This window comes from Nocardioides sp. SYSU D00038 (assembly GCF_016924665.1).
Taxonomy (GTDB): Bacteria; Actinomycetota; Actinomycetes; order Propionibacteriales; family Nocardioidaceae; genus Nocardioides.
In genome coordinates, this window is sequence record NZ_JAFFJT010000016.1 from 340,117 (window position 1) to 431,648 (window position 91,532).

Below are 91,532 nucleotides of genomic sequence, written 5' to 3' on the forward strand. Positions count from 1 at the left end.
TGACCGACAAGGAAGCGGCTGGGTTCGACAAGGCGATCGCGACGTACGTCGACAACGCCACCAAGATCGGCGGTCGGCGGAAGAGCTCGGCGACCGGTTCGAAGAGCGACTACGACGCGAAGGATGTGCGCGCCTGGGCGAAGAGCCAGGGCATCCAGGTGCCGGAGCGTGGTCGGATCCCGGGTGATGTTGTGGAGAAGTACAAGGCTGCGAGCTGATCCGACTCAACTGAGAACCGCCGACGACCACGGATCGTCGGCGGTTTCTCGCGTCTACCTGTCTTAGGAGATTCGTGTGCGCGCTTCGACCTGCCGAGTTCAGTTGCGGGCTCGTATCCTCGGCGGTCTCCCTGCTCCCTTCGCACCGTTCTCCCGCGCGACGGTCGTGGGTGCATGCCCGTTCAGTTGAGGAGCCTCCACGTTCGGAGACGGCGACCCCCGCGGCTCCGTCGTGCCTGTACTTTGCGGTTACCAGAGGATCGTCTTGATGAGGGACTTCGACGCAGGTAATCGCGGCGTCCGGTGCACCGACAGGTACGAGCCCTTGCACGCGCCTAAGATCACGTCGCGTTGGCTCATCCGTACGAATTACTATCGTTGGTGCGACCGGTTGTGAAACGTGGGTGAATCCGTCACCCTTCATGGAGTCCACGACTAGGAGACGTATGCACCTGCCGACCAACTGGATGAGGAAGCTTGGGCGGACGGGACTTCCGGTCTCGGCTGTCACTGTCGGGGGAGGGCCACTCGGCAGCATGCCGTACTTGTTCGGTGGTGAGGAAGTCTCTGAGCAGCGTGGCATCGACGTAGCCTCGGCGGTCATGGCGAGTCCGATCCTCGTCCTAGATACCGCGAATGGCTACTCGGGCGGGAACAGTGAGAATCGGATCGGCGAAGCGATCAGACGCATGGGTGGTCTGCCGGGCGAGCATTGGATCTCGACCAAAGTTAGCGCCGAGAACGGCGACTACTCAGGCGCCCGGGTCGAAAGATCCGTGGAAGAAAGCCTGGACCGACTCGGACTCGACAAGCTTCCCCTCATTTTCCTCCACGATCCCGAGTTCTCGCTCGATCAGGACCTGGAGGGACCCGGTGGCGCGATCGAAACGCTGTTGACCCTGCGGGATTCTGGCGTGGTCGAGCACCTCGGTGTCGCAGGAGGAAACCCGCTTGCTATGCGACATTTCCTCGAGATCGGAGTCTTTGAGGTCCTTCTGACTCACAACCGATGGACGCTCGTAGATCGCAGTGCCGACGATCTGATCTCCTACGCAGACATGCGCGGGATCGGCGTGATGAATGCTGCCTACCTAGGAGGGGGATTCCTAACTAGTCCGCAGCGCTCAACGAACTACGGGTACTCGCCCGCGAATCAAGAAGTACTGAGAGCGGGCAAGGCGCTAGATCAGCTCTGCAGTCGCTGGGGAACGGACCTGGCGACCGCCGCCTTACAGTTCTCCATGCGGGATCCCCGCATTCACACATCGGTCGTGGGCATCAGCCGTCCTGAGCGGGTGCGCAATCTTCTCGACGCGGTGGGAGTCGATCTTCCACGGGACTTCTGGTCGGAAGTTGAGGATCTCCTGCCACCCCCCGAATACTGGCTCGATCCTCCTCGTCCTCACGATGAGTGAACCCTAGGTAGCGGATCACGTCTCCGGCCACGTCAGCACGTCGGCTGTCGAGCGAGTCCGCCCGAGGGGCATCCGGCGGAACGCGGCTGAGCCTGGGAGCCACCGACGGAATCGTCGCAGGGCGGCCCCGAGCGGACACGAACCTAATCAGCTCCGTAGACGTGAGGCCGCCGCAAGTCGTCCGGAATCTCTTGACAGTACGACATCGCCCTGCCTAGATTTCGATAGTCGGCGACAGGGATTTGTGACACAAAGGCGGCAACGAGTTGCTCCATCGTCAGGATGTCGTATTCGCCAAGTCTTCAATCCATTCTGACGGGTTGGACGAGTATGTCGAACAGCACTCGTCCCCGAGCAGCGAGCTGACTCGGTGGATCCGAGAGGAAACTGCCACTCGTTGTCCCGCGTGGGCAGATATCGGAAGTAGTAAGTCGCAGGGCGGCTTTCTCGCGATGCTCGTGAGCCTCCAACGACCGGCGTCAATCCTTGAGATCGGAACGTTCGCCGGCCACGGCGCCGTCTCGATGGCGGAAAGGCTCCCTCAGGGGGGACGTCTAGTAACCGTGGATAACTCAGCTGCGGACCCCGTCGCCCTAGACATCGCCCAACGCGCCTTCGCGCACTCGACAGTTGCGGGCCGAATCTCCCTTGAAATCGCGGACGCAGGTGAGTATCTGAAGTCGACGACCGAGTCCTATGACCTGATCTTCGTCGATGCCGATAAGCCAAACTACCTGAACTATCTGGACGTAATTTGCGATCGGCAGCTAATGAAGCCTAGCGGGGTCATGATCTTCGACAACACGCTGTGGGGCGGCCGAGTCCTGGAACCAGATCTCCCGGAGTCAGAGGACTTTGAATCTGAACCTGACCCCGAGGCATGGGTCCGTCTCATGCAAGACGACTGGGCAAGACATGTCCGAGCCTTCAACAATGAGGTGCTAACTCGACCCGGGTTTGAGGTTGTGCTCGCACCGATTGCAGATGGTATGACATTGATCCGCGTTCAACGCGACTAGCAGCGCGCGCCGCATGCTCGTCAACTGAGCGCGGATTACCGACCACCGAGGAAACAATGCCGTCGCACTTCGATCACGATATCCTGGTGGCGCTACGCCAATGTGTCGGCGATGTTGAACTTGTGTCGCTTCAAGACGTCTCCCCCGGTCTGAGCGGGTCGCAAGTCCTCAAGGCCACTTGCAAGGACCGATCGGGCCAGGCCGGTGCTTGGTATCTGAAGGGCGCCAGCACCTCGTCGTACTCCCCTCTGGGTCTCGACAACGAGTTGAACTCGGCTCGCGAGCGCGCGGTGTATCGGACGCCATACGCCCGACAGATCCCAGGCATCGAGATTCCTGCGGCACAGGTGACTGACGACAATCGATGGATATGTATGGAGGACAGGTCTGAATCTATCGGGCAGCCTTATGATCCACGGCTCGCTGGGGCCGTGATGGATCGACTAGCAGGATTAGCCGAGTTCTCATCGAAGCTGCCACGTGGATGGCAAAACAGATTCCCGTTCGTACGATGCGGCTGGATGACTTATGCAGGGTTCATCGACGAAGCATTAGACAACCTGACGCAAGTCGAGAGGGCTGAGCTACCTTTCGCCGGCGCCCAATTGTCGCATTTTGACATAGGAACTTTGAGGCGTCTCCTACTTGAAGCGCAAGATATATCGAGCCTCGCTGAAGACCTTCCAACGACAATTCTTCATGGCGACCTCAATCCGTCGAACTGCGGAATATCTCCCGTTGGAAATCTAGTCCTAATTGACTTTGAGCAAGTAGGGATCGGACCGATCGGGAGTGACGCAGCCACCTTTACCATGTTGTACAAGCGATTCGGAGGGACGGGGACGTGGACGACTGAGGACGCCATTCATCACTATCGCCGGGCGCTGGTCCAGCGGGGGGTTGAAGTCGAGCTGACCCAGATCTACTTGGCTTTCGCCATCTGGCAGTGCACTTGGGGGCTCCATCTCCGACTGGGGCCGGGCATGTCGTTCCTGCTCCGCGAGTCTGATAGCGCGAACTTGGTCCAAGCCCATGACGTCTTCGACGGCCTTCGAGCGGCCGTCGCGTTCAGTGAGCGGATCTTCGCATGACAACCGTCCTTGCCTTTCCGTGGCCCGCAGGCGCCGGGCACGTCGGACGATGTATAGCCTTGGCTCGAGTGATGCGGGAGATGGGAGCTGACGTCGTGTTTGCTCGTGACGTAATCTCCGCCGCTAGCCGCGAGAAGTTTCGGACGCTGACTTTGCCAGCATCGTGGGACATACATTCCCCCCCGCCCCATGAAGGTTTCCTTTTTTCAAGCGGCATTGGTGAGGTGTTCTTTCAAAGCGGCTTGATAAGTGCTCCACGGGTGCGGGAATTGGTTGACACCTACCGAGACGCGATACGAGCGACATCTCCTACCCTGGTCATATCCCACATGGACCCGTGTGCTGTGAGCGCCGCTCGCATGGAGAACGTTCCGGTCCTTCAAGTGGCCGATGCAGACTTCTTCCGATCAAACGAGGTTCAATGGGATGACAACTTGCGTGCTCGTGAGTTATCAGATGTTGTCAAGGCCGCGTTTAAGAATGCGACTGGGTTCAGTTGCGAGTTCGTAAGTGATCTGCTAGTCGGTGACATAAACTGGATAGCAAGTATTCCTGAAGTTGAATTGGTCGATCCCAACTATGGCCCGCCTCCAAACTTGTCCTACGTGGGTCCACTAATTTGGGATCCCGAGCCAGACTGGCGAGTCGATCTGTCTGCCCTAGCAGGAAGACCTCGGATTTACGCATCTGTTGGTCGCGGCGATCTTACACGGGGCGACTTCTCGGACGAGGCTCTTCTTTGTGGCGAGGATGCAGTTGCCCTACGGAGCCGAGGCATCGGCGAGTCCCGACGTTCTCTCAAGACGCCGCGTGTTCACGCCGTCGGTCTAGGCGGACTTACTCGTGCTCTCGAATGGGCCGACGTCAGTGTGAGTCATGGCGGCCACTCGTCCATCATTGCCTCGCTGCGCGTCGGCGTTCCGGTCGTGGTAGTGCCGTCCATGTCTGAGAACCAACACAACGGTCTCGACATGGTTGAACGAAACGGGCTCGGCGTCTGCGCTGTTCGAGCGGTCTCATGCGGCGATTCATGGGTCTGGATGCATGGCTCTGATGAGGTCGCGCCAGCAGAATTCGACCAGGCTATTCGCGATGCTCTTTCTACAGTCGTCGCGGACGATGCGATTCGGATCAGAGTTCGGTGCGTCGCGGAGAAATTGAAGGCTGCGGAGCGCCGTCTGCCTCAGCTGGTTTCTGAGTTGGTGAAACTATGACGACCTCAATCGGCTTCTTCCCCTGGAGCCACGGAGTGGGCTTCGGCTACATCGGCAGGCACCTTGAGATCGCCGGTCGACTCCGTGACCAGGGTTACGAGTGTTGGTTCGCCTGCGACTCGCGAGAGCGAATTGTCGAGCGCTGTGGGTTCCGGGTCGTTAGCGGGTCCGGGCAGCACGGGGTGGCCGTTCCCGACATGGGGAGGCGTCAAGGGGACTACGTGTCGATCGCCAACCTGGACGTGTGCTTTGCCATCGCCGGGTACGCCAGGGCCGCGAGAGTCTGCGAAGACACAGCGCATGATTTCCGGATGATGCAAGAACTCAGGCCGGCGGCTGTCTTCGTAGACATGCAGCCGACGGCTGTTCTGGCGGCGCGGGCGCTTGGGCTCCCAGTCATATCCACGGGCGATTCCGACTTCTTCCGAGAGACCCAGAACAGTTGGATGCCGTGGATCCCAGAAGGCGAAGTGCGAAACCCGTACCCGTCTTGCTTACCGGCGTTTGGCGAGGCATACCGTCAGTACTCGCTTCGCCCACCTCGAACGATCAGCGAGACGCTCCGCGGAGACGTAACACTGATCGCGTCAGCCGCCGAACTTGAACGCTCCCAACCTCCCCTTCCCTCGTGGGAGGCGATCAAGTACATGGGCCTGGTTGCGTGGGAGCCCCCGTGGTCGACGGCTACGGAAGAGCTAGCTGAATGGAACGCCCCTGCGGGCAAGCGGGTGTTCATAACCTTGGGCCATGGCGGCAAGAACACGGAGGGTCAACTTCAGTCAGTCATCGACGGAAGCCTCGACGCGGGCGCGCATGTCTTTCTATCCACAGGCTTCCGAGGTGAAACTGGGTCCCAGAACAGCGATCGCCTTCGTGTCGGTGAGTTCGTTGGTATCAGGGCAGGAACGGACTGGGCCGACCTCGTGATTGCCCATGGCGGGTATAGCACCGTCCTGAACTGCTTGCGGTCAGGGAAGGCTTCGATCCATCTGCCCTTCATGTCAGAACAGGAAGCGAACGCGCGCATCTTCGTCGAGGACAACGGAGCGGGTTTGCTCGCGCGTCGAACGAGTTTGGACTCTACGACGAGGCATTTCGTCCAATCCGATCTCTTCCCAGAGCTCCCAGTCGAGGACGAGGACCCAAGAGTTCGATGGGCAGCAGGTGTCGATCACGCACTCTCGCTGAAGAGTTTGCAACTGAGTGCGCGGCGTCTTGCGGGCTATCTGCAAGCGGCGGAGTGCGACTTTACTTTCGAAGCTCAGATCGAGGAGGCAGTGGCACGAAATGACCGAGGATGACGTTCTGGAGGGGATCACTAGGCTGATCCGTCGCGTGAGTGGGGGTCGCATACGGGAGGACGATCCGATCGAGCGCACTTGGACAATTGAGCAGGATCCAGTCGGGCTTGACTCCCTTGACTTCGTTGAGCTTATCGTAAGCATCGAAGAGGAATACCAAGTGATAGCGGCTGATCACGATCTCGGTGCGATTGTGACGGTCGGCGACCTCGAAGATGCGGTACGCAGATGGATTGGGTAGGCGATTCTAGGGTCTCGATTGTCCTTACAACGATAAACCTCCCAATCGTTGTCCGGGATCATCTCGAACGGTTGGGAACTTGGCGGGATACCGTTCACTTCGTGATCGTCGGTGACCTAAAGACGCCAGCGGAAGCCCGAAAATTCTTGAGCGCATTGGACTGGATGCATCATAGCTACCAGTACCTGGATCCGGACGACCAGATCCGTTGGCTTGAGTCCTTTCCAGAGTTGGATAAGATCCTCCAGTGGAATTCGATTCAGCGACGCAACCTCGGGTATCTCGTTGCCCTTGAGGCCGGAGCAAGGTCCATCGTCACGATCGATGACGACAATTTCCCGCTCGCCGATGATTTCGTTTCTGAACACGTCGAGGGTCTCGGCGATTGGGTGGAGGGGACTGTCGCCGAATCCGAGCTGGGATGGATCAACGTATGTGAGGCACTCGTTTTTGACGGCGGCTTTACGCCGTATCATCGGGGGTTTCCCGTCGTCGCGAGATTCCAGCAGGCCAACATATCGCTGTCGAAGCGACAGATAAGGCCGGTCGTTAACGCGGGGCTATGGCTGGGTGAGCCTGACGTCGATGCGGCGACCCGCGTGACTGCACCCGCCAGTGCGGTCGCCAGTGCGTCGGACTGGCCAAGCCGTTTCGCTTTAGCTCCAGGTACGTGGTCGCCCTTCAACTCTCAAAACACCGCATTCTCATCGTCAATCCTGGTGACCATGTATCTGGTCGTCATGAGGCGGAAGTATCGAGGGCAGTCCGTGGATCGGTATGACGACATCTGGGCCAGCTACTTCGCGCGACTCATCATCGACTCGATGGGGGACGCCGTTCAATACGGTACGCCGCTAGTCCGACAAGTTCGGAACGAACACAATCATGCGGTCGACCTCATAGGCGAGGCGCCCGGCATGCTGTTGACCGACGGATTAGTCGAGGCACTCCGGAGTTTCGTGATCCGAGAGTCAACCTATGATGCCGGCTACCGGAGTCTAAGTGACCAGCTGCGTACACACTATTCTCGCGATGGGATCGATGAAGACGAACGAATCTTCTGGAATGACATAGCGCATGAAATGATCGTGTGGGCTGATGTCGTCAGTTCAGTAGGGGGAGTACGGTGAAAGCTCGTTTTGCTGGGCGAGTTGCATTGGTTACGGGGGCCTCCTCCGGTATTGGACTGGCTACGGCGCGGCAGTTGGCGCGTGAAGGGGCGAAAGTTGTCAATTTGGATGTGAGGCCGCCTGCGGAGGAAGAGCGCGATGCAGAAATACTCACGGTCCTTGGAGATGTTAGAGAGCATACAGACTGCCAGAGGGCGGTCGCTGTCGCCGTTGCAGAGGGCGGAAGGCTCGATCTTCTGTTTTGCAACGCTGGCGTGTTTGAAGGCGGGACGGTAGAGAGCCAAACGCTTGAGGCCTGGGATCAGCAGGTTGATGTAATGCTCAAGGGTACCTTTCTCAGCTGTAAGGCGGCGGTTCCGGCTCTCCGAGCGTCGGGTGGCGGCTCGATCGTGCTCAGTGGTTCTAACTGCTCACACATCGGATGCTCAGGGAGATTCGCCTATACGGCAGTTAAAGCGGCGATGCCCGTGTTGGCGAAACAGTTGTCGAATGACTACTACCACAGTGCGGGAATCCGAGCGAACTGCGTTTCTCCGGGTTACGTCGAGACCGAGATGACCACAGAGATCTGGCGCAATCAGAGTGGCAGCGGGGCGGACGAGCTGCCGCCTGAGAACGTTGTTTCAAGGTGGCAGAGGGCTGAGTCAATAGCCAGTGTGGTTACATTTCTAATGTCCGACGAAGCCGCTGATGTCACAGGGGTTACCGTACCCGTCTCGCGGACGGCTCTTCTGCGTGTGGCCGGGATGCGGCTCGGCGGATGAGCGCTGTGAGCTGGCAGATCGTGCCGCGCGCCTATGGCTTCGGCCGAGCCGATGATGGGGTTCCGACATCCCTGAAGGCTGGGCCACTCCTTGCGGCAGGGGCAGGCTACGAAAGCGTTTCCTTCGACGCGGCCTTCCTGCCGCACGCTGAGAGCGCCGGCCCATGGCTTGCATGGCTTGACGCGCTTGGCATCCGAATCGACAGTGTGTTTCTTGAGTTCACGGGAGAAGACCTAGACGAGGCTGCACGTGTGCTGGCTGGGGCCACGGCGACAGTCCGAGCGAGCGGGGATAGCGCGCGTGTGACGGTTGCGGTCACAGATCGCCGGTCCGGGCGGGTGGGCTGTGACGCCGATATCGAAACGACAGTGCGATGCGTCGAACACCTCAGAGGCGAAGCATCCCTGCACGATCTGGCGATCGATTGGCACCCTCATGCTGTTGCTCTCGAGCGCCCTGATCTGGAGGAACTGGTTGGAAGACTGGGGGACGTGGGGGCCGGCGTATGCCTCGACCTTGGCTGGTTGGCCAGAGCCCGAGTGGCCGAAACCGATCTGCCGGGGATCCTATGGTCGTCGGCAGGGAGCATTCAGTTCCGCGATGTGCAGGCTGATGGCGCATGGGCCGAGGACTTCTCCGATCGAGATGCTCTAGGTGCGCGGGTGATCGAGCTCATAGAGGGCGCCCAAGCGACTGCGTATTGCGTGGAACTCTTTCGAGACAAGGCGACCGTCGTGACGTCCACGTTGCCGGAGCAAGCTGAGGTGTCCTTGAAGACTGCCCAGAGGATCGTGACGGCGGATGCGCATCGACCCTGACTTCATTGTAGTAGGCGCAGGGACTTCTGGAGCAGTCGTTGCGACCGAGCTCGCGGATCGCGGCGCGAGAGTGTTGCTTGTGGAGCGCGGTGGTGCCTCGCCTCGTTTTAGGGCCGCAGGCGCACGAATGAGTGGGATTCGCACTGAGGCGACCAATACAGGCGTCAAACTCCTCTCGGGTGTCGGGGTCGGTGGAACCTCTGAGCTACACGGCGGGATCGCGCTGCGGGGGTTCGCGGAGGACTACGCGCGCTGGGAGCACCGAGCCGAAAGCCACGAGTGGGGGACGGAGCGCTGCCTCGCGGACTTGGACGACTACCTCGTGCGGCGTGAGCTAGTCCGCGAGTTCCGTGATGCTTCAGACTTCGGGGCCTTCGGTCAAGGGTTCATCGAGGCGGGAATCAGTTCCGGCTATCCCGCGGTCGAACGAGGGTTTGACAGTCTGCACACGCTGGGCGTTGGGGTGATGCCTGTTCTTCAAACCACAGGGGGGCGACATGCGTCGGTTGCAAGTACGCTGCGTGCGGCGCTCACGTCGACCTCGGCCCTCGAAACCTGGGACCATACGGAAGCCACTCGAGTTGTTATCCGGAACGGGACCGCGCTAGGGGTGGAGCTGAGTGGTCCGAGGGGCACGACGTATGTCAGAGGAGGGGCGGTCGTTCTATGCGCTGGTTCTCCAGGCAGCGCCCGGCTGCTCCGCCGAAGTCTGCCTGAGGCGCAAGCGGCAAATCTCGGAAGGAGAGCTGGTGTCATCCGCAATCACTATTCACGCTGGAAGGTGATTGATGGTCTCGAGGAATCAGTGATGCCACCAACGAATCTATTCGGCCTCGCCGCTGCGACTTACGAAGACGGACTGCACCTGCGCGTGGAAGCTTTTGCGATGGCCGTGCGAGACCGACCGGCATTGGTTCTGAGCGCCACCTCGTACACGTCCAATAGCGAGATCGAGCTGGGCGAGGACACAGATCCGCCGATCCTCAGAATGCGTGACAGCCAAGCGCTACAGCGTGCGATGGAAATCGCCGATGGCCTTCTGGGGGAGACATCCCTAGAATCTCTCTTGGGCTCGGGTCACCGAGGGCGCCCCTGGCTTAAGCGGGTCCGGAGCGCCCATCACCTTCATGGCGGAGCTCCGATGGGTAGTGACCCAGAAGGCGCGACGGTAGATGCCGACCTCCGAGTGATCGGCACAGATAGATTGTGGGTGGCAGACCTGTCGACTGTTCCAACGCTCTTCACCAATAACACACACCTCCTGGCGCTGGTTATCGGCTACAAGGCCGGTAAGGCCTTGGTGACGGAGAAGGCATAGCAGTGGAGTTTCTCGGAGATTTCCAACCGCAGATCACCGTCGACATCCTCGATGAGCAGGTTCAGCGCCTGAGTGACCAGCTTGACGGACGCGATGGCGTCGCAGTCACCGTGAAGTCGGATCGGTACGACCTCTTAGCTGTGACGCTCCTGGCTGCTCGGCGAGCACGCCGACCGGTCCTTGTGATGGATAGCGCCGCAAGGGCACCTGAGGTCTCAGCTCTCATGGAGCGCGTGGGAAGCGATTGCCTGATCGAACCAGCTGACAGCAGCCGTCACTGGAGCTTGAACCTCCGACGTGCCCAGTCGAGGGTTCTGGACGGGCTTTCGGATCACGTTCTGTTGGCGAGTTCGGGCACCACGGGAGTGCCGAAGCTCGTGATCAGGAGGGCCGCGAGTTTGGACGAAGAGGTCCTGTCAACCCATAGAGCGTTGGGGATCGATCGGTCTGCCAACTTCACGCTTGTCGTCGCTGTCTCGCCTTCGTATGCCTTCGGCTTTGTCCAAGGACTGTGGGCGGTCATGGAGGCTGGAGGGCGTTGCTACCAATTGAGAACTCACACCGCGAGTGCGCTCGAACGCGCGCTCTCCGCCGTCAGTTCCACGCTGCTCTTGGCACCGCCGGGTCTGATCGGTGTCTGGTCACGGCGCGAGCCAAGGACGACCTGTCACGCGGGCGTCGCGCTGACGGGGGGCACGCCGCTCGCCGAGTCGGTACGGCTCGATTTTCAGACGAGATGGCGCACACCGGTGCGTGAGCTGTATGGAAGCACCGAGGCCGGCGTCGTGGCAATGACCGATAGCGAAGGTCGGATGAAGCTGCTGCCTGAAGTCGATTCTCGGGTCGACGATAAGAACGAGCTGTCCGTTAGGTCGCCATTCTCGGGGACGCTCTTGAATGACGACCGCGCAGCACGCGAGTGGGTCGCCCTCGGTGATCGCGTGCAGGTGTCGCCCGGCGGCTATCTTAGCCTTGGAGGTCGGGTCGACTCGGGGATTGACCTCAACGGGCGGCTCGTGGATCCGCATGAGATCGAACTCGCGACCCTCACAATATCCGGCGTAGTCGAGGCAAAGATTGTAGAACTCGTTCGGGCCAGCAAGAAGCAACTCGTCCTGTTCTACGCGGGCAGTCTGTCGAAACAGGTCGTAATTCAGGAACTGTCGAGCATCGTTTCACCCCACAAGGTTCCGGCGAGAGCTGTCCATCTTCCGGAGCTTCCAAAGACGGTCCGCGGCAAAATCGACGTCGATCGCCTCCGCCTCGAATTCGGCATCGAGGACGCGTCAGTGGCGTCGCTGTAGCACATCCCACCCTGGCCGCGTCCATCAGCGCCAGAGAACAGAGGCGATCAGTTGCGAATTGAGCTCCCAACTAGAGTCCCGCCCAGTCTCTACGGGATCCAGTGGTATGCCAACGTACTAGCCATCGTGGAGACCGACCCGCGCAGCGAACCGTGGTTGCTCAGCAACTACATCCAGCTGCGCTACGACATCGCACCGCGAGCGCGCGTTCCAATGGCCTTCTATGTGCACGACTACACAGCGTCTCCGTGGTTAGACACCCTTCGTCTGACTCAGGATTGGCTCGGCCTATCTGGCCAGGGGTTTGTGGACTTCGCTCGAGATCAGGTTGCGCGGAACTACTACCTGCATCTATCACTAGATGAGTACTTCATACCGAACCGTCCATTCTCGCAAACACGTCACTATACGCACGATGTACTGATATGCGGATTTGACGACAGCGATCGAACATTCAAGCTGATTGGCTACGACGCCGACCGGCGGTACTCACGCACCGAAGCCCCATATGACAGCGTGGCCGACGCGTGGGAATCCCATATCGGAATGGACAACGACAATCCGGACGTGATCCTGCATCGGCTAAAGAGCGATGCGAGTTACCCCCTGGATCTGAATTTGATTGAACGTACGATCGAAGAGTATGCGACCGGCCAAGATACATCCGTCCACTTCGCGGCGGAGGAACCTCCGCGGCGTTTAGTTTATGGAATTGACACGTACGACCGAATCATTGACAATCTGTTGCAAGCCCGGGAAGGTGAGCGCCCCATTGACCCCCGAAGCCTCCACGTCCTATGGGAGCATAAGCGGCTAATGGTGCGACGAGTGGCGGCGACGGTATCGGGATCGGACGGTGACAGCGTCTTGGACATAGCCGTCGGGCTGGAGGCCGCAACCCGGGCATGCCGTAGTGGTCTGGTGATGGCGTTCTTGCTCAAGCGAGTGACGAGCCTCGACCGGATCATGGATGAGTTGTCGGAGTTGAAGAAGTTGGACACGCAGTTCGTCGCGCATTATCTGGGAGTACTCAGGTCGTCAGGGCCGTGCACCAGTTGAAGGAGCGAGGCGCTCAGGCGAATGGTTTCACCCGGCCCTCGCCTCGCTTAGGCTGTCGTTGCGGTAGGCGACGGAGCTCCGTCGCGAGACGACTCTTGAGAGGGGTGTCCACCCTTGCGCGGTCTGCCGGAACTGGACGTTGATCCCTTCGACGCAGCCACGTCGACCGATCCGGGTGAGATGTACGATCGACTCCTCGCTGACCCGGTCTGTTGGCTTTCGCGTTACGGAGTGGTCGGCATCTCGTCCTATGACCTCGCCAAGGAGGTTCTCTCCAATCCTCTGGCTTTCCGCTCGTCGAACGGCGTGGGGCTTTCGAACATTGACGACGTGCGGAGATGGCGGCAGCCGAGCCTACTAATCGAGTCAGACCCTCCCGATCACCGCCGGGCCCGGGCGGTCGTGAACCGGGTGCTGTCTCGCGATCGAGTGAGCCGATTGAAGACTGCGATCGAGAGCCGAGCCGCCTCCGCCATTGACGTTATGCGGAGTCACGAGTCTATCGAAGCGATGGACACCGTTATCTTTCCCTTCGTTGCCGAGAACCTGCGCTCATCGCTGGGCCTCCGGCATCTGGAGATGCACGACCTGAAGACGTGGGGGAGGCTCGTCTTCGATGGATTCGGGCCGGCGGAGACAGCTAAAGGGTTGCCCGTCAGGCAGATGGACGCGGTCCGGGACTCCGTGGCGAAAGCCACGGATCCAGGCAACTTGCTCGCGGACGGTCTTGCTATGCAGATTTTCGAAGCCGGATCGGAAGTCGGATATAGCACGGTCGAAAGCGGGCTACTCGTTCGCGCATTCGTGTCAGGGGGGTACTTGACTGTCGCCGCCGCCATCGGGAGCGCGATACAGGGCCTCGCGGGTGACGGTCGTCAGCTCGACGAACTGCGGCGGCGGCCGGAGCTCGCGTTGGCAGCGCTCGATGAGGCCATCCGAGTCGAAACCCCGATACGCGTGTTCTTCCGGACGACAGCGGGAGGTCAGATCCTTGGCGGTCGCGCCATTCCAAGCGGAACCAAGGTGGCCGTCTTTTTAGGCGCGGCAAACCGCGACCCGCTACGTTGGGACCGACCGGCTACGTTCGATATTGCCCGCCGCTATCGCCGGAGCTTGAGCTTCGGTCACGGTGTACACGGGTGCGTTGGCCAATACTTCGCTAGGCTCCAAGGACTGACCTTGATTGGTGCGCTTGCCCGCGCACAAGTGTCGTGGTCTCCTTCAGGTAGACCAACATACCTGCGCAACAATTCCCTCCGTTGTCTAGAAAGGCTACCGCTGAGCATCTCCGTTGCACAGAGGTCCGGACACTAGGATGCCGGTGGAATCGAGCGGAATTACGGCTGACCGACTCTGTCGGGAATTTGATGTGCCGGTGAGGGGGTCTGGCGTTGGCGAAGGATTGCGCTTTCTCCTTAATCGCTCCTACCGTCGCGTTACGGCGGTCACTGATCTCAACTTCAGCATTTCGCGCGGCGAGGTGGTTGGGCTAATCGGGCCTAATGGCGCGGGCAAGACAACGACGATGAAGCTGTTGACCGGAGTACTTTCGCCCAGCGCGGGGTATGTGACCGTTGACGGCTACACACCTTCTAGGAGAGAACCCAATCACCTGAAGAACATAGCCTTTATACGCGGCGGGCAGCCCCTTGGATCACCGCCAGAGCTGACCGTCCTGGACGTCCTTCACTATAATCGAATTCTCTACGGTGTCGCCAGAAGCGACTTTGACCGAGCTTATGACCAACTGGATTCCTGGCTCGGCTTGCGGCGAATCGCGGACCGGCAGGTCCGAGCCCTAAGCCTCGGCGAACGCATGCGAGCGGGGCTCGCGACCCAACTTGTGTACTCGCCGAAGTACCTATTCTTGGACGAACCGACGACTGGACTCGATCTTGTGGTCGCCGCTTCATTCCGCGAGCACATGCGCCGGTACGTCCAGGAGCATGATGCGACTGTCATTCTGACTAGTCACCACATGGCAGATGTTCAACAGCTGTGTTCTCGCGTGCTGGTCATCGATGACGGCGAGCTGAGGTATGACGGCGCACTTTCAGGACTCAACCAGCTGAGATCTGCCGTGAAGGTGATCAGGGCGGAGCTGTCGGAGCCTCTCACCGGTCGTGCGCTTGGACTGCGTTCCTTCTGGGTCGAGCAATCCGTGGCCCGGATGCTTGTGGAACCAACTGACATTCCGCGGGTTACAGATCTGCTCCTCGACTATGGCGCAACGGACGTTTCGATCGAGGATCCACCTCTGGAGATCGTCCTAGCTGACCTTTTTCGAAAGTCCGAACCATGATCCGACGCACTGCTGCCGTGATCGTCGCCCGGTTTCGTCGCCGGTACTACGAGTGGAGCGATAGCAGATGGTTCCTCGGTAGCCTCGTTGCCAATGAGACGGTTCTCCCATTGCTCGGATTCTTTGTCTGGCAATCTCTGCGCCCAAGTGAGGGCGACGTGGACTTGTACTTCTACTTCCTTATCTGGACGTCGATTGCAACAGCTAGCTACGAGCACCATTCAGTTTCAAATCGTATCTATGACGGTAGCCTCGCTCAGGACTTGCTAGTTCCTGGCTATCCACCGACATTATACTTTGCCGACAACCTCGCGCTCCGCGGCTGGTTGCTGGCGTTGAGCGCACCCTTCCTAATTCCACTCGGAATTCTGATTGGCGGCTTTACCTTCAAACAGCTCATTCTCTTCTTGCCGGCGGTGACGTTCGCTGCGGTGATTCGATTCTTGCTTGGCTGGTGTGTTGCTCTGCTCGCATTCTGGACGGGCCGAGCGGCTTCGATAGCCGGGCTTGTGAATGCACTCAACTTCACATTGGGTGGCGTCGCGCTCCCGCTGATGTTTGTTGAGAGCCCTTGGAGTGACGTTTTGGTAGCGTTGCCCTTCTACTGCTCTCTAGGCCTGCCGGCCTCGATTGCGGACGGGTCTGGGTCACTTGCTCAAGGCCTTCAGTTTCAATTGTTATGGACCATTGCGCTGGGGGCGGCAGCATTTCTCTTGTGGAAGATCGGCGTCCGTCGATTCGACGCCGTAGGTGGGTAAGTGAAACTGTTCTCTCTCGGCCATCTGGTCGCATACTCGATCCGGCTCTCATGCGTTCGGGCGATCTCCTATCGGCGAGACCTCATTGCAGACCTCGCGCTTAGTTTGATCGGTCCTGCATCGGCATTGGTCGGCCTGATCATGATCTTCAGCCAGACGGACCAGTTGGGGGGCTGGTCCTTCGGTGAGGCCCTCGTCCTGTTAGGGATGTTTCATGTGCTCGGAGGCTTCAAAGCCGCCTTGCTCGATCCGTGGCTCGGCTGGTTTCCGGTAATTGCAGTCCGCGATGGCGCTTTGGACGTCTTTCTCCTTCGGCCAGGGTCCCCGCCCGTGTTGGGTATGCTTGCTTTGATTAGGTGTGCGGTCCTCGTTCAATCGGCTTTTGGCGCGGTGACAGCGACTGTGGGACTTACGGCAGCAGGGGAGCGGGTCTCGGCCTCGAGCGCGGTTCTTTGCGCCGTGGCCCTAGTCGTGGGCTGTTTCGTGATGTTCTTTTTCGCAAAGGGTCTAGCGGCATTGTCACTGTTCGCGGCCAGCCTGCAACTCGATGTCTTTTTCGGGAGCGTCTGGCAGTTCGGCAGGTACCCCGTGACCGTCTACTCCGATCCGGTTCGCGTTGTTCTCACGGTGGTTCTGCCCGTTGGGGCGCTGTCTGTGTTGCCAGCTGAGTTCCTGTTGGGCCAGTTTCGGTACGATCATTTCGGCATCTCCGTCACAGTGGCGACAGTTGTGATGCTTGTGTCGTGGTCGTTGTGGCGCTCAGGGATCAGGCGCTATTCCGGTGTGGCGGCCTAGGAGCCTGTGCGGAAGTGCGGGTGGTTTGCTTGGTGTGATTCGGCGCCCGTCCAGTCTCCCAGGGCTCGGCCCAGTCGGTGTTCCTGCGGCTATTCACGACATCTGTGTTGTATGTCTTGTCTCGTCGGCCCTTCCGACGGTCTTCGTTCACGATATCTGTCGGGCTAGTTGGTCGTAGACCCAGCGGTACGTTCGCTCGATCCCTTCGGCCAGCGGAGTTGTGGGACACCAGTTGTACCGCTCCATCACTAGGGAGTCGTCGCTGCTTCGCCCCCGGACGCCTTGCGGAGCACCCGGTATGTAGTCGCGTCTTAGCTTGACACCGGCGATACCTTCGACGAGGTCAACTAGTTCGTTTATGGAAATGAGTTCGTCCGTCCCGATATTGACTGGCTCTGGGCTGTTACTCGCCGTGACGAGAAGCGTTCCTTCGATGCAGTCCGAGATACAGGTGAAGGTGCGAGTTTGGGATCCGTCCCCCCAGATCTCGATCCGGTCCTGGCCGCTGATCTTGGCTTGGGCGACCTTTCGGCAAATTGCAGCCGGAGCTTTCTCACGTCCCCCGCGTCAGGTTCCGTGCTCGCCGTACACGTTGTGGTAGCGCGCCACTCTAGTTGCGAGGCCGTAATCTTCGTTGAAGTGACGGCACATTCGCTCGGCGAATAGCTTCTCCCAGCCGTACCCGTCCTCAGGGTCAGCCGGATATGCATCGACCTCACGTAGGGGCGTGACCTCGGAGTCGTTTTGCAGACGCGCTGGATAGACGCACGCGGACGACGCGTAAAAGTATCGCTCGACCGATGCTTCGTATGCCGCTTTCAGGACATGCGTGCTGCTGAGGACGCTCAGCATGCAAGCGGCTTTGTTGGCTTCGATGAAGCCCATTCCGCCCATGTCGGCTGCGAGATTGTAGACCTCTCTTGTATCGCAAACCGCGGCGCGCGCGCCTTCGAGTAGGGAGACGTCGACCTGTTTGTTGTCTGCGCCCTGGTGGAACTGGAACCAGTCGTTCGGTGGCTTGATATCCACTGCGCGAACGGTCCGCCCGGTTGCAAGAAGTGCGCCGACCAGGTGCCCGCCAATGAATCCTCCGGCGCCAGTCACCAGTGCATCCATATAGACGCCTCCAGGCTGCAAGTCAAGCGGACTAAGATTTTGGGTCGATGCGCCTGCCGGGCACGGATGGCCGTAAGAGGCGCCTGTGCGTGAATCGCCGGACAGGACCAGCGTGACATTTGAGGTTCATCCGGAGCAAGATGTGGTTGGGTGATGGAGCTACTTTACCCCCGTTTTTCGACGACGCGTTGCTGCCATCTGTCCTGGTAGCCGCTGGGCCTGTTGAGGGACCCGGGCACTGCAGATACGCAAACTTCGAGCCGGGCTCCACGATGACCTTGACCATGCTCGGCCCGTGGAACGCAGATCGCGACCTCGCGAACACTGCAATTCGAACTGTTCGCGCTGACGGCACTGCTGACAGTCGGTCGCACCACTACTTCTGGCGGTGAGCAAAAGGAGAGCTGTCGGCACATACGAGTCTCCTCAGCGGGACGGACCAAACGGTGGTACGGAAACCGTCCACGACACTTTCGAGGTTGGACCGAGGTAGGGGGCCGTGCCCCGGCACCACTGCTTGACGCCACGAGTGGAGAAGAGCCTAGAACTGGTCGAATCCGTTACCGGGACGCTAAGATCGTACGAAGGCCGGACAGGACAAGTTCCCGAGCGACTCCGGTCTCGATCGGATTCCGTCCACAGGCTCTCGGCTCGGTCCGCACCGCGGCCCTTCAAGATGCGCTGTCTTCAGCCTTGCCGCTCATCACGATGGCGTTGTAGATGAACTGCCATCGCTCCGCCGTGCGGGGTGCCTCTCCGCGGAACTTGATGCCGGCGAGCATCTCTACGTCGACCTCAGGCAATTCTGCGTTCTCAGCGAACACGCGTAGCGACTCGGGAATCGCTGGTCTGGCGGTCGGATCCGCTTGCACTGATCGACCTAGGACATCACCAAGTGTCACGCCGAGGGCCAGGGCGAGTTTGTGGAGGATGGCGGCGCCGGGGCGCGATCCGGTGCCGTTTTCGACGGTTGATAGGTAAGACTTGCTGACCCCCGCTCGGTCGGCGAGTTCGCTGAGCGACAGACTCTTTTCTTTGCGCATACTGCGGATGCGTGTACCGATGGCGCGAGGGTCGTCGGTGGCGTCCATCGAGTGGTGGACCGCGCTCATAGCCTGACGCTCCGAGCTGTGGGCGCCTTGATGCCCAGCACTAGTACACGCATGACGGTGTCACCTTCATCGTTGTTGTATGGATATGGCCGAGCGGACACGAGGAACTTGCCAGGGAGCCGCAGCGACCGCATGTCAGCGAGCTCGTCAACATACTCACCTTCCGAAGCGCGGAAGATGGGGTGGTCTCTCGGGATGGACTTGTTGGGTGGGATGAAGACGTCAAGCGCGCTGGAGCATGCGGCGCTCTTGACCCGGAGCGCGGGTGCCGCGTTCTGTCGGCTGGTCGCGAACTCCAGCCGGACGAAGAAGGCCGGCTGGGGGGTGAGCCGGACGGCTCGACGCGCCGTGGCCTCAAGGCTGGCGCCGTAGTCGGACTTCACCTGCTCGATGGTGTCCCAGCCATAGGGGTGCGAGGCGAACGTCGGACCGACAAAGCGACGGGGCAGCAGTAGCTCGCTTGCGCCAACATCGGCGAGCCATTCGATGTTCAGCGTTCCGTCTCGTCGTGGGGTTGCCCGGAGTGGGGTGCAGCGGAAGTTCTGCTTCATCATGAAGCCGGGGAGCAGCGTGTGGCAGATCTCGTGGCCGATCGTGAAACTCTGACGCTCGGGACTGTCCATGGCACAGAGTTCGATCCGAAGGCGGCCACCTTCGTTGATCAAGCACCCGGAGTGGGAGCTCACGGTTTCTCGAACGTCGTCGATCGACTGCAGGCTTGCAAGCAGCCGTAGGTCCACCGGCGGCTCGACCTCGCCGAGGATGCTCAACTGCTCAGCCAGATCCTCGATGAGGACGTCCGGAGCCGCGCCCGGTCGCAGGCGCATCGCCTTCTCGAGCTCCGACTGTCCCGTAAGAGTCGCCATCCTCATAAACGATAGACCGTTCGCATTGACGAAGCGTGCAGTCGTATGGCACGGTCGTGTCGTGGGTCCGGAGTTGCGAACACCGGATCCGCGATAACGAACGCAATCTGCTAGAGATGGGATCGACGATGACTGAGAATGGTACTCCTGAGGGAGCGGCTCCGTCGCTCCCCGCAGCTGCTCACGGCGCGACCCCGACTCGGGGCATCGGCAACGTGCCCCGCTCGACGACGGAGACCGGCAAGTTCGGACGTTTGTTCCGCGGTCTGCCACCGCTCATGCTCGATGAGACGCAGATCCAGAACGTCGTCAACCAGATGGTCGACGCCGGCGAGCAGTCATCTGGAGGCGGCTGGAGCGGCACCCCGACGGCGTCGGACTCGAATCTGGCCGCGGGCTGGACCTACTTCGCGCAGTTCGTCGACCATGACATCACGTTCGACCCGACCTCGATGCTCGACCAGGCGAACGACCCGGACGCCCTCGAGAACTTCCGCACTCCACGATTCGACCTCGACTCCGTCTACGGCTTGGGGCCCTCGGCCAATCCGTGGCTGTACGACCGCAATGACCCCGACAAGCTGCTCCTGGGCGTGAACTCTGCCGAGTTCCTGCAGCGGGACCTGAACCGCAACCACCAGGGTCGAGCGCTCATCGGTGACCCGCGCAACGACGTCCACGTGATCATCGCTCAGCTGCACCTGGCCTTCGTGGAGTTCCACAACCACGTCGTCGACCGAGTGCGGGCCGACCCCTCACTCGTCACCGGCGTGCCGGCGACGCCGGTCGGCGGCTGGGGCGGTGGTGCACCGGTCAGCGGGCAGCCGACCTTCGGACAGATCGTCACCTTGGTCCGCTGGCACTACCAGTGGCTCGTCCTGACCGGCTTCCTGCCGGCGATCGCCGGGCCGGACACGGTCGGCGAGGTGCTCAAGCGGGACAAGAAGGGCGGGTTGGATGCGGTTCTCAAGTTCTACAACGTCCGGCGCAACCCGTGGATGCCGGTCGAGTTCTCGGCTGCGGCTTACCGCTTCGGGCACAGCCTCGTCCGAGACGCCTACCTGCTGAACGGCACCCTGCCGCCCCTCCCGGTCTTCTCGCCGGCCGGTGACGCTGACCCGCTCGCGGACCTGCGCGGGTTCCGTCGGCTGCCGGCCGGCTGGGAGATCGAGTGGCATCGGTTCTTCGACGGGCTCCCGAACTCCGGCACGGAGACCCAGCGTGCACGGCTGTTCGACACCCGGATCGCGGCGCCGTTGCACTCCCTGCCAGCGTCCATCGATCAGATGCAGCGCTCGCTCGCCCTACTCAACATCAAGCGGGGCGTCGCAGTCGAGCTCCCCAGCGGTGAGGACTTCGCCACGGCCGTTGCCGGCAAGCTCGGCCTCGACCCGGCAAGCGTCGCTGTCAGCAGTGGCCTGTCCCACGGGACGCCGCTCTGGTTCTGGTTCCTCAAGGAGGCCGAGATCCAGCGCGGAGGCCAGACGCTTGGCCCGGTCGGTGGTCGCGTCGTGGCGGAGGTCCTGGTGGGCCTCGCCGAGAACGACCCGTCGTCGTTCCTCAAGGCGCAGCCCGACTGGCGTCCGACACTTGGCGCTCAGGCCGGCGAGTTCACCATCGCCGACCTGCTGACGATTGCCGGCGTGGCGTTGTAGGGGACGAGGTGGTTCGCCAAACTCTTGGGGGTTCCGCGAACCACCTCGTCGTTTGCCGTGACAACCGGAGCGGAGTGAGGAATGCAGAGCTCGACGCGTTCGACCACTGGTCGGCCCAACCGCAGACCCTCCGCGTCGGTCTTGGCAATTAGTCTCCGTCGGCGTGAGCATCGTTGACCTGGCGCCATTGGCTGCCCCCGCGATCGGAGCCCTGTTGGCCTACTGGCTTGGGCGCGGTTCCACAGTTCGCCGCTCGCGCACAATCGCCCTTGAGGACCTGGAGATTTACGACAGAGCCCTGGCGATGCTAGGCCCTGAGAGTCCAGTCGTCGATCAAATGCGCGAGCATGCTCGAGGAAGTGTCCTGCAATATTCGAGCCGCCGAGCCGCCGCAGAACGCCGATCGGCGCGCCGGGTCGCGCGGAGTTCGATCGTCGTCGTTGCCATCCTCGGTGGATGGGCCGCGCTTGCCATTGACACGGACAATCTCTGGGCCTTCTTCGTGTTGGGACTGGTCGCGGGAGCGGTCGGCGTTGGCCTTGAGACGATGCTGGAGCGGGTGCAGATCAGGCTGGAAGTCAGAAGAAGCTTGGAGCGAAGACGGCGCTGAACTGCTACGGTCCCGGTGAGGCGATTCTCTCTGGGAAGGATGTCCTTCGGGCCCGGCCGGCTGGCACGATAAACGCGTGTCTCTTAGGTCCGTTCGCCCGCGTGGCACCTTCCATGCGCGCCGCACGAGGGACGGTCAGGCGCTGGACCGTGACGGCGAGGTCTTCGTCCTCCTCAACGAGCTATGTAACCGGGACGGGACCCGATCAGTGGAGATCATGTTCGAGGACGGCGTCTGGCTGCTTGCGGATCCGGCTGACCTTGACCTGCTCGACGCCGGGTGAGGGCTCGGAGCCACATCGGCCGATATTGGGTTGTCGACGTGTCGTACGGCGCGTCGGACACCTGATCGAGCGCGTGTGTCCGTAGTCTGGGCACGAACTTCTTCCCTGTCGGAAGCCTCTGGCAGACTCTGACCGTTCGAACAAGTGTTCGACTCGAAAAGGAGCCTACCGTGACCAAGCTGACCTGCGTCGAGATCTGTGCTGGCGCCGGCGGGCAGTCAGTTGGTCTAGAAACGGCAGGCTTCGATCACACCGCCGCAGTCGAGATCGACGCCGATGCGTGCGCCACCCTTCGACTCAACCGCCCGAAGTGGAACGTGATCGAGAAGGACGTCAAGAACTTCGACATCGCCCCGTACGCCCAGGGTCTCGATCTTCTAGCGGGAGGCGTGCCCTGCCCGCCGTTCTCCATTGCGGGCAAGCAGCTTGGGGCGGATGACGAACGGGATCTCTTCCCGGAGGCGATGCGCCTGGTGCGCGAGGGCGAGCCGAAGGCAGTCATGCTCGAGAACGTCCGAGGTCTGGCAAGTTCTCGCTTCGACAACTACCGAGAGTCGATCCTCGACGAACTTCGCGACATGGGCTATGAGCCCCACTGGCAACTCTTTCATTCAAGTGAGTTCGGTGTCCCGCAGCTTCGCCCCCGCTTCATTCTGGTCGCACTCCAGGCGGACATCGCGAAGCACTTCTCGTGGCCGACCGCCGTGAAGTCACCGATGACGGTTGGGGAGGCGCTGCACGACCTGATGGCGGCGGATGGTTGGCCGGGTGCCGAAGAGTGGGCGACCAAGCGAGCGATCGGGATCGGGCCCACGATCGTTGGCGGATCCCGGAAGCACGGCGGTCCTGACCTAGGGCCAACGCGTGCCCGCGCGGCGTGGGCGGCGCTGGGCGTCGATGGCCGTGGAATTGCAGACTCGCCTCCCACCGCAGATGACCCGGTCGACCACGTGCCGCGGCTCACGCGGGAGATGGCGGCCCGCATCCAAGGCTTCGACCCCGACTGGAAGTTCTACGGCAAGAAGACCGCCGCATATCGGCAGATCGGGAACGCGTTCCCGCCGCCCGTTGCTGCAGCGATCGGTGGCAGTATCGCCAGCGCGATCCGTGCGGCAAGCAAGGCGTCCAAGAACGCCTCGAAGTTGCGTGCTGTCGCAAGCTAACTGATCCAGGCGCCACAGCAGCTCAGGTCAGGTGTCAGACCCGTCCACGGCCGGGCGTCTTCGTGCCGCACGTCGGCGATCTGCCTCCGCCTTGATTGCAGCGTGAATGTTCGTCGGCCACGGCGCGTCCTTGGCGAATCGGTAGTAGGCCCAGGTCCTCGCCCCTTCAGTCTTTCGGTTCCGATGCTGGTAGTCCCAGCCTAGGAACCGAAGATCACGCAGGCGCCGATTCCAGTCGTCCTGGTACTCCTTCGCGCAAGCAACCGCCTCAAGGAGATCGGCACGTACCCACTCGGGGGACATGATCTTCAAGAACTCGCCAAGCCGCACTCGTGGGTCATCCTGATTGACAGCAAGCGCGATCTTGTCGGCGATGTGGTCCCAGCGTTGGAAGTACTGCTGACGGCCGATCGCGCAGTCCTCACACAGTGGTTCGAGATTCTCCCGGGTTGGCTCGCCGCCCCAATTCAAGGGAATGCGCTGCGCCGGTCGAAGTCGGACACCGTGGGGGATTGGCTGGTCCCCACACTGGGCACATCGCTGCGGCGCCAGGACCTCGGCCCGCAGTCGCAGGTCGATTGGCTGGAAGACCGCGCCTTGCTCTATGTCCAACCACCCGGACAGGCGGTAGCGAGCGGGTTCGTCATCCGTTTCCAGCACGGCAAAGTGGGCGCGCAGCGGAGTTAGAGCGCGATCAAGGTCCTCGGCGTCCTCGCCGCCAACGCTCTGGAGGAAGTAGCCGATCTCTGCAGCGGTGGGTGGGTTCTGCTGGCGTCGAAACAGCAGCCCGTAGAGGGCGATCGAGCGTCCGCCGCTGAGTAACCCGGGCAGGGTTTCGCTATCAGGCTCCGGGAGTGGTCGATCGTCCACCATGGCTGGAACGTAGCCGGCGGTGTCCTCAAGCAGGTGTCACGACGCTAGTTCGTAGTTGCCGGGAGTTTAGGGGCAGGTTCCGTGATGGCCTCACCTGCTCGAGCCGCTCGCCAGAGGCGACCGTCTAGCTCGACGGTCATGGTGTCGCTCGGGCCGGCAGGCACGACCTGAAAGCTCACGATCTCGCCGTCACGCGGAACTGGCTGACCGAGTTGACGAGCCACCGCCCTGTGGACTTCGTAGTCACCGCCGGGAATCAAATAGCCCTCAGGCCGAAGTGTGGTCCTGGCACCGCCGTTGTCCCGTATGCGTGCCATGTAGTCGTCCTGCTGGGCAACCGTCGCCACAGTGTTGCGACCGATGATGCGACCGGTCACCAGGCGGCAGAGCTCCCTGATCCGAGCAGCTCCAGATCGGGAAGCAAAGATGCGGTCGATCGTGGCGGTGTCGAGCGACAGCAGGATGTTCGGCGGCAGCTGTGCATCCCGAAAGAGCCATTGAATCTGAGATGTCCCGCGCGGGTTGAGCTGGGTCTTCTTGTCGCGGTTTCCCTTCTCACGGCGGTTCTCGTCGCTCGCTCGCACGATGCCCAGACTCCAGATGCCCCGATGGTCGTTGGACGTGGCGACTAGGAGCAGGTGCCCGAAGCATTCTGGCGGGAGCATCCACTGGTTCATGTTCTGCGAGTACTTGCAGTCGATGTCGTGTCCGAGGACTCGGTAGTCCAGGGGGCTGTCGTCGTCCGGGACATCGTCAATCACATCGTTGAAGGCTCGGCGGAGGATGATCTCGAACATGCTGCCGTAGTGGGTCTTCTCGGTCTTCATGAGCTGATCCCAGCGATAACGTCCGGTGTGCTGCCCGTCGTAGAGCAGGTCGAAGGTCTCGCGGAACACGTCAGCCATGCGCTCGCCTGTAGGGTCCGCGCGGAGGAAGGCGTTCGCGATCTCGTCGCGCGCCGGATCAAGATCGAGCCCAGCGTTGCTGATGCCTGGGAGCTGTTCGTCAGTCACAGGCTGAAGATAAGTGGCTGCGGCAGCCTTGCGGGGGATGTCAGGGTTTGGCTCGCGCCACGGCCGCCATGATGGTGGCCGCTACGTCGTCAGGGTTCTCGTGTTCCCAGAAGCGGAGGACCTGCCAGCCGGCTGCGGTCAGCCGCTCGGTGGTGTCAGCGTCCCGCATTCGGTTTCGGCTGATCTTGTCAGGCCAATACTCGACGTTGTGCTGCCACTCGCGACGTCCATGCTCTGGGCAGCCGTGCCAAAAGCAGCCATCAATGAACACGACGATCTTCTTCTTCGCGAAGGTGATGTCTGCTCTGCGCCGCAACGTTGCAAGCGGCTGTGTCGCAACTCGATAGCGAAGTCCGGCAGCGTGAAGGCGCCTGCGGACCGCCAGCTCGGGGGCGGTATCGCGAGAACGATTGGCTTGCATGTTGCGACGTCGACCCGGGGACGACGCCCACGAAGCAGAGATCGCCACGGAAACCAGTTTACGGGCTGGCCGTAGAGTCATCGCCCGGGGTCGGTGCCTAAGTGAGCGTCGTCAGACGCCATCTGACTCTCCGGATTCCTAGTCAATCGACTCTGTTGGACCTACCCAGGGTGCGAGCCCTGACGAGCGAACCCGATGTCGTTCAGCTCAGAGATCTGCCTTCGCCGTCGCCCGGTTGTTGTTGATGGCTGGATACAGGAGATTCTCGGCCCAGGCGGCGGCGGCAGTCTCCGACGCGTGCCCGCCGACGAGCACGCCTGTTAGGTCCAAGATGCGCCGCCGGTCCACGACGACGGCGTTATGGATCGAGGGCTCCTTGTACCAAGAACCGTCATGTCGCCGAAAGTCGAACGGGATAAAGCACATGTTGGTGTGGTCACTTAGCTGGCTCATGATGCCGCGCCAAGCGTCAGGACTCGACGTGTGCTGCTTGCCGACCCACTCCGCAGTGGCCGCGCATTGACCGAAGACGATGAGCCGTCCGTTTAGCGCGTCGCCCATCGGCGTCCAAGCGATCAGGTCCAGCCCGTTGTCCCCTGTGTCGTTCGTGGCGAAGTGCTTGTCGCTGAAGCGCTTCTCTTCGCCTAGGTCGGTGACGAGCAACTCAAGCTTCTTCGTGAGTAACCCCTTGTACCTGGGGTTCGGGATGTACGAGTTCTTGCCGAAGAGGTGCACTTCGGCCCGCTTGGGCATGATCTCTCGAAGGGCCGCCAAGCACACTCCTTCGAACTCCGCTGGAAGCCGTGCGGCCGCCTTCGCGTCTACGACGTAGCGCAAGCACGAAGAGAACAACAGGAACAGGTAGAAGCTGCGTGGGCTGGTCTCGTCGAGCAGGACCAACTGCCCGTCCTCATCAATCCTGAACGGGTAGGCGTCCGAGAATGACTGTTGCCGTGCCTGCAGATATTGAAAGACCTCGGCCACTCTCGCCCGCTGAGCGTCAGTCAGTTCCGCTTCGTCAGCGCCGTCGACCTTCTCGCTGTCGTCGTCTGGCTCCTCGGCGTCGTCGACTGACTCGCTTTCTCGCACGTCGTTACGCCGCTTGATCACGTCGGCGAGATCACCCTCAGTTAGAGTGCCGCTTGCAGCCGTCAGGCATTGAAGTTCTGCCCAATCGGCCCATCGGTGAATCTGCCACGATCCAGGCAGACGTTGAAGACCGCCAAGCACCGTTAGCCGACCTCTTCCTCACGCGCTTGCAGAGCGGTCCGCAAGTCGCGTACTCCTACCAGGAGTTCGTTCACGCTCGACGTCGCCAGCGCGGTTACTTCGTCGAGGTCGTCAACGTAGTTGCGGGCCAGTGAGACGTTTTCTGACGCTGAGCCAATTGCCGCCAGCAGGCTATCGGTGGCAGCGCCGCTCAACTTCGCGGCGAGCGCGAGCGAGCTGCCGTCCTTCAGTGCGGCCAGCGATCGCTCGTGCGAGACAACGTCAGCCAAGACGCGGATGTTTCGAGACTCACCGACGATGGTCTTCTTCGTCGTCTGGTTGCGCTCAAAGACCCACTTGGTGAGCCACTTCAAGGCGTCGTCATCGATGCCTTGCAGGTCCCTGCTCTGCGCGCTAGCGATGCCCAGGAACCGGATGATCTTCTCGTAGGCGAGAACCGAGGAGATGAGCGAGAACTCAAGGGTGGATTCGGTCAGACCGACGATCTTGTAGAACTTCTCCGCCTCGATCTTCTCGTAGATCGCCAGGGCAGTGAGCAGCCGACCGACGTAGTCGCTACGACTCCCAATCGTTCGTGAGATCTGCTGGTACCGCTCGGTTGGCGAGCCAGCCACCTCCTGATACCGCTCCTTCAGGTACCTGGCCTTCGCAAGGGGATCCCACTCCTTGATTCCAGTGACGTGCCGATATCCGAGGTGTTCAAGGATGTCGCTGCGAGCCGGGAACTGAAGGCACGGAAGCGTCTCCGGTGGGGTGGCGAGGGAAGCCACGGTCTTCACCGAATCCTTGCGGGTCGTCGCGGCACCAGGGTCGCGTAGTAGAAGCGTTGCTGCGAGTCGCCTGTTCCCCTCTACAACAACCCAGTGCTCTGCCTCTGTCGGATGCGGACTCACTAGAAGCGGCTCTCCGGGGAAGAATCCTTGTGCCGCGATCGACCGCATGAGGTCGAGGAGGTTGGCATCCTGAAGCATGAACTTCAGAACATCGGCAGTGACGTTCCCGTCGACGGACTTCGGGAATCGTGGGTTGTTTGGGTCAAAGTGCAGACTCGCAACCGGGACGTCCTCGAACGTAGGCAAGGGTACCTCTCTCAGCTCGGGAGGATCGTAGCGTCGCACATCCAAGCAGCCTGGCTTGCGCTTTGGTGTCGAAGCTTTCTTGGGTCTTGGGGGCTTCTTCATGCCTCAGGGGCCGGGTCGAACTCCGCGACCATGTAACCCGCTCCATTGAGGGCCGCGTCAAGGAACGATGAGCAGTTCATCAGTGCCTGGTGGAATGCTGCCGCGTCGATCCCCCTGAAATTGGGCAACGTCTGCCTACCGTTCCGTTGCACCGCGTATCGGAAGTGTTGGCCGTCGGGGTCGAATCCTGCGAGTTGACTCAAGACGCGTCCGACGTTTCTGCGGTCGACGTCGTCGTCCTCGGGGAATACCTGCGCGAGCTTCGGGCCGACCGCGTTCCAGAGCCTTGTCAGCGAGTGGTCGTACTCCGACGTGTCCGACATTGGCAGCCCCAGGAGCCGCTCCAGGTCTGGCAACAACACCTTTAACTGGAGTTCCAAGTGGTGGCGCCAAAGGCTCGCAAACGGGTACAAGAGGCGTTCCTCCGGTCGGCCGCCCTTGATCAACTGCTCGCCGAGGATCTGCGCGGCGGCACGGAAGCCTTCGATGCGGGCGTACTCACTTGCGAAGCGCGTCTGGATGGGGGCGACAAGGCCTTGAGAGCCGCGAGGTGGAACGAGAGAGTCGGTGTTGGTCGGCCACGACATCTCCAGTTCGGTGAAGTCCTCGAAGCCGTCCGGCCTGTCGCGCTGCATGCGCTCAGGGTAGGCGCCGTTCAAGTGCCGGGCACCCAGGTTACGTCCCGGCGCCAGGCGCCGCATCCCTCGAGATCGGCCGCGTGACTCTAAGGGCGCGAACGGGACGAGTGTGTCTGTTCCTGGAGAGAGCCCCGGGGACGGACACAGCCCGCAAGAGAGCATTCGGGTCGAAGCGGACGGCCCGCACGGAGGTGGACACGAAACGCGCAGGCCAAGGCGTAGATTCGCCCTCGACCAGCTCTGCGGCCTCCAGCTGGAGGAGGGCGACCTGGCCGCGGCCGCCCGCACGACCGCGGAGCGACTGACCCTGCTCGAGGACGTGCCTCTCGGTCCGCCGTCGGCCATGGACCACCTGGACGCGCGACTGATGTCGGCGTTCGTGAACCTGGCCGCCGGGCGGTTCGCCGAGGCGCGTGCCCACGCCGACGCGATGGCAGCGATGCCGTCTCTGCGGGAGGAGCCGCACGTCGCCCTGGGTCGGCGCATCGAGGTCGACGCGGTGGCGGGACGGCACGACGACGTGGTGGCGTTGGCACCGACCTTCCGGGAGGGCTGGCACCGGGCCGGGCGGCCCCAGGTGAACAACCTCGCCGTCGTCGCGGCGGCGGTCGCCATGGTCCACGGGCTGGCCGGCCGCTCGGAGGACAGGGCGGAGTGGATCGACGTCGCGACCGGCCTGCTGCGCGACCCGCACGACCTGGGCAGGTCGGCGGTGGTCTGGTCGGCCACCTTCGACGCCACCGTGGCCCTGCACGAGGGCGACCCCGTCCGGGCCCTGGCCCTGTTGACTAGCAACCCGGACGACCTGGCCGACGGCATCTCGTGGTACGGCCGCCTGTGGCTGCCCTGGTACGCCGCCGCCTGGGCCGAGGCCTCCGTCCTGGTGCGGTCGCCCGACGCCGAGGAGCGGCTGGGCCTGGCCCGGCGGCTCACCCGGGGCAACGACGTCGCGGGGCTCCTGGTCGAGCGCGCGAGCGTTCTGTGGGGAGACACCGCGGAGGACCTCGCAGGGATGGCCGATCGGTTCGCCGGGCTCGGCGCCGTCTACCAGGCCGGGCGCACCCGGACCCTCGCCGCCGGCCGCGGAGCGCCCGAGACGACAGAACCGCCAGACCCGCCAGAGCCGCCGGTCGGTCTGGGCGTGCTGTCGCACCGGGAGCTCGAGGTGCTGCGGCTGGTCGCCGCCGGCCACACCAACGCGCAGATCGGCGCCGAGCTCTTCATCAGCCGCAAGACGGCCGAGCACCACGTCTCGAGCATCCTGACCAAGCTGGGAGCGACCAACCGCGCCGAGGCGGCTGCGCTCGCGATCCGACACGGTCTCGGTACCGCGTGACCGAGAGGTCGACCGACCTGGGGACATGGGGCAGACGCCCTAGGGGAGGAGCCTCCGAAGTAGGGGCATTCCTCCGATGCCGGCCCGGCTTGCCCGCAGCACGCTGGAGGTCGTCGTCGCAGGCACCCGGCCTGCCGGCAGCGGTGCCGAGGAGGGCCCCATGCCACGTGTGCTCATCGAGCGGAACATCCCCGGCGCCAGCCGGCTCACCCCCGTCGAGCTGTCCGAGTTCGCCACGGCGGTCGACGCCGTGGCCGCCCGACTGGGCGCGCCGTACACCTGGGTCGCCAGCTTCGTGGCGGGCGACAAGATCTACTGCCTGCACGAGGTCGAGGACCTTCGCGACGCCCTGGAGCACTCCCGCCGCGCCGGGCTGCCCGCCGACCTGGTCACCGAGGTCGCCGCCGAGCTCGGGCCGCAGCGCGGTGGCGGCGAGGACGGAAGGAACCCGTCCTGATGGTTCCCGCGCCTCGCTTCGCGATCCTCGGCCCGTTCCAGGTCCGTGACCCCGACGGCCGCCCGGTGACCCTGACCGGCCGGCGGCCCCGTCAGCTGCTCGCCGTCCTCCTGCTCCACCCCAACGTGCCGCTGGGCACGAGCCGGCTCGTCGACACCATCTGGGGCGAGACCGCGGGAGCTGGCGCGGGCACCACGCTCCGCAGCCACGTGGGCGCGGTGCGCCGGGTGCTGGGCGCGGCCGGCTTCGCCGACGCCCTGCAGACCGTGCCCGGTGGGTACGTTCTCGAGCTCGCACCGGGCGACCTCGACACGGAGGTGTTCGAGCGCCTGGTCCGTCGCGGTCAGGACGCTCTCGCCTCGGGCAGCCCGCAGCGGGCCGCGGAGCTGCTGGGCGCCGCGCTCGCACTGTGGCGGGGCGAACCGCTCGAGGAGCTGGGGTCGCGCGGCTCCGCCGGGTCCACGGTCGCCCGCCTGACGGAGCTGCGCCTGGTGGCCGAGGAGACGGCGGTCGACGCCGCGCTCGCGCTGGGTCGCCACCACGAGGTGGTGGGCCGGCTCCACCAGCTGGTGACCGAGCACCCGTTCCGCGAGCGCCTCTGCGCCCAGCTCATGGTGGCGCTCTACCGCAGCGCCCGCCAGGTGGATGCGTTGACGGTCTACGTCGAGCTGCGGCGACGTCTCGACGAGGAGCTGGGGCTCGAGCCGAGCCCGCCGCTGCGTGACCTGCAGCAGGCGATCCTGCGCCAGGCGCCGGCGCTTCTCCCGCCGGTGGCCGCCACGACCACCGACCCCAGGCTGGTGCTGGTCGGCTGACGCCGCCCCGGCCCGCAACTACCGCGAGTGCGCCCGCCGCCGGGCCGGGTTTGGCACACTGCTCCGGTGACCGTGCGGGGACTCATGGCGAGGCTGGGCCCCGCGTTGCTGGCGGGGGTGCTTCTCGCCGGCTGCTCCGGTGGGATGCCGGCACCCCGCGACCTCTCCGTCGAGGTGCAGTCGTCGCGTGACCCGGCGTACGACGGTGAGCGGGCGCCGGCGTCGGCGGTGCTGTCGCTGGTGCCGGAGGAGGCGGTGGCGCTGACGGTCACCGACTTCGACGAGGTGAAGGCCGACCTGGGGCTGGCGGGGATCGGCACGGCCGACCCGGCCGAGGAGCGGGCGACGTTCTGGCAGCGGGCCGAGGCGGAGACCTCGATGCTCAACGGCGGGCTGCTGCGCAACGCCGAGGAGCGGCTGACCCAGGAGTTCAGCTTCTCCCAGCTCGACGTCACCTGGGAGGCGCACTGGTACGACCAGACCGGCGCCGAGCTCGGCTGGGCCCTGGAGATCGGGCCGAAGGTGCCGATGCTGTTCGTGCAGAACGCCGTCAAGGCGGGCGTCGGTCCGCTGCGCGGGGCGACCGTGGTGCCGGAGGACCAGCTCGTGGTCTCCGGCGACGTCGCCCAGGGCCAAGGCAGCTGGGCCGAGATCCCGGGGATCGACGACCTGGTCGGGCCGGCCGACACCGCGACGTACGTCGAGCGCGCCTGCCTCACCTCCCGAGTCGAGGGCGAGCTCGAGCCGCTGGAGATGTGGTCGGTCGGGTTCGAGAGCGGGCTGGCGACGGCCCGGCTGGGGCCGGCGCGGCGCGACCTGTTCGAGCGGATGCGGCTAGGGGAGCAGGCCCGCAGCTTCCGCAAGGGCTTCGAGGGCGGCGTGGCCGACCCGCGCACCGGCCGGATCGGCTACCGGATGGTCGACCCCGCGCGGGCGGCCGAGCTGGCACTGCGGCAGAAGCTGCCGTTCGCCGCCTGCGAGTAGAGGTCGCTTCTCGGCTCACCGGGTCTCGAGACAGGACTTCGTCCTTCCTCGACCAACGGCTCAGCGGAGCCGATCGAGTTCCGAGGCGTCGTGGGCGCAGAACACCGTGACCTCGTCGGCGTGGGCGGCGTGCAGCTCGCGCAGCCGCTCCTGGTTGGCGTGCCGGGCCCGGCGGTCCATCTGCACCAGCGACTGGAACGCCCGCAGCCCCGACGGGCAGGTGCGGGGGGTCTCCTTCTCGCCGGCGTGGAAGTAGGAGTCACCGGCGTGGAGCAGCCAGCCGCCCTCGGGACGGCGTACGGCGACCCCGCAGTGCCCGCGCGTGTGGCCGATGAGCGGCACCAGCACGACGTCGTCGCCGAGCACCGTGACGGAGTCGAACCCGAACCAGCCGTCGCCGGCCTCGTCGTGCCGCTCCCAGGTGGCGTCCTGCCACTGCGCGCGCACGTAGCGCTGGCTCTCGCGGCGCAGCGGCTTGCTCGCGGCGTCGAGCTCGGCGCCGAAGACGTGCACCCGGGCGCGGGGGAAGTCGCCGATCCCGCCGGCGTGGTCGAGGTCGAGGTGGGTGACCACGATGTCGGTGACGTCGTCGACCGAGTGCCCGAGCGCCTCGACCTGGGCCGCCGCGGCCTGCTCCGGCGCGAGGTCGGGCCGCATCATCGCGACGAACGGCGGCCCGAGCCGGCCCTTCGGGTCCGCGCGGTCGGCGCGGCCCAGGCCGGTGTCGACGAGCAGCAGCCCGTCGGGGCGCTCGACGAGAAGGCAGTGCGCGACGAGCCGCTCCGGCGCGAGCCGGCCGCCGAGGGAGCCGCGCGGGTGGAAGGTGCCCGCGTCGAGGTGGTGGATGGTCACGGGCGACAGCGTAGGACCGGCCGCGTCCGGGGGCACCACAACTTTGCGGGCGCGGGCCGCGTCGAACGGGCATGAAGCGCACCCTCTCGGTCCTGGTCGCGGTGGCGACCGTCCTCCTCGCCAGCCCGGCGGCACACGCCGGCGACGATCCGCTCCCCGGCCAGCGACTGGCCCCCCGGCAGTGGCCGGCGGTGCCGGGCAACCCGGACTCGCTCACCTACCGGGTGGGCGCCCCGGTCGGCTGGCGGTTCTCGCAGCTGCCCGACGGCGGCGCGGCGTTCGAGGAGGGGAGGTGGCGGCTGCTGGTGCAGGGCCAGTGGCACGAGCGCAGTGCGCGCACGCAGGCGGCGCTCAAGGCCGACCACCTCGCCGACTCGGGCAAGCCCGGCCTCGTCGTCGAGCGGACCACCCACACCGCGGTGGCCGGCGAGCGGGTGACCACGCTGACCTTCCGGTGGCGGCCGGACGGCGGCCGCGCCCGCCTGGTGCTGGTGCGCTGGATCGCGCACGGCTCGGTGGCCGGCGCCCGGCTCCAGGTGGCGGGCGGACCGGCCGACCGGGCCGGCCTCACCGACCTGCTCGACCGGGTCACCCCGACGGTCCAGCTGGCGGGCTGACCGCTCCAGCTACTCGGCGTCGGCCGCGTGCAGCGCCTTGACCGTCGGCGAGCTGGTGACCGTGGCCGGGTCGGGGTAGGTCCCGAACAAGCGGTCGGCGGTGCCGGCGGTGGTCACGGTGAACCAGTAGTGCTCGTTCTTGTAGTGGTGCAGCCGGTGGTTGCGCCACACCGACCGGAACCACGCCGAGCGCGGCTTGTAGTCGCTGTGCACGAGGTAGTGGGTCCACTCGTAGCCGAGCTTGATGCCGTAGACCGAGACCAGCAGCGTGAGCATGCTCGAGGTCGTCGGCGTCACCAGCCACGCCACGACGACGTACGCCGGCAGCAGCCACAGCAGGGCGCGCCACGGGATGAAGACGAGCGGAAGGTCGCGGGGGTCGGCGTGGTGGGCGCGGTGCTCGCGGGCGAGCAGCGAGTCGATCGTGACCGGGCCGAGGCTGCGCGGGCGCCAGTGGAGGATCACGACGTGGATCACCCACTCGATCACCGGGAACAGCGCGAGCAGGCCGGCCGGGATCAGCAGCTCCCACCACGCCCCGCCGCCCACCACGACCCGGCCGGTGACGGCGGCGACGAGCGGCGCGGAGATCAGGTAGGGGCTGGGGTGCTTCCAGAACTCCGCCCACGCCGCGCGCAACGACAGCGCCTGGCGGCGGCGGGCCTGGCCGGTGATCCGGCGCTCGTCGGCGGCGAGGCGCTCGGCGGCGAGCCGCTCGACCTCGGGACTGGACTTGGTCATGACTGCTCCTCGAGGGACTGGAGGGCGGACAGGATGGAGTCGGTGGCCGGCCGAAGCACCCGGTCGGCGGCGGCGCGGGCGGTCTCGGGGTCGCCGGCGCCGATCGCGCTGGTGAGCACGCCGTACGCCGCGGCCTGACCGACCTCCTCGGCCATCACCGGGGCCAGCGCCTCGAGCGCGGGCTCGTAGGCGACCCGGAGGCTGTTGAACATCAGCCGGAACACGATCGAGTCGGCGGCGTCGACGACCTGGTCCCAGAAGGCCAGTGCGTGCACCTGCTGGGCGACGGGGTCGTCGGTGCCGGCGAGCAGCTCGACGGTGTCGGTGAGTGTGGCCTCCAGCGCGGGCCCGCCGCGCTCGGCGGCGAGGGCCGCGACGGCGGGACCGATCGCGAGCCGGGCCTCCAGGATGCTGCGCGCGACCTGGACGTCGAGGTCGCCGCCACGCACCAGCAGCCGGGGCAGCAGGTCGAGCCCGGCGTGGCGCTGGAAGTCACGCACGGTGGTCGCGCCGCCGTGGCGCACCTGCACCAGCCCGGTCTGCGCCATCCGCTGCAGCGCCTCGCGCACCGCCGGGCGCGAGACGCCCAGCACCTCGGCCAGGCGTCGTTCACTCGGCAGCGCCTCGCCGGCGGCCAGCCCGCCCTCGACGACCTCCGACAGCACCTGGTCGAAGACCTCGTCGGGGACGGAACGGCGGTGGACGGGCTGCAGCGGCATGGGCCGACCGTACGGCGACCAGTGGTCGGAGGTCAAGTGGTCAGACCAGTGGCGCGATAGTCCCTGACGATCTGGCCGGGTATCGGGCCCCGGAGGGGGCCGGAACGTCAGGGACTATCGCGGCCCGCCTACGCTGGGAGGGTGTCCGGCGCGCTCCACCCACGGTTGTGGGGAGCGCACGTCGTCGCGATCGCGGCGGTCGGGCTGGCCGGGCTGCTGGGGTGGTGGCAGCTGGAGTCGTGGCACGAGCGCCGCGAGGCCGAGGCCCGCGACCTCACCGAGCAGCCGGCGGTGCTGCTCGAGGACGTGATGGGGCCCGACGACCCGTTCCCGGCCGACCAGGTCGGGCAGCCCGTCGAGATCGTCGGCACCTGGGTGCCCGACGGCACCGTCCACGTCGCCAACCGGGAGCGCGAGGGCCTCGACGGGTTCTGGCAGGTCACGCCGCTCGCGGTCGGCACCCCCGACGGGCCGGCCGTGCCCGTGGTCACGGGGTGGTTCCCCGTCGTCGAGAGCCCCACGCCCCCGCCGCCCACCGGCGCCACGACGATCACGGCGTGGCTCCAGCCCACCGAGGGCACCGGCGAGGTCGACCCCGACCCCACCGACGACGTGGTGCCCCAGCTGCGCACCGCCGACGTCATCCAGCACGTCGACCAGGACCTCTACGGCGCCTACGCCGTCGCCCGACAGCCGCTCGGCGGGCTCGCCGCGGTCACCCCCGACCAGCTCCCCGAGGTCGGCACCTTCACCGCGCTGCGGAACCTGCTCTACGCGCTGGAGTGGTGGGTCTTCGCGGCGTTCGCCGGCTTCATCTGGTGGCGCTACGTGCGCGACGTCACGCGCCCGGCCCCGCTCGATGAGGAGGCCGCCGAGGACGACGAGGACCACCCGGTAGCGTCACAGGCGTGAACGGCGCCCTGACCCGCTACCGCGTGATGGCCACGATCGTCGGCGTCCTCCTGGTCGTCCTGTGCCTGGTCGGGCTGCCGCTCCACTACGGCTACCTCGTGAGCGACGCCGACTTCCTCGCCAAGGGCACCGGCAGCGGCTGGGAGCTCGGCACCGACATCTCCGAGTACCTCGGCGTGGCCCACGGCTGGCTCTACATGATCTTCCTGATCACCGCGTTCGTGCTGGCCCGCCGGGCCGGGTGGGAGCTGTCGTTCTCGCTGGTGACGCTGCTGTGCGGCACCGTGCCGCTGCTGTCGTTCTGGGCCGAACGGCGCGCGACCCGCCGGGTGCGCGAGGAGCACGCCGACGAGCTGGTCGCCCCGCGCGCCACCTGAGGGTCATACTCGCGACGTGACGACCATCCACACGCTCGTCGCGGGCATCCACCGCGAGCTCACGCCGGTCTTCGAGGAGCGGCTGCGCGCGGCCCTGGCCGACCGCGACCGCGAGTGGCTCGTCGACCAGATCGTCCGGCTGACGCTCGACGCCCATGCCCTGCAGGAGATCGACCGCCAGGTCGAGCGCGAGGCCAAGGCGGCGGCCCGCGCCGCCCGGGTCGAGCGGGTCACCGCGCTCCGCCTCGACCGGGCCGGCGTCGAGCGCTTCGTCGCCGAGCACCGCGAGACCACCCGCGAGACCCTCCAGCTCACCGGCCACCTCGCGGCGACCGCGCCGGCCAAGGGCACCGACGCGATCGGGCCCGAGCACCGTTCCCCGGCAGGCGAGGAGCTGCTCGAGCACGCCAAGGACGTCCTCTTCGCCCTGCTGTTCGGTGACGAGTCGACGGCCACCTCGCTGGAGCGCACCCAGCAGGAGCTGCTCACCTTCGCGCTGCCGCGGCACAAGGCCGGGGCGCTGGACTTCATGCGGGCGGCCACCGAGCTCTCCGCCGCCGGCACCTGGCAGGACCCCACGAGCGTCTCGAACGACGAGCGCGCCGACAACGTCGTGCTCGAGGTGCAGTTCGGCGAGGTCGGCGAGGAGCTCGTCGGCACCGGCATCGTCACCGCGCTGGTGCTGGTCAACAACCTCGAGGTCAACGAGCAGGTGCTCTACGCACGCATGCTCGACGTGGAGCAGACCACCCTCATCTCATGACCCGCCGCACCCGCCGCACCCGCCGCACCCGCTGCCCCCGCCGCACCCGGACCCCGCGGTGACCACGGCGTTCGTGCTCGGCGGCGGCGGCGTGCTCGGCGCCGTCGAGGTCGGCATGCTCCGGGCCCTGCTCGAGCGCGGCGTGCGCCCCGACCTGGTGCTCGGCACCAGCATCGGCGCCCTCAACGGCGCGATGGTGGCCCGCGAGCCCGAGCCCTCGGTCGTCGACCGGCTCACCGAGCTGTGGCGCGACGCCGGGTCGCAGGGCCGCGAGGTCTACGGCGACCGCCCGCTGCGCACCGTGCGCCGCGCGGTCGCCACCGGCACCCACGTGTGGTCCGCGCGCCCACTGGTGCGGCGGCTCCGCGAGGAGTTCGGCGAGACGACCATCGAGGAGCTCCCGGTGCGGCTGCAGGTCTGCGCCGCCAGCATCGAGCGGGCCGCGGAGCACTGGTTCGACAGCGGTCCCCTCGTCGACGCGGTGGTGGCCAGCGCCGCGGTGCCGGGGTTGCTGCCGCCGGCCAAGGTCGGCGACGAGCACTTCCTCGACGGCGGCATCGTCAACTCGATCCCGCTCGGCCGGGCGGTCCGGCTCGGCGCCACCCGGGTCTTCGTGCTCCAGGTCGGGCGGATCGACCGGCCGCTCACGCCGCCGCGCCGCCCGTGGGAGGTGGCCCGGGTGTCGTTCGAGATCGCCCGCCGGCACCGCTTCGTGCGCGAGCTCGAGGAGCTCCCCGACGACGTCGAGTGCCACGTGCTGCCGGCCCGCGGCACCTCCGGCCGCGACGACAGCCTGCTCGGCACCCGCGACTTCTCCGGGGTGCAGCGCCGCATCGACGACACCTACGACGCCTGCGTGGCCTACCTCGCGGAGCACCTGTGACCCGCTGGCTGCGCCGGCTGGTCGTCGCCCCCGCGGTGGTGGGGCTAGCGGTGCTCGTCTGGGTGACCCTGCCGCTGTGGCTGCTCGGCGCGGCCTGCTTCTCGCCGCTGCTCCCCGGTCGGTGGCGGCTGCCGCGGCTGGCCTGGCTGTTCGTCCTCTACCTCACGATCGAGGCGCTGCTGCTGGTGGTGCTGGGCGGATTCTGGCTCGCCGCGGGGCTCGGTCGCCGGCTGCGGCGGCCGTACTGGGAGGGCCTCCACTACGACCTCGTGCAGGGCGTGATGTGGGTGTTCTTCCGCGAGGCCCGCCGGGTGCTGCACCTCGAGATCACCACCGACGGGCCCGCTCCCGACGCCCACCCCGGCGTCCCGCTGCTGGTGGCCTGCCGCCACGCCGGCCCCGGCGACTCGTTCACGCTGGTGCACGCGCTGATGCACTGGTACGCCCGCGAGCCCCGCGTCGTGCTCAAGAACACCCTGGCCTGGGACCCCGCCGTCGACGTGCTGCTCAACCGGCTGCCGGCCCGGTTCATCTCGCCCAACCCGGCGGCCGGCGAGGACATCGAGAGCCAGATCGCCGCGCTGGCCACCGGCCTCGACCACAACGACGCCTTCGTGATCTTCCCCGAGGGCGGCAACTTCACCCCGGCCCGCCGCGAGCGCGCGATCGCCCGGCTCCGCCGGCTCGGCATGGACCGGATGGCCGAGCGGGCCGAGGCGATGACCAACGTGCTCGCCCCGAGGCCGGGCGGGCTGCTCGCCGCGCTCGAGGCCGCCCCCGACGCCGACGTCGTGCTGGTCGCCCACACCGGGCTCGACCACGTGCTCACCGTCGCCGACGTGTGGCGCGAGCTGCCGATGGACAAGCGGATCGTGATGCGGTGGTGGCAGGTGCCGCGCAGTGAGATCCCCGCCGGGCGGGAGGCCCAGATCGACTGGCTGTTCGGCTGGTGGGAGCGGATCGACGCCTGGATCGAGGAGCACCGGCCCGAGGAGCTGCCCGCGGGCCGCCCGGAGTGACGAACGCCCTCCCGCGGCCACCCGAGGTGGCGGCGGGAGGGCGCTGCGGTCGAGCTGCCCGGACTGCCCGGACTGCCCGGACCTACTTGGAGTCGTCGACCGGCAGGTCCACGACCTCGGCCGGGGCGTCCGGCGTGGTGGCGACGGTCGCCTCGTCGGCGGCGTCGGAGATCGCCTCGTCGGGGGCCGAGCCGCCGACGTCGTCCGCGGTGGCACCGGGGGCAGCAGGGGTGGCCGAGCTGGCCGGCGAGGAGGGCGGCGGCGTGGGCACGTAGGAGGACTGCCAGTTGTCGCTGCCGCTCTTGCCCGACTGCAGCTGCTTGGCGACCACGCCGGCCACGGCGGCGACTGCGCCGAACAGGGCGATCTTGCGCAGCTTGCCCTTCTTCTTCGGCTCGGGCTCGCCCTTGAGCCGGCTGACCTGGGCGTCGGCGAGCTTCTTGGCGGCGGCCGCGCGCTCGGCGGCGATCGCGGCACCGCCCGCGATCACCGGGGCGGCCTTGTCGCGGGCGTCGGCCAGCGCCGGGCCCGCCTTGTCCCGGGCGTCGGCCAGCGCCGGGCCGGCCTTCTCGCGGGCGTCGGCGATCAGCGGCCGGGCGGTGTTCTCGACGAAGTCCTCGAGCGCGTCGATCGCGGTCGTGACGGCCGACTCGACCTGCGGTCGCACGGTCTCGACGTACTCCCCTGCCTGGTCGAGCAGGGACTTCTTCTTGCGGAAGCCACTCATGGTGTTCCTCTCCTGGACGGCGGGGGCCCCCTCGTCGGGGACCTGTTCATCAGACCACGTGCCTCAAACCGCGGCCACCCCAGCGGGGGTTGGCGGGCCCGCGATTGGCGTCGCGTGGGAGGATCGAACCGCACGCGCACCGTTGCGCACCCACACGTGAAAGGCAGTCATGGCGGACCAGCAGGCCATCCTCCACACCAACCGCGGGGACATCACCCTCAACCTGTTCCCCAACCACGCTCCGGAAACCGTCCAGAACTTCGTGGGCCTCGCCACGGGCGAGAAGTCCTACGACGCCGGCAACGGTCGCAGCGGTCCCTTCTACGACGGCCTGGGCTTCCACCGCGTCATCGACGGCTTCATGATCCAGGGCGGCTGCCCGCTCGGCACCGGCACCGGCGGGCCGGGCTACACCTTCAAGGACGAGCCCCACCCCGAGCTGACCTTCGACAAGCCCTACCTGCTCGCGATGGCCAACGCCGGCCCGGGCACCAACGGCTCGCAGTTCTTCATCACCGTCGGCGCCACCACCTGGCTGAACTTCAAGCACACCATCTTCGGTGAGGTCGCCGACCAGGCCAGCCGCGACGTCGTCGACGCGATCGCCACGACGCCCACCGGCCCCGGCGACCGCCCGGTCGAGCCCGTCGTCTTCGAGCGCGTCGAGATCGTCGGCTGACCCACCGCGCGTGTCCGACTCCCCGCCGGTCTGCTACCGGCACCCCGACCGCGAGGCGCACATCCGCTGCCAGCGCTGCGAACGGGTGATCTGCCCCGACTGCATGCGCCCCGCGGCGGTGGGCTTCCAGTGCCCCGAGTGCGTGGCCGAGGGCGCGCGCACCACCCGCAGCGGGCGGACCGCGTACGGCGGTGCGATCCCCGCCGACGCCAGCCGCACCTCGGTGGTGCTGATCGCGATCAACCTCGCGGTGTGGGTGGCGATCACGGCCACCGGCGGGGATTCAAGCCGGCTGGTCGACTGGCTGGCCCTGCGGCCCAACGGCCTGTGCGGTCTCAGTGGCGTCTTCATGGACCTCGACCGCTCCGCCTGCACCGCCCAGGGTGGCACCTGGCTGCCGGGCGTCGCCGACGGCGCGGTGTGGCAGGTGCTGACCGCAGGGTTCGCCCACATCTCGGTGCTGCACATCCTGTTCAACATGTACGCGCTGTGGATCCTCGGTCCGCAGCTCGAGGCGTCGCTGGGCCGGGTGCGGTTCCTGGCGCTCTACCTGCTCTCGCTGCTCGGCGGCTCGGTCGCCGTGCTCTGGGCGGGCGGCGAGTACCAGTCGGCGCTCGGCGCGTCCGGCGCCATCTACGGCCTGTTCGCCGGCCTGCTGCTGATCGCCCGCAAGGTGGGTGCCGACAGCAGCGGCCTGATGGTGGTGATCGCAATCAACGTCGCGCTCACCTTCGCCATCCCCAACATCTCCTGGCAGGGCCACCTCGGCGGCTTCGCCGTCGGCGCCGCGGTCGCCGCGCTCCTCGTCCACGCCCCCCGCGGCCCGCGCCGTACGCCGTTCCAGGCGGCGACGCTGGGTCTGGTGGCGGTCGTCCTGGTCGCCGCTGCGGCGGCCCGGGCGCTGGCGCTCGCCTGACCGCCCCTCCACAGCTGTGCACTCGGCTGTGGAGAATGACACGCGTGTAGTTCTCCACCGGTTCGTCCCCAGCTGTGGAGGAGTCCCCGCTGGTTGAGGAAGGACGAAGTCCTGTCTCGAAACCCGGTGAGAGAGAAGCCTTCCCGTGCGTGGTGACTCCGGGGACGGGGCTCGGGTGGGTGCTGACTGCGGGCCTGTGTGATCCGGGCGGGTGCTGACTGTGGGTGGGGGTGGGTGCGGGGTGCCGCGCTTGGTGGGGCACTGCGGCTGCTGCGCGCCGGACGTCGTTCGGCACTCGTTGCCGTGTCGCCGGACGCTGCCCTGCTGTTCCCGGCGTTCGTGTCGGCGCCACGCCGCCGTCTACGTGCCGAACGCCGCCCGTCGCTCCGCCGCCTCCGTGCCGTGCGGCGCGGCATGCCGGCGTGCGGTGGTCGAGGTGCGAAGGCCGCCAGGCCTGAGCCTCGAGACCCGGTGAGACGAAAGCCCTCCCGTTCCCACCGGAGGGCGTTCGGCCGGCGGGGGTTTCGAGACAGTCGCTAGCGCGACTTCCTCAACCAGCGGTGGCACCGCTGGTTGAGGAAGGACGAAGTCCTGTCTCGAAACCCGGTGAGATGACAGCCCTCCCGTTCCCACCGGAGGGCGTTCGGCCGCCGGGAATTTCGAGGCTCGCTTCGCTCGCACCTCAACCAGCGCATGCCGCTGGTCGAGCACCGCGAGCGGCTCGAGGGTTCGCCGAGCCGTCGTTAGTCAACGCCGGGTCGGCGAGACGCGGGCCGCCTCCGGTGGGGACGGTGGGCGCTTGGGTGCGGGGGTTTCGAGACAGTTGCTAGCGCGACTTCCTCAACCACCGGGGGCCGGGTCACTCCCAGCGGGTGGCGTAGCTGAACCCGACTGCCATGAAGGCGATGCCGACCACGAGGTTCCACTGGCCGAGGTCGTCGAGGAACGGCACCCGGCTGATGTCGTCGCTGAAGACGTAGTAGGTGCAGATCCAGGCGAGGCCGATCAGGAAGCAGCCGAGCATCCCGACCACGACGCCGCGGCCGCGGCCGAGGGGGGTCTTGGGGTGGGCGGCGAGCACCAGGCCGAGGAAGAACAGGCCGAAGCCGATGACGTAGTTCCAGCGCTTCAGGTCGCCCATGAACGCCGGGCCGCCGGGCTCGGGCACGGGGAACGCCTCGGGGTCGGGGCGGACGCCGACGTAGTAGTAGACGAGCCACGCGATGCCCACGACCATCAGCACGAGGGCGAGAAGGAAGCGGACCGAGAGGACCGGGCCGCGGGTGGGGTCGGAGAAGTCCAGCTTGGGCTTCAACTTGGACACGACTGCTTCTCCTCGTGCTGTGGCGACGACCTGCGCGGACCCTGGGGCCGGGTCCCGGGCTACCTTAGTGGTCGTGACACCAGGTTCCCACGCGCGCCCCGGTCACCGGCCCGAAGGGCCCGGTCGGGGACGCCGTCGGGCGTGGTGGCACGGGTCGCGTCGCGAGCACAGCCGGTGGCGGGTCGGGACCCCGCTGGTGGTGCTGCTCTCCGGCTCCCTGTTCGTGGTCAGCGCCGCCAACAGCGACGGCACCGACCTGCGCCCGGGCCGCTACACCGACCTGGCCAGCCTGGTGCGCAGCGAGGCCGAGCGCTACGCCGACCTCGAGGAGGACCTCCGCGAGCTCGACGAGGAGGTCGCCGACCTGGCCTCCTCGGTCGACGACGACGACGTGCGTCGCTGGGAGCGCGAGGTCACCCGGCTGCGCGACCCCGCCGGGCTCCGGCCGCGCCGCGGCCCCGGGGTGACGGTGACGCTCTCCGACGCGCCCGACGAGGTGCTCGAGGCCGCCGAGGGCGACATCCGCCCGCTGATCGTGCACCAGCAGGACATCCAGGCCGTGGTCAACGCGCTGTGGCGCGGCGGCGCCACCGCGGTCACCGTGCAGGGGCAGCGCGTCGTCAGCACCACCGGCATCCGCTGCGAGGGCAACTCCGTGCTCCTGCAGGGCGTGCCCTACCCGGAGCCCTACGTCATCTCCGCGGTCGGCGACGTCGCCGAGCTGACCACCAGCCTGTTCGACGACGCCTACGTCGAGGGCTACCGCGACGACGCGGAGCGACCCGACGTGTCGGTCGGCTGGGACCTCGAGCTCGAGGACTCCGTCACCGCGCCGGCGTACGCCGGCCTGCTCGACCTGGCGTACGCGACGCCGATCCCCTCGGCCCGGTCGTAGCGTCCGCGACGCCGTCGCCGTGCCGCAGCCCCGGCACGCCGTCGGTGGGCAGCGGCGGGGTGTCGGTCGGCGGCGGCGGGGTGTCGGTGGGCGGCGGGGGCGGCGGCTCGTAGACCGAGACGTAGATGATCACCGTGGAGTTCTCCGGCGCGGTGGTGCCGCGGGGCTCCTGGCGCACCACGGTGCCCTTCGGCTCGGTGGAGGTCGGGTCCTGCACCACCTCGGGCACGAAGTTGGCGTCGCGCAGCCGCTGCTTGGCCTCGCCCTGCTTGAGGCCCACGACGTCCGGCACCTCCTCCGGGCCGTCGGAGTAGTAGATGGTGACCACGCTGTTCTGCGGCACCGCCGTCCCCTCCTCGGGCTCGACGCGCAGCACCTCGTCCTTCGGCTTGTCCGACTCCTCCTCGACCGCCTTGACCCGCAGCCGCTCGTTGCGGATCTGGTTGCGGGCGTCGACCCGCGAGCCGCCCACCACGAACGGCACGCTGGTCATCGGCAGGCCGCTGGAGACGGTGAGGTCGACCGGCTCGCCGGGGTCGACGTAGAGGTCGCGGTCGGGGTCCTGCTCGATGACCTCGTCCTTGCCGACGTCCTCGCTCGGCTCGTAGTCGACGTCGCCGACGGTCAGGCCGGCCTCGGCGATCGCCTGGCGGGCCTGCTCCTCGGTGAGGCCGATCAGGTTCGGCACCTGCTCCTGCTCCGGCGCGCTCTCGAAGAGCTGCGGCAGCACGAACGCCCCGCCGACCACGAGGGCGACCACGAGCAGGCCGAGCAGCAGCAGGAGGCCGGTGCGCGGACCGCGGCGACCGTCGTCCTCCGGCGGCGGCAGCGGCTGGCGCACCATCGTGGCGTCGGTGGGCGGCGGCGTGGGGGTGGGGTCGGGCACCGGCACCGGCGGGGCCTGCACCGGCCGGCCGGCGAGGTAGCGCTCGACGTCGCTGCGCATCGCGGCCGCCGACTGGTAGCGGTCCTCGACCCGCTTGGCCAGCGACTTGAGCACGATCGCGTCGACGTCCTCGGGCAGGTCGGTGTCGTGGTCCGACGGGGGCGAGGCCGGCTCGCGCACGTGCTGGTAGGCCACCGCGACCGGGCTGTCGCCGATGAACGGCGGCCGGCCGGTCAGCAGCTCGTAGAGCAGGCAGCCGGCGGAGTAGACGTCGGAGCGGGAGTCGACGGTCTCGCCGCGCGCCTGCTCGGGGGAGAGGTACTGCGCGGTGCCCACCACCGCGGCCGTCTGGGTCATGGTGCTGGCGGCGTCGCTGATCGCGCGGGCGATGCCGAAGTCCATCACCTTCACGTCGCCGCTGGGGGTGAGCATCACGTTGCCGGGCTTGATGTCGCGGTGGATGATGCCGGCCCGGTGGCTGTAGTCGAGCGCCGACAGCACGCCGCTGGTGATCTCCAGCGCCCGCTCGGGCAGGATCTTGCGGCCCTCGCGCAGGATGTCGCGCAGGGTCCGGCCGGCGACGTACTCCATCACGATGTAGGGCTGGGCGACGCCGTCGTCGGTGATCTCCTCGCCGGTGTCGTAGACCGCGACGATCGAGGGGTGGTTGAGCGAGGCCGACGACTGCGCCTCGCGCCGGAACCGGGCCTGGAACGTCGCGTCGCTGGCGAGGTCGGTGCGCAGCCGCTTGATCGCGACCACGCGGCCGAGCCGGGTGTCGATGCCCTTGCGTACCTCGGCCATCCCGCCCCGGCCCAGCAGCTCGCCGAGCTCGTAGCGGCCGCCCACCAGTGACGGTGCTGCGTCGTTCATCGGGTGCCCTCCCGTCCCGTCGTCGCCTGCGTGCTCGGCGTCGTGGTCCCGGTGGCGGCCGGGGTGGTCGGCGTCGCGGGCGTGCTCGGCTGGCTCGCCTCCGACGTCTCCGGGTCGGACGGCTCGGTCGTCTCGCTGGGCTCCGGGGTGTCGGAGGGCTCCGGGTCCGGCGGCGCCTCGGTCTCGGGCGGCGGGCCCCAGTGGCTGACGACGACGACGTCGCCCTCGGTGAGCCCGCTGGTCGGGGAGACCCCGGTGACGACGTCCTCGGGCTGGCTGCCGTCGTTGGCCTGCGGCTGGGCCTCGGGCTCGAGCCCGAGCTGGCGGAGCTCGGCCAGCACCTCGTCGACGTCGCGGCCGACGTACGCCGAGGGGTCGAGCGTGATCTCCTCCGGCTCCTCCGAGGTGGGCGCCGAGCTGGGCGTCGAGGGCCGCGAGCTCGGGGTGGTGCTCGGGCTGTCGTCGGGCTGGTCCTTGCCGTCGCCGGTGAGCAGCAGCGCGATCACGACCGCCGCCGCGCCGAGCAGCGCGACCAGGGCCACGGCCCCCCACACCATGCCGCGGCTGGCGCCGTCGTCCTCGTCGTCGGCGCGGGGCATGGCGACCGGCGTGGGCGTGGGGTCGACGTGGGGGGTGCTGCCGGTGGCGGCGGTCGCGGCGAACCCGGCCGGAGCCGCGGCGGCGCCGAGCAGCCGGGTCTCCTCGTCGTCGGCCGGGGGAACGGCGGCCGCGCCGGAGCGCAGGGCGGTGGCGAACGCCGCGCCGTCGGCGAACCGGCGGGCGGGATCCTTCGACAGCGCCTGCAGCACCACCGCGGCCAGGTCGGGCGGCACCGTGTCGGGCAGCGGCGGCACCGGGTCGTTGAGGTGGGCCAGCGCGGTGGCGACCGCCGACTCGGCGTCGAAGGGCCGGTGCCCGACCAGGCACTCCCAGGCGACCACGCCGAGGCTGTAGACGTCGGAGGCGGCGGTGGCGGGATTGCCGCGGGCCTGCTCCGGCGAGAGGTACTGCGGCGTGCCCATCACCTGACCGGTGCCGGTGAGGCCCAGCCCGTCGCTGGCGCGGGCGATGCCGAAGTCGGTGATCTTGATCTGCCGGTCGGGGGTGACCAGCAGGTTGGCCGGCTTGACGTCGCGGTGCACGATGCCGGCGCGGTGGGCCGCGCCGATCGCGTCCGCCGCCTGCGCCATCAGGTCGCGGACGACGACCGGGTCGAGCGGGCGGCCGCCGCGCAGCAGCGCGCTGAGCGGCTGGCCGTCGACCAGCTCCATCACGAGGAACGGCCGCGGGATGCCGGAGCCGTCGGTGGCGGGCGACTCGCCCACGTCGTAGACCGACGCGACGCCGGGGTGGTGGAGCGCCGCGGCGTGCTGGGCCTCGGTCTCGAACCGGTGGCGGAACGTCGGGTCGTCGGCGTACTCCGACTTGAGCAGCTTGACCGCCACCGGGCGCTCGAGCGCGGTGTCGGTGCCGCGCCACACCTCGCCCATGCCGCCGGTGGCGATCCGCGACTCGAGCCGGTAGCGCCGGCCGGCGTCGACGTAGGTCTCCCCGCCGGGCGGGGGTGGGGTCTGGGTCACTGGAGCACCGCTTCCATCACCGCGCGCGCGATCGGGCCGCCCAGCAGGCCGCCGGCGATCTCGCCGCGCTCGTAGTCGGCCGACTCGATCATCACCGCGACCGCGACCTCGGGGTCCTGGGCCGGCGCGAACGACACGAACCAGGCGTACGGCGGCACGTCGTCGATCCCGCTCTGCGCCGTGCCGGTCTTGCCGGCCACCTCGACGCCGGGGATCGCGGCGGGACCGGCCGTGCCCTCGCGGACGGTCTCGACCAGCAGCTGGGTGAGCCCGTCGGCCACCGACGACGAGACCGCCTGGGAGAGCTCGCGCGGCTCGGTCTTGTCGAGCGTGCGCAGGTCGGGCGTCTGCACCTCGTCGACGATGTAGGGCTGCATCACCGTGCCCTGGTTGCCGATCGCCGCCGCGACCATCGCCATCTGCAGCGGGGTCGCGCGCACGTCGAACTGCCCGATGCCGGTCTGCCCGGTCTGGGCCCGGCCCATCTCGTCGGGGAACTGCGAGACCGCCTGCGGGCCCAGGTCCTCGAGGTAGCGGCTGTTGAAGCCGAACGCCTCGGCCTGGTCGCGCATCCTGTCGGCCCCGACCTCCAGCGCCAGCTGGGCGAAGGTGGTGTTGCACGACTGGGCCATCGCCTGCCCGAACGGGATCTTGCCGCTGCCGCAGCTGCGGCCCTCGTTGTCGATGACGCCGCTCTCGCCGCTGGTCTCGGGCAGCTGGAACGTCGGTCCGCCCGGCACGTCGTCGTCGGCGGAGTAGTCGGCGTAGGTCATCGCCGCCGCGGCCGTCACCAGCTTGAACGTCGAGCCGGGCGGCAGCGTCTTCTGGATGCCGCGGTTGACCAACGGCTCCGACTCGGCGTCGTTGAGCCGGTCGTAGGCGTCGCCCACCGCGCCGAGGTCGTGGGCGGCCAGCTTGTTGGGGTCGAAGGTGGGCAGCGAGGCCATCGCCAGGATCTTGCCGGTGCGCGGCTCCAGCGCCACGACCGCGCCCTCGACGTCGCCGTTCAGCGCGTCGAGGCCGTCGTACGCCGCCCGCTGGGCGTCCGGGTCGAGGGTGAGCTGCACGTTGCCGCCCTTGCCCTCCTCGTTGCTGAGCAGGTCGACGAGGTTGGTCACGAACAGCTTGGAGTCCTCGCCGGAGAGGATGCCGTTCTGGCTGCGCTCGATGCCGGTCTGGTCGAAGAAGGAGAAGTAGCCGGTGACCGGGGCGTAGAGGAACGGCGTGGGGTAGGTGCGCTGGAACTTGTACTTGTCCTTGACCGGCAGGCTCTCCGCGATCGGCTCGCGGCCGACCAGGATCGCGCCGCGCTCGCGGGAGTACGCCGCCTCGATCACCCGACGGTTGAGCGCGTTGTCGTTGTAATCCTCGGCCTTCCAGTACTGCAGGTAGGTCGCGTTGACCATCAGCGCCAGGAAGAGGAACAGGCAGAAGATCGAGATGGTGCGGATGGGCTTGTTCATCCGATCCTCACCACCTGGGTGGCCTGCTCGTCGACGTCGTCCTCGGGTGCGGAGAGGTCGGGCACCGGGCGGCGGGCCTGGTCGGAGATCCGCAGCAGCAGCGCGACGATGACCCAGTTCGCGACCAGCGAGGAGCCGCCGGCCGACAGGAACGGCGTCGTGAGGCCGGTGAGCGGGATCAGCTTGGTGACACCGCCGATGACGACGAAGACCTGGAGCGCGAACGTCGCGGCGAGTCCGGTGGCCAGCAGCTTGCCGAAGCCGTCGCGGGAGATCAGCGCCGCGCGCAGCGCCCGCTCGACGATCAGGCCGTAGAGCAGGATCACCGCGATCACCGCGGTCAGGCCGAGCTCCTCGCCGATGGCGCCGATGATGAAGTCGCTCTCGGCGAACGGCACCCGCGAGGGGTCGCCCTCCCCGAAGCCGCGGCCGATCAGCCCGCCCCAGGCCATGCCGAACAGCGACTCGACGATCTGGCCGCTGCCCGGGGTCTGGTCGTAGTAGTCCATCGGGTCGAGCCAGATGTTCACGCGGTTCTGCACGTGGCCGAAGATCGTGTAGGCCACGGCCGCGCCGCCGAAGAACATCAGCGTGCCGACCACCAGCCAGCCCGGACGCTCGGTGGCGACGTAGAGCATCACCAGGAACAGCCCGAAGAACAGCAGGCTCGAGCCGAGGTCGCGCTGGAAGACCAGGATGCCGAGGCTGATCGCCCACATCGCCAGGATCGGGCCGAGGTCGCGGCCGCGCGGCAGGTCGATGAACAGCACCCGGCGGCCGGCGAGCGCGAGCGCGTCGCGGTGGAGCACCAGGTAGCCGGCGAAGGCGATGACGAGCAGCACCTTGGCGACCTCGCCGGGCTGGAAGCTGAACGGGCCGACGCCGATCCAGATCCGGGCGCCGTTGATGGTCTTGCCGACGCCCGGCACGAGCGGGAGCAGCAGCAGGGCGATCGCGGCCAGCCCGCAGGTGTAGGTGAACCGGGTCAGCACCCGGTGGTCGCGCAGCACCAGCAGCGTGACCACGAACAGCACCACGCCCACGGTCATCCAGGTCATCTGCTTGGGCGCGAAGTCGTGGTTGCTGCGGCCGGCGGCCTCGTAGGCGAGGTCGAGCCGGTAGATCACGGCCAGGCCCAGGCCGTTGAGCGCCGCGATCACCGGCAGCAGCACGGGATCGGCGTACGGCGCCACGAACCGCACCACGACGTGGGCGGCCACGGTCAGCGCGGCCAGCCAGGAGCCGTAGCCGACCAGGTTGACCGGCACCTGCCCGTCGACGCCGAGCCCGACGGCGGCGTACGCGCCCACCCCGACGGCGAGCGCGAGCACGAGCAGGAAGAGCTCCGCGCCCCGACGGCGTCGGTGCACGAACTCCATCAGCGCTCCCTGCTGCGCCATCAGACCCGGCCCCTCACGCGGGCTCCTCGACCGACATCTTCGCGGCGAGGTCCTCGACGATCCGCTCGGCGTCGTCGCGGCTGGAGGCGTCGATGCCCTCGCGCACCCGGTCGGCCTCGAACTCCGAGAGCCGGCCGAGCTCGACGTTGGTGGTCGCCCACTCGGAGTGGAGGTCGACCCCGGGCAGCGAGGCGTTGAGGCCGCGGAAGATCGCGACCCGGTCGCCGTCGACGCCCACGAAGTACTGCTGCTGGCTCCAGGTCCACGCACCGGCCGCCGCGACCCAGACCACGCCGACGACCGCGGCGAGCACCAGCAGGCGGCTCAGCCAGGTGAACCGCCGGGGCGGGCGCGGGGCGTAGCGCGCCGACTCGGGGTCGACGATCGCGTCGGTGGGGGTCGCCTGCGGTGCCTCGTCGAGCACCTCGGCCGAGATCGGCTCGAGCTCGCCGGTGTCACCGGAGCGATGGCCGCGGAACAGGCTCTTGCCGGCGGCCGGCCGCGACCGGCGGCGCAGCTCGGCGGCGGCGCCCACCATCATCGGCTGCAGGTCGGCGGCGGCCGACCGCTCGGCGTCCGGTGCGGCGGCGTCGGCGTCGACCGCGTCGGCGACCACGCAGGTGACGTTGTCGGTGGTGCCGGCCTCGAGGCTGGCGCGCACCAGCTCGACGGCGGCGTAGTCGGGGGTGCCGGTCGAGAGCACGTCGGCCAGCCGGCCGGCGTCGAGCACCGCGGTGATGCCGTCGCTGCAGAAGAGCAGCCGGTCGCCGGGGGTGAGCTCGAGCAGGAACAGGTCGGGCTCGAGGTCCTGGATGCCGTCGATCGCGCGCAGGATCAGGTTGCGGTGGGGGTGGACCCGCGCCTCGTCCTCGGTGATCCGACCCTCGTCGATGAGGCTCTGCACGAAGGTGTGGTCACGGGTGAGCTGGCTGATCTCGCCGTCGCGGAACAGGTAGGCGCGGCTGTCGCCGACGTGGCCGATCCCCATCCGGGCCCCGTCGAAGAGGCCGAGGCTGGCGGTGGTCGAGGTGCCGTTGAGCGCGGGGTCGTCGTCGACGAGGTCGGCGATCCGTTGGTGGGCGCGGGCCAGGCCGTCGTTGACCAGGCGCAGCAGCGCCTGGGGCGAGGTGTCGCGGTCGGGCTGGGTGTCGAGGTCGCGGAGCTCGGAGACGACGGTGGCCGAGGCGATGTCGCCGCGGGCCGCGCCGCCCACGCCGTCGCAGACCGCGAGCAGCCACGGCCCGGCGTACGCCGAGTCCTGGTTGTCCTTGCGCACCCGACCGACGTCGGAGATGGCGGCGTAGTCGAGCCTCAGCACGCTACTTCCTCAGCTCGAGGATGGTCTTGCCGATGCGGACCTGGGTGCCGAGCGTGAGGGTGGTGGGCTGGGTGATCCGGACGCTGCCGATGTAGGTGCCGTTGGTGGAGCCGAGGTCCTCGACGAACCACTGGTCGCCGGAGGCGGCGATCCGGGCATGACGCGTGGAGACGTAGTCGTCGTCGAGGCGGATGGCGGCGTCGGGGCCACGGCCGATCAGGATCGGCGCGCCGGAGAGGTCGGCGCGCTGGCCGGCGTTGCCGCCCTCGACCACGAGCACGTGGGTGGGCGAGCCGCGCCGCTTGGCGGGCGCCTTGGGCTGGCGCTGCCCGCGCTCGCGGCCCCGGCCGCGGGCGGTCTCGGGCACCCGGGCCCCGAACATGTCGGAGCGGATGACCGAGATGGCCGACAGCACGAAGATCCACAGGATCGCCAGGTAGGCGATGCGGATCAGGAACAGGGTGAGCTCAGACACCGCTGTCCTCCTCGACGACCCGGATGGTCATGGTGGTGTTGCCGACCCGCAGCTGGCTGCCGTCGCGCAGCGGGGCCCGGGTGACCTTGTGGCCGTCGACCAGCATGCCGTTGGTCGAGCCGAGGTCGCGGACCTCGATCGCAAGGTCCTCACGGCTGCCGCGCACCGAGGTCGACACGTCGATCTCCACGTGGCGCCGGCTCACCCCGGGGTCGTTGATCCGCACGTCGGCGTCGGTGCCGCGCCCGATCACCAGGCCGGGCGGGGCCAGGGGGTGCTCGGTGCCGTTGACCTCGAGGACGGCCCGCGCGCGGCGTACCTGGGTGTGGGTGGCGTTGCTGCTCACCCGGGCCTGGGCGGCGCTGCGGATGCGGAACCGGCCGGTGGTGAGGTCCTCGGCGGCCTCGAAGTCGATGCTGACCGGCCCCGGGAAGACGTAGCTCTGCGAGTCGGCGTGGTCCTGCACCTGGTGGAGCATCTCGTCGGCCAGCGCGGTGTCGAACGGCGCCAGCCGCTCCAGGTCGCCGGGGGAGAGCTCGACGTGGAAGGCGTTGGGCACCATCCGCCGGTCGCGGGAGAGGATCTGGGCGTTGTTGTCGCACTCGCGCTGCAGCGCCGCCGCGATCTCGACCGGCTGGACCGCGGAGCGGAAGGCGCGCGCGAAGGCGCCGGAGATGAGGTTCTCCAGCCGCTGCTCGAACCGCTGCAGCCCGCCCACGTCGCCTCCTGTCCGTGTCTTGTCGGAACCCTTGCCGGAACTCTCGCCGTCACCATGTCCAGCACCCGCCTCCCCGCGGGGGGCAGGCCGACGCACCCGACGTCCGCGCCGGATCGCGACGATCGTATCGGGGCCGTGCTCGGGGCTCCGGTACCCGCGCTACCGGTTTGGGAATGTCCGAGCCGCTGGGCTAACCTTTGGGCGCTTCACGCGCGAGTGGCGGAACGGCAGACGCGCTGGCTTCAGGTGCCAGTGTCCGAAAGGGCGTGGGGGTTCAAATCCCCCCTCGCGCACGTGAGTAGCCCCGGGGACGACCTGGGGCTCTACTCATTTCTGGACGGGACGTCCAGCTGGGTCCGGGACCGGTCCCCGAGGACCGGTCGCCGAGGACCGGTCGAGCTCTCTCCCGGCTGACGGCCCGGCTGGACGCGGACGGCGACCGGGTCGCGGACGAGGCTCGCGAGCAGGCGGCCTCGACGTCATCGGGGAGCTCATCAGGGATGCGCGGAGGACCTCGTCGCGACCGGCCGCCGACCGTGGACCCGCACGCAGGAGCCTCGCCGACCTCGGCTGCCGTCGGAACCGGCCCGGCGGTGAGCGCGTCCGCAACTCGACAGCGTTGGCCCCGGCGCCGCCCGTCGTGCCGCCGCCGCCTCCTGGGTGACGGCCTCCACCTCGGACCTCGGCCGGCGACACGGCAGGTCGACGCGCTCAGGCCGGCGGCGCCTCAGCGGCCGCCCCGGAGCCGACAGCTCGACCGCGGTCGGCTTCGCCCACGGTCCCGTCGGCGGTGGAGCTGTGCCGTCCGTAGGTGGCTCGTCGCCACACCCGCTCGACCGGACCCGACCCTGCGCGACCGTCCCACCACACGCTGAGGAGGAGCTGTGCGAGGTAGAGCGCCAGGGCGATGGCGGCGCCCTCGGCGACACCGACCTCGCCGTAGAGGCCGAGGCCGTAGGAGTACATGACGGAGGTCAGCACGACCGACTGCAGCAGGTAGTTGGTCAGCGCCAACCGGCCGGCAGCGGAGAGTGCGCGGAGCGTCCAGCGCTCCCGCAGGAGCACGACGGCGGCGCCGAGGCCCAACGTGAGCACGGGTGCGGCCAGGGCTATCAGGAGGACCTGGGCTGCCAGCACGGTGAACAGCCCACCTGTGCTCTGGACGACCACGACCAGGACGTTGAGCGGCAGGCCGACGCCTATTCCGATGCGCGCGGTGGCGACGAACGTGGCCCGGTGGGCCCCGACATCGGCGAGGAGACCCGTGCGGGCGATGTACATGCCGACCAGCATCAGCGCGAGCACGACGAGCGAGAAGGTGAGCCCGAAGATCAGGCCGCCCGGCTTGGTGAGCCGCTCCTGGACCAGGTCGAGGTAGTCACCATTGCGGTAGATCTCGTTGAGCCGGGCCACCTCGATCGCGTCGGCGTCCGCTGCGGAGCGCTCACTGCCGGCGAGTGCCGAGGAACCGGTCAGCCCGCGGACCGCGAGCAGAGCCAGTCCACCGACGCCGATGGCCGAGAGCGTGCCGAGGATGCCGATCGCCCAGCGCAGCTGGGTGCGGGCGGTCCGGTTGACGAACAGCGCGAGCACCACGCCGACGACCGCGTACGTCGTGAGGATGTCGCCGTACCAGACCAGGAAGAGATGCGTCGCGCCGATAGCGCCGAGCGCGGCCATCCTGCGCGCGTACAGGCGACGCCAAGGGAGCCCCCGAGCCTGCCAGCGGGCGACCTGGGTGGCCACGCCGAAGCCGAAGAGCAATGAGAACAGACCGATGAACTTGCCCTCGGCGAGAACCTTCACCGCGACCGCGGCGCCGCGGTCGACGGTGCCGTCGATCGTGGTCGCCGCCAGGTGTTCGAAGGACGGCGAGGCCTTGAAGAGCAGGACGTTGACCACGACGATGCCGCCGAGCGCGAGTCCCCGCAGCGCATCGACCGCGGGCAGCCGGCCACCCCGACCCAACGGAACGGACCCGGAGACCTGGTCGGGCGGTGATGTGGTGATGGCGTGGGGCATGGGAATCCTTCCAGTTGAGCATACAAAGCGTCTGCTGAATATGTTGACGGTGACATTTGGGAGTACGCAGTGTCAAGTCAATGAGGCCTATTGGTTGCACTGGCTGTCAGGCGGAATGTGACATGCTGGGCGTATGGCGACGAGGAAGTACGAGCAGGTGCGCCGAGCGGAGGCGGCTGCGGAGACCCGGCGGCGGATCCTCGAGGCGGTGGGCCAGCGGCTGCGAGAGGCGCCGACGGAACAGCCGAGCCTCGAGAAGGTCGCCTCGCTGGCAGGGGTCTCCAGGTCGACGATCTACGCCGACTTCGGCTCGCGGGCGGGGCTCTTCGACGCGTTCGTCGCCGACCTGTGGGACCGCACCGGTCTGAAGGAGCTGGGCGAGGCCGTCAAGAGCGACGACGCCCGGGAGCACCTGCACCGGGGGATAGCGGCCGCGAGCAGGATGAAGGGCCGGGAGATCACCATCTACCGGGTGCTGCACGCCATGGACCGGCTCGATCCGGAGTCGGCCGGCCGGGCGGTGCGGCACATGGAGGAGGATCGCAAGGCCGGGATGAAGCAGCTCGCCGAGCACCTGGCCGAGGAAGGAGTCCTGCGCGAGGACGTCAGCAAGGAGCAGGCCTTCGACGCCCTGTGGGTGCTGACCAGCTTCGAGGCCCTGGACCTGTTGGTCACCGGGCGCCGGATGTCCCTCGACCGGGCGATCGACACGCTGGTGACGATGGCGGAACGCTCGGTGTGCCGACCCGAGACGTCCCGGACGGCGCGGAAGAAGGGCTGACCGGCCGGCTGGTCAGGACGGCAGCCGGAAACCATAGGCGTGCTGCACCCTGAGGCGCACCACGATCCGTCGTTCCTCCAGCATCAGGTCCTCGAACGCCGTCCAGTCCTCGGGTTCGCCCTGGACGGCGCGGTAGTGGTCACGCAGCTCGGCCATGACGGCGTCGTCGCGGTGCGTGACCGGCTCGGTCAGCTCCACGGGACCTTCCACGACGGCGTAGGACCAGAAGTCCGGACCCCGAACGTGGAGGGCGGCCCAGGGCGATCGCCGGAGGTTGGCCGCCTTGGCGCGGCCGGGCAGGGTCGAGACGCGGGCTGTGCCGTGGTCGTCGACCACGTGCAGCACGCTGGACAGCTGCGGACGACCGTCGCGCCGGATCGTGGCGAGGGTGCCCTGGTGGGAACGGCGCGCGAGGTCCACGGCCTCGGTGTGGTCCATCGTCACCCTCAGCCGAGGACGGTGAGGGCGACGGGCCCGCCCGGACGAACCCTGCCCTTGATCGCACCGTCCGCGATCGGTGCTCGAGGGGACGGAGCTCCGGGCCAGGCCGGACGCGACTGCGCCGTCCACACCTGAGGCGGCAGGACCGGCGTGGCGGTGGTGCGGGTGATGCCGGGCATGGTGGTTCCTCTCGGCCAGCCGGCGCGATCAGGCGACCGGATCGGGGTCGTGGGTGTTCACGGTGCGGAGACCGACGACGGCCGCCGCGACGAGCAGTCCGACGCCGACCAGGAGCGCGCGTCCGAATCCGTCGGTGAGGGCCTCGGCCGCGGTGGCCCCCGCCGCCAGCTCGTCGTCGTTGACAGCGTCCGAGACGGCGAGCAGCACGGCCAGCCCGAGGGCGGCGCCGACCTGCTGACCGGAGTTGAGCAATGCGGCCGCCGTTCCGGACCGGTCCTCGGTGACCCCGGCGTGGCCGGCCGCGACGACGGCGACGAAGACGAACCCGATCCCGCTGGAGAGGACGAGCAGCCCCGGCAGCAGGTCGGCTGCGTACGAGCCGTCGGCCGGCAGCCGCGACAGCAGCAGAAGCCCCAGGGCGGTGGTCAGCGAGCCGCCGACGACCATCGGTCGGGTCCCGAGTCGGGCGATGAGCTGGGCAGCGGCAGCGGATGACGCCGCTGCCACCAGGCACGACGGGACGTAGGCGAGCCCGGTCCGGACGGGCCCGTAGCCGAGCACGTCCTGCATGTAGACGGTGACGAAGAAGAACAGGGAGAGGAAGCCGGCGAAGGTCGCGAGCTGGACGAGGTTGGCGGCCGCCACCCCCGGCAAGCGGAGGAGGGACGGAGGAAGCAGTGGCTCTGGGGCCCTCCGCTCCACCTCCGTGAAGGCCACGAACAGACCGGCGGCGGCGAGCAGCTCCAGCACGGTCCGGGGGGCCGACCAACCGCGGTCGGGTGCCTCGACCAGCGCGTGGACCAGGACGATCATGCCGGCGGTGGCGAGCAGGGCCCCCACGAGGTCGAACCGGCCGCGAGGTCCGCGGGGACGGTCGGCCGGGACCAGCGCAAGGATCGGACCGACGAGGAGCGCGCACAGCAGCGGGTTGACGAGCATCACCCAGCGCCAGTCGGCGATCTCGGTGAGCACACCCCCGGCCAGGACGCCGACGGCCGAGGACACCCCGGCGACGGCACCCCAGACGCCGAGCGCACGATGGCGGTCGGCCCGCTCGGTGAACGTGGTCGTCAGGATCGAGAGGGCAGCCGGCAGGCTCAGAGCCGCACCCGTGCCCTGGACCAGGCGGGCTCCGACGAGAGCCTCGGCGGACTGGGCGAAACCGCCCACGAGTGACGCGGCGCCGAACACGGCCAGGCCGGCGAGCAGCACCCGCCGCCGTCCGAGCAGGTCGGCCATCCGGCCGCCCACCAGCATGAAGCCGCCGTAGGTGAGCAGGTAGCCGCTGGGCACCCACTGGAGCTGCTGCAGCGGGATGTCCAGGTCGTCCCGGACCGCCGGCAGCGCGACGTTCACGATCGTCGCGTCGACGAAGTCGAGGAAGGCGACCGCGCAGACGAGGGCCAGGACCAGGCGACCGCGACGTGAGTGGAGGTCGGAAGGAGTCGCCTCCGGCAGGGTTGTGGTCATCGGGTCTCCTGGTGGGGACCGCGCTCGTCGGCGAGCAGCGGGTGCGCCGAGTAGGACACGGGGATGGTGGAGATCGGGTCGTCGAGGACGGCGGCCTCGTCGCGGCGGGCGACCGCCCGCACGTAGCCCAGGTACCGGCCTCGGTCGGCCTCGACGGCTGCGATCTCGGTTGCGTTGTCGGGGGCGACGGCGTGCTGCCACTGCAGCCAGAGTCGCCAGCCATCCTCGAGCGCGTCGGCGTGCTGGACGTCGACGACGCCGCTGCGGCCCCAGTGTCGGCGCCACCACGCCGCGGTCTGCAGGCAGGCGAGGCTCGGCTCCCACCACGTCGCGAGGTGTGCCGGGGGACGGTCGTGGATGTCCTGCGTCAAGCCGGCGCCGGCGATCGCGACCTGACCTCCGGGCCTGACCAGCCGGGCCAGGTAGGGGAGGTAGAGGGCGTCGGTGCCGTAGTAGACGTAGGAGTCGATGCTCACGATCGCGTCGAAGAAGTCCCGCGCGAACGGCAGTGCCCGTGCCTCGCCGTGGAGGGCGAACACGTCGTGGTCGACACCGGCGTCACGGAACCGGCGGGCCCGGTCGTCGACCGGGAACCACAGGTCGGTCGACCAGACCTGGACCCCGAACTCACGGTGCAGGAAGACCGAGGACGCGCCCCGCCCGGCGCCGAGGTCCAGCACGCGCATGCCCGGCTGGAGGTCGAGCGCCTCGGTCAGCCACTCGGTCAGCCACAGCGAGTTCGCTCCGCCGCTGACGCAGGAGCGCAACCAGTCCGGGTGGTAGGCGGAGGCGCGAGGGAAGCGGGGGTGGGTCAGGAGGGCGTCGTTCATCGGGTTGCTCCTTCGGGGTGGTGGATGGGTGTGAGCAGGTCACCGATCGCCCGGGTGAGGTCGGCGGTCGCCCGGTCGACGGTGGCGGCGCCGTACCAGCCGGCGACGGGCACGCCGTCGGGGCGGACGAGCAGCGCGCCGAGTGGCCGGATGCCGAGCGCGTGCAGCGTCGGTGGCGGCAGTACGGCGATCTCGACGGGCAGTCGCTGCGGCAGTCCGGCCGCGGCGCCCGCCCACGGACCTTCGGCGCCGGTAAGCAGGGTGAGGCCGCCGGAGACCAGGTCGAGCGTGGAGCGCGGAGGCTCGCCCGGTCGGGACGGCGGCAGCCACGCGTGCTGCAGGCGCCCGCCGAGGTCGTGCAACAGCTCGGTGAGCACCGTGTGGCAGCCCCCGTCCGGGTCGGCGGCACGAGCGACGTCCGCGGCGGCCAGCGGGCGCATCTCCTCCTCGTAGGTGTCGAGGAACCCGGGCGGCGCCCAACCGTGGGCGACCCACGCGAGTCGCCACCCCAGTGCGAGGCCGTCGCGGACGGCCATGGCGAGCCCGTTGCCTCCTCGGGGGGTCACGCGGTGCGCGGCGTCACCCACCAGGTGGACGCGGCCGAGCGAGTAGCGCTCGGCCAGCGTGGCACCGGCGACGAAGGTACTGGTCCGGGCGATCGAGATGCCGACGTCGGGCACTCCGACCGCGGCGCGGATGCGCCGGGTGAGGACCGACGGGTGGCTCAGCGCGTGCGCGTCGTCGTCCGGGCCCAGGACCACGCCGTACTGCCATCGCGTGCCGCCGCCGGCGGGGATCAGGATGCCGGAGCCGTTCGGCTGGCGGATCGAGTACAGGGCATGGCGGCGCTCACCGAGGACGGGCCACAACGGTGCGCGGAACTCGGCGCTGACCCCGCGCATGACGTCGGTGGCTCCCACGACGTCGATTCCGAGGAGCTGACGCACGGTGCTGCGGGCGCCGTCGGCTCCGATCACGTACCGAGCGCGCACCCGAGCTGCAGTCGGGTCGTGGGCTGCGCGCACGACGAGGTCGACGCCGTCCGCGTCCTGCTCGAGCCCGGCCACCTCGACGCCGCGGCAGACGGTCGCGGTCTTGTGCCTGGCCAACTCGTCGAGCAGCACCAGCTCGAGGTCGTCCTGAGCCACTCGGACAGACGAGGTCGGACTCACCACCTCGCTCTGGACGTGGTCCGGGACGTTGATCTGGCGGCGGACCCCGGCGCTGGCCTCGGCCACGGTGGTGACCTCCAGCAGGGTGAGGTCGACGTCGTCGGCGCAGGCCCGAAGCTCGGCTTCGATGCCCCAGGATCGGAAGATCTCCATCTGGCGCACGGTCACGCCTACCGCCCGGGGCAGGTCGGAGACGCCGGTCCGCTTGTCGAGAACGACGACCTCGACCCCGGCGCGCGCCAGTGACACCGCGGCCACGAGTCCGGCCGGGCCGGCGCCGACGACGGCGACATGCGTCTGGCGGGGGAGCTGCGTCACTGGTTGCCTCATTTCATAGAGCGATGTGTAGCGCCAATATGACACATCGAGTAGACAGCCTGTCAAGTGAAATGACTTTCCGGGCGTGACGGGGTCGCGACCGAACGGCCGGACACCGCGGGTCGGGCCCGACCGTCACGTGACCACGACGCCACCACCGGCGTGACGACCGCCGTCGGGCCGGGACGCCTATGGGATGGGGCTCGAGCACGTCGCCTTCGTGAGGCCCACGGCTCGAGGACCTCGCGATGCCCCCACGTCCCGGCTCCGTCCGGCGGGCGGTTCCAGACGCGGAACTGGGGCGAGCTCGATCAGTCGACGGTGTGACCGGTCACGGAGTGCGGGTCGCGCAGCAGGAGCACGGGGATGGGCCGACCGTGCCGGACGTGTCGACGTCGGTCCTGGCGTGCTGTCGGAGACGGGGGCGGAGGGCGAGGTGGGTGCGCCACGTCGGCGCGCGGATCCCGAGGTGGCTGGACTACCGCGCCGCTGTCGTCCTGCCGCCCGGGTGGTCGAGCGCGGTCATCCTGCGCGCCCCCTCTGGACGATTTCGGTCAGCACCGACGGGTCGGACAGGTAGACCTCGTGCTCGCCGGTGACCCGCACCGGCGGCCTGCCCGTCCACGAGGTGATCCGCCGCGCGGCCAGCCGGATCGGGGGGATGGTCTCCGACCCGAGTCCGACGGTGACGTCGAGGCCCGCGAGGTCGCGGCGCCGGAACCGGTAGGTCGGGATGCCCGGTTCGTCGCGGATCATCGCCTCGGCGTTCGCCCGGGTGGCGGCAAGGGAAGGTTCGTCGACCGTCACCTGCCGGCCGAGGATGAGCTTCAGCAGGACGGCTTGGGCACCTACGAAGTCCCCTGGGTGGCGGCGGAGGTGCCGACGGGCGGGCATCATCATCGCCCGTTGGGCCAGACCGCCGCCGGGGACAACGCCCAGGGCAGGTGGCTCCCAGGCGATCACGCGCCCCACCGCCCCCGGGTGCCTGGCTGCGAGAGCCAGAGCCACGACGGCGCCGGAGCTGACACCGACGACGGTGGGCGAGTCCAGGTCGAGGGCCTCGATGAGTCCCCTTGCGTCGTCGGCGTGCTGGGTCGCCCCACTCCCGGGCCAGGCATCGCGGCCCGACCGACCGGTACCGCGTCGGTCGTAGACCGTCACCTCGTAGCCGACCGCGGCCAGGCTCTCGGCTTGTCCGGTCAGCATGGTGGCGTCCTCACCGCCGCCGTGGATGAGCAACAGGGGGCGACCGGCGCCGCGAATGTCCGCGACGAGGGTGGTGCCGCGAACGAGGAGCTTCCTGGTCTCGGTGAGGGGGGCCATGGACCAGACTTTAACGGACATGCTGTCTTGTGAAAAGGGATGCACGTGCACCGCGGTGGTTGACAGCAGCCATATGCTGTAGCAAAGTCACGATGCAACAGTTTCCAAGCGGAGAGCGGACATGGTCGACACCGTGGGTCCCACGTCCCCGGCCCAGCCCGGGGTCACCGTCGAGGACGTCCTCACCACCTTTCCCGAGCTGCGGGACATCGCCGACGACGACCTGCGTCGGAGCGTGGTCGACATCTGGCTGGAGGTGCTCGCCGAGAGCGGCTGGGACTCGATCGCCGACGTGCCGAAGCACCCCTACGAGGTGCCGGCCAGCGTGAAGCTGGTCGAGCACACCCGGTCGACCACGCAGATGGCGGTCGCGGTCGCCGAGGTGGCCGAGCGCGTGCAGGGGGCCCCCTACGACCGCGACCTGCTGATCGCCGCGGCGAACCTCCACGACGTCAGCAAGCTCATGGAGTTCGAGCCGTCGGAGGAGGGCGGCCGGGCCTCGCGGTTCGGCCGGCTGGTCCAGCACGGCGTCTACGGCGCGCACAAGATGTGGGAGAAGGGCCTGCCGCTCGAGCTGGTCCACAACGTCATCGTGCACACCGAGACGTCGCGGTACGCGCCGCAGACCTGGGAGGCGGTGGTCGTGCACGCCGTCGACGCGCTCGACTCCCGGGCGCTCGACCTGCTGCACGGCGGCGTGCCCGCGGTCACCAAGGACTAGGTGGCGGCCTGCCCACCTCGATGAGGCGCGCCGGGAGCGGGACGGGCTTCGACCGGCGGCTGGTCGCACCGATGGTGCTCGGCTCCGTGCTCAACCCCGTCAACTCCTCGATCATCGCGGTCTCGCTGGTGCCGATCGGCCGCGACCTCGGCGCCTCGCCCGCGGAGACCGCGTGGCTGGTCTCCGGGCTCTACCTCGCGACGGCGGTCGGGCAGCCGGTGGTGGGCCGGCTCGTCGACGTCCTCGGCCCGCGCCGCCTCTACCTCGCCGGCAGCGCCCTGGTCGGTCTCGCCGGCCTGCTCGGCCTGCTCGCCCAGGACCTCGGCACCCTCGTCGCCGCGCGGGTGCTGCTCGGCATCGGCACCTGCGCCGGCCACCCGTCGTCGATGTACCTCATCCGCAGCGAGGCCCGGCGCACCGGACGCGCCAGCCCCGCCGGCATCCTCACCGTGCTCTCGGTCGCCAACCAGACCTTCGCGGTGCTCGGCCCGCCGCTGGGCGGGCTGCTCATCGGCGTCGCGGGCTGGCGCAGCACGTTCGCGGTGAACATCCCGCTCTCCCTGGCCTGCCTGTGGCTGGGGGCGCGCCGGCTGCCGCACCACCAGCGCATCGCCGACGGTCCGCGGACGCGGCTGGACCCGCTCGGCGCAGCGTTGTTCGGGGGGTTCCTGGTCTGCGCGATGCTGGTGCTGATCGAGCGCGACCCCGACCTCTGGCCGCTGCTCGTGGTGGCGGCCGCGGCCGCGATCGCGTTCGTGGGCGTCGAGCTGCGGGTCGCCGAGCCGTTCGTCGACCTCCGCCTGCTGCTCGGCAACCCGGCGTTGGTGGCGACGTACGCCCGCACGCTGCTGACCGCGACCGTCACCTACGTCTTCCTCTTCGGCTACACCCAGTGGCTCCAGGACGGTCGCGGGCTCGCCGCCGGCGAGGCGGGACTGCTGATCATCCCGACCTTCCTGGTGGCGATCGCCGTGGCCGCGGTGACCGGCCGCGGCAGGCGGGTGCGGGCCAGGTTGGTGACCGGCGGGCTCGTGCAGGTGGCGGTCTGCGTGCCGCTCCTGGTCCTCGGTGACGACGTGCCGGTGCTGGCCCTGGTCGGGCTCGCGGTGCTCGTGGGCGTCCCGCAGGGCCTGCTCAACCTGGCCAACCAGCACACGCTCTACGACCAGGCCGAGCCTGCCCGGCTGGCCTCCTCGGCCGGGCTCCAGCGGACCTCGATGTACGTCGGCGCCCTGCTCGCAGCCGCGGCCGTCGGAGCGGTGCTCGACGACGGCGCGACGACGGCGGGGATGCGGACCCTGGGCTGGTACGCCCTCGTGCTGGCGGCGGTGGCGCTGGTCATCACCGTGGCGGACCGCAGCCTGGGTCGGGTCGGTCGCGGACCGGAGGGGAGGCCGCGTCAGCCGGGCTCGGGCGCGGCCGACTCGAGCATGTCGCTCAGGCCGGCGCGGGCGCGCTCGGTGGCGATCCGCTCGGCGGCGGCCGGGTCGCGGTCGCGCAGGGCGCGCACCAGGCGCCGGTGGTTCTGGTAGCGGTCGAGGCCGAACTCGTCGTTGGTGGCGAGCAGCTCCAGCAGCCGGGCGCGACGGCCCGACGGGGAGAAGACGCGGGCCTGCTCGAGCAGCCGCAGCAGCACCGGGTTGCCCACGCAGTCCTCGACCGCCTCGTTGAACCGCTGCATGGTGTCGAGGAGCTGGTGGAGGTGGCGGTCGTGCGGCGTCCCCTGCTCGCGCCGCTGGCGGATCAGGATCAGCAGGTCGTCGGCGTCGTCGAGGATCGCGTCGAGCTGGTCGAGCTGGTCGTCGGTGGCGCGCTCGGCCGCGAACCGCGCGATCATCCCGCGCAGCGCGATCTCCACCTCGGCGAGGTCGCGGATCGCGGTCTCGCTGATGAACGACACCTTGACCGTGCGCGGCCCGGTGCGCTCGAGCAGCCCGTCCTGCTGCAGCCGGCGCACCGCCTCCCGCACCGGCGTCGGGCTCACCGACAGCTCCTCGGCCAGGCCCCGCTCGGTCACCCGTTGACCCGGGACGAGCTTGCCGGTGGCGATCGCCGTCCGCACCGCCCGGTAGGTCTGGTCGGCCAGCGTGTCGGCGGCGAGGATCTCGGGGGGAGTGGTGGCCACGGCGGCATCCTACCGATCGAAATGGCATCGACCACTATGCAACCCTTGACGTTGATGCTGTAGCAAACGTAGCGTGACGTCCGCCACCCAGCGGGCGTCCACCGGCGCCCCCGCACCGGAGACGACCAGATGACCACCACCAGCACCCCGGGCCCGACCCGCAGCACGGCGGAGGGCGCGACCACCGCCACCGGGCGGATCACCCTCCTGGTCGCGCTCGCGGTGTTCGCGCAGGAGTCGACGTGGAACTTCTACGACTCCCAGGTCCCGCCGCTGCTCCGCGAGCACCTCGCGAGCGCCGCGCTGGTCGGGCTGCTCATGGGCATGGACAACCTGCTCGGCATCTTCGTGCAGCCGTGGATCGGCAACCGCTCCGACGCCACCCGCACCCGGTGGGGCCGGCGGCTGCCGTACCTCGTGGTCGGGATGCCGGTGGCGGCCGTGCTCTTCGTGCTCGTGCCCCACGCTGCCCGGTCGCTGTTGCCTCTGGTGGCGGTGATGTTCGCCTACGCCCTAGTGCTGAACTCGCTCAACCCGGTCTCGACCTCGCTGCTGCCGGACTTCATCGGGCCCCAGCGGCGCAGCCGGGCCAACGCCGTGGTCAAGATCGCTACCAGCCTCACGATCATCGTCGCCGCGCTGGTCAGCGTCCTCGTCGTCGACGACCACCCCTACGTGGCGTTCGCCATCCCCGCCGCCATCATGCTGGTCGCGGTCGTGGTGCTGGCCGCCACCGTGCGCGACAGCGAGTCACCGGCCTACCGTGCCGCCCTCGAGGAGGACACCGCCGAGGCCGGACAGGAGGTGGCGCGGCCCCGGGCCCGCGACGCCGTCCGCGACATCCTCCGCGACCGCGATCGCAGCCGGTTGATGCTCCTGCTCGCGATCCTGCTCTTCGGTGCGGCGTGGGCCTCCTCGCGGGCCCTGCTGACGCCGTACGGGCAGGAGGCACTCGGGCTGTCGCGGGGAGACGCCGGCGGCCTGACCCTGCCGAGCGGCATCGCGTTCCTGCTCGCGGCGTACCCCGCTGCCCTGCTCGCCGAGCGGCTCGGCCGGCTCCGGGTGATGCTCGCCGGCATGTCCGTCTTCGGCCTGGCGTTGGTGGGCGGCACCCTGGTGCAGACCCCCACCGGCACGGTCGTGGCCTTCGTCGTCGCCGCGGCCGGGGCCTCCGGGTTCATGATCAACGCGGTCGTGGTGCTCTGGAACTTCGCGCCCTCGCCCAACCTGCTCGGCACCTACGCCGGCCTCTACACCGTCGGCTGGGCCAGCGGCGGCTTCCTTGGGCCCGCGCTGGTCGGCGGCATGGTCGACCTGACCGGCTGGGACCTGATGCTGCTGGACATCGCGCTGCTCACCGGCCTGGCCGTCCTCGTCGTCGCCCGCCTCGCCCGCGCCCAGCGCCGGGCGCCGACCCTGCCCTGAGTCCGCCCACCGCACCGCCCGATCGGGTCGGTGCCACCCACCGCCCCCACACCGAGGAGAGCGACGCGTGCCCCGTGTCCTGATCACCACCGACTACCTGCGACCCGGCGACGCGGTCGACCAGTACCTGCGCGGTGCGGGCCACGAGACCGTGCACCTGCCGATGACCGGCCGGCGCGATCCCGAGGAGCTGGTCGCCGCCCTCGACGGCGTCGAAGCGGCACTCGTCGCCAACGAGCCGCTGACCGAGGACGTGCTCCGGCGGGCGCCGTCGCTGCGGGTCGTCGTGCGCACCGGGGTCGGCTACGACTCCGTGGACGTCGACGCGGCCGCGCGGCTGGGCATCACGGTCAGCAACCTGCCGGGCATCAACGCCAACGCCGTCGCGGAGTACACCCTCGGGCTGCTGCTCGCCGCCGCTCGGCGCCTCGTGCAGAGCGCCGCCGGGGTCGCCGCCGGGGGTTGGCCGCGCGAGGACGGGCACGAGCTGCGCGGCGCCACCCTCGGCCTCATCGGCTGGGGCGCCGCCGCCCGGCGGGTGGCCACGCTGGCCCGGGCCCTCGGCATGACCGTGCTGTGCACGACCGGCGTGCCGGACGACCAGCGCGGCGGTGAGGGCAGCGAGCAGGTGCGATTCGTGGGGCTCGACGAGCTGCTCGCCGGCTCCGACTACGTCTCCGTGCACACCGCGCTCACCGAGCGCAGCCGTGGCCTGCTCGGCGCCGCGGCGTTCCGGTCGATGCGGCCGACGGCGGTGCTGGTCAACACCGCCCGCGGCCTGATCGTCGACGAGCGGGCGCTCGCCGCCGCCGTCCGCGCCGGCGAGATCGCCGGCGCCGCCCTCGACGTGGCCGCCACCGAGCCGCTGCCCGAGGACAGCCCGCTGCGCGGCGTCGACGGCATCGTCGTCTACTCCCACCTGGCGGGGCAGACCGCCGAGGCGCGGCAGGCGGCCGGCACCGAGGGCGCCGCCGAGCTGGTGCGCTCGCTCGCCGGTGCGCCCCGCTTCGCCGTCACCGCGGGGGTGCCCGCGTGAGCGACCACCGGATCGCCGTGGTGCCCGGCGACGGCATCGGCACCGAGGTGATCCCGGCGGCCCTGCAGGCGCTCGAGGTGCTCGGCGAGCGGGGCGGCTTCTCCGTCGAGCTCGACCACCTCGACTGGTCGTGCCAGCGCTACCTCGAGACCGGCCGGATGATGCCCGAGGACGGCCTCGACCGGATCGCCGGCCACGACGCGATCCTGCTGGGCGCCGTCGGCTGGCCGGGCGTGCCCGACCACGTCTCGCTGTGGGGGCTGCTGATCCCGATCCGGCGCCAGTTCCGGCAGTACGTCAACCTGCGCCCGATCAAGGTGATGGCCGGCCTGCCCGGCCCGCTGCGCGACAGCGAGGGCGTCGACTTCGTCGTGGTGCGCGAGAACGTCGAGGGCGAGTACAGCGAGATCGGCGGCCGGCTCGACCGCGGCCTCCCCAGCGAGCTGGCGGTGCAGGAGGCCGTCTTCACCCGGGCGGGCGTGACCCGGATCGTCGACTACGCCTTCGAGCTCGCCACCGCCCGCGGCGGCAGCCTCACCTCCGCGACCAAGTCCAACGGGATCGTGCACACGATGCCGTTCTGGGACGAGATCGTCCGCGAGCGGGCGGCGGCGTACGACGTGCCGTGGCGCCAGGAGCACATCGACGCCCTGGTGGCCAAGCTGGTGCTGCGGCCGGGCGACTTCGACGTGATCGTCGGCTCGAACCTCTTCGGCGACATCCTCAGCGACCTCGCCGCGGCCATCGCCGGGAGCATCGGGATCGCGCCGGCGGCGAACATCGACCCCACCCGGGAGTTCCCGTCGATGTTCGAGCCCGTGCACGGCTCGGCGCCCGACATCGCCGGCCAGGGCGTGGCCAACCCCCTCGGGGCGCTGTGGTCGGCGTCGATGATGCTCGACCACCTCGGCCGCCACGAGGCCGCCGCCGCCCTGATGACCGGCATCGAGCGGACCCTCGCCGACGGCAGGACCCGCACCCCCGACCTGGGCGGCACCGCGACCACGCAGGAGCTCACCGACGCCGTGCTCGCGAACTTGCCCGTCCCCGACTGAGCCGCTCACCGACTGAGCCGCTGCCCGACTTAGCTGCTGCCGACTGAGCCCACCGAGAGAGAGAACGAACCATGGACAACGAACCGGCCGAGCGCGTCCGGATCCTGACGCCGAGCGGCATGCTCGGCGCGGGCTGGGACGAGGCCACCATCGAGCGCGGGCTGGCGCTCGGCATCGACGTGATCACCATCGACGGGGGCTCCACCGACTCCGGGCCCTACTACCTGGGCTCCTCGACGCCGAAGACCACGGCCAAGGCGGTGGAGCGCGACCTGCGCAGCGCGCTGCGCGCGGCCGCGCGGGCCGACGTGCCGCTGGTCATCGGCTCGTGCGGCACCAGCGGCACCGACACCGGGGTCGACTGGGTCGCCGGCATGGTGGCGAGGATCCAGGCCGAGGAGGGCCTCGGGTTGCGGGTCGCTCGGATCTACAGCGAGCAGAGTGCCGCCGACCTCAAGGAGGCGCTCGACGCTGGACGGATCCACCCGCTGCCGCCGCTGGGCGACCTGACCGCCGAGACCCTCGAGAGCTGCACCCACATCGTCGGGCTGATGGGCCACGAGCCCATCGTCGAGGCGCTCCGGGCCGGGGCCCAGGTGGTGCTCGCCGGCCGGGCGACCGACACCGCGGTGGCGGCGGCGTACCCGCTGATGAGGGGGATGCCGGCGGGGCCGACCTGGCACGCCGCCAAGATCGTGGAGTGCGGCGGCCAGGCCACCAGCAACCCGCGCACCGGCGGGGTCTACACGGTCATCGACGCGACCGGCTTCACCATCGAGCCACTGGACCCCGACGCAGCGTGCACGCCGATCTCGGTGGCCGCCCACATGCTCTACGAGACCGCCGACCCCTTCGAGATGCGCGAGCCCGACGGCACCCTCGACGTGCGCGACGCGACGTACGTCGCGATCGACGAGCGCACCGTCCGGGTGGAGGGCTCGCGGTTCCAGGTCGCCGACCAGCACACGATCAAGCTCGAGGGCGCGCGGATCACCGGCTACGAGACGGTGTCGTTCACCGGCATCAGGGACCCGCTGATCCTCAAGGACATCGACGCCTGGGCCGAGCTGATGGGCACGGTGATCCGCGACCGGGTCGCGCAGATTCTGGGCCTGGCCCAGGACGAGTACGCCTTCGACCTGCGCCTCTACGGCCACAACGCCGTGCTCGGCGACCTCGAGCCCGAGAGCGGGCCGCCGCGCGAGGTGGGTGCGATGCTGCTGGTCAACGCCCCCGACCAGGCGACCGCCACGGCGATCGCCAAGATCGCGAACCCGCTGATGCTGCACCTGCCGACCCCGTCGATGGACTACCTGCCCAGCCTCGCCTTCCCGAGCTCGCCCGCCGAGGTCGAGCGCGGGGCGGCGTACGAGTTCGTGCTCAACCACGTCGTCGACTCCATCACCCCCACCGCCATCTTCCGCACCGAGATCGAGGAGCCGGTCCATGCCTGAGCCGACCAGCCCGCCCGACGCGCCCACCCTGGGCGACCTCGCCCTGGAGGTCCGCTCCAAGAACGCCGGCCCTTTCTGGGTCACCATGGAGCTGTTCATGCGCGACGCCGACGGCTACCGGATCGTGGCCGACGAGTCGTTCCTCGACGAGCGGTTGATCGCCGACCTCTACCGGGTCGACGCGAGCACCATCCGGATCTACCGGATCCCCTCGCTCAACGTCGTGAAGATCTCCTTCCCGCGGCCGGTGTCGCAGGGCTCGCTGCGCGACCGCGACATGCACGCCGGCCAGCACCACGTGCCGCTCGCGCTGCTGCGGGCGCCGGTCGCCACCCCGGTGGCCGCCGTCGCGGGTGGTGGCGCGTGATGGCCGCCGAGCAGCAGGCCGACGTGGTGGTGGTCGGTGGCGGGCTCGCCGGCCTCGTCGCCGCGGCCGAGGCCGCCGACGCCGGCCGGTCCGTGGTCGTCGTCGAGCAGGAAGGCGAGCAGTCGCTGGGCGGCCAGGCGTTCTGGAGCCTCGGCGGGCTGTTCCTCGTCGACAGCCCTGAGCAGCGGCGGATGGGGATCAAGGACTCCCTCGCCCTCGCCACCCAGGACTGGCTGGGTAGCGCCCAGTTCGACCGCGACGAGGACCGGTGGCCGCGGGCCTGGGCCGAGGCCTACCTCGACTTCGCCGCCGGCGAGAAGCGCGCCTGGCTGCGCGGCATGGGCCACCGCTTCTTCCCGCTGGTCGGCTGGGCCGAGCGCGGCGACGGCCGCGCCGAGGGGCACGGCAACTCGGTGCCGCGCTTCCACATCACCTGGGGCACCGGGCCCGGCGTGGTCGCGCCGTTCGAGCGCCGGGTGCGTGAGCACGCCTCGACCGGGCGGCTCCGGTTCGCCTTCCGCCACCAGGTCGACGGGCTGGTCGTCGAGGGCGGCACCGTCGTCGGCGTCCGCGGCACCGTGCTCGAGCCCACCGCCGTCGACCGTGGCCGTCCGTCGTCGCGCACCGCGGTGGGCGAGTTCGAGATCCGCGGCCAGGCGGTGGTGGTGACCAGCGGCGGCATCGGCGGCAACCACGACCTGGTGCGCAAGGCGTGGCCCGCGCGGCTCGGCACGCCCCCGCGGACGATGGTCTCCGGCGTTCCGGCACACGTCGACGGGCGGATGCTGGCGATCACCCAGGACGCCGGCGCCAGCGTGATCAACCCCGACCGGATGTGGCACTACGTCGAGGGCATCCGCAACTGGGACCCGATCTGGGACAACCACGGGATCCGGATCCTCCCCGGCCCCTCCTCGCTGTGGCTCGACGCCACCGGCCGGCGGCTGCCGGCGCCGTGCTTCCCGGGCTTCGACACCCTGAGCACGCTGCAGCACCTGCGCCAGACCGGCCACGACTACTCGTGGTTCGTCCTGACCCAGAAGGTCATCGAGAAGGAGTTCGCCCTCTCGGGCTCCGAGCAGAACCCCGACCTCACCGGCAAGGACATCAAGCTGGTGCTGTCGCGGGTGCGGGGCGGCGCACCCGGCCCGGTCGAGGCGTTCAAGCAGCACGGCGAGGACTTCGTGGTCGCCGACACCCTCGACGAGCTGGTCAAGGGCATGAACGCGATCGCCGACCCCGACGTCCCCGAGCTCGACACCGAGGCGATCCGCCGCCTGGTCGAGGCGCGGGACCGCGAGATCGACAACCCGTTCTCCAAGGACGCCCAGATCACCGCGATCCGCGGCGCGCGCGGCTACCGGGGCGACCGGCTCAGCCGGACCGCCACGCCCCACAAGTTCCTCGACCCCAAGGCCGGCCCGCTCATCGCCGTCCGCCTCCACGTCCTCTCGCGCAAGACCCTCGGCGGCCTGGAGACCGACCTCGACGGCCGGTGCCTGCGCTCCGACGGGTCGCCATTCCCGGGGCTCTACGCCGCGGGCGAGGTCAACGGCTTCGGCGGCGGCGGGATGATGGGCTACAACGCCCTCGAGGGGACCTTCCTCGGCGGCTGCCTGTTCTCCGGGCGTACGGCCGGCCGCGCGGCGGCCCGGGCCGTGGGGTGACGGTCGTCAGCGGTTCCCTGCCGCGCCGCTGAGCAGGCGCCCCGCCGTCGCGCGGAGGCAACCCAACGTGTCGGCCATCGCGGCGGCCCGGCCGTGGTCGGCGACCAGCGACCGCACCGGCACCGGCACCACCGCGTCGGCGTCGCGGTCGCCGACGACCACCGCCACCGGCCGGCCGGCGGCCTGCGCCCGGGCGACGACCCCGCCGACCACCTTGCCCGCGAACGACGACGCGTCGAGCCGGCCCTCCCCGGTGACCACCAGGTCGGCGCGGGCCACGTGGTCGTCGAGGCCGAGCCGGTCGGCGACGTGGTCGAAGCCGCTGACGACCCGCGCACCCAGGACGGCGAGCGCACCGCCCAGCCCGCCCGCGGCCCCCGATCCCGCGACCTCCTGGGGGTCGCGGCCGTGCTCGGCGGCGAGCCGGTCCCGCAGCCGCACCAGCCGCTCGGCCAGCTCCTCGACCTGCGCGGGCGTCGCGCCCTTCTGGGGACCGAAGACCGCGGCGGCGTCGAGGTAGCGGGTCCCGACGTCGGCGCAGACCGTGACGGTCGTGCCGCCGAACGGCGAGCGCCCGGCCTCGCGCAGCACCTCCCAGGCACCCCGGCCGCCGTCGGTGCAGGCGGTGCCGCCCAGGCCGACGACCACCTCGCGCGCTCCGGCGGCGAGGGCCTCAGCGAGCAGCTCACCGGTGCCGCGGGAGGTCGCCGCGACCGGGTCGTTGCCCTCGGCGCCACCGGCGTGCAGCAGGCCGGACGCCTCCGCCGACTCCACGACCGCGAGCCCCCGGTCGAACCGCCACCGGGCGGTGACCGGGTCGCCGAGCGGCCCGGTCACGACCGTCGCCCGGTTCGGGCCGCCGAAGGCCTCCAGCAGCCCCTCGCCGCCGTCCGAGAGCGGCAGCTCGGTGGACCGCCAGCCGAGTTCCCCGGCGGCCGCGGCCACGGCCTCGGCGACCTCCCTGGCGGTCGCCGTGCCCCGGAACTTGTCGGGTGCCACCAGCAGGGCGGGCTGCCCGGAGGTTTCCATGGCAAAACTATCTGCAACTCTTGACGAGGTTGCAATAGCAACTACGCTATGACGGGCATCACACCCCGCGCGACCTGCGCCGACGGATCGAGGACATCCATGAGAAGGACAGCAGCCCTGCCCCTGGCGATCGCCGCGGTGCTGGCACTCGGGGCCTGCGGCGGTTCCGCCGACGACGCACCGTCGTCGACCACCCCGGAGCCGACCGCCGACGTGGGCGACGCCTCGGCGGTGACGCCGGTCGACGACGAGGTGCTCGAGGCGGCGAAGGAGGAGGGCGAGGTGCTGATGTACACCAACGCCGAGGACCAGCAGACCGCCCCCATCAAGAAGGCCTTCGAGGCGGCGTACCCCGAGATCACGCTGCGCAGCCTGCCGCTCGAGGACCAGCAGATGTTCCAGCGCTACGACACCGAGGTCGCCACCGGCTCGCCCACCGCCGACGTGGTGATGAGCAACGACGCGCTCGGCTGGCTCGACTTCATCGAGGCGGGCAACGTCGAGCCCTACGCCGACCCGAACGCCGCGAACCTGCCCGACTACGCCACCCTCGGCCCCGGCGTCTACGCCATCTCCGAGGACCCGGTCATCGCCCTGTTCAACAAGGCGCTGCTGCCCGAGGCCGAGCAGCCGACCACCATGGAGGGGCTCGCGGCGATGGCCGAGGAGCTCGACGGCAGGATCGGCACCACCGCCCTCGACAACTCGGTGGCGTACGGCGCGACCAGCGCCTACCTGGGCAAGTACGGCGAGGACGGGTGGGCCAACCTCGAGGCGATCGGCCCGCACGCGAGCGTCGAGGCGAGCAGCGGCCCGCTGGCGACCAAGCTGGCGCAGGGCCAGTACGCCGCGGCGTTCTTCGTCGGGGGTGCGGTGCGGGCGTTCATCGTCGACGACGTCGCCAAGGTCGTGAACTACCGCTACTTCGAGGACGGCACGCCGCTGCTCCCGCGCGGCCTCGGAGTGACCGCCGAGGCGCCGCACCCCAACGCCGGCAAGGTGTTCCTCAACTGGATGCTCTCGGTCGAGGGCCAGGAGGCGGCCTGCGAGGGCGGGTTCACGCCGTACCGCGACGGCGTGGAGTGCGACTTCGGCCTGCCGCAGGTCATCGCCGCCGTGGGCGGCGAGGACAACCTCAACATCGGCACCTACGACCGGTCGCTGGCCGAGGACGAGGACGCGATCACGAGCCGCTGGAACGAGGCGTTCGGTCGATGACCGCAGCTGTCCCGGCGGGGGTGGGGCCACGGGGCCCCGCCCCCGGCCGGGCGGGGCTGCTGAGCCGGCGGCTCGCGTCGACGACCGCCGGGCACTACGTGATCTGGGCCGTGGCCCTGCTCGTGCTCGTGGGCCCGGTGCTGGCCGTCGCCGCCGCCGCGCTCTGGTCGACGCCGCTCTACGAGTCCGGCGGCCACCTCACGCTGGACAACTTCCGTGACCTGCTGGGCGACCCGACCTGGTGGCGGGCGGTGGGCAACAGCTTCGTCTTCGCCACCATCTCGACCCTCTCGTCGGTCACCCTCGGCGTGGTCGCGGCGGTGCTGCTGACCCGCACCAACCTGCCGTTCCGCCGGCTGCTGACCGGCGTCTTCGTGCTGCCGGTGCTGCTGCCGGGCCTGGTGCTGGTGGTGGGCTGGATGGCGACCTGGGCGCCGTCGGGCTACGTCACCTCGTGGCTGGAGCTCAACACGGTGCTGACCTTCCCCATCGACCTCTACAGCCTGGGCGGGATGGCGCTGGTCGCCACCAGCGTCGCCGCCCCCACGGTCTTCCTGCTGTGCCGCACCACGGTGCTGTCGATCGACTCCTCGCTCGAGGACGCCGCCCGCAGCGCGGGCGCCGGCCCGGTGCGGGCGCTGCTGTCGGTCACCGTGCCGCTGCTGCGGCCCGCGATCACCAACTCCACGCTGCTGGTGTTCGCGGTCGTCTTCGAGGTGCTCGGCCTGCCGCTGATCCTCGGCTTCTCCAAGAACATCACCCTGGTCTCCACCTACCTCTACGACCACTGGATCAACGGGACGTCCGCGGAGCAGGGGGTCGTCGCCGCCGGCGCCCTGTTCCTGCTCGCGTTCGTCTCGGCCCTGCTCGTGGTGCGCAACCGGGTGGTCGGCGACACCGGGAGGTTCGCCACCGTGATGGGCAAGTCGAGCGCGAAGCGACTGGTCGACCTCGGCCCCTGGCGGTGGCCGCTGGCGGCGCTGGCGGCCGGCGTCCTCGTCGTCCTGGTGGTGGTGCCGCTGGTCGGGGTGGTCGCCTCGTCGCTGACCTCGATCTTCTCCCCCCTGATCTCGCCGTGGTCGGTGCTGACCAGCGACAACTTCGAAGCCGTCCTCGACAACCCGGTGTGGATGGACTCGGTGGTCAACAGCCTGCTGATCGCCACCGTGGGCGGCCTGGTCGCCACCGTGGTGATCGCGCTGCTCTCGCTGGTGGCCCACCGCTCGGAGTTCCGGATGCGCGGGTCGCTCCAGCAGGCGATGCTGTGGCCGCGGATGATGCCGGGCCTGGTGTGCGGCATGGCGTTCTTCTGGGCGTTCGTGCTGCTCGACCCCACCGACACGCTGCGCGGCAGCCTCTGGGGGCTGGGGCTCGCGTTCGCCGTGCGCAGCCTCGCGGTCGGCTACAGCGCTTTCTACCCCGCGCTGGCCGCGATCGGCCGCGACCTCGACCTCGCCGCGCGCGTCTCGGGCGCCGGCTGGTGGCGCTCGATGATCAGCATCTCGCTGCGACTGAGCATCCCGGCGATGGCCACCTGCTTCGTGCTGCTCTTCGTCTCGATGCTCAACGACTCCGACCCGGCCGTCTTCCTCGTCACCGACGAGACCCCGGTGATGGGCCTGACCATGCTCCAGCTCGCCGCGACCAGCACCGGTGGCGCCGTCGCCGCCTTCGGGGTGATCCAGATGCTGCTGACCGTGGCGGTGCTCGCCCTCGGCCGCCTCTTCCTGGGAAAGCGAATCCATGCCTGACCTGACCATCACCGGCCTCGCCAAGAGCTTCGGCGACAACGCGGTGCTCCACGACCTCGACCTGCGCGCCGAGGACGGCGAGCTGTTCACCCTGCTGGGCCCCAGCGGCTGCGGGAAGTCGACGACGCTGTGGTCGATCGCCGGACTGCACCCGCCCGACCGCGGCCGGATCGCGTTCGGCGACCGGGTCGTCTTCGACGACCGGCGCGTCGACGTGCCTCCCGAGAAGCGCAACTGCGGCGTGGTCTTCCAGTCCTACGCCGTGTGGCCGCACCTCACCGTGCACGACAACGTCGGCTACCCGCTCAAGCTGCGCAAGGTCTCGCGGCGCGAGCGCAGCGAACGGGTCGCGGAGGTGCTGGAGCTGGTGGAGCTCGGCGGGCTCGAGGGCCGCTACCCCCACGAGCTCAGCGGCGGCCAGCAGCAGCGCGTCGCGCTGGCCCGCGCCCTGGCCCACCCGCCGGACCTGTTGCTGCTCGACGAGCCGTTCTCGAACCTCGACGCCAAGCTGCGCGAGCGGGCCCGCGACTGGCTGCGGATCCTCCAGCAGCGGATCGGCGTCACCACGGTCTTCGTCACCCACGACCAGGACGAGGCGCTGTCGATGAGCGACCGGATCATGGTGATGGACCGGGGCCGGGTGCGGCAGGTCGGGACCCCCGAGGAGATCTACCACCAGCCCGCCGACGAGTTCGTCGCCGACTTCATCGGCACCGTCAACGTCCTCGACGGCCACGTCGCACCGGGCGCCGACCGGTCGCGGGTGCGGGTCGAGGGCCTCGGCGAGCCGCTGCTGGTCTCGCCCCCCGCCCCGGCGGAGGGCGCCGCACGGCTCGCCATCCGCCCGGAGCGGATCGTCGTACACCCCTCCGGGGCGCCGGCGGCGACCCCCAACGTCGTCACGGTGAAGGTACGTTCAACGGCCTTCCTCGGCGACCACTACCGCTACGTCGTCGTGCTCGGCGACCACGAGCTGGTCGTGCGGACGCTGACCCGCATCGACCACGGCACCGAGCTCACCCTCGAGCTCCCACCCGACGCGATCCGGGCGTACGCCGCTCGCGGCTGACGTCGACGGGTCGCCCGGAGGCCGGTAGTCCGTGACGTTCGGGCCCCGATCGCGGGTAGTCCGTGACGTTTGGGTCCGTCCGGCTGGCGTTCAGGGGCCGAAACGTCACGGACTACCGCGGCGGGTCCGTCTGGGGCACGAACCACGCCTTTGCGCCGTTGGTGCGGGTGGCCCGGCGGGTGCGGCGGGATGAACTGCGCCTTTGCGTGGTTCGTGCGCCGGCGGCCCCACCCGCCGGAGTCAGGACGACGGCGTCGGCACGGCGGACGACGACATGCGTTGGGCGCCGATCACGGTCAGCACCTGGAGCTTCTCGTAGCTCTCGGTGCCGGGGTCGGCCGTGTAGACCATCAGACGATGCGACTGGTGGGGGTCGAGCAGCACCTGGCAGTTGAGGTCGAGCCGACCCACCTCGGGGTGCTGGTAGCGCTTGACCTCGTCCGGCTCCAGGCCGATCTCGTGGTCGGCCCACAGCGTGGCGAACTCCTCGCTCCGCTCGAGCAGCAGCCGGGTGAGCTCGGCCGCGCGCGAGTCCGGACCCCGGACGGCTACGATGCCGCGCAGCCCGGCGGCGTACATCCGCGAGAGGAACGCGTGGTCCTCGGCCACGTAGATGTCGCGGGAGGAGGGGTCGGTGAACCAGCGGTAGCCGTTGCTGCGCTCCGGCCCGGTGAACCTCGTCCAGTCGCCCGTGAGCGCCACCTTGGGCGGCGTCTGACGCAGGGTCTCGCCCAGCTCGGTGACGATCTCGGCCGGCGTGTCCGCGAGGCGGTCGAAGATCCGGAGCATGCCGGGACTGACGTGCTCGCTGCTCGGTCCGCGAGGCGGGGGCCGGTGGCCGGCCAGGCGGAAGAGGTGGTCGCGCTCGGCGACGGTCAGGTGCAGGCCCTGCGCGATCGAGGCGATCATCTGCTCCGAGGGCTGCGGACCGCGCTCCTGCTCCAGCCGGGAGTAGTAGTCGGTGGACATGTGGCACAGCACCGCGACCTCCTCGCGCCGCAGGCCGCGGGTACGCCGTCGCTGTCCGCGCGGCATCCCGACGTCCTCGGGCTGCAGGGCCTCGCGTCGGCGCCGGAGGAACTCCGCCAGCTGCGGGCGATCGATCATCGTCGGCCTCCTTGCCCGGCGTCGGCGCCGTGCGTCGCCCCCGATTCTTCCCGGGTCCGGCGGGTGCGGGCCATCAGGCGGCGGGGTGGCGTCGGGCGGGCCCGGCGGCAGGCGCGCCGGGCGACCCGTCGCCGTCCGGGCCGGGGAAGGTCACGGCGGCCAGCTTCTCGGACGCCAGCCAGACCCGCTGCGCCTCCTCCGGGTCGCGCAGCGGCTTGTAGAGCGCCTGCTCGGCGGGCGGGCCGGCCAGGTGCTGGAACCCGCGCGGTCCGTAGAGCAGCCCGCCCTCGGCGTCCGGGGAGGTCGCCGCCATCAGCGCCGGGAGGCCGGCGGTCGTGGCGGTGCCGGTGAGCAGCCCCCGCGCGGACAGCGCCCGGATCAGCCGCACCCCGGCGGTGTCGGTGTCGCGGCCGAGCTCGGGGCGGGCGGACAGCAGGCTGGTCGGCGCGACCCCCGGGTGCGAGAGGTTGCTGGTGATGCCCCAGCCCAGGGCGCGGCTGCGTCGGTCGAGCTCGATCCCGAACAGCCCGAACGCGATCTTCGACTGGCGGTAGGCGCGCATCCCGTTGTACGAGCGCTCCCAGTTGAGGTCGTCCCAGTTCATGCCGCCCCGGGCGGCGGCGACGCTGACCTGCGAGGTCACCCGGGCCCGGCCCGCCCGCAGCAGCGGCAGCAGGTGGGCCACCAGGGCCACGTGCCCGAGGTGGTTCGTCCCCAGCTGGAGCTCGAACCCGTCCTCCGTCGTCTGCCGCTGGGGCGGTGTCATCACGCCGGCGTTGTTGACCAGGAGGTGGATCGGCGCCCCCTCCGCGCGCAGGGTCTCGCCGAGCCCCGCGATCGACTCCAGCGACGACAGGTCGAGGTCGTGGAGGAGCACCGAGGCGCCGGGGGCGGCGGCCCGGATCTCGGCCGCGGCGGCCTGGCCCTTGCCCCGGTTGCGCACGGGCAGCACCAGCTCGGCGCCGGCGGCCGCGAGCCGCTGGGCGATGCCGAGGCCGATGCCGTCGCTGCCTCCGGTCAGGACGGCGCGTCGGCCGGTGAGGTCGGGGACGGTGATGTCGAGAGGGGTTCGCGGCATGAGGTTCGCTCCTGGTGGTCTCGGATCGGTCCCGGGATCTCCGGGTCTCCGCACCGGGCCGCTGGGCCGCGCTGCGGGGTGCGTCCCACGGTCGCGCAGCTCGGCGGCGAGATTCAGGGTCTGTCGGTCCCCCTTTGCCGGCTCTGTGTCGCACGAGACAGAACGATCGGTTTGACATCTGGGAACGACGGGTCCAGAGTGAGACCGATCGTTCGCTCTCGCCCGAGGGCACCAACCCGAGGAGATCCCCCGTCATGTCAGCTGTCGAAGCGGCCTCGCCGCAGATCCACGCGCCGTCCCTGCGGCGCCTCTACCTCGTCCGGTTCGGTTTCGCCGTGGTGTGGGCGGCCCTGTTCGCGGCCACCTCGTCGCCGCTGGGGGCGTTCACCTTCGGGCTCGCCGTGCTCTACCCGGCCTTCGACCTCGCCGCCGCCGTCGTGGACGCACGGTCCTCGACCAGCGGTCGGCCCACGCCGGCGCTCTACGTGAACATGGTCCTGAGCCTGGCGGCCGCCGTCGCGATCGCCGTCGCCGGCAAGGACGACCTCCAGGCCATCCTGGTGATCTGGGGCCTGTGGGCCGTCACCGCAGGGCTCGTGCAGCTCGCGGTCGGCGTGCTCCGCCGGTCGCTCGGCGGCCAGTGGCCGATGATCCTGAGTGGCGGCATCTCGGTGCTCGCGGGTGGCTCGTTCATCGCGATGGCCGGGTCGGCCACCTCGCTGACCGCCATCGCCGGCTACGCGACCCTGGGCGGCATCTTCTTCCTCGCCTCGGCGATCCGCCTGGGTCGCACCGCTCGCACCGCGCAGTCCGCCGAGGTGGCCTGACATGGCCGACTCACCCAGCGAGCAGGTCTTCGACGTCGTCGTCATCGGCGGCGGCCCCGCCGGTGAGAACGTCGCCGACCGGGCGGTCGCCGGCGGGCTGAGCGCCGCGGTCGTGGAGCAGGAGCTGGTCGGGGGCGAGTGCTCCTACTGGGCGTGCATGCCCACCAAGGCACTGCTGCGCAGCGCCGCCGCCCTCCGCGCGGCGCGGGCGCTGCCGGGGGCGAGCGAGGCGGTCGCCGACCGGGTCGACGTCGCCGCCGTGCTGGCCCGTCGCGACCGGTTCGCCTCGGACTGGAAGGACGACGGCCAGGTCGCCTGGCTCGACGGCGCCGGCATCGGACTGGTGCGGGGTCGGGCCCGCCTGGCCGGGCCGCGCCGGGTGGAGGTGCTGCCCGCGGGCTCGGACCAGCCGTCGGTGGTGCTCACCGCCAGGCACGCCGTCGTCGTCGCGACGGGGACCTCGGCGCTGGTGCCACCGATCCCCGGGCTCGCCGAGGTGGCCCCGTGGACCAGTCGCGAGGCGGCGTCAGCGACCGAGGTCCCGCCGCGGCTCGCGATCGTCGGTGGGGGCGTGGTGGCCGCCGAGATGGCGACCGCCTTCTCCGCCTTCGGCTCGGCCGTGACGCTGCTGGCCCGCGACGGCGTGCTGCCGACGGCCGAGCCGTTCGCGAGCGAGCTGGTCGTGGAGTCGCTCGAGACGTCCGGGGTGACCGTGCGGCTCGGCGCCGAGGTCGTCGGCGCCAGCCGGGACGGCGCCGACGTCGTGCTCGACCTCGCCGGCGACGCCGGGCAGGTGCGCGCCGACCAGGTGCTGGTCGCGGTGGGCCGGGTGCCCAACACCCGCGGCCTCGGACTCGACACCCTCGGCGCGGCCGGGCTGCGGGACGGCGGGTGGTTGCCGGTCGACGAGACCCTGCGGGTCACCGACGGGGCCGGCGGCGAGGTGGTCGACGGCGGCTGGCTGTACGCCGTCGGCGACGTCAACGGACGGGCGCTCGTGACCCACCAGGGCAAGTACCAGGCACGGGCGCTCGGCGACGCGATCGTCGTACGCGCCCGCGGCGGGCAGGTGGACGACGAACCGTGGGGCTGGCACGCAGCGACCGCGGACACCCGGGCGGTGCCGCAGGTCGTCTTCACCGACCCCGAGGTGGCCTCGGTGGGACTCACCGCCGCCGCCGCCGAGGCGGCCGGCCACCCGGTGCGGGTCGTCGACCACGACCTCGGCGCTGTCGCCGGAGCCGCCCTGCACGCCGACGGTTACCGGGGTCGGGCCCGGATGGTCGTGGACACGGAGCGCGAGGTCGTCCTCGGGGCGACCCTCGTCGGTCCCGACGTCGCGGAGCTGATCCACGCGGCCACGGTGGCCGTCGCGGGGGAGGTGCCGATCAAGCGGCTGTGGCACGCCGTGCCGGCCTACCCCACCATCAGCGAGGTCTGGCTGCGGCTCCTCGAGGCCTACGGTCGCCCGCACGCCGGCGATCCGGCCGCGGGCGACCGCAGCGCCTAGCCCCGTCGCCCGGCCCGGCCCCACCAGTCGAGCCGGGCGAACCGCTCCCCGATCAACAGGTGGGTGGCGGGGTCGGGGTGGAGGTTGTCGGGCAGCGGCAGCCGGCCGGTGTCGCCCTCGCCGTAGAGCTCCCGGCCGTCGAGGTAGGAGAGGTGGGGGTCGTCGCGCTCGGCGACGACGCCCGCCAGCACCTCGCGGATCGCGGTGAGGGTCAGCCGGCCCTGGGCGACCTCGGCCGGGTCGCCGGCCGCGACGAACGCGAGCCGCCCGTCGCCGAGCGCCTCGAGGTCGGGCGCCGTCGGCCCCGGCACGTCCTCGTGCACGGGGCACAGGATCGGCGAGACCAGCAGCAGCGGGGTCTCGGGGTGGCCGTCGCGGATCGTGTCGAGGAACCCGTGCACGGCCGGCCGGAGGGCGCGCCGCCGCATCAGGTCCTGGTTGACGACGTTGATCCCGAGCTTGAGGCTGATCAGGTCGGCGGGCTGGTCGCGGATGGTGCGGGCCACGAACGGGTCGAGCAGCGCGCTGCCGCCGAGGCCGAGGTTGACCAGGGCGACGTCGGCGAGCCGGGCCGCGACGGCCGGCCAGGTGCCGGTGGGGCGGGTCGCGGCCGAGCCGTGGCTGATCGAGCTGCCGTGGTGGAGCCAGACCGGGCGCTCGTCGGTCACCGGTCGCACCGCGCCGTCGGCGCGCAGGTCGACCAGGACCGTCTGCTCGTCGTGAGGCAGCCAGACCTCGACGGTGCGCGAGCCCGCCGGCACCGTGAACGCCAGCGTCGTCGGCTCGCCCGGCTCGAGGGTGCCCTCGCCGGTCATCATGTCGACGTGGAGGATGTTGCCCCCCTCCGCGTGCAGCTGGCCGACCACCACGCCGTCGGCCACCACGTCGTAGCTGCCGTCGGGCGGCACCGGGGCGCCGGCGTAGCGGCGCTTGGTCGCGAGCACGTCGAGCTCGAACGACGTCGCGTCGGTGTGCATCGCGACCCGCACCCCCGACGGCTGCGCCTCGACCAGGTGGAGCTGGGGGTCGTGGGTCTGGGCGCGGGCCCACGCGGGCAGCCGGTGCGGCCGGAGGCCGTGCTCGGTGCGCTCGAGCTCGAGGGCACCCCGGACCAGGTCGGCGTCGAACATCGCTGCTCCTGTCGTGGGAGGTGGGGTCAGGCGCGCGCGGCGAGGAGCCCCTCGACGCCGTCGAGGAAGGTCCGGGCGACCTCGTCGGGGTCGGCGAGGCAGCCGGCGGCCATCGCGCCGTCGCGCAGCAGCACGAAGAGCTCGGCGGCGTGCGCCGGTGGCCGGTCGGGCAGGCGCTCGACGAGCGTGGTGACCGTGTCGAGGAACCACTGCCGGTGGTCGCGCACCGCGCGGCGCACGGGATGGTCGGCGTCGGGGTACTCGGCGGCAGCGTTGAGGAACGCGCAACCACGGAAGACCGGGTTGCGGATCTGCGCCGCGACGGCCGCGGCGACCGAGCGCACGGCGTCCTCCGGCGACTGGTCGTCGGCGATCAGCGCCGCGACCTGCTGGCGCTCGGCCAGGCTCGCGCTGTCGAGGTAGGCCACCACCAGATCCTCCTTGCTGGGGAAGTGGCGGTAGAGCGTGGAGCGGGTGACCTCCGCGGTCGCCACGATCTCCTCGATACCGACCGAGTGGATCCCCTTGGCGTAGAAGATGCCGCTGGCGATCCGGAGCAGGCGGTCCCGGGCCTCGGAGGTACGACGGGTCGGGGTCGGCACCCACCCAGTCTACCGGATAGAACGATCGGTAGCGGTTGGCCGCCGAGTCGTTGTTACTCGTGACGAGTAACGACGGCTCAGCGGACTTGGGTCAGCCGGCGGGCAGGTCGAGGTGGCGGGCCAGGAAGGCGTTGCGGAACCGACCGTCGGGGTCGAGGCGCTCGGCCAGCGTGCGGAAGTCGTCGAAGCGGGGGTAGAGCGGCCGGAGGTCGGCGGCGCCGGCGAGGAAGACCTTGCCCCAGTGGGGGCGGGCGCCGAGCGGGAGCAGCGCCGCCTCGACCGGTGCGAGCGCCGCCCGCACGGCGGGCACGTCGCGCACCCAGGTGAAGTGCAGCCCCACGACGTCGGTGCCGTAGGCGCCGCTGAGCCAGAGGTCGTCGGCGGCGACGGTGCGCACCTCGGCGACCTGGAGCAGTGGCGCGAAGCCGGGCGCAAGCCGCCGCAGGTGGTCGATGGCCTCGAGGGCGCGAGCGCGCGGCACGAGGTACTCGCTCTGCAGCTCCTCGCCCCGGCTCGGGGTGAACGCGGTCCGGAAGTGAGGGAGGCGCTCGTGCCACGGCCCGGGTACGCCGCGCTGCTCGGTCACCGCGTCGGTGTCGGCACCGGCCAGCATGTGCAGGGTGGCGTCCGCGGGGGCGGCGCCGAGCAGGGCCGCCGGCGGCTCGGTGCCGCGGCTCTTGAGCCAGACCTGGGCGACCCGGCCGCTCGCCCAGTCGGTGAACAGGCTGACGCTGTAGGCGCTGGAGGTCACCGCGTCGAGCTCGGCGAGGGCGACGTCCCAGGGCAGGTCGGTGTAGAGGTCCTGGCGGACGTCGTAGGTCGGCACCACGTCGAGGAGCAGGTGGGTGGTGACGCCGAGTGCCCCGAGCGAGACCACGTGCCCGGCGAAGTCGGGGTCGTCGCGGCCGACCCGGCGCAGCGTGCCGGAGGCGTCGACCAGCTCGACGCCGGCCACCGCGGCGGCGAGCGAGCCGGTGGTGTCGCCGGAGCCGTGGGTGCCGGTGGCGACCGCGCCCGCGACCGAGATGTGGGGCAGCGACGCCATCGTCGCGAGTGCCCAGCCCTCGGCGTGGAGCAGCTCGGCGAGCCGGCCGTAGGTCAACCCGCCCGAGACCCGCACCACCTGCCGGTCGACATCGACCTCGACCACCTCGGGCAGCGCCGCGGTCGAGACGAGGTCGCCGTCGGTGTCGGCGGCGTCGGTGAACGAGTGCCGCGAGCCGAGGGCGTGCACGCGGCGGGAGCCGGCCACCACGTCCTGCAGCTCGGCGAGCGTCGCGGGGTGGTGCACCCGCGCCGCGGCGTAGGTGTGGTTGCCGGACCAGTTCGTCAGCATCCGGCCATCCTCGCTCAGGGCACCACGCCCCGGACGTGCGTGTCGCCGGCTGGGTGGGTGCGGCCTGCGTGAGTCCGTCCCTGCCCGGTCGGCGACGTACCTCAGGTTCCCGGTCGCGGCGGAGTTCATCCCGGTCCCGGAGAAATCCACCCGAACGGGTGAGGTGACCGCGTCACGTCGGGATGCTTCAGCCGTGCAGTCGTCGCCGGACCACGGTCTCGGCCTCCACCAGGACCTGCCCGGGGGTCTCGAACGGCAGCGCGTCGACGACCCGGCGGTCGACCTCGGCCGCCCCCTCGGCGTCGAGGCCGCGGGAGACGGTGGCGACCTTGCGGGCGAGCCACAGCGCGCAGGAGAGCTCGCGCACCCGGTCCCAGGTGCGCGGCAGCCGGTGCCGCAGGTCGAGCAGGTCGGACAGGAACGCCTCGAGCTCGAGCGGGTGGGTCTGCCGGGCCAGGGCCAGCTGAGCCAGGCAGTGCTCGGCCACCGCCGGGGTACCGGGCCCGCCGAGGGCGAGCCCGTCGTCGCTGGCGTGGAGGTCGGCCCAGTGGAGCACCACCTCGGCGTCCTCGACCTCCGCCGCCCGTCGGCAGCGCAGCACGCTCCCGGCCCGGGAGAGGGTGGCCTGCGGGTCCAGGGCGGAGATCTCGCTCAGCAGCGCCGTCATGGGTGGCAGCGTAGTCGAACACGCGTTCGAAGACGAGGGACACGCGGCCGGTGGCGCGGTAGTCCGTGACGTTTCGGCCCCGGATCGGCCCGCGAAGGGGCGCGAACGTCACGGACTACCGCCGGCGGGGCGCCTCACCAGGTGGTGTCGTGGCACTCCCGGCTGGCGGCGACCGCCTCGACCTGGAGGGTGGCGTGCTCGACGTGGTGGTCCTCGCGGAGCACCCGCTGGGCGCCGGCGAGCACGGCCTGGGCGTCGGCGCCGGGCGCCAGCACCAGGTGGGCGGTGGCGACGGTCATGCCGGAGGTGAGCGTCCAGGCGTGGAGGTCGTGCACGTCGGCGACGCCGCGCACGGCGTCGAGGTCGCGGACGACCGCGTCGAGGTCCATCCCCGGCGGCACGTGCTGGGCCAGCACCGAGAGCACCTCGCGGCCCAGCACCACGGCCCGCACGGCCACGAAGGCGCCGATCGCGAGCGCCACCGCGGTGTCCCACCAGCCGTCGCCCGTGACCGCGACCAGCACCCCCGCGGCCAGCACGCCCACGCTGCCGGCGGCGTCGGAGACCACCTCGTAGTAGGCGCCCTTGACCGCCAGCGACTCGCCCGCCCCGCTGCGCAGCAGCAGCATCGAGACCGCGTTGACGGCCAGGCCGAGTGCGCCCACGACCAGCATCGGCGTGGTCGCGACGTCGACCGGTGCCCCGGCCCGCGAGACCGCCTCGACCACGACGTACGCCGACACCCCGAGCATCAGCAGCACCGTGAAGCCGGAGGCGAAGATCTCGGCGCGGTAGGAGCCGTAGGTGCGCCGCCCGGTGGGGTCGGGGCGGGTCGCGATCCGGGTGGCGGCCAGCGCGGCGCCGAGGGCGACCACGTCGGCGGCCATGTGGCCGGCGTCGGAGACCAGCGCCAGCGACCCGGAGACCAGCCCGGCGACCAGCTCGACGACCAGGAACGCCGCCACCAGCGCGAAGGTCGCCGCCAGCCGCCAGCGGTGACGTCCGGTGGCCGACCCGGTCTGGTGGTGGCCGTGGTGGTGACCGTGCCCCATCAGCGCGCCCTCGGCGAGGGGGCGGGCGTCAGCGGCACGGGGTCGCCGGTGGCGGCGAGCACGCCCTCGGCGGCCCGGAACAGCGCGTCGACCGGCACGCCGGGCACCAGCGAGAAGACCGAGGCCCGGCCCCGCGGCGTCGACTCGACCAGCCCGCACTCGCGCAGCACGGCCAGGTGCTTCGACACCGTCGACTGCGCCAGGCCGAGGTGCGCGACCAGGTCGACGACCCGGTGGGGCCCGAGCGCGAGGTGGCGCAGGATCACCAGTCGCGAGGGGTCGCCCAGCGCCCGGAACAGGTACGCCGCGACGGCGAGCGCCGCGAGGTCCTCCTCGGTGTCCTCGACCGGGGTCGGCACCGTCGGTGCGCCTGTCAGCATCGCCACCTGACGATGCTATCGACTCCCGGCGTCACCGGCCAGTCGACGCGATCGGCGTAGGGTCCCGGCATGGGGTGGTGGGAGCAGCGGGTGGTGCCGCGGCTGACCGACGCGTCGCTGTCGCAGCCGCCCGTCGACCGGCTCCGGGCCGAGGCCTGCCGCGGCCTGGCCGGACGCGTGGTCGAGATCGGCTTCGGCAGCGGGCTCAACCTGCCCCACCTGCCGACCGGGGTGACCGGCGTCGACGCGGTGGAGCCGCTCGACCTGGGGTGGGAGCGCTCGGCCGGCCGCCGGGCGGCGTACGACGTGCCGGTGCGCCGGGTCGGCCTCGACGGCCAGGCCCTCGCCGCCCCCGACGACTCCTACGACGCCGCGCTGTGCACCTTCACGCTCTGCACGGTCGCCGACCCCGGGCGGGCGCTCGCCGAGCTGCGCCGGGTGCTGGTGCCGGGCGGGCGGCTGCACCTGCTCGAGCACGGCCTCGGCCCGACCCCTCGGGTACGCCGCTGGCAGCGCCGCCTCGACCCGCTGCAACGGCGGGTGGCCGGCGGCTGCCACCTCAGCCGCGACCCGCTGGCCCTCGCCGCCGGTGCCGGGTTCACCGTCGAGGCGGTCGACCAGGGCTACCTCGCACCGGGGCCCGGCAAGCCCTGGGCCTGGGTGACCCGGGCCGTCGTCCGCGGCTGACTCAGCTCGCGGATCAGCCCGCGGATCAGCCCGTGGTTCAGCCCGCCGCCCCCGGCCCCGCCTCGTGGTGGGGTGCGCCGTGGGTGCGCCGCTCGGCCTTCATCTCGGCCTCGTAGAGGTGACGCCGGCCCCCGGCGAGCCGGTCGCGCGCCTCGCGCTCGAGCTCGCGGAACGCCGACCAGTAGTTGTCGTCGTAGTCCTCGACCAGCTGGAAGGTCCAGCGGTCGGCGATCACGTTGCGGCCCACGAGCTCGGTGGCGAGCCGGTCAGCGAGCTCGGGGTGGCCGGCCTCGCGGAACAGGTCGACTGCCTCGCCGAGCAGCAGGTCGCTGCGGCCGGTCGTGCGGTGGAAGGCGTAGAGGTGGCCGCGAGCGTGCTCGGTGGCCTCCAGGGCCTCCCCGAGCTTGCCCAGCGCCTCGACGGTGGCGTCGTCGAGGCCGTCGGGCCGGCTGTGGTCGTCGACCATCCGCGGCCCTAGTGGTCGCGCAGGGCGTCGACGAGCTCGCCCTTGCTCATCGACGACCGGCCCTCGATCTCCAGCTCGGCGGCGCGCTTGCGCAGCTCCTCGACCGTCCAGTCGTCGTACGACCCGTGGCTGCCGCCGCGGCTGCCGACCTTCGAGCGCCCCTCGGCGGCGGCGGCGTTGGCGATCCGCGCCGACTTCTCCTTGCTGTTGCCCTCGTCGCGGAGCTTCTCGTACAGCTCGTCGTCCTTGACGCTGGGCCCGGGCTTCTTGCTCGCCGGCATCTCGGCTCCTTCCGTCGACGTCCTCCCGCCCACTACCCCCCGCCCGCTCGCCCATTCCCGTACCTAGGGTCCAGCAGAATGCGAACCCGCGGGCGGGGCACCGGGTGGGTCGGCCCCGGCAGGACGACGGACGCAGAGCGGAGGAGCACGGGTGGACGCGGTGGAGACGGTGGTCCTGGACCTCGACGGCACCCTGGTCGACTCGGTCTACGTGCACGTCTCGGCCTGGCAGGCGGCGTTCCGCGACGTCGGCCTCACCGTGCCGGCGTTCCGGCTGCACCGGGTGATCGGCATGGGCGCCGACCGCCTGGTCGCCCACGTGGCGGGCGAGGCCGCCGAGCACTCCCTGGGTGACGAGGTACGCCGCCGCCACGGCGAGCAGCTCGACCAGCGGTTCCACGAGATCGTGCCCACCGAGGGCGCCGTCGACCTGCTGGAGACCTGGCACGACCGGGGCGCGACGCTGGTGCTCGCCAGCTCCGCGGAGGCCGAGGTCACCGACCGGCTGCTCGACCTCCTCGACGGCCGGCGCCGCCTGCTGGAACGGGTGGTCACCGGCTCCGACGTCGACCAGAGCAAGCCGGCCGCCGACCTGGTGACCGCCGCCCTCGAGGGCATCGACGACCCCGACCGCGCCGTGCTGCTCGGCGACACCGAGTGGGACATGCGGGCCGCCGCCCGAGCCGGCGTCCGCGGCATCGGCGTGCTGTGCGGCGGGATCACCGAGGCCGAGCTCCGGTCCGCCGGGGCCTCGACGGTCTACGGCACCCCGGCCGACCTGGCGCGGCACCTCGCCGCGGGCGGGCCGGGCTGAGGCCGGGCCGTGGACCCGCACCCGGTCACCGGTCGCCGCGAGACCGAGACCGAGCGCCTCGACCGCAAGTGGGACGACCTGGTGCAGGAGCTCCGGGTGATGCAGACCGGGGCCCAACTGGTGGCCGGGATCCTGCTGACGCTGCCCTTCCAGGAGCGGTTCGAGGAGCTCGACTCCTTCCAGCACGTCGTCTACCTGTGCCTGGTCGTGCTCGCCGCACTGGTCACCGCGCTGGTGATGACCCCGGTCGCGATCCACCGCGCGCTCTCGGGACGGCAGGTCAAGCAGCAGGTCGTGGCCGCCGCCCAGCGCCTGGTCTGGGGGGTGATCACGACCATCGCGCTGCTGGTGGTGGGGATGACGGCGTTCGTCTTCGACATGGTGGTCGACCGCACCGCGGCGATGGTCGCCGGCGGCTCGGTGGGCCTGGTGCTCGCGGTGCTCTTCGTCGCGGTGCCGGTGACGCTGCGCCGCCGGGGCGACCGCGCCGACGACGACACCTGACGCGTCGTACGACGGGCGCGGGTGGTTGCGCGGCCTCCCGGCCGGTTACCGCACCGGCATGACTGACGAGCGCATCGAGGCAGTGCAGGCAGTGGTCGACCGGGTGTCGTCGTGGCAGGACGGCGCCACCGAGGGCAAGGTCGCCGACGAGCTCCGCAAGGGCGCCCAGGAGGTGGGGATCGAGCTCAGCGACGACGAGGTGACCCGGCTCGCCGACGCGATCCAGGACGAGCACGGGGCGGTCTCGGCCGCCGAGGTGCTGCGCTAGGCCGGATCCCGGGCCACGCCGGGCTTCGTCTCAGCGGCCCCGGCGGCGCAGCACGACCACCACGACGACCACCACGACGCCGGCGCCGAGCACCACCGCACCGCGCCGGAGGCCGGTGCGGGCCTGCGCCTCCAGCCGGGAGGTCAGCTGGTCGACGGTGCCGGCCAGCCGCTGGCGGGTCTGCTCGAGCTCGGCCTCGAGTGCCTCGAGCTCACCCTCGCGCGGCACGGGTCCTGCCTCCCCCGAGCGCGGCGTCGTCGAGCGCGGCGTCGTCGTTGCCACCCACCACCGCGTGGTCGGTCCTCCCGAGTCGTTGCTGGGTCATGGCGTGCCGGTGCCCCGCCGCCGCTCCCCACATCCGCGACGCCGTGGGCTGCCAGACTGACATCCATGGCCGAGATCCCCCACCGGCGCGGCGCCCCGATGCCGGGCGCGGAGGTGCTGGCCGAGCCGCTGCGCTCCCGGTGGAGCCCCAGCGTCTTCGACCCCGCTCACGTGGTGGGACGCGAGCAGGTGGTCGCGCTGATCCGGGCCGCGCAGTGGGCACCGAGCTGCGGCAACGCCCAACCGTGGCACCTGGTGGTCGCCGAGCGCGGCGACGCCACCCACGACCTGCTGGTCGCCCGACTCTCGCGCGGCAACGCCGGCTGGGTGCCCCGGGCCTCGCTGGTGCTCGTCGTCGGCGCCCAGGTCGCTCCTGACGACCGCGGCGAGGGTGGCACCAAGCCGGCCCACGCGGAGTACGACGCCGGGCAGGCCGCCGCCCACGTGACCCTCCAGGCGCGCGCGATGGGCCTGCACGCCCACCAGTTCGCCGGCTTCGACCGCACCGGGCTCGCCGCCGACCTCGGCGCGCCGCCGTGGGTGCGGCTGCTCGCCGGCATCGCGGTCGGCGTACCGGGCGACCTCGACGACGTGCCCGAGCGCGACCGCGAGCGCGAGCACCGGGTGCGGCGCCGCCGACCGGCCGAGCAGTGGGTGCACGCCGGGTCGTGGGGCACCCCGTGGCCGGGCCTGGAGCCGTGACCGCGCGCCACCTCGGCGCGGTCGCGCTGCTGGCCGCCCTGGTCAACCTGCCCCTGGGGCACGGCCTGGTCAGCGGCCGCGACGTGCCCGCCGGCCTGGTCGGGGTCACGGCCGTGGCGGACCTGTTCCTCCTGCTGGTGCTCGGCCTCGGGCTGACCCTGGGCCGGCGTCGCGACCGGCCGCTGCTGCTCGTCGCCGAGACCGACCTGACCCGCTGCCGGCCCGCCGGGCGGGTCGAGGCGCTGCCCGACGGCCGCTGGCTGGTGGAGGGCGACGTGCGCGACCTCGGCGCGGACTGGGTCGAGATCGACGCCGGCGGCCGCCTGGTGCGCGTCGCCCTCGACGGGCACGCCAACCCGGCCCGCCACCAGCAGCCGGTGCGCGCGCTGGGGCGGCTGGCAGACTCGTGACCATGACCTCCCTGTCGGACTTCCGGGCGACCTCGATCACCGGCGAGGACGTCGATCTGTCGTCCTACGACGGCCAGGTGGTGCTCGTGGTCAACACGGCCTCGCAGTGCGGGTTCACCCCGCAGTACCAGGGCCTGCAGGAGCTGCACGACTCCTTCGCCGACCTCGGGTTCACCGTGCTCGGCTTCCCGTGCGACCAGTTCGGCCACCAGGAGCCCGGCGACGACGCCGAGATCGCCGACTTCTGCGAGCGCAGCTTCGGCGTCCGGTTCCCGCTGTTCTCCAAGGTGGAGGTCAACGGCGACGGCGCCCACCCGCTGTTCCGCTGGCTCAAGGAGCAGAAGGGCGGCCTGCTCGGCGGCGCGATCAAGTGGAACTTCACCAAGTTCCTCGTCGGCAGGGACGGCCGGGTGCTCGGCCGCTACGCGCCGACCACGAAGCCCGAGAAGCTCGCCGGCGACATCGAGGAGGCGCTGCGCGCGTGACCACGTTCAGCGCCCACACCAGCGCCAGCGACGTCGTCCGGGCCGACCGCGACGCGGTCTGGGCGGTGCTCACCGACCCCGCCCAGGTCGCGAGCATGACGCCGTTCGTCACCCGGATCACCCCCCGCGGTGAGCACTGGATCTGGGAGATGGGCGGCCTGGAGGTCCTGGGTCGCAAGGTCTCCCCGACGTTCACCGAACGGATGACGCTCACGCCGCAGAGCCGGATCGACTTCACCCACGACCCGCCCGAGGGCCGGGAGCGCGCCGGCGTCGAGGGCATCTACGAGCTCGAGGACGCCGACGACGGCACCCTGCTCACCATCGACCTGACGATCTGCGTCGACCTGCCCCTGCCCCGCGCCGCCGGCCCCGCCGTCCGCGCCACGATGAAGGGCGTCATGGGCACCATCGGCGACCGCTTCGCCAAGAACTTCCTCAACCGCCTCGGCGCCTGACCCCGCGCTGGTCGAGCGGCGACGAGCCCCCGGCAGCCGAAAGCCGACCGTCCCCACCGGCGCTGGTTGAGGTGCGAGCGGAGCGAGCCTCGAAACCCCCGCACCCGAACGCGCTCCGGCGGGAACGGGAGGGCTTCCGTCTCACCGGGTTTCGAGACAGGACTTCGTCCTTCCTCGACCACCGGCGCTGGTTGAGGTGCGAGCGGAGCGAGCCTCGAAACCCCAGACGGCCGAACGCCCTCCCGTTCCCACGGGAGGGCTCTTGGCTCGCCGGGTCTCGAGGCTCAGGCCTGGCGGCCTTCGCACCTCGACCAGCGCAGGTACCGGTGGTCGAGCAGCGAGGAGCGCCAGCG

General features: G+C 69.7%; 93 protein-coding genes, 1 tRNA gene and 2 pseudogenes (1 of these 96 running past the window's edge). 56 read left to right on the forward strand and 40 right to left on the reverse strand.

The window, feature by feature from the left end:
• The 17 genes from JT721_RS10210 to JT721_RS10290 form a co-directional block, all read left to right on the forward strand.
• Positions 1–218, forward strand: partial view of an Lsr2 family protein gene (locus tag JT721_RS10210; protein ID WP_205472993.1) — the 3' portion only. It extends 115 nt beyond the left edge of the window; 218 of the gene's 333 nt are visible here — the last part of the coding sequence; the start codon falls outside the window, past its left edge; the stop codon is at positions 216–218.
• A 536-nt stretch (positions 219–754) separates the two neighbouring features.
• The gene (locus tag JT721_RS10215) at positions 755–1,633 is read left to right on the forward strand and encodes an aldo/keto reductase (RefSeq protein WP_240340426.1); all 879 of its coding nucleotides are present in this window, start codon (positions 755–757) and stop codon (positions 1,631–1,633) included.
• Between the two features lie 320 nt (positions 1,634–1,953).
• On the forward strand, positions 1,954–2,652 hold the full coding sequence (locus JT721_RS10220) for an O-methyltransferase (protein ID WP_205472995.1): 699 nt from the start codon (positions 1,954–1,956) through the stop codon (positions 2,650–2,652).
• A 56-nt stretch (positions 2,653–2,708) separates the two neighbouring features.
• Positions 2,709–3,743, forward strand: coding sequence for a phosphotransferase (locus tag JT721_RS10225; RefSeq protein ID WP_205472996.1), 1,035 nt, complete (start codon positions 2,709–2,711; stop codon positions 3,741–3,743).
• Between the two features lie 359 nt (positions 3,744–4,102).
• The gene (locus JT721_RS10230) at positions 4,103–4,957 is read left to right on the forward strand and encodes a glycosyltransferase (protein ID WP_205472997.1); all 855 of its coding nucleotides are present in this window, start codon (positions 4,103–4,105) and stop codon (positions 4,955–4,957) included.
• A gap of 221 nt (positions 4,958–5,178) precedes the next feature.
• A complete protein-coding gene (locus JT721_RS21725) occupies positions 5,179–6,258 on the forward strand; it encodes a glycosyltransferase (RefSeq protein ID WP_205472998.1) in 1,080 nt (359 codons plus the stop codon).
• Entirely contained in the window at positions 6,245–6,499 is a 255-nt protein-coding gene (locus JT721_RS21910) for an acyl carrier protein (RefSeq protein WP_205472999.1), read from the forward strand. The genes JT721_RS21725 and JT721_RS21910 overlap by 14 nt, the downstream gene beginning before the upstream one ends.
• A gap of 101 nt (positions 6,500–6,600) precedes the next feature.
• Complete coding sequence (locus JT721_RS10245; protein WP_205473000.1) at positions 6,601–7,629, forward strand: hypothetical protein; 1,029 nt, start codon at positions 6,601–6,603, stop codon at positions 7,627–7,629.
• Positions 7,626–8,393 (forward strand): SDR family oxidoreductase, encoded by a 768-nt coding sequence (locus JT721_RS10250; RefSeq protein ID WP_307827984.1) that lies wholly within the window; start codon positions 7,626–7,628, stop codon positions 8,391–8,393. Before JT721_RS10245 ends, JT721_RS10250 begins: the two co-directional genes overlap by 4 nt.
• Positions 8,394–8,398: 5 nt before the next feature.
• Positions 8,399–9,211 carry a hypothetical protein gene (locus tag JT721_RS10255; protein ID WP_205473003.1) on the forward strand — a complete coding sequence of 271 codons (813 nt, stop codon included), beginning with the start codon at positions 8,399–8,401 and terminating at the stop codon, positions 9,209–9,211.
• The gene (locus JT721_RS10260; RefSeq protein ID WP_205473004.1) at positions 9,195–10,529 is read left to right on the forward strand and encodes a GMC family oxidoreductase N-terminal domain-containing protein; all 1,335 of its coding nucleotides are present in this window, start codon (positions 9,195–9,197) and stop codon (positions 10,527–10,529) included. Before JT721_RS10255 ends, JT721_RS10260 begins: the two co-directional genes overlap by 17 nt.
• Before the next feature lie 2 nt (positions 10,530–10,531).
• Positions 10,532–11,833: a class I adenylate-forming enzyme family protein gene (locus JT721_RS10265; protein ID WP_205473006.1), complete on the forward strand. Its 1,302-nt coding sequence runs from the start codon at positions 10,532–10,534 to the stop codon at positions 11,831–11,833.
• 126 nt (positions 11,834–11,959) lie between these two features.
• Entirely contained in the window at positions 11,960–12,892 is a 933-nt protein-coding gene (locus tag JT721_RS10270) for a hypothetical protein (protein WP_205473007.1), read from the forward strand.
• A gap of 114 nt (positions 12,893–13,006) precedes the next feature.
• Positions 13,007–14,206, forward strand: coding sequence for a cytochrome P450 (locus tag JT721_RS10275; RefSeq protein WP_205473008.1), 1,200 nt, complete (start codon positions 13,007–13,009; stop codon positions 14,204–14,206).
• Positions 14,207–14,213: 7 nt separating this feature from the next.
• Positions 14,214–15,194, forward strand: coding sequence for an ATP-binding cassette domain-containing protein (locus JT721_RS10280; RefSeq protein WP_205473009.1), 981 nt, complete (start codon positions 14,214–14,216; stop codon positions 15,192–15,194).
• Complete coding sequence (locus JT721_RS10285) at positions 15,191–15,952, forward strand: ABC-2 family transporter protein (RefSeq protein WP_205473010.1); 762 nt, start codon at positions 15,191–15,193, stop codon at positions 15,950–15,952. The genes JT721_RS10280 and JT721_RS10285 overlap by 4 nt, the downstream gene beginning before the upstream one ends.
• Entirely contained in the window at positions 15,953–16,747 is a 795-nt protein-coding gene (locus JT721_RS10290; RefSeq protein WP_205473013.1) for an ABC-2 family transporter protein, read from the forward strand.
• Positions 16,748–16,894: 147 nt separating this feature from the next.
• Here JT721_RS10290 and JT721_RS20840 read toward each other — a convergent pair.
• The 3 genes and pseudogenes from JT721_RS20840 to JT721_RS10310 all read right to left on the reverse strand — a co-directional run bounded on the left by JT721_RS20840 (position 16,895) and on the right by JT721_RS10310 (position 19,841).
• A pseudogene (locus JT721_RS20840) lies at positions 16,895–17,863 on the reverse strand (NAD-dependent epimerase/dehydratase family protein).
• A 671-nt stretch (positions 17,864–18,534) separates the two neighbouring features.
• Positions 18,535–18,975, reverse strand: coding sequence for a helix-turn-helix domain-containing protein (locus JT721_RS10305; RefSeq protein WP_205473017.1), 441 nt, complete (start codon positions 18,973–18,975; stop codon positions 18,535–18,537).
• Positions 18,972–19,841 (reverse strand): ImmA/IrrE family metallo-endopeptidase, encoded by an 870-nt coding sequence (locus JT721_RS10310; RefSeq protein ID WP_205473018.1) that lies wholly within the window; start codon positions 19,839–19,841, stop codon positions 18,972–18,974. Before JT721_RS10310 ends, JT721_RS10305 begins: the two co-directional genes overlap by 4 nt.
• Before the next feature lie 215 nt (positions 19,842–20,056).
• On the opposite strand from JT721_RS10310, the gene JT721_RS10315 reads away from it, so the two are divergent.
• The 3 genes from JT721_RS10315 to JT721_RS10325 all read left to right on the forward strand — a co-directional run bounded on the left by JT721_RS10315 (position 20,057) and on the right by JT721_RS10325 (position 23,552).
• On the forward strand, positions 20,057–21,496 hold the full coding sequence (locus JT721_RS10315; RefSeq protein ID WP_205473019.1) for a heme peroxidase family protein: 1,440 nt from the start codon (positions 20,057–20,059) through the stop codon (positions 21,494–21,496).
• 163 nt (positions 21,497–21,659) lie between these two features.
• The gene (locus JT721_RS10320; RefSeq protein WP_205473020.1) at positions 21,660–22,106 is read left to right on the forward strand and encodes a hypothetical protein; all 447 of its coding nucleotides are present in this window, start codon (positions 21,660–21,662) and stop codon (positions 22,104–22,106) included.
• Positions 22,107–22,559: 453 nt separating this feature from the next.
• Entirely contained in the window at positions 22,560–23,552 is a 993-nt protein-coding gene (locus JT721_RS10325; protein ID WP_205473022.1) for a DNA cytosine methyltransferase, read from the forward strand.
• Positions 23,553–23,579: 27 nt separating this feature from the next.
• Here the strand turns inward: JT721_RS10325 and JT721_RS10330 are convergent, their stop codons facing one another.
• The 6 genes from JT721_RS10330 to JT721_RS10355 all read right to left on the reverse strand — a co-directional run bounded on the left by JT721_RS10330 (position 23,580) and on the right by JT721_RS10355 (position 28,905).
• A complete protein-coding gene (locus tag JT721_RS10330) occupies positions 23,580–24,425 on the reverse strand; it encodes an HNH endonuclease (protein WP_205473024.1) in 846 nt (281 codons plus the stop codon).
• A 44-nt stretch (positions 24,426–24,469) separates the two neighbouring features.
• Positions 24,470–25,438 (reverse strand): NaeI family type II restriction endonuclease, encoded by a 969-nt coding sequence (locus tag JT721_RS10335; protein ID WP_205473025.1) that lies wholly within the window; start codon positions 25,436–25,438, stop codon positions 24,470–24,472.
• Between the two features lie 40 nt (positions 25,439–25,478).
• Positions 25,479–25,907, reverse strand: a complete 429-nt coding sequence (locus JT721_RS10340; protein ID WP_307827985.1) for a very short patch repair endonuclease — start codon at positions 25,905–25,907, stop codon at positions 25,479–25,481.
• A gap of 159 nt (positions 25,908–26,066) precedes the next feature.
• Positions 26,067–26,969, reverse strand: coding sequence for a hypothetical protein (locus tag JT721_RS10345; protein WP_205473026.1), 903 nt, complete (start codon positions 26,967–26,969; stop codon positions 26,067–26,069).
• A gap of 122 nt (positions 26,970–27,091) precedes the next feature.
• Complete coding sequence (locus JT721_RS10350) at positions 27,092–28,207, reverse strand: ParB N-terminal domain-containing protein (RefSeq protein ID WP_205473027.1); 1,116 nt, start codon at positions 28,205–28,207, stop codon at positions 27,092–27,094.
• Between the two features lie 59 nt (positions 28,208–28,266).
• Positions 28,267–28,905, reverse strand: a complete 639-nt coding sequence (locus tag JT721_RS10355; protein ID WP_205473028.1) for a hypothetical protein — start codon at positions 28,903–28,905, stop codon at positions 28,267–28,269.
• A 346-nt stretch (positions 28,906–29,251) separates the two neighbouring features.
• On the opposite strand from JT721_RS10355, the gene JT721_RS10360 reads away from it, so the two are divergent.
• The 4 genes from JT721_RS10360 to JT721_RS10375 all read left to right on the forward strand — a co-directional run bounded on the left by JT721_RS10360 (position 29,252) and on the right by JT721_RS10375 (position 32,500).
• Positions 29,252–30,244, forward strand: coding sequence for a response regulator transcription factor (locus tag JT721_RS10360; RefSeq protein ID WP_240340429.1), 993 nt, complete (start codon positions 29,252–29,254; stop codon positions 30,242–30,244).
• 160 nt (positions 30,245–30,404) lie between these two features.
• On the forward strand, positions 30,405–30,701 hold the full coding sequence (locus JT721_RS10365) for a nickel-binding protein (RefSeq protein WP_205473029.1): 297 nt from the start codon (positions 30,405–30,407) through the stop codon (positions 30,699–30,701).
• Complete coding sequence (locus tag JT721_RS10370) at positions 30,701–31,516, forward strand: AfsR/SARP family transcriptional regulator (protein WP_205473030.1); 816 nt, start codon at positions 30,701–30,703, stop codon at positions 31,514–31,516. The genes JT721_RS10365 and JT721_RS10370 overlap by 1 nt, the downstream gene beginning before the upstream one ends.
• Before the next feature lie 66 nt (positions 31,517–31,582).
• Positions 31,583–32,500, forward strand: a complete 918-nt coding sequence (locus JT721_RS10375) for a hypothetical protein (RefSeq protein ID WP_205473031.1) — start codon at positions 31,583–31,585, stop codon at positions 32,498–32,500.
• A 60-nt stretch (positions 32,501–32,560) separates the two neighbouring features.
• On the opposite strand, the gene JT721_RS10380 is transcribed toward JT721_RS10375, so the two are convergent.
• Positions 32,561–33,352, reverse strand: coding sequence for an MBL fold metallo-hydrolase (locus JT721_RS10380; RefSeq protein WP_205473032.1), 792 nt, complete (start codon positions 33,350–33,352; stop codon positions 32,561–32,563).
• A gap of 71 nt (positions 33,353–33,423) precedes the next feature.
• Between JT721_RS10380 and JT721_RS10385 the strand changes: the two genes are divergently transcribed.
• The gene (locus JT721_RS10385; protein WP_205473033.1) at positions 33,424–33,969 is read left to right on the forward strand and encodes a hypothetical protein; all 546 of its coding nucleotides are present in this window, start codon (positions 33,424–33,426) and stop codon (positions 33,967–33,969) included.
• Between the two features lie 9 nt (positions 33,970–33,978).
• Here the strand turns inward: JT721_RS10385 and JT721_RS10390 are convergent, their stop codons facing one another.
• On the reverse strand, positions 33,979–34,710 hold the full coding sequence (locus tag JT721_RS10390) for a sterol desaturase family protein (protein WP_205473034.1): 732 nt from the start codon (positions 34,708–34,710) through the stop codon (positions 33,979–33,981).
• Complete coding sequence (locus JT721_RS10395) at positions 34,707–35,429, reverse strand: FadR/GntR family transcriptional regulator (RefSeq protein ID WP_205473035.1); 723 nt, start codon at positions 35,427–35,429, stop codon at positions 34,707–34,709. Before JT721_RS10395 ends, JT721_RS10390 begins: the two co-directional genes overlap by 4 nt.
• A gap of 141 nt (positions 35,430–35,570) precedes the next feature.
• Here JT721_RS10395 and JT721_RS10400 point away from each other — a divergent pair, with 141 nt between their 5' ends.
• Genes JT721_RS10400 through JT721_RS10420 form a run of 5 tightly spaced genes read left to right on the forward strand, consistent with a single transcriptional unit; the run spans position 35,571 to position 39,383 of the window.
• Positions 35,571–36,341: an SURF1 family protein gene (locus tag JT721_RS10400; RefSeq protein ID WP_205473036.1), complete on the forward strand. Its 771-nt coding sequence runs from the start codon at positions 35,571–35,573 to the stop codon at positions 36,339–36,341.
• The gene (locus JT721_RS10405; RefSeq protein ID WP_307827986.1) at positions 36,338–36,718 is read left to right on the forward strand and encodes a DUF3817 domain-containing protein; all 381 of its coding nucleotides are present in this window, start codon (positions 36,338–36,340) and stop codon (positions 36,716–36,718) included. The genes JT721_RS10400 and JT721_RS10405 overlap by 4 nt, the downstream gene beginning before the upstream one ends.
• Positions 36,719–36,734: 16 nt before the next feature.
• Positions 36,735–37,481: a hypothetical protein gene (locus JT721_RS21730; RefSeq protein ID WP_205473037.1), complete on the forward strand. Its 747-nt coding sequence runs from the start codon at positions 36,735–36,737 to the stop codon at positions 37,479–37,481.
• A gap of 58 nt (positions 37,482–37,539) precedes the next feature.
• Complete coding sequence (locus JT721_RS21735) at positions 37,540–38,364, forward strand: patatin-like phospholipase family protein (RefSeq protein WP_205473038.1); 825 nt, start codon at positions 37,540–37,542, stop codon at positions 38,362–38,364.
• The gene (locus JT721_RS10420; protein ID WP_205473039.1) at positions 38,361–39,383 is read left to right on the forward strand and encodes a 1-acyl-sn-glycerol-3-phosphate acyltransferase; all 1,023 of its coding nucleotides are present in this window, start codon (positions 38,361–38,363) and stop codon (positions 39,381–39,383) included. Before JT721_RS21735 ends, JT721_RS10420 begins: the two co-directional genes overlap by 4 nt.
• Before the next feature lie 82 nt (positions 39,384–39,465).
• Here the strand turns inward: JT721_RS10420 and JT721_RS10425 are convergent, their stop codons facing one another.
• The gene (locus JT721_RS10425) at positions 39,466–40,110 is read right to left on the reverse strand and encodes a hypothetical protein (protein WP_205473040.1); all 645 of its coding nucleotides are present in this window, start codon (positions 40,108–40,110) and stop codon (positions 39,466–39,468) included.
• Positions 40,111–40,279: 169 nt separating this feature from the next.
• Between JT721_RS10425 and JT721_RS10430 the strand changes: the two genes are divergently transcribed.
• Together JT721_RS10430 and JT721_RS10435 are read left to right on the forward strand one after the other, a co-directional pair.
• Positions 40,280–40,789 (forward strand): peptidylprolyl isomerase, encoded by a 510-nt coding sequence (locus JT721_RS10430; protein WP_205473041.1) that lies wholly within the window; start codon positions 40,280–40,282, stop codon positions 40,787–40,789.
• A gap of 10 nt (positions 40,790–40,799) precedes the next feature.
• A complete protein-coding gene (locus JT721_RS10435; protein ID WP_307827987.1) occupies positions 40,800–41,705 on the forward strand; it encodes a rhomboid family intramembrane serine protease in 906 nt (301 codons plus the stop codon).
• Between the two features lie 859 nt (positions 41,706–42,564).
• Here JT721_RS10435 and JT721_RS10440 read toward each other — a convergent pair.
• Positions 42,565–43,029 (reverse strand): cell division protein CrgA, encoded by a 465-nt coding sequence (locus tag JT721_RS10440; protein ID WP_307827988.1) that lies wholly within the window; start codon positions 43,027–43,029, stop codon positions 42,565–42,567.
• A 196-nt stretch (positions 43,030–43,225) separates the two neighbouring features.
• Between JT721_RS10440 and JT721_RS10445 the strand changes: the two genes are divergently transcribed.
• Complete coding sequence (locus JT721_RS10445; RefSeq protein WP_307827989.1) at positions 43,226–43,924, forward strand: DUF881 domain-containing protein; 699 nt, start codon at positions 43,226–43,228, stop codon at positions 43,922–43,924.
• On the opposite strand, the gene pknB is transcribed toward JT721_RS10445, so the two are convergent.
• From pknB to JT721_RS10480, 7 genes are read right to left on the reverse strand one after another with little or no spacing between them, the layout of a single operon-like run.
• Positions 43,854–45,683, reverse strand: a complete 1,830-nt coding sequence (pknB, locus tag JT721_RS10450; RefSeq protein ID WP_205473043.1) for a Stk1 family PASTA domain-containing Ser/Thr kinase — start codon at positions 45,681–45,683, stop codon at positions 43,854–43,856. The genes JT721_RS10445 and pknB overlap by 71 nt on opposite strands.
• A complete protein-coding gene (locus JT721_RS10455) occupies positions 45,680–47,263 on the reverse strand; it encodes a protein kinase (protein WP_307827990.1) in 1,584 nt (527 codons plus the stop codon). The genes pknB and JT721_RS10455 overlap by 4 nt, the downstream gene beginning before the upstream one ends.
• The gene (locus tag JT721_RS10460; protein WP_205473044.1) at positions 47,260–48,726 is read right to left on the reverse strand and encodes a penicillin-binding protein 2; all 1,467 of its coding nucleotides are present in this window, start codon (positions 48,724–48,726) and stop codon (positions 47,260–47,262) included. The genes JT721_RS10455 and JT721_RS10460 overlap by 4 nt, the downstream gene beginning before the upstream one ends.
• Positions 48,723–50,126, reverse strand: coding sequence for an FtsW/RodA/SpoVE family cell cycle protein (locus tag JT721_RS10465; protein ID WP_205473045.1), 1,404 nt, complete (start codon positions 50,124–50,126; stop codon positions 48,723–48,725). Before JT721_RS10465 ends, JT721_RS10460 begins: the two co-directional genes overlap by 4 nt.
• Positions 50,127–50,139: 13 nt before the next feature.
• Entirely contained in the window at positions 50,140–51,444 is a 1,305-nt protein-coding gene (locus tag JT721_RS10470; RefSeq protein ID WP_205473046.1) for a PP2C family serine/threonine-protein phosphatase, read from the reverse strand.
• Position 51,445: 1 nt separating this feature from the next.
• Positions 51,446–51,919: an FHA domain-containing protein gene (locus JT721_RS10475; RefSeq protein ID WP_205473047.1), complete on the reverse strand. Its 474-nt coding sequence runs from the start codon at positions 51,917–51,919 to the stop codon at positions 51,446–51,448.
• Positions 51,912–52,637, reverse strand: a complete 726-nt coding sequence (locus tag JT721_RS10480; protein WP_205473048.1) for a DUF3662 and FHA domain-containing protein — start codon at positions 52,635–52,637, stop codon at positions 51,912–51,914. Before JT721_RS10480 ends, JT721_RS10475 begins: the two co-directional genes overlap by 8 nt.
• A 210-nt stretch (positions 52,638–52,847) precedes the next feature.
• On the opposite strand from JT721_RS10480, the gene JT721_RS10485 reads away from it, so the two are divergent.
• Positions 52,848–52,930: transfer RNA gene (locus JT721_RS10485), tRNA-Leu, on the forward strand.
• Positions 52,931–53,348: 418 nt separating this feature from the next.
• On the opposite strand, the gene JT721_RS10490 is transcribed toward JT721_RS10485, so the two are convergent.
• Positions 53,349–54,659, reverse strand: a complete 1,311-nt coding sequence (locus tag JT721_RS10490; RefSeq protein ID WP_205473049.1) for a DUF418 domain-containing protein — start codon at positions 54,657–54,659, stop codon at positions 53,349–53,351.
• A 133-nt stretch (positions 54,660–54,792) separates the two neighbouring features.
• Here JT721_RS10490 and JT721_RS10495 point away from each other — a divergent pair, with 133 nt between their 5' ends.
• Complete coding sequence (locus JT721_RS10495; RefSeq protein WP_205473050.1) at positions 54,793–55,440, forward strand: TetR/AcrR family transcriptional regulator; 648 nt, start codon at positions 54,793–54,795, stop codon at positions 55,438–55,440.
• A gap of 12 nt (positions 55,441–55,452) precedes the next feature.
• Here the strand turns inward: JT721_RS10495 and JT721_RS10500 are convergent, their stop codons facing one another.
• From JT721_RS10500 to JT721_RS10520, 5 genes are all read right to left on the reverse strand, one after another.
• Positions 55,453–55,878, reverse strand: coding sequence for a PPOX class F420-dependent oxidoreductase (locus JT721_RS10500; RefSeq protein WP_205473051.1), 426 nt, complete (start codon positions 55,876–55,878; stop codon positions 55,453–55,455).
• Positions 55,879–56,088: 210 nt separating this feature from the next.
• Positions 56,089–57,531, reverse strand: coding sequence for an MFS transporter (locus JT721_RS10505; protein ID WP_205473052.1), 1,443 nt, complete (start codon positions 57,529–57,531; stop codon positions 56,089–56,091).
• Positions 57,528–58,361, reverse strand: coding sequence for a cyclopropane-fatty-acyl-phospholipid synthase family protein (locus JT721_RS10510; RefSeq protein WP_205473053.1), 834 nt, complete (start codon positions 58,359–58,361; stop codon positions 57,528–57,530). The genes JT721_RS10505 and JT721_RS10510 overlap by 4 nt, the downstream gene beginning before the upstream one ends.
• Positions 58,358–59,851, reverse strand: a complete 1,494-nt coding sequence (locus JT721_RS10515; protein WP_205473054.1) for an FAD-dependent monooxygenase — start codon at positions 59,849–59,851, stop codon at positions 58,358–58,360. Before JT721_RS10515 ends, JT721_RS10510 begins: the two co-directional genes overlap by 4 nt.
• Positions 59,852–60,373: 522 nt before the next feature.
• The gene (locus tag JT721_RS10520; protein WP_205473055.1) at positions 60,374–61,174 is read right to left on the reverse strand and encodes an alpha/beta fold hydrolase; all 801 of its coding nucleotides are present in this window, start codon (positions 61,172–61,174) and stop codon (positions 60,374–60,376) included.
• A 133-nt stretch (positions 61,175–61,307) separates the two neighbouring features.
• On the opposite strand from JT721_RS10520, the gene JT721_RS21390 reads away from it, so the two are divergent.
• The gene (locus JT721_RS21390; RefSeq protein WP_205473056.1) at positions 61,308–61,895 is read left to right on the forward strand and encodes an HD domain-containing protein; all 588 of its coding nucleotides are present in this window, start codon (positions 61,308–61,310) and stop codon (positions 61,893–61,895) included.
• Between the two features lie 71 nt (positions 61,896–61,966).
• Positions 61,967–63,124, forward strand: a pseudogene (locus tag JT721_RS20850) (MFS transporter); the annotation flags it as partial.
• Between the two features lie 170 nt (positions 63,125–63,294).
• On the opposite strand, the gene JT721_RS10530 reads toward JT721_RS20850, so the two are convergent.
• Positions 63,295–64,020, reverse strand: coding sequence for a GntR family transcriptional regulator (locus tag JT721_RS10530; RefSeq protein WP_205473057.1), 726 nt, complete (start codon positions 64,018–64,020; stop codon positions 63,295–63,297).
• Between the two features lie 129 nt (positions 64,021–64,149).
• On the opposite strand from JT721_RS10530, the gene JT721_RS10535 reads away from it, so the two are divergent.
• The 6 genes from JT721_RS10535 (at position 64,150) to JT721_RS10560 (ending at position 71,024) form a co-directional block, all read left to right on the forward strand.
• Complete coding sequence (locus JT721_RS10535; RefSeq protein ID WP_205473058.1) at positions 64,150–65,445, forward strand: MFS transporter; 1,296 nt, start codon at positions 64,150–64,152, stop codon at positions 65,443–65,445.
• 67 nt (positions 65,446–65,512) lie between these two features.
• A complete protein-coding gene (locus tag JT721_RS10540; RefSeq protein ID WP_205473059.1) occupies positions 65,513–66,481 on the forward strand; it encodes a phosphoglycerate dehydrogenase in 969 nt (322 codons plus the stop codon).
• Positions 66,478–67,536: a tartrate dehydrogenase gene (locus tag JT721_RS10545; RefSeq protein ID WP_205473060.1), complete on the forward strand. Its 1,059-nt coding sequence runs from the start codon at positions 66,478–66,480 to the stop codon at positions 67,534–67,536. The genes JT721_RS10540 and JT721_RS10545 overlap by 4 nt, the downstream gene beginning before the upstream one ends.
• 71 nt (positions 67,537–67,607) lie before the next feature.
• Positions 67,608–68,990, forward strand: a complete 1,383-nt coding sequence (locus JT721_RS10550; RefSeq protein WP_205473061.1) for an acyclic terpene utilization AtuA family protein — start codon at positions 67,608–67,610, stop codon at positions 68,988–68,990.
• Complete coding sequence (locus JT721_RS10555; protein ID WP_205473062.1) at positions 68,983–69,357, forward strand: DUF4387 domain-containing protein; 375 nt, start codon at positions 68,983–68,985, stop codon at positions 69,355–69,357. The genes JT721_RS10550 and JT721_RS10555 overlap by 8 nt, the downstream gene beginning before the upstream one ends.
• Complete coding sequence (locus JT721_RS10560; protein ID WP_205473063.1) at positions 69,357–71,024, forward strand: FAD-binding dehydrogenase; 1,668 nt, start codon at positions 69,357–69,359, stop codon at positions 71,022–71,024. Before JT721_RS10555 ends, JT721_RS10560 begins: the two co-directional genes overlap by 1 nt.
• A gap of 6 nt (positions 71,025–71,030) precedes the next feature.
• Here JT721_RS10560 and JT721_RS10565 read toward each other — a convergent pair whose 3' ends face one another.
• Positions 71,031–72,053, reverse strand: coding sequence for a glycerate kinase (locus JT721_RS10565; protein WP_205473064.1), 1,023 nt, complete (start codon positions 72,051–72,053; stop codon positions 71,031–71,033).
• A gap of 99 nt (positions 72,054–72,152) precedes the next feature.
• On the opposite strand from JT721_RS10565, the gene JT721_RS10570 reads away from it, so the two are divergent.
• From JT721_RS10570 to JT721_RS10580, 3 genes are read left to right on the forward strand one after another with little or no spacing between them, the layout of a single operon-like run.
• The gene (locus tag JT721_RS10570) at positions 72,153–73,271 is read left to right on the forward strand and encodes an ABC transporter substrate-binding protein (protein ID WP_205473065.1); all 1,119 of its coding nucleotides are present in this window, start codon (positions 72,153–72,155) and stop codon (positions 73,269–73,271) included.
• A complete protein-coding gene (locus tag JT721_RS10575; RefSeq protein ID WP_205473066.1) occupies positions 73,268–75,022 on the forward strand; it encodes an iron ABC transporter permease in 1,755 nt (584 codons plus the stop codon). Before JT721_RS10570 ends, JT721_RS10575 begins: the two co-directional genes overlap by 4 nt.
• The gene (locus JT721_RS10580) at positions 75,015–76,091 is read left to right on the forward strand and encodes an ABC transporter ATP-binding protein (RefSeq protein ID WP_205473067.1); all 1,077 of its coding nucleotides are present in this window, start codon (positions 75,015–75,017) and stop codon (positions 76,089–76,091) included. The genes JT721_RS10575 and JT721_RS10580 overlap by 8 nt, the downstream gene beginning before the upstream one ends.
• A gap of 240 nt (positions 76,092–76,331) precedes the next feature.
• Here JT721_RS10580 and JT721_RS10585 read toward each other — a convergent pair whose 3' ends face one another.
• Both JT721_RS10585 and JT721_RS10590 read right to left on the reverse strand, forming a co-directional pair.
• Positions 76,332–77,198, reverse strand: coding sequence for a helix-turn-helix transcriptional regulator (locus tag JT721_RS10585; protein ID WP_240340431.1), 867 nt, complete (start codon positions 77,196–77,198; stop codon positions 76,332–76,334).
• A 73-nt stretch (positions 77,199–77,271) separates the two neighbouring features.
• Positions 77,272–78,276 (reverse strand): SDR family oxidoreductase, encoded by a 1,005-nt coding sequence (locus JT721_RS10590; protein ID WP_205473068.1) that lies wholly within the window; start codon positions 78,274–78,276, stop codon positions 77,272–77,274.
• Positions 78,277–78,530: 254 nt separating this feature from the next.
• On the opposite strand from JT721_RS10590, the gene JT721_RS10595 reads away from it, so the two are divergent.
• Positions 78,531–79,103: a hypothetical protein gene (locus tag JT721_RS10595; protein ID WP_205473069.1), complete on the forward strand. Its 573-nt coding sequence runs from the start codon at positions 78,531–78,533 to the stop codon at positions 79,101–79,103.
• Position 79,104: 1 nt separating this feature from the next.
• Positions 79,105–80,613: an NAD(P)/FAD-dependent oxidoreductase gene (locus JT721_RS10600; RefSeq protein WP_205473070.1), complete on the forward strand. Its 1,509-nt coding sequence runs from the start codon at positions 79,105–79,107 to the stop codon at positions 80,611–80,613.
• Here the strand turns inward: JT721_RS10600 and JT721_RS10605 are convergent.
• The 6 genes from JT721_RS10605 to JT721_RS10630 form a co-directional block, all read right to left on the reverse strand.
• Positions 80,610–81,743, reverse strand: coding sequence for an SGNH/GDSL hydrolase family protein (locus JT721_RS10605; RefSeq protein ID WP_205473071.1), 1,134 nt, complete (start codon positions 81,741–81,743; stop codon positions 80,610–80,612). The genes JT721_RS10600 and JT721_RS10605 overlap by 4 nt on opposite strands.
• Before the next feature lie 26 nt (positions 81,744–81,769).
• Positions 81,770–82,345 (reverse strand): TetR/AcrR family transcriptional regulator, encoded by a 576-nt coding sequence (locus tag JT721_RS10610; protein WP_205473072.1) that lies wholly within the window; start codon positions 82,343–82,345, stop codon positions 81,770–81,772.
• 91 nt (positions 82,346–82,436) lie between these two features.
• Entirely contained in the window at positions 82,437–83,681 is a 1,245-nt protein-coding gene (locus JT721_RS10615; protein WP_205473073.1) for a D-arabinono-1,4-lactone oxidase, read from the reverse strand.
• A gap of 187 nt (positions 83,682–83,868) precedes the next feature.
• Positions 83,869–84,348, reverse strand: a complete 480-nt coding sequence (locus tag JT721_RS10620; protein ID WP_205473074.1) for a hypothetical protein — start codon at positions 84,346–84,348, stop codon at positions 83,869–83,871.
• Positions 84,349–84,482: 134 nt separating this feature from the next.
• Positions 84,483–85,400, reverse strand: coding sequence for a cation diffusion facilitator family transporter (locus JT721_RS10625; RefSeq protein WP_205473075.1), 918 nt, complete (start codon positions 85,398–85,400; stop codon positions 84,483–84,485).
• Positions 85,400–85,780 carry a helix-turn-helix transcriptional regulator gene (locus JT721_RS10630; RefSeq protein WP_205473127.1) on the reverse strand — a complete coding sequence of 127 codons (381 nt, stop codon included), beginning with the start codon at positions 85,778–85,780 and terminating at the stop codon, positions 85,400–85,402. The genes JT721_RS10625 and JT721_RS10630 overlap by 1 nt, the downstream gene beginning before the upstream one ends.
• Positions 85,781–85,849: 69 nt before the next feature.
• On the opposite strand from JT721_RS10630, the gene JT721_RS10635 reads away from it, so the two are divergent.
• Positions 85,850–86,467, forward strand: a complete 618-nt coding sequence (locus tag JT721_RS10635; RefSeq protein WP_205473076.1) for a class I SAM-dependent methyltransferase — start codon at positions 85,850–85,852, stop codon at positions 86,465–86,467.
• Between the two features lie 37 nt (positions 86,468–86,504).
• Here JT721_RS10635 and JT721_RS10640 read toward each other — a convergent pair whose 3' ends face one another.
• Together JT721_RS10640 and JT721_RS10645 are read right to left on the reverse strand one after the other, a co-directional pair.
• Positions 86,505–86,933, reverse strand: a complete 429-nt coding sequence (locus tag JT721_RS10640) for a hypothetical protein (RefSeq protein ID WP_205473077.1) — start codon at positions 86,931–86,933, stop codon at positions 86,505–86,507.
• Positions 86,934–86,941: 8 nt separating this feature from the next.
• A complete protein-coding gene (locus JT721_RS10645) occupies positions 86,942–87,214 on the reverse strand; it encodes a Rho termination factor N-terminal domain-containing protein (RefSeq protein ID WP_205473078.1) in 273 nt (90 codons plus the stop codon).
• A gap of 151 nt (positions 87,215–87,365) precedes the next feature.
• On the opposite strand from JT721_RS10645, the gene JT721_RS10650 reads away from it, so the two are divergent.
• From JT721_RS10650 to JT721_RS10660, 3 genes are read left to right on the forward strand one after another with little or no spacing between them, the layout of a single operon-like run.
• Positions 87,366–88,028, forward strand: coding sequence for an HAD family hydrolase (locus tag JT721_RS10650; RefSeq protein ID WP_205473079.1), 663 nt, complete (start codon positions 87,366–87,368; stop codon positions 88,026–88,028).
• 9 nt (positions 88,029–88,037) lie between these two features.
• Positions 88,038–88,532 (forward strand): DUF6328 family protein, encoded by a 495-nt coding sequence (locus JT721_RS10655; protein WP_205473080.1) that lies wholly within the window; start codon positions 88,038–88,040, stop codon positions 88,530–88,532.
• Positions 88,533–88,590: 58 nt separating this feature from the next.
• Positions 88,591–88,800 (forward strand): hypothetical protein, encoded by a 210-nt coding sequence (locus JT721_RS10660; protein WP_205473081.1) that lies wholly within the window; start codon positions 88,591–88,593, stop codon positions 88,798–88,800.
• A gap of 30 nt (positions 88,801–88,830) precedes the next feature.
• Here the strand turns inward: JT721_RS10660 and JT721_RS10665 are convergent, their stop codons facing one another.
• Positions 88,831–89,028 (reverse strand): DUF3618 domain-containing protein, encoded by a 198-nt coding sequence (locus JT721_RS10665; protein ID WP_205473082.1) that lies wholly within the window; start codon positions 89,026–89,028, stop codon positions 88,831–88,833.
• A gap of 162 nt (positions 89,029–89,190) precedes the next feature.
• Here JT721_RS10665 and JT721_RS10670 point away from each other — a divergent pair, with 162 nt between their 5' ends.
• Genes JT721_RS10670 through JT721_RS10685 form a run of 4 tightly spaced genes read left to right on the forward strand, consistent with a single transcriptional unit; the run spans position 89,191 to position 91,179 of the window.
• Entirely contained in the window at positions 89,191–89,826 is a 636-nt protein-coding gene (locus JT721_RS10670; RefSeq protein ID WP_205473083.1) for a nitroreductase family protein, read from the forward strand.
• Positions 89,823–90,236 carry a hypothetical protein gene (locus JT721_RS10675; RefSeq protein WP_205473084.1) on the forward strand — a complete coding sequence of 138 codons (414 nt, stop codon included), beginning with the start codon at positions 89,823–89,825 and terminating at the stop codon, positions 90,234–90,236. The genes JT721_RS10670 and JT721_RS10675 overlap by 4 nt, the downstream gene beginning before the upstream one ends.
• A gap of 2 nt (positions 90,237–90,238) precedes the next feature.
• Positions 90,239–90,721: a glutathione peroxidase gene (locus tag JT721_RS10680; RefSeq protein ID WP_205473085.1), complete on the forward strand. Its 483-nt coding sequence runs from the start codon at positions 90,239–90,241 to the stop codon at positions 90,719–90,721.
• Positions 90,718–91,179: an SRPBCC family protein gene (locus JT721_RS10685; protein ID WP_205473086.1), complete on the forward strand. Its 462-nt coding sequence runs from the start codon at positions 90,718–90,720 to the stop codon at positions 91,177–91,179. The genes JT721_RS10680 and JT721_RS10685 overlap by 4 nt, the downstream gene beginning before the upstream one ends.
• Positions 91,180–91,532 lie beyond the last annotated feature (353 nt).

Coding starts and splice junctions, on each gene's coding strand:
- JT721_RS10570 (WP_205473065.1), top strand. CDS start 72,153: ATGAGAAGGACAGCAGCCCTGCCCCTGGCGATCGCCGCGGTGCTGGCA.
- JT721_RS10365 (WP_205473029.1), top strand. CDS start 30,405: ATGCCACGTGTGCTCATCGAGCGGAACATCCCCGGCGCCAGCCGGCTC.
- JT721_RS10390 (WP_205473034.1), bottom strand. CDS start 34,710: ATGACCAAGTCCAGTCCCGAGGTCGAGCGGCTCGCCGCCGAGCGCCTC.
- JT721_RS10580 (WP_205473067.1), top strand. CDS start 75,015: ATGCCTGACCTGACCATCACCGGCCTCGCCAAGAGCTTCGGCGACAAC.
- JT721_RS10645 (WP_205473078.1), bottom strand. CDS start 87,214: ATGCCGGCGAGCAAGAAGCCCGGGCCCAGCGTCAAGGACGACGAGCTG.
- JT721_RS10620 (WP_205473074.1), bottom strand. CDS start 84,348: ATGACGGCGCTGCTGAGCGAGATCTCCGCCCTGGACCCGCAGGCCACC.
- JT721_RS10460 (WP_205473044.1), bottom strand. CDS start 48,726: ATGAACAAGCCCATCCGCACCATCTCGATCTTCTGCCTGTTCCTCTTC.
- JT721_RS10600 (WP_205473070.1), top strand. CDS start 79,105: ATGGCCGACTCACCCAGCGAGCAGGTCTTCGACGTCGTCGTCATCGGC.
- JT721_RS10215 (WP_240340426.1), top strand. CDS start 755: ATGCCGTACTTGTTCGGTGGTGAGGAAGTCTCTGAGCAGCGTGGCATC.
- JT721_RS10385 (WP_205473033.1), top strand. CDS start 33,424: ATGAAGCGCACCCTCTCGGTCCTGGTCGCGGTGGCGACCGTCCTCCTC.
- JT721_RS10555 (WP_205473062.1), top strand. CDS start 68,983: ATGCCTGAGCCGACCAGCCCGCCCGACGCGCCCACCCTGGGCGACCTC.
- JT721_RS10550 (WP_205473061.1), top strand. CDS start 67,608: ATGGACAACGAACCGGCCGAGCGCGTCCGGATCCTGACGCCGAGCGGC.
- JT721_RS10660 (WP_205473081.1), top strand. CDS start 88,591: ATGACTGACGAGCGCATCGAGGCAGTGCAGGCAGTGGTCGACCGGGTG.
- JT721_RS10560 (WP_205473063.1), top strand. CDS start 69,357: ATGGCCGCCGAGCAGCAGGCCGACGTGGTGGTGGTCGGTGGCGGGCTC.
- JT721_RS10510 (WP_205473053.1), bottom strand. CDS start 58,361: ATGAACGACGCCCTCCTGACCCACCCCCGCTTCCCTCGCGCCTCCGCC.
- JT721_RS10615 (WP_205473073.1), bottom strand. CDS start 83,681: ATGCTGACGAACTGGTCCGGCAACCACACCTACGCCGCGGCGCGGGTG.
- JT721_RS10605 (WP_205473071.1), bottom strand. CDS start 81,743: ATGTTCGACGCCGACCTGGTCCGGGGTGCCCTCGAGCTCGAGCGCACC.
- JT721_RS10500 (WP_205473051.1), bottom strand. CDS start 55,878: ATGGACCACACCGAGGCCGTGGACCTCGCGCGCCGTTCCCACCAGGGC.
- JT721_RS10505 (WP_205473052.1), bottom strand. CDS start 57,531: ATGACCACAACCCTGCCGGAGGCGACTCCTTCCGACCTCCACTCACGT.
- JT721_RS10595 (WP_205473069.1), top strand. CDS start 78,531: ATGTCAGCTGTCGAAGCGGCCTCGCCGCAGATCCACGCGCCGTCCCTG.
- JT721_RS10230 (WP_205472997.1), top strand. CDS start 4,103: ATGGAGAACGTTCCGGTCCTTCAAGTGGCCGATGCAGACTTCTTCCGA.
- JT721_RS10575 (WP_205473066.1), top strand. CDS start 73,268: ATGACCGCAGCTGTCCCGGCGGGGGTGGGGCCACGGGGCCCCGCCCCC.
- JT721_RS10495 (WP_205473050.1), top strand. CDS start 54,793: ATGGCGACGAGGAAGTACGAGCAGGTGCGCCGAGCGGAGGCGGCTGCG.
- JT721_RS10260 (WP_205473004.1), top strand. CDS start 9,195: ATGCGCATCGACCCTGACTTCATTGTAGTAGGCGCAGGGACTTCTGGA.
- JT721_RS10630 (WP_205473127.1), bottom strand. CDS start 85,780: ATGCTGACAGGCGCACCGACGGTGCCGACCCCGGTCGAGGACACCGAG.
- JT721_RS10670 (WP_205473083.1), top strand. CDS start 89,191: ATGGCCGAGATCCCCCACCGGCGCGGCGCCCCGATGCCGGGCGCGGAG.
- JT721_RS10225 (WP_205472996.1), top strand. CDS start 2,709: ATGCCGTCGCACTTCGATCACGATATCCTGGTGGCGCTACGCCAATGT.
- JT721_RS10465 (WP_205473045.1), bottom strand. CDS start 50,126: ATGGCGCAGCAGGGAGCGCTGATGGAGTTCGTGCACCGACGCCGTCGG.
- JT721_RS10520 (WP_205473055.1), bottom strand. CDS start 61,174: ATGGCCCCCCTCACCGAGACCAGGAAGCTCCTCGTTCGCGGCACCACC.
- pknB (WP_205473043.1), bottom strand. CDS start 45,683: ATGAACGACGCAGCACCGTCACTGGTGGGCGGCCGCTACGAGCTCGGC.
- JT721_RS10310 (WP_205473018.1), bottom strand. CDS start 19,841: ATGGCGACTCTTACGGGACAGTCGGAGCTCGAGAAGGCGATGCGCCTG.
- JT721_RS10565 (WP_205473064.1), bottom strand. CDS start 72,053: ATGGAAACCTCCGGGCAGCCCGCCCTGCTGGTGGCACCCGACAAGTTC.
- JT721_RS10330 (WP_205473024.1), bottom strand. CDS start 24,425: ATGGTGGACGATCGACCACTCCCGGAGCCTGATAGCGAAACCCTGCCC.
- JT721_RS10625 (WP_205473075.1), bottom strand. CDS start 85,400: ATGGGGCACGGTCACCACCACGGCCACCACCAGACCGGGTCGGCCACC.
- JT721_RS10590 (WP_205473068.1), bottom strand. CDS start 78,276: ATGCCGCGAACCCCTCTCGACATCACCGTCCCCGACCTCACCGGCCGA.
- JT721_RS10430 (WP_205473041.1), top strand. CDS start 40,280: ATGGCGGACCAGCAGGCCATCCTCCACACCAACCGCGGGGACATCACC.
- JT721_RS10360 (WP_240340429.1), top strand. CDS start 29,252: ATGGACCACCTGGACGCGCGACTGATGTCGGCGTTCGTGAACCTGGCC.
- JT721_RS10355 (WP_205473028.1), bottom strand. CDS start 28,905: ATGCAGCGCGACAGGCCGGACGGCTTCGAGGACTTCACCGAACTGGAG.
- JT721_RS10490 (WP_205473049.1), bottom strand. CDS start 54,659: ATGCCCCACGCCATCACCACATCACCGCCCGACCAGGTCTCCGGGTCC.
- JT721_RS10370 (WP_205473030.1), top strand. CDS start 30,701: ATGGTTCCCGCGCCTCGCTTCGCGATCCTCGGCCCGTTCCAGGTCCGT.
- JT721_RS10640 (WP_205473077.1), bottom strand. CDS start 86,933: ATGGTCGACGACCACAGCCGGCCCGACGGCCTCGACGACGCCACCGTC.
- JT721_RS21910 (WP_205472999.1), top strand. CDS start 6,245: ATGACCGAGGATGACGTTCTGGAGGGGATCACTAGGCTGATCCGTCGC.
- JT721_RS10680 (WP_205473085.1), top strand. CDS start 90,239: ATGACCTCCCTGTCGGACTTCCGGGCGACCTCGATCACCGGCGAGGAC.
- JT721_RS10535 (WP_205473058.1), top strand. CDS start 64,150: ATGACCACCACCAGCACCCCGGGCCCGACCCGCAGCACGGCGGAGGGC.
- JT721_RS10285 (WP_205473010.1), top strand. CDS start 15,191: ATGATCCGACGCACTGCTGCCGTGATCGTCGCCCGGTTTCGTCGCCGG.
- JT721_RS10425 (WP_205473040.1), bottom strand. CDS start 40,110: ATGAGTGGCTTCCGCAAGAAGAAGTCCCTGCTCGACCAGGCAGGGGAG.
- JT721_RS10635 (WP_205473076.1), top strand. CDS start 85,850: ATGGGGTGGTGGGAGCAGCGGGTGGTGCCGCGGCTGACCGACGCGTCG.
- JT721_RS10395 (WP_205473035.1), bottom strand. CDS start 35,429: ATGCCGCTGCAGCCCGTCCACCGCCGTTCCGTCCCCGACGAGGTCTTC.
- JT721_RS10305 (WP_205473017.1), bottom strand. CDS start 18,975: ATGAGCGCGGTCCACCACTCGATGGACGCCACCGACGACCCTCGCGCC.
- JT721_RS10585 (WP_240340431.1), bottom strand. CDS start 77,198: ATGATCGATCGCCCGCAGCTGGCGGAGTTCCTCCGGCGCCGACGCGAG.